At 63.0% G+C, this 115,343-nt stretch carries 104 protein-coding genes and 1 pseudogene (2 of these 105 only partly in view); 52 read left to right on the plus strand and 53 right to left on the minus strand.

All coding sequences use genetic code 11. From position 1 onward, the window contains the following. Both ABID59_RS23590 and ABID59_RS23595 read left to right on the plus strand, forming a co-directional pair. A protein-coding gene (locus tag ABID59_RS23590; RefSeq protein WP_354084958.1) for a response regulator crosses the window boundary here: on the plus strand, positions 1–448 show its 3' portion. It extends 176 nt beyond the left edge of the window; only the last 448 of its 624 coding nucleotides appear in the window; its start codon lies beyond the left edge, outside the window; the stop codon is at positions 446–448. 472 nt (positions 449–920) lie between these two features. After that, positions 921–1,946, plus strand: coding sequence for a helix-turn-helix domain-containing protein (locus ABID59_RS23595; RefSeq protein ID WP_354084959.1), 1,026 nt, complete (start codon positions 921–923; stop codon positions 1,944–1,946). A 140-nt stretch (positions 1,947–2,086) separates the two neighbouring features. On the opposite strand, the gene ABID59_RS23600 is transcribed toward ABID59_RS23595, so the two are convergent. Both ABID59_RS23600 and ABID59_RS23605 read right to left on the minus strand, forming a co-directional pair. Then, on the minus strand, positions 2,087–3,529 hold the full coding sequence (locus ABID59_RS23600; RefSeq protein WP_354085045.1) for a GntP family permease: 1,443 nt from the start codon (positions 3,527–3,529) through the stop codon (positions 2,087–2,089). 189 nt (positions 3,530–3,718) lie between these two features. Further along, complete coding sequence (locus ABID59_RS23605) at positions 3,719–5,128, minus strand: ferredoxin reductase family protein (protein ID WP_354084960.1); 1,410 nt, start codon at positions 5,126–5,128, stop codon at positions 3,719–3,721. A gap of 202 nt (positions 5,129–5,330) precedes the next feature. Here ABID59_RS23605 and ABID59_RS23610 point away from each other — a divergent pair, with 202 nt between their 5' ends. Further along, positions 5,331–6,053 (plus strand): cytochrome c oxidase assembly protein, encoded by a 723-nt coding sequence (locus ABID59_RS23610; RefSeq protein WP_354084961.1) that lies wholly within the window; start codon positions 5,331–5,333, stop codon positions 6,051–6,053. A gap of 8 nt (positions 6,054–6,061) precedes the next feature. Then, complete coding sequence (locus ABID59_RS23615; RefSeq protein WP_354084962.1) at positions 6,062–6,562, plus strand: hypothetical protein; 501 nt, start codon at positions 6,062–6,064, stop codon at positions 6,560–6,562. On the opposite strand, the gene ABID59_RS23620 is transcribed toward ABID59_RS23615, so the two are convergent. After that, positions 6,526–6,993 carry a DUF2231 domain-containing protein gene (locus ABID59_RS23620; protein ID WP_354085046.1) on the minus strand — a complete coding sequence of 156 codons (468 nt, stop codon included), beginning with the start codon at positions 6,991–6,993 and terminating at the stop codon, positions 6,526–6,528. The two genes, ABID59_RS23615 and ABID59_RS23620, sit on opposite strands and share 37 nt — an antisense overlap. A 99-nt stretch (positions 6,994–7,092) precedes the next feature. Here ABID59_RS23620 and coxB point away from each other — a divergent pair, with 99 nt between their 5' ends. The 5 genes from coxB to ABID59_RS23645 all read left to right on the plus strand — a co-directional run bounded on the left by coxB (position 7,093) and on the right by ABID59_RS23645 (position 13,723). Beyond that, positions 7,093–7,782 carry a cytochrome c oxidase subunit II gene (coxB, locus tag ABID59_RS23625; protein ID WP_354084963.1) on the plus strand — a complete coding sequence of 230 codons (690 nt, stop codon included), beginning with the start codon at positions 7,093–7,095 and terminating at the stop codon, positions 7,780–7,782. Beyond that, positions 7,779–10,319: a cytochrome c oxidase subunit I gene (ctaD, locus tag ABID59_RS23630; protein ID WP_354085047.1), complete on the plus strand. Its 2,541-nt coding sequence runs from the start codon at positions 7,779–7,781 to the stop codon at positions 10,317–10,319. The genes coxB and ctaD overlap by 4 nt, the downstream gene beginning before the upstream one ends. A 508-nt stretch (positions 10,320–10,827) precedes the next feature. Further along, on the plus strand, positions 10,828–11,061 hold the full coding sequence (locus ABID59_RS23635; protein ID WP_354084964.1) for a hypothetical protein: 234 nt from the start codon (positions 10,828–10,830) through the stop codon (positions 11,059–11,061). A gap of 495 nt (positions 11,062–11,556) precedes the next feature. Next, complete coding sequence (locus tag ABID59_RS23640; protein ID WP_354084965.1) at positions 11,557–12,909, plus strand: metal-dependent hydrolase family protein; 1,353 nt, start codon at positions 11,557–11,559, stop codon at positions 12,907–12,909. 94 nt (positions 12,910–13,003) lie between these two features. Beyond that, positions 13,004–13,723 (plus strand): carbonic anhydrase, encoded by a 720-nt coding sequence (locus ABID59_RS23645; protein ID WP_354084966.1) that lies wholly within the window; start codon positions 13,004–13,006, stop codon positions 13,721–13,723. A gap of 217 nt (positions 13,724–13,940) precedes the next feature. Here ABID59_RS23645 and ABID59_RS23650 read toward each other — a convergent pair whose 3' ends face one another. Together ABID59_RS23650 and ABID59_RS23655 are read right to left on the minus strand one after the other, a co-directional pair. Further along, complete coding sequence (locus ABID59_RS23650; RefSeq protein WP_354084967.1) at positions 13,941–14,126, minus strand: hypothetical protein; 186 nt, start codon at positions 14,124–14,126, stop codon at positions 13,941–13,943. A gap of 30 nt (positions 14,127–14,156) precedes the next feature. Continuing rightward, positions 14,157–14,675, minus strand: a complete 519-nt coding sequence (locus ABID59_RS23655; RefSeq protein ID WP_354084968.1) for a DUF1269 domain-containing protein — start codon at positions 14,673–14,675, stop codon at positions 14,157–14,159. A gap of 638 nt (positions 14,676–15,313) precedes the next feature. On the opposite strand from ABID59_RS23655, the gene ABID59_RS23660 reads away from it, so the two are divergent. Next, complete coding sequence (locus ABID59_RS23660; protein ID WP_354085048.1) at positions 15,314–15,949, plus strand: response regulator; 636 nt, start codon at positions 15,314–15,316, stop codon at positions 15,947–15,949. A 128-nt stretch (positions 15,950–16,077) separates the two neighbouring features. Here ABID59_RS23660 and ABID59_RS23665 read toward each other — a convergent pair whose 3' ends face one another. Beyond that, a complete protein-coding gene (locus ABID59_RS23665; protein ID WP_354084969.1) occupies positions 16,078–16,788 on the minus strand; it encodes a Bax inhibitor-1/YccA family protein in 711 nt (236 codons plus the stop codon). A 792-nt stretch (positions 16,789–17,580) separates the two neighbouring features. On the opposite strand from ABID59_RS23665, the gene ABID59_RS23670 reads away from it, so the two are divergent. The 8 genes from ABID59_RS23670 (at position 17,581) to ABID59_RS23700 (ending at position 24,638) form a co-directional block, all read left to right on the plus strand. After that, positions 17,581–18,708, plus strand: coding sequence for an AI-2E family transporter (locus ABID59_RS23670; protein WP_354084970.1), 1,128 nt, complete (start codon positions 17,581–17,583; stop codon positions 18,706–18,708). Beyond that, positions 18,705–19,304 (plus strand): hypothetical protein, encoded by a 600-nt coding sequence (locus ABID59_RS23675; RefSeq protein ID WP_354084971.1) that lies wholly within the window; start codon positions 18,705–18,707, stop codon positions 19,302–19,304. Before ABID59_RS23670 ends, ABID59_RS23675 begins: the two co-directional genes overlap by 4 nt. Further along, positions 19,305–19,799 carry a DUF992 domain-containing protein gene (locus ABID59_RS23680; RefSeq protein WP_354084972.1) on the plus strand — a complete coding sequence of 165 codons (495 nt, stop codon included), beginning with the start codon at positions 19,305–19,307 and terminating at the stop codon, positions 19,797–19,799. A gap of 911 nt (positions 19,800–20,710) precedes the next feature. Further along, positions 20,711–20,986: a YMGG-like glycine zipper-containing protein gene (locus ABID59_RS37460; RefSeq protein ID WP_502916824.1), complete on the plus strand. Its 276-nt coding sequence runs from the start codon at positions 20,711–20,713 to the stop codon at positions 20,984–20,986. Positions 20,987–21,167: 181 nt separating this feature from the next. Beyond that, positions 21,168–21,635: a DUF992 domain-containing protein gene (locus ABID59_RS23685; RefSeq protein WP_354084973.1), complete on the plus strand. Its 468-nt coding sequence runs from the start codon at positions 21,168–21,170 to the stop codon at positions 21,633–21,635. A 59-nt stretch (positions 21,636–21,694) separates the two neighbouring features. After that, positions 21,695–23,059 carry a patatin-like phospholipase family protein gene (locus ABID59_RS23690; protein ID WP_354084974.1) on the plus strand — a complete coding sequence of 455 codons (1,365 nt, stop codon included), beginning with the start codon at positions 21,695–21,697 and terminating at the stop codon, positions 23,057–23,059. Positions 23,060–23,091: 32 nt separating this feature from the next. Next, positions 23,092–23,973 carry a hypothetical protein gene (locus tag ABID59_RS23695; RefSeq protein WP_354084975.1) on the plus strand — a complete coding sequence of 294 codons (882 nt, stop codon included), beginning with the start codon at positions 23,092–23,094 and terminating at the stop codon, positions 23,971–23,973. Then, positions 23,967–24,638, plus strand: coding sequence for a cytochrome P450 family protein (locus tag ABID59_RS23700; RefSeq protein ID WP_354084976.1), 672 nt, complete (start codon positions 23,967–23,969; stop codon positions 24,636–24,638). Before ABID59_RS23695 ends, ABID59_RS23700 begins: the two co-directional genes overlap by 7 nt. 1,062 nt (positions 24,639–25,700) lie before the next feature. Here the strand turns inward: ABID59_RS23700 and ABID59_RS23705 are convergent. Together ABID59_RS23705 and ABID59_RS23710 are read right to left on the minus strand one after the other, a co-directional pair. Further along, positions 25,701–26,165, minus strand: a complete 465-nt coding sequence (locus tag ABID59_RS23705) for a DUF2231 domain-containing protein (protein WP_354084977.1) — start codon at positions 26,163–26,165, stop codon at positions 25,701–25,703. 10 nt (positions 26,166–26,175) lie between these two features. Further along, positions 26,176–26,853, minus strand: a complete 678-nt coding sequence (locus ABID59_RS23710; RefSeq protein ID WP_354084978.1) for a TetR/AcrR family transcriptional regulator — start codon at positions 26,851–26,853, stop codon at positions 26,176–26,178. A gap of 89 nt (positions 26,854–26,942) precedes the next feature. Here ABID59_RS23710 and ABID59_RS23715 point away from each other — a divergent pair, with 89 nt between their 5' ends. From ABID59_RS23715 to ABID59_RS23725, 3 genes are all read left to right on the plus strand, one after another. After that, entirely contained in the window at positions 26,943–27,344 is a 402-nt protein-coding gene (locus tag ABID59_RS23715) for a hypothetical protein (protein WP_354084979.1), read from the plus strand. A 53-nt stretch (positions 27,345–27,397) separates the two neighbouring features. Further along, positions 27,398–27,769 (plus strand): hypothetical protein, encoded by a 372-nt coding sequence (locus ABID59_RS23720; RefSeq protein ID WP_354084980.1) that lies wholly within the window; start codon positions 27,398–27,400, stop codon positions 27,767–27,769. A gap of 138 nt (positions 27,770–27,907) precedes the next feature. Next, positions 27,908–28,036 (plus strand): hypothetical protein, encoded by a 129-nt coding sequence (locus tag ABID59_RS23725; protein WP_256374932.1) that lies wholly within the window; start codon positions 27,908–27,910, stop codon positions 28,034–28,036. 701 nt (positions 28,037–28,737) lie between these two features. On the opposite strand, the gene ABID59_RS23730 is transcribed toward ABID59_RS23725, so the two are convergent. Beyond that, the gene (locus ABID59_RS23730; RefSeq protein ID WP_354084981.1) at positions 28,738–29,610 is read right to left on the minus strand and encodes a LysR family transcriptional regulator; all 873 of its coding nucleotides are present in this window, start codon (positions 29,608–29,610) and stop codon (positions 28,738–28,740) included. Between the two features lie 152 nt (positions 29,611–29,762). On the opposite strand from ABID59_RS23730, the gene ABID59_RS23735 reads away from it, so the two are divergent. Continuing rightward, positions 29,763–30,416, plus strand: coding sequence for a hydrolase (locus ABID59_RS23735; protein ID WP_187435092.1), 654 nt, complete (start codon positions 29,763–29,765; stop codon positions 30,414–30,416). 38 nt (positions 30,417–30,454) lie between these two features. On the opposite strand, the gene ABID59_RS23740 is transcribed toward ABID59_RS23735, so the two are convergent. Beyond that, positions 30,455–31,372, minus strand: a complete 918-nt coding sequence (locus ABID59_RS23740; RefSeq protein WP_354085049.1) for a dihydrodipicolinate synthase family protein — start codon at positions 31,370–31,372, stop codon at positions 30,455–30,457. A 2-nt stretch (positions 31,373–31,374) separates the two neighbouring features. Next, positions 31,375–32,103: a GntR family transcriptional regulator gene (locus ABID59_RS23745; protein WP_148753369.1), complete on the minus strand. Its 729-nt coding sequence runs from the start codon at positions 32,101–32,103 to the stop codon at positions 31,375–31,377. A 143-nt stretch (positions 32,104–32,246) separates the two neighbouring features. Here ABID59_RS23745 and ABID59_RS23750 point away from each other — a divergent pair, with 143 nt between their 5' ends. The 9 genes from ABID59_RS23750 to ABID59_RS23790 all read left to right on the plus strand — a co-directional run bounded on the left by ABID59_RS23750 (position 32,247) and on the right by ABID59_RS23790 (position 42,065). Next, positions 32,247–32,624 (plus strand): aldose epimerase family protein, encoded by a 378-nt coding sequence (locus tag ABID59_RS23750; protein WP_354084982.1) that lies wholly within the window; start codon positions 32,247–32,249, stop codon positions 32,622–32,624. A 119-nt stretch (positions 32,625–32,743) separates the two neighbouring features. After that, entirely contained in the window at positions 32,744–34,702 is a 1,959-nt protein-coding gene (locus ABID59_RS23755) for an ABC transporter substrate-binding protein (RefSeq protein ID WP_354084983.1), read from the plus strand. Between the two features lie 65 nt (positions 34,703–34,767). Continuing rightward, entirely contained in the window at positions 34,768–35,754 is a 987-nt protein-coding gene (locus ABID59_RS23760) for an ABC transporter permease (protein ID WP_354034718.1), read from the plus strand. Positions 35,755–35,769: 15 nt separating this feature from the next. Continuing rightward, a complete protein-coding gene (locus tag ABID59_RS23765) occupies positions 35,770–36,897 on the plus strand; it encodes an ABC transporter permease (RefSeq protein ID WP_354034719.1) in 1,128 nt (375 codons plus the stop codon). Next, a complete protein-coding gene (locus ABID59_RS23770) occupies positions 36,894–38,624 on the plus strand; it encodes an ABC transporter ATP-binding protein (RefSeq protein WP_354084984.1) in 1,731 nt (576 codons plus the stop codon). Before ABID59_RS23765 ends, ABID59_RS23770 begins: the two co-directional genes overlap by 4 nt. 57 nt (positions 38,625–38,681) lie before the next feature. Next, complete coding sequence (locus tag ABID59_RS23775; protein WP_354034721.1) at positions 38,682–39,884, plus strand: mandelate racemase/muconate lactonizing enzyme family protein; 1,203 nt, start codon at positions 38,682–38,684, stop codon at positions 39,882–39,884. Between the two features lie 281 nt (positions 39,885–40,165). Continuing rightward, positions 40,166–40,762, plus strand: coding sequence for a glutathione S-transferase N-terminal domain-containing protein (locus ABID59_RS23780; protein WP_354084985.1), 597 nt, complete (start codon positions 40,166–40,168; stop codon positions 40,760–40,762). A 17-nt stretch (positions 40,763–40,779) separates the two neighbouring features. Then, positions 40,780–41,505, plus strand: coding sequence for an SDR family NAD(P)-dependent oxidoreductase (locus ABID59_RS23785; protein WP_354084986.1), 726 nt, complete (start codon positions 40,780–40,782; stop codon positions 41,503–41,505). Continuing rightward, a complete protein-coding gene (locus ABID59_RS23790; RefSeq protein WP_354084987.1) occupies positions 41,490–42,065 on the plus strand; it encodes a TetR/AcrR family transcriptional regulator in 576 nt (191 codons plus the stop codon). The genes ABID59_RS23785 and ABID59_RS23790 overlap by 16 nt, the downstream gene beginning before the upstream one ends. A 239-nt stretch (positions 42,066–42,304) precedes the next feature. Here the strand turns inward: ABID59_RS23790 and ABID59_RS23795 are convergent, their stop codons facing one another. The 3 genes from ABID59_RS23795 to ABID59_RS23805 all read right to left on the minus strand — a co-directional run bounded on the left by ABID59_RS23795 (position 42,305) and on the right by ABID59_RS23805 (position 44,091). Further along, entirely contained in the window at positions 42,305–43,255 is a 951-nt protein-coding gene (locus ABID59_RS23795) for a hypothetical protein (RefSeq protein WP_148753358.1), read from the minus strand. A gap of 106 nt (positions 43,256–43,361) precedes the next feature. Continuing rightward, positions 43,362–43,514, minus strand: a complete 153-nt coding sequence (locus ABID59_RS23800; protein WP_354084988.1) for a hypothetical protein — start codon at positions 43,512–43,514, stop codon at positions 43,362–43,364. Between the two features lie 349 nt (positions 43,515–43,863). Next, complete coding sequence (locus ABID59_RS23805; RefSeq protein WP_354084989.1) at positions 43,864–44,091, minus strand: hypothetical protein; 228 nt, start codon at positions 44,089–44,091, stop codon at positions 43,864–43,866. 385 nt (positions 44,092–44,476) lie between these two features. Between ABID59_RS23805 and ABID59_RS23810 the strand changes: the two genes are divergently transcribed. Further along, the gene (locus ABID59_RS23810) at positions 44,477–46,471 is read left to right on the plus strand and encodes a BTAD domain-containing putative transcriptional regulator (RefSeq protein WP_354084990.1); all 1,995 of its coding nucleotides are present in this window, start codon (positions 44,477–44,479) and stop codon (positions 46,469–46,471) included. Positions 46,472–46,474: 3 nt separating this feature from the next. Here the strand turns inward: ABID59_RS23810 and ABID59_RS23815 are convergent, their stop codons facing one another. Beyond that, entirely contained in the window at positions 46,475–46,942 is a 468-nt protein-coding gene (locus tag ABID59_RS23815; RefSeq protein WP_354084991.1) for an MAPEG family protein, read from the minus strand. 250 nt (positions 46,943–47,192) lie between these two features. Next, positions 47,193–47,462: a hypothetical protein gene (locus ABID59_RS23820; RefSeq protein WP_354084992.1), complete on the minus strand. Its 270-nt coding sequence runs from the start codon at positions 47,460–47,462 to the stop codon at positions 47,193–47,195. Positions 47,463–47,675: 213 nt separating this feature from the next. Here ABID59_RS23820 and ABID59_RS23825 point away from each other — a divergent pair, with 213 nt between their 5' ends. Next, the gene (locus ABID59_RS23825; protein ID WP_354084993.1) at positions 47,676–49,169 is read left to right on the plus strand and encodes a tetratricopeptide repeat protein; all 1,494 of its coding nucleotides are present in this window, start codon (positions 47,676–47,678) and stop codon (positions 49,167–49,169) included. Here the strand turns inward: ABID59_RS23825 and ABID59_RS23830 are convergent. From ABID59_RS23830 to ABID59_RS23850, 5 genes are all read right to left on the minus strand, one after another. Continuing rightward, entirely contained in the window at positions 49,166–49,963 is a 798-nt protein-coding gene (locus tag ABID59_RS23830) for an adenylate/guanylate cyclase domain-containing protein (RefSeq protein ID WP_354034731.1), read from the minus strand. The genes ABID59_RS23825 and ABID59_RS23830 overlap by 4 nt on opposite strands. A 103-nt stretch (positions 49,964–50,066) precedes the next feature. Next, on the minus strand, positions 50,067–51,233 hold the full coding sequence (locus ABID59_RS23835; RefSeq protein ID WP_354084994.1) for an aminotransferase class V-fold PLP-dependent enzyme: 1,167 nt from the start codon (positions 51,231–51,233) through the stop codon (positions 50,067–50,069). Next, on the minus strand, positions 51,230–51,889 hold the full coding sequence (locus ABID59_RS23840; protein WP_354084995.1) for an amino acid ABC transporter permease: 660 nt from the start codon (positions 51,887–51,889) through the stop codon (positions 51,230–51,232). The genes ABID59_RS23835 and ABID59_RS23840 overlap by 4 nt, the downstream gene beginning before the upstream one ends. Positions 51,890–51,891: 2 nt before the next feature. After that, positions 51,892–52,608: an amino acid ABC transporter permease gene (locus ABID59_RS23845; RefSeq protein ID WP_354034735.1), complete on the minus strand. Its 717-nt coding sequence runs from the start codon at positions 52,606–52,608 to the stop codon at positions 51,892–51,894. A gap of 20 nt (positions 52,609–52,628) precedes the next feature. Continuing rightward, entirely contained in the window at positions 52,629–53,534 is a 906-nt protein-coding gene (locus ABID59_RS23850; protein ID WP_354084996.1) for an amino acid ABC transporter substrate-binding protein, read from the minus strand. Between the two features lie 161 nt (positions 53,535–53,695). Here ABID59_RS23850 and ABID59_RS23855 point away from each other — a divergent pair, with 161 nt between their 5' ends. Further along, on the plus strand, positions 53,696–54,685 hold the full coding sequence (locus tag ABID59_RS23855) for a LysR family transcriptional regulator (RefSeq protein ID WP_354084997.1): 990 nt from the start codon (positions 53,696–53,698) through the stop codon (positions 54,683–54,685). On the opposite strand, the gene ABID59_RS23860 is transcribed toward ABID59_RS23855, so the two are convergent. From ABID59_RS23860 to ABID59_RS23885, 6 genes are all read right to left on the minus strand, one after another. Then, entirely contained in the window at positions 54,676–55,872 is a 1,197-nt protein-coding gene (locus ABID59_RS23860; protein WP_148753346.1) for an adenylate/guanylate cyclase domain-containing protein, read from the minus strand. The genes ABID59_RS23855 and ABID59_RS23860 overlap by 10 nt on opposite strands. 115 nt (positions 55,873–55,987) lie before the next feature. Continuing rightward, positions 55,988–56,572 (minus strand): HutD/Ves family protein, encoded by a 585-nt coding sequence (locus ABID59_RS23865; protein WP_354084998.1) that lies wholly within the window; start codon positions 56,570–56,572, stop codon positions 55,988–55,990. A 115-nt stretch (positions 56,573–56,687) separates the two neighbouring features. Continuing rightward, on the minus strand, positions 56,688–57,842 hold the full coding sequence (locus ABID59_RS23870; protein ID WP_354084999.1) for an ABC transporter substrate-binding protein: 1,155 nt from the start codon (positions 57,840–57,842) through the stop codon (positions 56,688–56,690). A 27-nt stretch (positions 57,843–57,869) separates the two neighbouring features. Next, positions 57,870–58,703 carry an amidohydrolase family protein gene (locus tag ABID59_RS23875; protein ID WP_354085000.1) on the minus strand — a complete coding sequence of 278 codons (834 nt, stop codon included), beginning with the start codon at positions 58,701–58,703 and terminating at the stop codon, positions 57,870–57,872. Between the two features lie 22 nt (positions 58,704–58,725). Then, positions 58,726–59,565: a shikimate dehydrogenase gene (locus tag ABID59_RS23880; RefSeq protein WP_354085001.1), complete on the minus strand. Its 840-nt coding sequence runs from the start codon at positions 59,563–59,565 to the stop codon at positions 58,726–58,728. Positions 59,566–59,738: 173 nt separating this feature from the next. Continuing rightward, on the minus strand, positions 59,739–61,826 hold the full coding sequence (locus ABID59_RS23885) for an adenylate/guanylate cyclase domain-containing protein (RefSeq protein ID WP_354085002.1): 2,088 nt from the start codon (positions 61,824–61,826) through the stop codon (positions 59,739–59,741). Positions 61,827–62,064: 238 nt separating this feature from the next. Here ABID59_RS23885 and ABID59_RS23890 point away from each other — a divergent pair, with 238 nt between their 5' ends. From ABID59_RS23890 to ABID59_RS23910, 5 genes are all read left to right on the plus strand, one after another. After that, on the plus strand, positions 62,065–62,370 hold the full coding sequence (locus tag ABID59_RS23890) for a BufA1 family periplasmic bufferin-type metallophore (protein WP_148753342.1): 306 nt from the start codon (positions 62,065–62,067) through the stop codon (positions 62,368–62,370). Between the two features lie 39 nt (positions 62,371–62,409). Continuing rightward, complete coding sequence (gene bufB, locus ABID59_RS23895; protein ID WP_354085003.1) at positions 62,410–63,327, plus strand: MNIO family bufferin maturase; 918 nt, start codon at positions 62,410–62,412, stop codon at positions 63,325–63,327. Next, on the plus strand, positions 63,317–64,093 hold the full coding sequence (locus tag ABID59_RS23900) for an HvfC/BufC N-terminal domain-containing protein (RefSeq protein WP_354085004.1): 777 nt from the start codon (positions 63,317–63,319) through the stop codon (positions 64,091–64,093). Before bufB ends, ABID59_RS23900 begins: the two co-directional genes overlap by 11 nt. Then, entirely contained in the window at positions 64,093–64,602 is a 510-nt protein-coding gene (locus tag ABID59_RS23905; RefSeq protein WP_354085050.1) for a DoxX family protein, read from the plus strand. The genes ABID59_RS23900 and ABID59_RS23905 overlap by 1 nt, the downstream gene beginning before the upstream one ends. A gap of 65 nt (positions 64,603–64,667) precedes the next feature. After that, positions 64,668–65,480: a class I SAM-dependent methyltransferase gene (locus ABID59_RS23910; RefSeq protein ID WP_354085005.1), complete on the plus strand. Its 813-nt coding sequence runs from the start codon at positions 64,668–64,670 to the stop codon at positions 65,478–65,480. 31 nt (positions 65,481–65,511) lie between these two features. On the opposite strand, the gene ABID59_RS23915 is transcribed toward ABID59_RS23910, so the two are convergent. From ABID59_RS23915 to ABID59_RS23960, 10 genes and pseudogenes are all read right to left on the minus strand, one after another. Continuing rightward, positions 65,512–67,083 carry a L,D-transpeptidase gene (locus ABID59_RS23915; protein WP_354085006.1) on the minus strand — a complete coding sequence of 524 codons (1,572 nt, stop codon included), beginning with the start codon at positions 67,081–67,083 and terminating at the stop codon, positions 65,512–65,514. 316 nt (positions 67,084–67,399) lie between these two features. After that, positions 67,400–68,590 (minus strand): CaiB/BaiF CoA transferase family protein, encoded by a 1,191-nt coding sequence (locus ABID59_RS23920; RefSeq protein WP_354085007.1) that lies wholly within the window; start codon positions 68,588–68,590, stop codon positions 67,400–67,402. Positions 68,591–68,630: 40 nt separating this feature from the next. After that, positions 68,631–69,832: pseudogene (locus ABID59_RS23925) on the minus strand (ABC transporter substrate-binding protein). Between the two features lie 190 nt (positions 69,833–70,022). Continuing rightward, positions 70,023–70,718: an ABC transporter ATP-binding protein gene (locus ABID59_RS23930; RefSeq protein ID WP_354034764.1), complete on the minus strand. Its 696-nt coding sequence runs from the start codon at positions 70,716–70,718 to the stop codon at positions 70,023–70,025. Next, a complete protein-coding gene (locus tag ABID59_RS23935; protein WP_354085008.1) occupies positions 70,718–71,488 on the minus strand; it encodes an ABC transporter ATP-binding protein in 771 nt (256 codons plus the stop codon). Before ABID59_RS23935 ends, ABID59_RS23930 begins: the two co-directional genes overlap by 1 nt. Next, positions 71,485–72,777, minus strand: a complete 1,293-nt coding sequence (locus ABID59_RS23940) for a branched-chain amino acid ABC transporter permease (protein WP_354085009.1) — start codon at positions 72,775–72,777, stop codon at positions 71,485–71,487. The genes ABID59_RS23935 and ABID59_RS23940 overlap by 4 nt, the downstream gene beginning before the upstream one ends. After that, positions 72,774–73,721 (minus strand): branched-chain amino acid ABC transporter permease, encoded by a 948-nt coding sequence (locus ABID59_RS23945; protein WP_354085010.1) that lies wholly within the window; start codon positions 73,719–73,721, stop codon positions 72,774–72,776. Before ABID59_RS23945 ends, ABID59_RS23940 begins: the two co-directional genes overlap by 4 nt. A 120-nt stretch (positions 73,722–73,841) precedes the next feature. Then, positions 73,842–75,074: a branched-chain amino acid ABC transporter substrate-binding protein gene (locus tag ABID59_RS23950; protein WP_354085011.1), complete on the minus strand. Its 1,233-nt coding sequence runs from the start codon at positions 75,072–75,074 to the stop codon at positions 73,842–73,844. Between the two features lie 224 nt (positions 75,075–75,298). Beyond that, positions 75,299–76,345, minus strand: a complete 1,047-nt coding sequence (locus tag ABID59_RS23955; RefSeq protein WP_354085012.1) for a fatty acid desaturase — start codon at positions 76,343–76,345, stop codon at positions 75,299–75,301. A 260-nt stretch (positions 76,346–76,605) separates the two neighbouring features. Continuing rightward, the gene (locus tag ABID59_RS23960) at positions 76,606–78,042 is read right to left on the minus strand and encodes a lipopolysaccharide biosynthesis protein (RefSeq protein ID WP_354085013.1); all 1,437 of its coding nucleotides are present in this window, start codon (positions 78,040–78,042) and stop codon (positions 76,606–76,608) included. A gap of 272 nt (positions 78,043–78,314) precedes the next feature. Between ABID59_RS23960 and ABID59_RS23965 the strand changes: the two genes are divergently transcribed. Together ABID59_RS23965 and ABID59_RS23970 are read left to right on the plus strand one after the other, a co-directional pair. Then, positions 78,315–79,400: a glycosyltransferase family 1 protein gene (locus tag ABID59_RS23965; protein WP_354085014.1), complete on the plus strand. Its 1,086-nt coding sequence runs from the start codon at positions 78,315–78,317 to the stop codon at positions 79,398–79,400. Positions 79,401–79,500: 100 nt separating this feature from the next. Next, positions 79,501–80,568, plus strand: coding sequence for an endo-1,4-beta-xylanase (locus ABID59_RS23970; RefSeq protein ID WP_354085015.1), 1,068 nt, complete (start codon positions 79,501–79,503; stop codon positions 80,566–80,568). A 58-nt stretch (positions 80,569–80,626) separates the two neighbouring features. On the opposite strand, the gene ABID59_RS23975 is transcribed toward ABID59_RS23970, so the two are convergent. From ABID59_RS23975 to ABID59_RS23985, 3 genes are all read right to left on the minus strand, one after another. Beyond that, a complete protein-coding gene (locus tag ABID59_RS23975) occupies positions 80,627–81,577 on the minus strand; it encodes a DUF6492 family protein (protein ID WP_148753327.1) in 951 nt (316 codons plus the stop codon). Between the two features lie 95 nt (positions 81,578–81,672). Beyond that, the gene (locus ABID59_RS23980; RefSeq protein ID WP_354085016.1) at positions 81,673–82,467 is read right to left on the minus strand and encodes a protein-L-isoaspartate O-methyltransferase family protein; all 795 of its coding nucleotides are present in this window, start codon (positions 82,465–82,467) and stop codon (positions 81,673–81,675) included. Then, positions 82,464–85,925 carry an ATP-binding protein gene (locus tag ABID59_RS23985; RefSeq protein WP_354085017.1) on the minus strand — a complete coding sequence of 1,154 codons (3,462 nt, stop codon included), beginning with the start codon at positions 85,923–85,925 and terminating at the stop codon, positions 82,464–82,466. The genes ABID59_RS23980 and ABID59_RS23985 overlap by 4 nt, the downstream gene beginning before the upstream one ends. Before the next feature lie 135 nt (positions 85,926–86,060). Between ABID59_RS23985 and ABID59_RS23990 the strand changes: the two genes are divergently transcribed. The 4 genes from ABID59_RS23990 to ABID59_RS24005 all read left to right on the plus strand — a co-directional run bounded on the left by ABID59_RS23990 (position 86,061) and on the right by ABID59_RS24005 (position 94,742). After that, the gene (locus ABID59_RS23990; protein WP_354085018.1) at positions 86,061–92,495 is read left to right on the plus strand and encodes a non-ribosomal peptide synthetase; all 6,435 of its coding nucleotides are present in this window, start codon (positions 86,061–86,063) and stop codon (positions 92,493–92,495) included. A 144-nt stretch (positions 92,496–92,639) separates the two neighbouring features. Beyond that, a complete protein-coding gene (locus ABID59_RS23995; protein WP_187435087.1) occupies positions 92,640–92,804 on the plus strand; it encodes a hypothetical protein in 165 nt (54 codons plus the stop codon). 229 nt (positions 92,805–93,033) lie between these two features. Continuing rightward, a complete protein-coding gene (locus ABID59_RS24000) occupies positions 93,034–93,765 on the plus strand; it encodes a 4'-phosphopantetheinyl transferase family protein (RefSeq protein ID WP_354085019.1) in 732 nt (243 codons plus the stop codon). Continuing rightward, the gene (locus ABID59_RS24005) at positions 93,762–94,742 is read left to right on the plus strand and encodes an LLM class flavin-dependent oxidoreductase (protein WP_354085020.1); all 981 of its coding nucleotides are present in this window, start codon (positions 93,762–93,764) and stop codon (positions 94,740–94,742) included. Before ABID59_RS24000 ends, ABID59_RS24005 begins: the two co-directional genes overlap by 4 nt. Here the strand turns inward: ABID59_RS24005 and ABID59_RS24010 are convergent. Genes ABID59_RS24010 through ABID59_RS24020 form a run of 3 tightly spaced genes read right to left on the minus strand, consistent with a single transcriptional unit; the run spans position 94,739 to position 97,756 of the window. Next, a complete protein-coding gene (locus ABID59_RS24010) occupies positions 94,739–95,578 on the minus strand; it encodes an ABC transporter ATP-binding protein (RefSeq protein ID WP_148753321.1) in 840 nt (279 codons plus the stop codon). The genes ABID59_RS24005 and ABID59_RS24010 overlap by 4 nt on opposite strands. Then, positions 95,575–96,375: an ABC transporter permease gene (locus ABID59_RS24015; protein WP_354085021.1), complete on the minus strand. Its 801-nt coding sequence runs from the start codon at positions 96,373–96,375 to the stop codon at positions 95,575–95,577. Before ABID59_RS24015 ends, ABID59_RS24010 begins: the two co-directional genes overlap by 4 nt. Before the next feature lie 4 nt (positions 96,376–96,379). After that, positions 96,380–97,756 (minus strand): ABC transporter substrate-binding protein, encoded by a 1,377-nt coding sequence (locus ABID59_RS24020; protein WP_354085022.1) that lies wholly within the window; start codon positions 97,754–97,756, stop codon positions 96,380–96,382. Here ABID59_RS24020 and ABID59_RS24025 point away from each other — a divergent pair. Both ABID59_RS24025 and ABID59_RS24030 read left to right on the plus strand, forming a co-directional pair. Continuing rightward, on the plus strand, positions 97,755–98,096 hold the full coding sequence (locus ABID59_RS24025; RefSeq protein WP_354085023.1) for a hypothetical protein: 342 nt from the start codon (positions 97,755–97,757) through the stop codon (positions 98,094–98,096). The genes ABID59_RS24020 and ABID59_RS24025 overlap by 2 nt on opposite strands. Positions 98,097–98,104: 8 nt before the next feature. Continuing rightward, complete coding sequence (locus tag ABID59_RS24030; protein WP_354085024.1) at positions 98,105–98,944, plus strand: Crp/Fnr family transcriptional regulator; 840 nt, start codon at positions 98,105–98,107, stop codon at positions 98,942–98,944. A gap of 10 nt (positions 98,945–98,954) precedes the next feature. Here the strand turns inward: ABID59_RS24030 and ABID59_RS24035 are convergent, their stop codons facing one another. From ABID59_RS24035 to ABID59_RS24045, 3 genes are all read right to left on the minus strand, one after another. Then, positions 98,955–99,980, minus strand: coding sequence for a histone deacetylase family protein (locus tag ABID59_RS24035; RefSeq protein ID WP_354085025.1), 1,026 nt, complete (start codon positions 99,978–99,980; stop codon positions 98,955–98,957). Between the two features lie 126 nt (positions 99,981–100,106). Continuing rightward, entirely contained in the window at positions 100,107–101,048 is a 942-nt protein-coding gene (locus ABID59_RS24040) for an SMP-30/gluconolactonase/LRE family protein (protein ID WP_354085026.1), read from the minus strand. Next, positions 101,005–103,080, minus strand: a complete 2,076-nt coding sequence (locus ABID59_RS24045) for a PQQ-dependent sugar dehydrogenase (RefSeq protein ID WP_502916825.1) — start codon at positions 103,078–103,080, stop codon at positions 101,005–101,007. Before ABID59_RS24045 ends, ABID59_RS24040 begins: the two co-directional genes overlap by 44 nt. A gap of 206 nt (positions 103,081–103,286) precedes the next feature. On the opposite strand from ABID59_RS24045, the gene ABID59_RS24050 reads away from it, so the two are divergent. The 3 genes from ABID59_RS24050 (at position 103,287) to ABID59_RS24060 (ending at position 105,676) form a co-directional block, all read left to right on the plus strand. Beyond that, positions 103,287–103,520, plus strand: coding sequence for a DUF6894 family protein (locus tag ABID59_RS24050; RefSeq protein ID WP_187435083.1), 234 nt, complete (start codon positions 103,287–103,289; stop codon positions 103,518–103,520). Positions 103,521–103,529: 9 nt separating this feature from the next. Further along, positions 103,530–103,706 carry a hypothetical protein gene (locus ABID59_RS24055; RefSeq protein ID WP_187435082.1) on the plus strand — a complete coding sequence of 59 codons (177 nt, stop codon included), beginning with the start codon at positions 103,530–103,532 and terminating at the stop codon, positions 103,704–103,706. Between the two features lie 380 nt (positions 103,707–104,086). Continuing rightward, entirely contained in the window at positions 104,087–105,676 is a 1,590-nt protein-coding gene (locus tag ABID59_RS24060) for a gamma-glutamyltransferase family protein (RefSeq protein WP_148753313.1), read from the plus strand. On the opposite strand, the gene ABID59_RS24065 is transcribed toward ABID59_RS24060, so the two are convergent. From ABID59_RS24065 to ABID59_RS24080, 4 genes are read right to left on the minus strand one after another with little or no spacing between them, the layout of a single operon-like run. Continuing rightward, positions 105,673–106,959 (minus strand): NAD(P)/FAD-dependent oxidoreductase, encoded by a 1,287-nt coding sequence (locus ABID59_RS24065; RefSeq protein WP_354085027.1) that lies wholly within the window; start codon positions 106,957–106,959, stop codon positions 105,673–105,675. The two genes, ABID59_RS24060 and ABID59_RS24065, sit on opposite strands and share 4 nt — an antisense overlap. 12 nt (positions 106,960–106,971) lie before the next feature. Then, positions 106,972–107,703 (minus strand): amino acid ABC transporter ATP-binding protein, encoded by a 732-nt coding sequence (locus ABID59_RS24070; protein WP_148753311.1) that lies wholly within the window; start codon positions 107,701–107,703, stop codon positions 106,972–106,974. Then, positions 107,700–108,353, minus strand: coding sequence for an amino acid ABC transporter permease (locus tag ABID59_RS24075; RefSeq protein ID WP_148753310.1), 654 nt, complete (start codon positions 108,351–108,353; stop codon positions 107,700–107,702). Before ABID59_RS24075 ends, ABID59_RS24070 begins: the two co-directional genes overlap by 4 nt. Before the next feature lie 25 nt (positions 108,354–108,378). Then, positions 108,379–109,137: an ABC transporter substrate-binding protein gene (locus ABID59_RS24080; protein WP_148753309.1), complete on the minus strand. Its 759-nt coding sequence runs from the start codon at positions 109,135–109,137 to the stop codon at positions 108,379–108,381. A 180-nt stretch (positions 109,138–109,317) separates the two neighbouring features. Here ABID59_RS24080 and ABID59_RS24085 point away from each other — a divergent pair, with 180 nt between their 5' ends. Next, positions 109,318–109,956, plus strand: coding sequence for a helix-turn-helix domain-containing protein (locus tag ABID59_RS24085; RefSeq protein ID WP_354085028.1), 639 nt, complete (start codon positions 109,318–109,320; stop codon positions 109,954–109,956). A 159-nt stretch (positions 109,957–110,115) separates the two neighbouring features. On the opposite strand, the gene ABID59_RS24090 is transcribed toward ABID59_RS24085, so the two are convergent. Next, positions 110,116–111,381, minus strand: coding sequence for a D-amino acid dehydrogenase (locus ABID59_RS24090; RefSeq protein WP_354085029.1), 1,266 nt, complete (start codon positions 111,379–111,381; stop codon positions 110,116–110,118). A gap of 71 nt (positions 111,382–111,452) precedes the next feature. After that, complete coding sequence (gene aptA, locus ABID59_RS24095; protein WP_354085030.1) at positions 111,453–112,781, minus strand: omega-aminotransferase AptA; 1,329 nt, start codon at positions 112,779–112,781, stop codon at positions 111,453–111,455. A gap of 148 nt (positions 112,782–112,929) precedes the next feature. Between aptA and ABID59_RS24100 the strand changes: the two genes are divergently transcribed. After that, complete coding sequence (locus ABID59_RS24100; RefSeq protein ID WP_148753305.1) at positions 112,930–113,478, plus strand: cupin domain-containing protein; 549 nt, start codon at positions 112,930–112,932, stop codon at positions 113,476–113,478. A 27-nt stretch (positions 113,479–113,505) separates the two neighbouring features. On the opposite strand, the gene ABID59_RS24105 is transcribed toward ABID59_RS24100, so the two are convergent. After that, a protein-coding gene (locus ABID59_RS24105) for a xanthine dehydrogenase family protein molybdopterin-binding subunit (RefSeq protein ID WP_354085031.1) crosses the window boundary here: on the minus strand, positions 113,506–115,343 show its 3' portion. Its footprint extends 418 nt past the window's final position; only the last 1,838 of its 2,256 coding nucleotides appear in the window; its start codon lies off the right edge, out of view; it ends in the stop codon at positions 113,506–113,508.

Genomic DNA, 115,343 nt, shown 5'->3' on the forward strand with positions numbered 1-115,343 from the left:
CATGACCGGAATAGAAGTTGCGCGGCGGATCAGGGAGGCGTCGCTTCAGACTGAAGTTCTCATTTTCACGGCTTACAACTCCAATTTGCTCGCACGCCAAGCCTTTGAAGCGGGTGCCCGGGCATTCCTGGCTAAATCGGATGCGAACAAGTTGCTGTTGACTGCCGTTGCCTCGCTTTTGGCGCACAAGCCGTTCTTCAATGGCACACTTTCGAGCAAATGGAACGATGGCCCGGCCGAAGAAGAATTTCAGATACTCTCGCCGCGAGAACAGCTCGTGGTCAAGTTGGTGGCGGAGGGTTACGGCAACAAGGGCATCAGCTCCATCCTGAACGTCAGCGTGAAAACGACCGAAACGCATCGGGCAGCGGCTATGCGCAAGCTGAATGTAAATTCGGTTGCAGGTCTCGTTCGATACGCGATCCGGGCTCAACTGATCGACGCTTGATCGCTCGGTCGGCATAAGTCGAACGAGCCCATGTGAGGTACGGCATTGTAATGCCGTACCTCACATCGGGACTCTTCATGTTCAGGTGATCAGCCCTCCAAGGGAGGAAGTCGCAGCGAGCTTGCCGTAATAGGCCGCGATGGGCGGATACCCTCGGCCGGGCAACGCAGGTTCAACCGGGTTGCGCCGTCTGCAGGCGTCATGTTCCCAGCCGGGTAGCTGATGGTTCAGCGACGCGTCGAGGGAATGCCATCTTCGCGTTGCTTAGCGTTGAAAGATTCCCGCAAGTTATTGGCGCAACTGGCCTTCTCGGCGATCAGGCGGGCGCCCGATTGGACCAAAACAGGCTGGGAACAATCGTGATCGCGATGGCAATTGAAGTGCGCAAGGTAGCACGATAAGGTAGCAAATGGGTGTTTGGACAATCTGGCTGATCTAGTGGCTGTTGGCGATCAGTAGGCGGCACCGTTGCATGCACAGGTCCCTGGATATCGATTTCAGAGTCATTGAGGATCAGCTTCGCGGGCGTAACTTTGTCCGTAGCAGCGAGATGCTGGGCCCGACCGAAAATCTCTTCAAGACCAAAGAGCATGGATATCGCCGCGTTGACGACGCCACATTCCTCCACGTGATGCACTTTGAGGCGGGCACAACCTATAGCCTCAGGATAACGCGGCCGGACTACGTTTGCATTCAGATTTCAGTTGGCGGAACGTATAATCGCTGGATCGATGATCATGTCGCCCCAGTGAAACCGGCAACTATCGATATCACCAATGCACCCTTGTCATTCTCGGATACGACGGCAGGAGCAAAGCTGCGTGGCGTTCTGATTGCGTGTAAGCGCGAATATCTCATCGATCATTTCAAGCTGAATGTCGATCGCGTCCCGGCTGTCTATCGACCGATATTCAATTCCGGAGCCGGGAGTCCGTCAGCCCTCACGCTGCCGGCAAATCCCGACGTCATGGTAGCGGCGGACCAAATATTATCCTGGAAACACCATGAGCCATTGAGACATCTCTATTTGAATGCAAAAGCGATCGAAATCATTTGCGAAGTCGTAGCGCAGATCAATGGTTGGGTCCCGCAAATGCGTCGCCCGCCTGCCAGCCAGAGCAAAAGAGTGGCGATCGAAGCGGCAGCGACGATTTATCGAAGGGAAATATTCAATGCTCCCACGATCGAGCAACTCGCGATGCGCGTCGGCCTGAATCGAAATGACCTCACAGAAGGATTTCGCGAAGCATTTGGCGCGACACCCCACGTCTATGGTCACTTGCTTCGCATGGAGGAAGCGCGTCTGATGCTACAAGACGGACAATTGTCGATCAGCGAAGTCGCACGACGGATCGGCTATGAAGGCTATTCCAGTTTCTCGAGGGCTTATAGCTCCCATTTCGGACATTCTCCATCCGTTGAGAAGCGCCCTGCTCAACCGATAGCTGGCTCGGATCTTCTACATCCGACACCACCGGTCCAAACCGAGCAAAGATAGTCATGACGTCGGCGGCACGTTCGAGGTGCGCGCGAGAGCCGGACGTTTCGCTATTCCCGCTTACGATGCAGTGAATGCCGCCACCTGGGTATTTTCCTCTTGGTCTACTTGGGCGCGCCTGAGACGCTCAGAGGGATCGCCTAAAATGCCCCAAATAGCTTCCCGAGCGCAATGACAGCCGTCAACGCAATCAACGGCCCCACCAATCCCACCACCATGATCTCGCGGTAGCTTCCGCGTTGTGTCGCGTCGCAGATCGCCAGTAGAGTGACGACCGCGCCATTGTGCGGGAGCATGGCAAGCGCACCTGAGCTGATGGCGGCGACGCGATGCATTAGCTCAGGCGCGATGCCGATCGCCGCGGCGAGATGGGCATAGGTTTCACCCAGCGCGTTCAGCGTAATGATCAATCCCCCCGAAGCCGAGCCGGTGATTCCACCCATCACATTGGCAGCGACTGCAATCGACACGAGCGGGCCACCGGGCACCGCGAGAAATCCGTCGCGAACTACGGTAAAAGCGGGCAACGCCGCAACCACGGCACCGAAGCCCACCAGGCTGGCCGTGTTGAGTGCCGGCAGCACGGAGGCATTGGCGCCAGCATCGAGAGTTGCCCGCAGCTCCGGCAAATTTTTGCGCAAGATCAGCACAAGAATCAGTGAGGCGAAGGCCAGCGCCGTCACGACGGACCAGACCCCGCTCACCGCGGAGAGTGAGGTTTCGCCGAACCGCGGCTCAGCCAGAAAGCCCGTATATATTCGCGGTAGCACCACCATGCTCATGACAAGATTGACCGCCAGCACGATGACGATTGGCGTCGCCGCGAGCGCAAAAGAGGGCAACAGCTCGCTTCGATAGCCGTGAGTCAATTCGCCAGGGTCAAAATTGTCGGCGCTTGCGGCTCGCGAGCGCACGAAGTGTTCGTCGGCAGGTATGTGAGCTTCGGCGTCATAGCCCTCACCTGCGCTTCGCGCGCGTCGCTCCATCACGCGCAACCACCAAAGTCCGAAGCCCAGGATGATCGCGGAGGCCAGGATGCCGAGACCAGGCGCCGCAAAGAGCGTTGTGCCGAAATACGCCATGGGGATAGCGTTCTGGATCGCCGGGGTACCGGGCAAAGCCGTCATCGTGAAGGTAAAGGCCCCAAGCGCGATTGCGGGCGGGATCAATCGATGCGGGACCTTCGCCTGCCGGAATAGCGCACTCGCCACGGGGAATACGGCGAAGGCTACGACGAACAGGCTGACGCCGCCGTAGGTGAGCACGGCACAGGCCAACACGACTGCCATGATCGCACGGCTTTCGCCCAGCCAAGCGGTTATGGCGCGAGCGATGGAGAGCGCCGCGCCGCTATCATCCATGAGTTTGCCAAACACGCCGCCCAGCAGGAACAGCGGAAAGAAATTCCGGATAAAACCCGCTGTTCCTTGCATGAACGTCAACGTCCATTTGGCGAGCAGCGGCTCTCCCGAAAAAGCAGCCGCCAGCATCGCCGCTGCGGGCGCCGCCAACAGCAGTGTGAAGCCCCGAAAGGCGAGGATGATGAGTAAGCCGAGAGCGGCCGAAATGCCCAGAAGTTCGATCGCGTGAGCGCTCATGATCCTGCTTTCAAAACGGAGGAAAATCCACTCGCCAATGCGCTGCCAATCGCGTCGTGCTTTGGCCTTACCCCGCAATGCGCAAGAGCGCGAACAAGATCGACGTCATGATCACGATCACCCCCGTGGCCAGGACCAACCGGTCTGCAAACAAACGGCGCATTGGGAATCCCCCTACACGAAGCTGTAGCGTTCAGAATGATACTTCGACATCGGCACGTTCATCTCGCCGAGCGCTTTTTCGATCGCATCCATCATGATGTTTGGCCCACAGATAAAATATTCATGATCGGCATATGGCGGTGTCAAATAACGCTTGAACATTTCCGCATTGATAAAACCGGTTTCGCCGGTCCAGCCATCTGGTGGCCTTGAAAGCACGTAGACGACTGTCAGCCTGAGTCGCACCTTCAGCTCTTCGAGCTCCTCCCTAAAGGTGATCGATGCCCAGTCCTGAACACCGTAGAGTAGGACGACGGGGCGCGGGTCCTCCCGGTCGGCAAGCGTGCGTATCATGCTCATCATTGGTGTTACGCCGATGCCGCCGGCGACAAGCACGTGCATGTCCGCCGGGTTGCCAATCGTGAATGCGCCGTAGGGGCCGTCGAGATACACGCGCTGACCGGCCGGGACCTTGTGTATATTGCGGGTAAAATCCCCCAGGTTTCTGATCGTCATCTCGACGCACCCATCCGCCGCCTGGGCGCTGGAGGAGAATGAAAACGGATGCGCCGTAATGGCGAACGGGCTCTCCCACAGCGTCAACCAGCCGAATTGGCCCGGACTGAACCGAAAGCCAGGGTGCCTGTCCGGCTGCATCACCAATGTAAAGGTGTCACCGCGTTCCTTTCGTACTTCCGCAACGCGATACGGCCGACGCAGCATGAAGAGCGGCTTGACGATGCGCACATAGAACAGCAATCCGATCCAAAAGACCGTCAGGCCGATCCACAGCGACCGTTTCCAGGGATCAACGAGGTAGAAGCTCGACCCAACCATGTGCACAATGCCGGCAATGATGGCGACGACCGCCAGCACGACATGGATAAGATGCCATTTCTCGTACGAAATCTTTAATGACACACGCCAAAGGGCCGTTACGACCAGCGCGATCACACAGGCAATCGATACGAGAGCGAAGTGAGCGGTCAACGGCGCTTCAAGCATATTGGACGGCGCAAGCAACTGCGGCTGAACCGCGACGAGAATGATCGGATGCGCAACGACCAGACCCGCCGCAACGAGCGATATCTGACGATGAAAATGATAGATGACGTCTTCGCCCCACGGTTCGGTGACGTAGCGGAAGCGCGCGGTGAGGCCGAACTGCAGACCCATCATCGCAAGGCCGGAATAGCCGAAAGCGACCGAAAGCTCCGTCCAAAAATCGCGCAACGGGGGATGCGAGCCCGCCAGGAGCGCGAACAAGGGAGCGAGAATGAACAGCAGATAGACAAGGAGCCAGACAGCCCCGCGCAGGCCGTAGAGAAGCTGCATGAATCCATCCCCTTCGACGCGATCGCGTTCGAACTTTACCATCACGGCCAGCGGATATCCCCTCGGGAACAACAGCCGATCGTTCAAGGACAACTACTGATTTTCGGATCGGGTCTTCGCCGGTAAGATGTCGGTTCGAACGACTTGAACGATGTGTCCGGTCTCTCGCATTGCGGCATGTCCGACTCGCCGACGAGCACTCTGCTTTTCTCTCTCGTTCCGATCTGCTAAGTTCCTTATCTTGAATGAGCATTGTTCGCGGCAGCGAACCCTCATTCCCCGGGGTGCCATGCCGGACTCCATGATCGCCTATTGTGGCCCCGCCGCACTTCCGGACGACCTCTGGACGCGCTGGAACCTGGATCCGTTGCTAATTGCCATGCTTGTTGCCTTGGCGATCGTGGTTGGCCGCGGTCGATCCTCCGACGTCCGAGCTGGTTTCGGGGCGATCGGGTTGATGCTGCTCATCTTTGTCTCGCCGCTCTGCGCGATGTCGTCGGCGTTGTTTTCAGTCCGGATACTGCACCATGTGCTGCTGATCGCCGCAGTAGCGCCGCTTCTGGCTCTGGCTTTTCCGCAACGGCGAGCGGGCTCGTTGCCAATCGTCGTGCTCGTCGCTGCACACGCGGTCATCCTCTGGCTCTGGCACACCCCGGGGCTCTATACTTGGGGCCTTGCCAGCGTACCGGCCTATTGGCTGATGCAGATTACGCTTCTCGGAAGTGCCTGGTTATTGTGGCGGGCGATCCTGGTGCCGTCGCCATCCGGTCCCGCGCTCATTGCGTTGCTAGGTACCATCGGACAGATGGGCCTTCTCGGTGCGCTGATCGTTTTCGCGCCCAGGCCGCTCTATCTCGTACATCTGGCGAGCACGGCAAGTTGGGGGCTCGCGCCGCTTGCGGATCAACAACTGGCGGGCCTCCTGATGTGGGTCCCTGCGATGCTGCCTTATCTGGGTGTAGGAGTCTGGATTGCGTGGTCCAGCTTGAGATCGAGCGAACCGGCCCTGTGACAACCTTCTTGAAATTCGTGCATCTAGGTGCGATCGCGCTCTGGTCAGGCGGCTTGATCGCACTGCCTTTCCTGTTTTGGCAACGCCGGACGCTTGAGGCCGGCCTGGATCTCGACCGGTTGCACCGCGTCACGCGGCTGGTCTATGTCGAGCTGGCCTCCCCTGCGGCATTTGTCGCCATCGGCAGTGGAACGGCACTGATCTTCCTGCAGGCGACCTTCGCGGAATGGTTTTCGCTGAAGATGGTGTTGGTGGGAATCATGGCGATGCTGCACGTCGTCGCCGGCCTGATCCTCATGCAGTTGTTCTTTCCCCAAGGAAAGTTCACCAAGCTCTCCTACGTGTCACTCATGAGCGCTTACATTGCGTTGATCGCCGCAATTCTCTGGATCGTGCTGGCCAAGCCGCACATTGATTCCAACCAGATCGCCGCGCATCTGTTCGAGCCTGGCGGACTCGGGCGTTGGGTGCATCAATTCCTCGGCGAGACCAGAATGCCGACGCCATGATCAAACACGAGCTTGCCCCCGTGCCAGCCGGCAAAGCCGACCATCACCGATGCAAGAGCCGAGAGAGCGAGGCCATGCGGCAAGATCGATTGAGTATCGACGAGACGCAGCCCCCAATTGGCTCCGGCGATCGCAACGAGAGTCATTGCCGCCACGGCATGGGACCAGCTCGCTTCAAGAAGCCGGATACCGCGCACCAGCAACAATTCTCCGGTGCCGACGATGCTAGCGGCCACGCCGCTCCAGAAAGCCATGCCCGTCGACCAAAGGCCGACGCGCACCCAGAAGGCATCTCCCGACCACCAATAGAATACGTCGACACCGAGCGTCCCGATCACGAATGCGATCGGGAAATGCACCATCATGACGTGGATCGGGTGCCCGACCAATGCCACCGCGGATCCAACATCCAGCCGAAGCAAATCCAGCATGACCGCACTGTGAGGCTGGGTCGTGAAATCGTCTCGCTCTGTCATCGTTCGCTTCCTTCACGGTGGAAACAACATCGTTCGGGCTCGGATCGTAATCTAATGCGGCTGTCTGTCCAACTCGGAATGCTGCCAACCCTCTCCGGCTGCACGGGCCCGCTATCGACGCTGGATCCCTCGGGACCGGCTGGCGCTTCGATCGCCACGCTCTGGTGGGTGATGCTGACCGGCGCGAGCGTTCTCTTTGCGTTGGTGATGACGCTCTTCCTGCTCGTGATCTGGCGTCCAGGCTGGGGCGCGGGTGTATCGCCAGGACGCTGGCTGGTGCTCGGCGGGTTGGTTCTGCCGGGCGTCGTGCTGATACCGCTTGTCGCCTGTGCCTTGATCGCCGGCGAGAGTCTCCTGCCATTACCCGGACACACGCCGCCACGGATAGAAGCCGTGGCGCGCCGGTGGATCTGGACGTTCCGCTATCCCGATCATGGTGGAGTGGAGACGCGGAACGTCTTGCATGTGCCCGCCGGCACACCAATCGACATCCTGGTTTCCAGCCTGGACGTTATCCATGCGTTCTGGATTCCCCGCTTTGCCGGCAAAATCGACGCGGTGCCGGGGCACGTGAACCGCCTGCGCATTCAGGCCGATCAACCCGGCCGGTACGCCGGCCAGTGCAACGAATTTTGCGGCCTCGGTCACGCAGGGATGCGCTTCGATGTCATCGTCGATCGCCCGGAGGAGTTCTCCGCAGCACTTGCGCGGGCGGCCGCTGCAGAAGGGTCCGAGAAGAAATGAGTGAACCCATCGGCCCTCTGTCGCAGGGCACACCGGCATTGCAGCTGCATCGCCAGCTCTCCGCGATCTGGGCAACGGGGTCAGGGCTTCAACGCCTTGCTGCCGTCAACCATTCCATCATCGGCATGCGGATGATGATCACGTCTTTCGTGTTTTTTGCGATCGCCGGCGTGCTCGGGATGCTGACACGGGTTCAACTCGCGACTCCCAACTCCCCATTCATGGCTCCGGAGACCTACAACCAGGTTTTCACCATGCATGGGTCAATGATGTTGTTCCTGTTCGCCATTCCCATGGTGGAGAGCTTTGCAGTTTATCTGACGCCGAAGATTCTTGGCACCCGAGACTTCGCCTTCCCGCGACTGACGGCCTATGGCTACTGGTGTTACCTGTTCGGGGGCACCATCCTGACGGTAGCGTTGGTCGCTGGAGTCGCTCCCAATAGCGGCTGGTTCATGTACACGCCGCTGAGTTCGAACGTCTTTACGCCCGGCATAAATTCGGACGTATGGTTGCTTGGTGTAACCTTCGTTGAGATCTCCGCGCTGTCGCTTGCGATGGAAATCGTGGTCTCGATCTTGAAGATGCGCGCGCCTGGCATGTCGCTCGACCGGATGCCGATATTCGCCTGGTACATCCTGGTGACGGCGATGATGATGATCGTCGCCTTTCCGCCACTGATCCTCGGCTCGATCCTGCTTGAAGTGGAACGCGCCTTCGGTCTGCCATTCTTCGACCCGACGCGTGGTGGGGATGCGCTACTATGGCAACATCTGTTCTGGCTGTTCGGCCATCCCGATGTTTATATCATATTTCTGCCGATGGCCGGCGTGCTATCGACGATCATCCCTGTCTTTGCGAACCGGCCGCTGGTCGGCTATCGGGCGATTGTCGTTGCTATCATCGCGCTCGCCTTTCTGAGCTTTGGCATCTGGGTGCACCACATGTTTACCGTCGGCATTCCGCACCTCGCGCTCGCCTTTTTCTCCGCAGGTTCGGCGATCGTCGCGGTCCCGACAGCGGTGCAGGTCTTCGCCTGGCTTGCCACACTGGCGCACGGTCGGCCGCGCTGGGACGTGCCGATGCTCTATGTGTTCGGCTTCTTCTTCATCTTCGTGATGGGCGGCCTGACCGGAGTCATGCTCGCCATGGTTCCGTTCGACTGGCAGGCCCACGATACTTATTTCGTCGTCGCCCACATGCATTACGTGGTGGCCGGCGCGCTCGCCTTCCCGATGCTTGCAGCGTTCTACTACTGGATGCCATTGCTGACCGGTCGCACCGCCGTGCATCGACTTTCGGTACCGGCGTTCTGGCTGGTCTTCATTGGATTCAACATGACTTTCTTTATGATGCACCTGACCGGACTCCGCGGCATGCCCCGTCGAATCTATACTTATTCCGGCGACGAAGGCTGGAATTGGCTCAATCTGCTATCTTCGATCGGCGGCTTCATCATGACGATCGGCTTTGCGCTGGTGGTAATCGACCTGTTTGTCCAACTGCGTTACGGAAAGCGTGTGCGGCGCAACCCCTGGGAGTCGACGACGCTGGAATGGGCGATGCCGATCCCGCCGGCGCCATATGCATTCGCGTCGATCCCGGATTTTGGCGCAACTCGAACCGATTCGACCGCGGCAAGCGATCTCGCGCTGTCACTGGCGCGCGGCGAAGGCTATCTCGGCTTCGCACGCAACGGATGGCAGGAGACGCTGGGCGTGCATAAGACATCCGGCGTGCCGGACCAACTGATCGTGTTGCCGAGCCCGACCTATCTTCCGCTTTACACCGCACTCGTGACCGCCGCCGCGGTTCTGGCCATGCTGTTCAAATTCTATCTGCTGTCGCTTGCCTTTGCGCTCGTGACCGCCGGCTTGTTCGTGTACGCCGGGCAGAGCGCCGGTCTCGCCCGAGACTACGGTCCGCTACCTGTCGGCCGCGGTGTCAGTGTGCCGCCGCATACCGAGGTGGCCGACGCGCCGTCGTGGCTGGCGTTGATCTGCACGCTGGTCGCCGATGGCACGTTGTTTACATCGCTGCTGTTCGGAACTTTCTATCTCTGGATCTCTGCGCCGAATTGGACCGCGGCGGTCACACCCGAGCCAAGCCGTACGCTCGCCATCGGCGCCGTCGCGGCGCTCGCGGCAGCCGCTGCGGCGTCACGTGGATCGCTGCGAGCGGCCACCACCGGCAGCCCAGCGAGCGGCTGGATTGGTCTTGCCGTGCTGGCACTCCTCGCAGCCATCGCCGCAGCCGTCGGGCAAATTGCAGACATTGTGCCTCATCCGCGCGAGCATGCACTCGGAGCGACTGCAGCAGCCCTTATTGGCTATGTCATTTTACATGCCGGTGTCGGCCTTCTCTTCCTTGTCAGCAACACCCTGCGCCTCCGTGCCGGCTTCATTTCGCCGCGGCGCGTGCTGGATCTGCGGCTGACGCGATTATGGCTGGACTACACCTGCGTTACGGGAGCCATTGCAATGGGGCTCGTTCTCGCACTGCCCGCACTCGTGACGGTATTGGGGGCTCGACCGTGATCGAGCGGCCGATATCACCAGGGCGATTGTGGTGGCTGGCGGCGGGCTTTGCCGCCTGGTGCAGTGCGCTGGTTACTCTCTACGCGATACACGGTATCGGCTGCGCGTTTGCCTGGTCGACGGGCTCGTTGCGGTCATGGCTTGCCGTCGCTCTCCTCGCACATTTGTTCGTACTGGGCTGGATGTGGCGCGCAATTGGCCGCGCGGGCTCTGATTCTGATGTCGGTCCGACCGGAGCGTTTCTTCATTGGGCCGTCCTCGGGACGCTCATCACCTCGCTCGTCGCGACCGTCGTTACCTTCGCTCCAGCGCTGTTGCTCACCACGTGCATTTAACAGGCTTGGATTCGCCTTCATGCGTGTCCGTTGATGTAAGGGGTGGTCTTCTGCATTCACTTCCTCGCCATCCAGGACACCTCGCGAGTGTTTTCGTATTGCGGGTATTATATCCTGATGAAAGTATCGCGCTCGATACGATGGACATAAACCACGGGCAACAGGAGGTGTAAGTGCCGACTGAAATCAGGATCGAAGGCGACTCGCCATATCTGCTCCCGCATGTAGACCATATCTCCGCGATGGCCCACAGTGAAAACGTGGATTTGATAATGTACGTGGCGTTGCCTGGGCATGCGGATTTGGAGCAGGTTTATGTGCAACTGAGCCTTCCCGCTGCAGACGATCTCTTGGCCCAGTTAACTCGGGCCGTTACCGAGACCAAGAAGGATCGTTCGGAGCCATAGATGCGGGAAATGCTCCGCAAGGATGCGCCACGCGCAGGTCAAAACCACTAGCCGGTCAACGCGGTTCAGGACGCGACCAGTTTCTTGCGGAGCGCATGACCAGGGCCTGCCGTCAAACAAGGCCTCGATCGCGGAAATCAGGTGACGTTAGTGGCGCCATTGCGCCGCACGCGATCAACCGCTGGATCGACGATCACATTGATCCCGTGAGCTCAGGAACGGTCCACCCTACGCACGATTCTCGAGCCTGCGCGGTCGGGTACCTGCTGATGATCATTTTCGTCCACTCGATTCTCCGCATGCACGGCTGCCGCGGAATGTCTGTTGGCGTGCTTCGAGCCGATGGCATTTTACCTGAGCCGCGGATAGGGATGCCCCGCACGTGCGCCCAGGGTTTCGCCGGATAGAACGAGGTTTGCAGGGCGTTACCCTTCTATGAGCCATCCGTGGCTAGGACGGTTAAAGCGCTGCGGCTGATTTGATGAGGGCGAGAAAATGTTGCGAAAACTGATCTGCGCAAGCGCCGTCTGCCTGGCGTATTCGGCCCCGTCCCTCGATGTGGCGCGGGCGCAGGAGCGATCCGCAGTCACTATCTTCGAGAATGTCCGTATCTTTGACGGGAAGAACCCATCCCTTTCTGCTCCGTCGAACGTCCTGGTTCGCGGCAACATCATTGAGCGCATTACCACAGACCAGATCCCGGCCGATCGGCGAGCGGATACCCAAATCATTCCCGGAGGCGGCCGCGTCCTGATGCCCGGTCTCAGTGACATGCACTGGCATGCGATGTTGGTCCGGCCCACGCCAGCTCAATTGCTCTCCAGCGATTTGGGCTACACCACCCTCCTGGCCGGCGCGGAAGCAACCGCAACACTTATGCGCGGCTTTACGACAGTCCGGGACATGGGTGGCCCAACCTTTTCCCTCAAACGGGCGATTGACGAGGGAGTGCTCCCGGGTCCGCGCATCTATCCTTCGGGCGCTATAATCACAATCACCGGAGGCCACGGAGATTTCCGCGAACTCGTCGATTTGCCGAGAACACCCGGCGGTCCCCTCAGTCGTGCCGAAGAGATCGGCGGAAGCATCATTGCGGACAGCCCCGACGAGGTTCGGAAGCGAGCGCGGGAACAGCTCATGCAGGGCGCCTCGCAGGTCAAGCTGACGGCCGGCGGAGGCGTAGCGTCCCCCTTCAGTCCGCTCGACGTGACCACGTTTACTGACGATGAACTCAAAGCGGCCGTCGAGGCGGCCTCCAATTGGGGTACCTACGTAGCCACCCACGCTTACACGTCAGCCTCGATTCAGCGTTCGATAGCAGCGGGCGTGAAAGTCATCGAACATGGCCATCTGATGGACGAAGCAACCGCCCGCCTCATGGCGGAGAAAGGCATCTGGCTGAGCACGCAACCGTTCACCGATCTGGGCGGCGCTGCGGTTCTTCCGCCCGCACAACAGCAACAGATGATGCAGGTCGTGAACGGGACCAATCAGGTCTACAATTTCGTCAAGAAGTATAAGATCAAGACTGCATTCGGCACCGACATCCTGTTTTCGAAGGCGCTTGCCGAGCGTCAGGGCCAGGGAATCGTCGATCTGACGCGCTGGTTCACGCCGGCTGAAGCGCTGATCATGGCAACCTCGACGAACGGAGAGCTGCTTACCCTGTCAGGCCTACGCAATCCCTATCCGGGCAAGCTGGGGGTTATTGAGCAGGGAGCACTGGCGGATGTCCTGCTCGTTGATGGCAATCCACTGGAGGACATCCGTCTCGTAGCGGACCCCGCGAACAAGTTCATCGTGATCATGAAGGACGGGGTCATTTACAAGAATATCGTCCCAAAATGACCGAAGGTTGTGCCGCGTCGGCTTTGATCCAGAGCTGTAACGCGTGTTGACGGCTTGACAGGCAAAGGTTGCTTTATCTTGGAGGAGCAGGGGTATGTGTGATGCATGTGCGAATATAGCCATTGGACGGCGTCGGCTAATGCAAGGCAGCCTGGCATTGGCCGGGATCTCCCTGATCGGCGGCTCATTGCTTCCGCCCGCGGCTCAGGCTCAGCCGGTGCGCGCCGCCGATACGCCGGACATGGCGTTGAAGCTGCTGGTGGATGGTAACGCTCGCTACGCTGCAAACCAGCCGAACGAGCGTGATTTCTCGGCGAACCGGGCCAACACCGCGAGCGGGCAGGCCCCTTTCGCCTCGATCCTTGGGTGCGCAGACTCCCGCGTTGCGCCGGAACTGGCCTTTGACCAACGGCCAGGTGATCTCTTCGTGGTCCGCGTCGCCGGCAACTTCGTGACAAATGAAGGCCTCGGCAGCCTTGAATTCGGCTCGGCGGTTCTGGGAACGAAGCTCATCATGGTGCTGGGACACACCGAGTGCGGTGCGGTGAAGGCCACCGTGGAAGCCCTGCAGAAGGGCAATCACCTGCCCGGCCATATCGCAGGGCTCGTCACTGCGATGAAGCCGGGAATTGAACCAGCGGTCAAGAAAGCTGGCACCGATCTTGTCGAGCAGGCAACAATTGCGAATGTCCGTTACAATGTCAAACGCCTGGTGAACGCGAGCCCGATCCTGACAGAACTCGTTGCGAAAAACCAGTTGCGTGTGGTTGGCGGTGTCTATGACTTGGCTACTGGCAAGGTAGCGTTGATATAGGTCGTCAGCACGACGTTCGCATTTTTCTGAACAATGCCTTCAACCGGGATGCATCGCATGCCGATTGAAAAAGTGGCTCGCGAGGCGTCGAGCAGCCGGATTGAATGTGTCACGGCTCGCGGCCGCGAAGCGACACGAACTATTCCGGACGAACCAGAGACGGTGAATCAACGCGCTGGTTCCGATCTTCCAGGAGTGCAATGCGCTCGACGATCCGTCACGTGTTTGACAGGGATCGATTTCGCCGGATGATTTTGAGAACGAGCAAGGCTGCGCCCGCGACCAGAAGCACCGCCCCCAGCACCGTCAAATCGCGGTATGAAAACGTCAGCCCGGTGGCCAGTAAGAGCAGGCCAATCACCAACAGCCCGACACCAGCCAGCTTTTTCAGAAGTAGCGACAACAATGCCTCCCCCTTTTGAGCGAACTCATTCTAGGCCGACGGCGGCATTTCGGGTGGGCTTGCTGCCGCCTTGGCGAGCGCGTCCCGCAACTTCTGTTCCTTGGTGTCGTCCAGGGACGTCTTCAGGACCACCCCACCTGCGTCCTGAATTTCTCGCAGAACCTTGTCCGCAGTCATGTTCTTGATCAACAAGAACAAGGCTGCGCTCCCGGTATCGATCTTTCCAGAAACCTCCTTCATGAAGGCGTCATTGATACCGAAATCGGCCAATGCTCCCCCGAGTGCTCCCGACGCAGCACCGACCGCCACACCAATCAATGGGTTCAGAAAAACCATTCCGATCAGCAAGCCCCAAAGGCTCCCACGAGCCACGCCGATCGCGGTCGTATTGACCAGCTGGTTGAGCTTCACACTGCCATCCGCCCCCTTAACCGCGATCACCGCATCATTGATGCTGATCAGGTATTCTTTTTGCAGGGACAGCAAACGCTGGCGGACTTCCTCTGCCTTTGCCTCAGACGGATATACAATGACGACCAGATCGGACATCTAAAACTCCCATTTATCGACGTTGGTAACGCTTGACGAGAATGAACGCATTGATCGCGCCGATCGCCGCCAGTTCTTGAAGGAGGGCTGCGCTAAACGGCCGGAAGCCCGGCAGATGGCACCTCGTCACCAAATCATCTCCAGCTGCGGCACTCTGTATCCGCTCCGTCAGACGACCTATCTGCAAGAACCGTAGCATCCCGCCTCCACCTGCCCTATCGGAAGAAACCCCGAGCTGAGGATAGGAATACTCGCTGAGCTACAGCAACGGGATATTGCAGGAGATCATTTGCTAGTCCGCGTGCCGAGGATCATGCGCGGAAACGCTATTGACCGGCAGCCTCGCCTCGATGATCTTTGCGAGCCCCCAAGAATACCCCATTGCGAAAGCGCCTGTCCAAGCCCCCGGCTATGCCAAGTTGCGGTTCAAAGAAAATGCGCTTAACGTCGGCTCCGCAATTCGTCCGGTTTGCGCGAGAGCCCCGAGGTTTTTTGCCTTTTGGGGTAGACCGCGAGCGAACATAAGGGTTTTGCAGGATAGCTCTTTGATGCGCGGCGGGTACAATCGGATGATTGCGCCGCCGGTTGCTTCCATCATGACCGGGCAGATCGGGAGCGCCGCAAACGGGAACGACGCTGTGAAACGCATCTTGATCGCAGATGATCATGAGGTTGTGCGTTCTGGGCTCCGAGCCATCATTGAGATGCGCTCTGACTGGGCCATCAGCGGAGAAGCAACTAACGGCGAAGAAGCCGTTACGATGACATCGGAATTGCGGCCGGACATCGTCATCGCTGATTATTCGATGCCCCTGATCAACGGACTCGAGGTCAGCCGGCGACTCAAGGCGCTTGGGCTGCAAACCGAAGTCCTTATTCTGACAATGCATGAGAATGAGGACTTCTTGACCGAAGCTGTCCTCGCCGGCGTCCGCGGCCTGCTCTTCAAGTCAGACGCCAAAAAGCATCTGATCTCCGCAATTGAGGCGCTGCTCGATGGCAGACCTTACTTCACCAACACCCTGCTTGAAACGCTCCTCCACGATTACCAGGTCAGCAAGCGCAACAAGCCGGACAGGGTGCTGACTTCACGTGAGCAGGGAATTGTCCAGCTCATCGCGGAGGGCCACACCAACAGATCGATCAGCACGATCCTGAAGGTCAGCGTGAAGACGGTTGAGACCCATCGCGCCGCTGCGATGCGCAAGCTCGGCATGTCGTCGACGGCAGAGCTGATCCGCTATGCTGTTCGCAAGAAGCTGGTCAGCCCTTAGGGGCGACGAAGTAACGATTGGCCGACACGCGCTCTTCGGGGTCAAGCTTCTGGGACACCTCACGCCTGACGTCCTCAAATATCTTGGCTTCGTGCCGATCTGCCCTTGCGGCATCATCGGCCGCGCATCTAGCGTCGTCCGCCTGAAAGGCGCAGCAACATCATGAATAGATTGATGAAATTGAGGTAGAGCGATAGCGCGGCGATCTGCACCTTACGCCCTGTCGTCGTTTCATCATCCCCGCTCTCATACATCGCCTTGATCCGTTGCGTATCGTAGGCAGTCAATCCGGCAAACACACCGACACCCACGACCGAGATCAGCCAATCGAGCGCAGTGGACTGCAGGAAAAGATTGACCAGACCGGCGATAATGAGCCCGACCAAGCCCATGAACAGAAAGGTCCCGGCCCCGGAAAGATCGCGCCTGGTCGTATATCCGAAGAAGCTCAGCGCCCCGAACGTCGCAGCGGTGATGAAGAAGACCCGGGCAATCGAGGACTCGGTGTAGATGTGAAAAATCGTCGAGAGCGAGACGCCAACCAAGGCCGCGTACGCCAAGAACAGCCACCGCGCGGTCGACACCGACAGCGAGTTGATGCGTGAGCTAAGGAAGAAGACCAATACCAGGGGCGCAAACACGAAAACCCACATCAGCGGGCTTTGTAGAAGCGCGGGTCCGACGAGCTGGTACGTTAGCCATGCGACCACGGCAGTCAGGCCAACACCGGCCGCCATTTGGTTATAGATCCGCAACATATAAGCGCGAAGGCCCGCATCGACCGCGAAGCGCTCGCCGCCCGCTCCGGACGCCGTCGTGTGCTGATCATAGTTCGCCATCGCCTGCATCCTCATCCCATGAGTAGGACTGAGAGACTAGTCCTCAAGGCCTGATCGGAACATCGGAAAGATTCCCGAGTCAGGTCAGGCTAATTACCCTACTCGTGCGGACGGGGATTCTTCCATCCGGCCAACGACAGGTTGTTGGGATCGCCCGACTTTTCGTCAATAGCCTGCGTTGCACATCCTCCTCGCACGTCCGGGACGGCACCCACGCGTGGCTCATCCACCGATTTTCTACCCGCTCTCTACAGGGAAACCCTGATGTGCGAGCGGAATAGCCGGCTCTATGCTCCGGTTTGATCTACGCGGACGCCTCGCCCCGGAGCCGTCGGCGCCTCTGCGCCGTTGGGACGTTGCCACTCCCTCCGGCCGAGCGCGAGCGAAGGGATGCGGTCTCGCGAACGAGGTGGGCATTCGGCTCCCGCTTGTGATCGCCGTCAGCGTCAGCCGGCTCGCCGTTGCAACGACGTCGATATAGACCCATTGGTCCGCGTTTCTTGTTTGGAGACCAAAATGAAGATCCTGATCGTCTGCGGTGCACTCCTCATTGGCGGAGTGTTGATATCGAGCGCACAATCAAGGCCGTCGCTGGCACAATCAACCGAAACGGGCGCGTCGACCCCAAAGGATACCGGCGCATCGGCACCAAGAACTTCCGGGCCGAGCACCAATACCAATCCGACGAAGCATCGCCACTGGCGTCACCGTGGCGGCGCACACCCGCATTATGGTAGCCGCCGGGTCCGAACCTAGATCCGATCCAGATTGTAGATCGGCCCGGCCCACCAAATGAGCGCTTCAAACATCGGACAACAGCAGATCGACGATTGCGCGGGTCGCGATCACTCGCCTCGGCCCGACGGAATTCTCAAGCCACGCAGCTTGCTCGCGACGGGTCTCGCATTGCTCGCCGCGTGCGTTGTTCTTGTCCTGATGTGGCAAACAGCGTCAAGCCTCCTGATTGTCTTTGCGGGCGTGCTTTTTGCGGCCTTCCTGGATTCGGCCGCGAGAGCCCTGGGGCATATTCTGCCATTCAACCGAGCCTGGCGGTTGTCGTTGGTTCTTCTGCTTCTCTCCGGCTTGCTGAGCGTTGGCTTCGTCTGGGGCACAGGCAAGCTGCCCGAGCAAACGCGCAATTTGCTGAAAGTGATGGACACGCAGATCGATGTTCTTCAGAGGCATCTTCTCGCATATGGTGTCGACCTGCTTGGTCCCGAGTGGGGACGTGACCTTACGCAGTGGCTGCTTTCCGACCAGGGACGTTTTCTCAGTCATGCCCGGCTGGTCCTTGGACGCGCATCGACGCTTCTGACCGGCACGCTCGTCATTGCATTCCTCGGCATCCTGTTCGCGCTCGACCCGGCAACCTATCGTGAAAGCCTGGTGGTCCTCGTCAAGCCGTCCTATCGCGATCGCGTAAGATCGACGATGAATGAGGCGGGCAACGTCCTGCGGCTATGGTTCGTAGGACAACTGATCCGCATCACCCTGATGACGTTGTGTGTTTGGATCGCGCTCTACCTGATCGGGCTGCCCGGTCCATTCGTGCTCGGGCTCCAGGCCGGATTGTCGAATTTCATTCCCTATCTTGGGCCTATCGTCGCCGCAATTCCGATTGCCCTCGTTGCAATGCCGCTTGGCGCCTCTCCGCTCATCTGGGCTGTCGTCATTTACACCGTCATTCAATCGGTCGAGGGTTATGTCATAGGACCACTGATCCAGCGCCAGGCGATCGAAACTCCACCTGCATGGACATTGGTGGCAATCGTTCTTCTGGGCGCACTGTTCGGCGTCATGGGAATCGCACTCGCCATGCCTTTGGTCGCGATCGGTCGAGTCGCGATCATCAGATTCTACGTCGAGGACTATCTCGGAGATCGGGCAGAGCGTCAGCAGACGACAATGAGTGGACCATGAGCAATAGTGCCCCGAAATTCGATGGCGCAGCGGCTTCTTCCCCGACGAATTCGGGGACGACATACTTTCTATGGCAACAACTTCCCTACATTGTTGCGCTCGTACTCGCCATTGCCGGCGTCGCCTATACCAACGCTTCGCATCAGCCTCTCGTTGGCTATTGGGAGTTCCTGGCCCTCGCGATCGGCGTCGTCTGCGTCATCAGCAAATGGCCGCAGTTCGACAGCAAGGAGACGAGATGGCAGCTTATCTGGACCCAGGCCCTGCACTGGATCGCCGTCCTCGTCGCGATGAACATCATGCTCCTCTCTGGCGTCCAGCAATTGCTGCCGACGCCGGCGATCAGCCTCGTACTTCTTACGCTGCTTGCGCTTGGCACATTCCTAGCGGGCGTCAGCCTCCTATCGCCCCAAATTGCCTTCCTCGGCCTTGCAATGAGCATCGCGGTTCCCGCGATATCCTGGCTGCAACAATCGATCATCTTCTTCTTGCTCGGCGCCGTCTTGCTGGTCGGCCTCGGTATAACATTCTGGCTGCGCCGGGATCGCCGTCCCAATACCAGGTCTCCCGCCACCAGAAGCCACCCGGAGGGCTAAATGCGACTCAACTGGCTTATTGCCGTGATCGGCACAACGGCAGTTATCTGCACCAACGCCCTACCCGCGCATGCCAGGGCTTTCAGAGTGGGCAGCCTGCTGTGCATGAGCAGCCCGCGGATTGGGCTCATCCTCGGTTCTGCGCAGGAGCTGAACTGCGCGTTTCGTTCGACAAACCCGCCGCGTCAATACACCTATGTGGGGCGCATTAGGCGCCTGGGACTCGACCTCGGTGCCACCAGTGCCGGAACTCTTTCATGGGCCGTTCTCGCAAGAAACTCGCGCATCCGTCCCGGCACGTTGCGCGGCAACTATGTTGGCGCCAGCGCGAATGTCGCACTAGGGCCGAGCTTGGGTGCTAATGTTCTTATCGGTGGATCTCGCCGAACGATCATGCTCCAGCCAGTGTCGATCGAGCGAGCGATCGGATTGAATCTCGCCGCAGGTGTGACCAACCTGACGCTGGACTCCCGTGGACGACGATCGGTCGAGTAGCGCTGCAGTGTCGTCCGGCAGCTCCGGAGTATTCCTGTCGGGTCGCTGAGGGTTTCAGCGGATGCCGATGCCGACCATGCACGGCTATCATCACTGGCGAGCCGATTGAACGGATGGCCGAGTTCGGGAGGATGCACTCTGAGCTTCGCCTATTGGCAGCAGAGCGGCTGGATGATGCTGGCGTCGGGTGGCGCCGGACCGGCCGCGAGCACTCTCATTTTACTCGGCATCCCGGCTGCCAGCGTCTGGCTACTCGGGTTCCTGCTTGGCGTCGACCTGATCTCTCACGGACTCGCCTGCCTGCTCCATGCACTGCATTCGACAAGAGACACTGCATGACCACAATAACCAGAAGAGGAGAATGACAATGAGCACTCCCAGCCGCCGGACTTTCCTTGGCCTGGCACAAGGTGCTCTTGCCGCCGCTACAGTGGGCGCGATCGGTCTTCGCTCAACTGGAACAGCGGAAGCGATGCCGGTAGCCCCCGGTCCAGGTCCGGCGAACACATCTTCCGACTTGATCACGCCAGCGCAGTTTTGGGGACCGCCGCCTGGTCCGGGCTGGGGACCCGCACCGGGATGGGGTCCTCCGCCACGCAGACGCCGCTGGGTTTGCCAGTGGCGTCGCGGCCGCCGTATTTGCGGTTGGCGGTGGTAGAGCGATTGGCCGCGTCGCGGCACCGCGGCCAGCCGATCTGGTCGTCCTTACCCCAAGGCGACCTTGAACGATCGGCAAGGCCACTATTGCTGGAGACAGGGCTCGAAGAAGTTCGAGCCATCATACGGATCCAACCTCAATATACCCTCCGTGTCCGTTCAGGGTTTTGTGGGATAGTGCGCGAGGTCCCCTGCTGTATGGTTCCCCCACTTCACAAGAGACGGCGAAACGCCTCGACAGTGGGCGTACGAAAATGAAAAAATATCTGGGTCTGTTGTTCTTACTTGGTGTGGCCGTAGCTACACCTGTCACCGATGCGTCTGCGCAGGCCGGACGTGGCGCGGTATCAGGCGCGATCATCGGCGGAGCCGTTGGTGGTCGGCGTGGCGCGGCCATAGGGGCAACTGCAGGTGCTATTGCCGGAGCTCGTCGGCACGGCTGGCATAGCTATTATTGGCGGCACGGACGGTGCTGGTACCGCTCCCGGAGCGGAAGGTCTCACCCCGTTTCAAGCCGGTATTGCCGCTAGGGGGCTATTTCCGCTCGAGCTGCTGCCGCTACTTCTGGCCCCGCGCGTGCAACAGACTTGGCGTGAGCCGAGGGACGACGGCGAAGAAGGGTCCCCGCGCGGGACGGCAAAGAAACGCGCAATTGAAGCCGCCGGATCGGCTCTTTAGCCACCATCCGCATTGAGACCTCGAGGATTCAGCATGTCAAAGATCTACGTTTCCGTGCTCATGTGCATGGCTGCAATTGCGACCACCACACCTGCGCTCGCACAAGTTCAGCCTGTCCGGGCTGGAGGCCTGACTTGCGATGCCGCCCCACGGGTCGGACTGATCGTCGGCTCGCGGCAAACTCTAAGATGTGTGTTTCGCTCAAACAGCGGGCGCCAGTACAGGTATAGCGGCACGATAGGGCGGCTCGGCCTCGACATCGGCGTGACCGGCGGCGGCCGGCTGTTCTGGGGCGTCTTCGCGCCAACTTCCCACGTCGGCTATGGCTCGCTGCGAGGCACATATGTCGGCGCGAGTGGCAACGCGTCGTTTGGACCTGGTTTGGGCGCCAATGTTCTTATCGGCGGATCCAATCGAACGATTTCGCTGCAGCCGCTGTCGGTCGAAGGTCAGATTGGCGTCAACCTTGCGCTGGGAGTGGCACGTCTCACGCTCAGGTAGATCGGCTCTTCAGCTTTGGAGAGACACGCGTGAGAGCGTTGGAAACATGGATAGGAAAAATGTTCGCGCTGGCTCTTCCCGTATGGCTTACGGGATGCGCCGCCGTCTACAATCTACCCGGCAATATCCCGTTGGGAGACGCGCTCGCCGGTAGCCAGTTCGGCCGAGAGATTCCAAATTTTGACGACGATGTTCTGCTGGCCCTCTCGTTCTCGGGTGGCGGCATGCGCGCAGCGGCATTCTCATTTGGAGTCCTGACCGAGCTCGACCATGCTCGTGTCGGATCCAACAACAAGGCGAAGTCGCTCCTCGACCAGGTGGACTTCGTATCCGGCGTCTCCGGAGGATCTGTCACCGCGGCCTATTTCGGACTTAAAAGACGTGCGGCGCTGGATGATTTCCGCGAACGCTTCCTGCTGCGAAATGCCGAGGAAGATCTCTCAACCAGGGTCTCACTTGGCAATATTGCACGCGCTTTTGGCGGTGGCGTCAACGACAGCCAGTTTACGAACTGGCTCGATCTCAATCTGTTTGAGGGCGCGCGATTTGACGCCTTCCGCGACGACCGGCGGCCGCGGGTCTGGATCAACGCCTCCGACATTTACAACCGAACGCCATTCGTATTCGGCCAGATCTCCTTCGACGCCCTGTGCAGCGACATCAGGTCCTATCGCGTTGCCGAAGCGGTGGCAGCCTCGGCTGCCGTGCCGCTTGCGTTCGCTCCAATCGTGCTGGAGGCGTTTCCAGGCGGCTGTAGCGCACAACCTCCTCCATTGCTCGAACTGGCCCGCCATGATCCGCGAGCGCAGCCGCTGCTGCGATCGTTTGCTGAAGCCAATGCGCGCTACCGCGACGGCTCAATGCGCTTCGTAAAGCTGCTCGATGGCGGCCTCGTTGATAATCTCGGCTTGTCCGGATTCAGTATTGCACTGATGGCGGCCCGGCGACCGTACGAGCCCATGTCCGAACAACAGGCCGTGAAGGTCCGGCGTATCATGGTTCTCGTCGTCGATGCCGGCCGCGGCGCCTCCGGCGATTTCACCCAGCAAATCGAGGGGCCGAGCGGCACCCAGTTGGTCGCCGCCGTCGCCTCTACCGCGATCGATGCAAGTGTGAGGCTAAGCTATGCGGCCTTTTCCTCTCAACTCAAAGAATGGACCAGCAAGGTTCGGCACTGGCGATGCAGCCTTTCAGCCGCCGAACGCAGCCGCCTCGGCGTCGGCGGCAACTGGCGTTGCGACGACCTTAATCTCTACGTCGACCGGCTGGGCTTCGACAGGCTCGATCCTGCGCGTGCCCGTGTCCTCGACTCCATCCCGACACGGTTCGTATTGCCGCCCGATCAGATCGACCTCTTGACCCGGAGCGGTGCCGACGCGCTGCGTGAAAGCCCGGTCTATCGAGCATTTCGAAGCCGCAGTTAGACCCCACATTCTCGCCGCAGGAGACCAGCCAGATGAAAAGACGCACATTCCTGACCGGGGGCGCAACGGCCGCTGCTAGATTGTCGATTCAGCCTGCCTTCTCGGACTCTGCGTCCACGGCTGCTCAGCCTTTGATGGCGACAGCAGTGGAATCCTCCGCCGCACGCCTGCGCACCCAGTTCTCAAAACAATTCGATCCCGAATACGTCGAGAATGCGATTCTTCCGTTCTTTCTGGTGAGCATCTACCAGGGAGAGCGGTCCATGCTGCCCATGATCGATTTGAGCCTTACCAAAGAGAATGCGCTACCCACGGACATGTGGGGGCTGATTAGCAAGAGCTGGAGGCCCGCTCCCCAAGACGGCGTCACTGTCTTTCTCCAGGGACTGGACAAGCGCGGCCCCGAAAACCGACGTAAGCGAATCTACATGACCGCCGTTACGCCAGACCTCTACCGTCCGATGTTCAGCGACAAGGTCACAAAGTTCTTCGATGGCCTCTTGGCGCCAGGTAACGCCGGCAAGCCGCTGATGCGGTCATATCTCGAGACCTTCTGGCACATCTACTGGGACCTCCACCTTGGCATCAAGGGCGATGCAATCCCGGCGCAGGTGCGTCAGATCGGAGCGAGCTTCAATACCGTCCTCGCCTATCGGAATCCGACCCTGCAAATCGTGTACGAGAATTACATGACGGTTCAGAAGACCTCGATTTCTTGCGGAGCTGGATCGACGCTCGGCTCGCGGATATCGAGACAGATAAAATCCCGAATCCGGAAAAGACGTTCGCCTGGTATTGGCTCAAAAATGGCGCCGGCGATGACAATTTTGCCCACAAGGATGTTGTGTTCGAGTGCTTCCATAACTTCGTCGCGTTCAGCCAATGGGGCAATTCGCTTTACAACATCATGCTGAAACTTGGCAGCGCAACCGGAGATCCGGAAGCCCAAGCATGGTTCAAGAAGACCATGCAGATGGATTACGACACCGCCGACCGCTCGTCGTTTACCCCCCTCGAGCGCTTCGTCATGGAGCTCTTCCGGACGATCTCGCCCAACAGCGGGAGTATTTCGGCACTGCAGGAGACCACGCCACCGGCCTTTGAAAGATCCGGCTACATCATTAGCCCGCATACCGCCACGAGCTTCGATGCCGTCCATTGGAAGAACCCGACCGAGTTCGATCCCTCACGCTATGGGAACGCTCCGACAAGCGCCCAGATCGACGAGGCCTGGGTTCAGCGGCTCGGAATGGCCCGATGCCCCTTCGAGAAGACGAGCTACGATGTGAAGGACGGGCGGAAGGTCGCAATCCAGAACAGTGGATTTGGGACTGTCTTCGGTGTCGCTGATGGCAAGTCGCTGCCGGTTTGCGACTACGCCGGCTTTGCGCCATTCGGTTTCGGCTATCGCCGTTGTCCCGGTGAGCAACTGACCATCAACGTCTTCGAGGATCTCCTCAGGACGATCTGGAAAAGCAGTATCGATTTCGTCAAGCTCGATATCAGTAATCCCGAGGTATTGCCCGTGGGACCAATGACTGTCGTCAGAGATGAAGTCGGCTTCCTGCGGCGGACCTGAATATGCCGCATAAGCTCGTGCCGCACCCCTTCGACTGGGCGAACGAAAGAATGGCCAACGCTTGGGCGTCCAGAAATAGGTCGAATCGGCGATTCTCGCTCGGCAGCGAACGCCGCGTGCATTTTCTGTTTGAGGGACGCTTGAGTCGTTTCAACTGCGGCACCTCACGCAGATTAGATTGGCATGTTAAAGTATATTGTCGCATGCGGGATGCACAGGTGCGCCCCCACGGGAGTCAACGTTTACATCTGCTGACCATTGTTGACTTCCGCCAGCTCACTCCACGCTCTGTCGTTAACACGTTGACAGCGAGGGTGAAGTTGGTCGAGGACGAGCCGACTTTGAGTGAAGACAATTTTGACATTTGCGCATTTTGGCGAGCTTACCTCTCCTGATTCTTCAACGGGCCCGAGCGTATGGTCGGAGTCCTTCTAACAGGGAGCGGGGCCCGCAATAGAAGCCGGATTGGCAAGCAAGATCGACGAGGCTGAACCGTGCAATCGTCGGCACTCCATTGAAGCAAAAACTCGGTGTGGCTCAGCGTAGATCGGATAGAGACACAGCGCCTTCGAACGCGGGATAGGATTTGAACCTATGACTTTCAGGTTATGAGTCTGAACGTTGGGTTTCAACCGCACCAGTTTCGCACCAGAAACGGCGTGAACGAAGCGCAACGAACGCAATCGAAATCAAACGAAAACGTAGGAAATTCAACGAATCTGATCCCTATTCTGCCGCTCATAACGGTCTGGTTGCAGGTTCGAGTCCTGCCGGGCCCACCAGCCTTCGCTCGCTTCGCGAGCTTCGGCTCGGCAAGCCGGTGCCACACGTCAAAAGCGAAGCGAGTGACGGCTGCCGCGCCGAAGTTCAAAGGGCCAAGGCGGGCCCGCAGTTGGCAAGCACACCACGATGACGACCTGGCCCAACGAACGCGGCTGATGGCTACCTAAGTGCCTGAGTTTGCTGGCGCGCCATTCGGGACAAAACTACGGGCTCTTATATGATTGAAATTGCGACATGATTTCCTCTCAAGCAAATGCCGGGACTAACCACCCCGGCGGCTTACCGCGGGACCGATCCCAACGTCGCGACGATTCCGATTCCATTTCGATAGACAAGTTCGGCACCTTTCCAGCCGGTAACGGCGAGCGGACCAATAGCCGCAACGAGCCCCAATGCGACCACCAGATGCGCTTTCTTGCCTTGAGCTGCCCTACCGGCCTCCAACACTGCGATGAACCACCAGATGACGGCAGTCGCGATCGCCCATCGCCGGTGGTCGATCATGAACATCGTTTGAGACGCGTCATGAGCAACAGTGAAGAAGGCGTTGATTCCTGCAATCACGGTCAGGATCGACAGCGCAGCTCCTGTCCAGAGATTTATCCGAGCCGCGACGATCACAACGCCTGCCCAGTTGCGTCCGCGAGCAATTTGACCGAGCGCATACAGTGCCGTCGCCACTACGTATAAGGCGATCGTGAAATGCACAAAAACCGGATGCCAATTCGGAATGATCTCGGGCATCGCGATACTCCTATTTTCGCTTCTGGACGCTGTCGGCTTGCCGCGTCTTCGCCTCGGCCGGCAAATTTTCGAGCGCCCTAACGAAAAATAAGAACATCTTCGAAGCGAGACTTGCGAGCTTGCTCGAGTGCAGACGGGCAATAGCTGACTGGAAACCAAGTCCCTGTATGATGCAGAAGTAGAGAATTGCCGCGTCAGAGACATTTGTGCTCTTCGGAAGTTGACCAAGCCGAATCGCTTCCTTGAGCAGATCGGTCACCTGCCGCTCGTATCGGATGTGAAGCCGTTGAAACTGCTCGTTGAGCGTTGGGTAGCGGTGCCGAAGATCGTCCGACATCACCACCTTTGCGAGCGCGGGAAACTTCTCGATCAGTCGGACGTGGCCGACCAGGATACTTTCGAGACGAGCGAGCGGCGATTCGTCTCCGCATTCGAGGAGAGCGCGGGTCCAAACGCCCTCCAGGCTTCCCTGGAGCCACGCCAGCACTTCGGTCCAGAGCGCCTCTTTTGTAGGGAAGTGTCGAAAGACCGCCCCTTGGGATCGCCCGATCGTATCCGCAATTAGCTGCGTACTGACCGACTCGGCGCCTCGTTCATGGACCAATCGCAAGACCGTCTGCACGATCTGCTCCTTGCGCTCTTCGGCCTGCAATCGTTCGCGGCTAGGAGACGAAGCTACTTCGGGCATTTCTGGCGTCCTCGATTAGATAGCATGTACTCGCTATCTATCCGGCTCAGAACTTGCTGTCAACTCTGGAAAACCGACAGGAGGACGTGTTGGACCTCAAACTGCTTCGTGTAATTGCGCCTCTGGCGACGTGCCTGGCAGCGCTCCTAACGAATAACATCATCGTCGTCGGCCTTAACGGATTGGTGGGCTATGCCGTGCTCGGCAGCGACAAGTCGCTGGCAACCTTGCCCATCGCGACCTACATCGCCGGCACCGCGGCCGCGACCTTCCCTGTCCGGCTGGCTGCTCCAGAGAGCCGGATGGCAGATCTTGCTGGGCGTGACCGCGGCTTTGGCAGTGATCGTCTTGGAATTACGGTGACGCTGCACGAAATGCCGGTGTTCGAAAGCTCATTGAGCGCACCTGTCGCCGTCACACTTCTCAAGCCAGCTCCAGCCGCAATGACCGCCCCACCATGCGCGCGGCGCGCTGAAGCGTTGTCAGCGTGACGTTGCCGTCCTTCGGGTCGAGCAGGCGCCCGATCTGACTGCGCGAGGTCTTCATGCTCTGGGCCAGATTGTTTGCGGGATATGTTGTTCTCCTTCATTGCCTGCTCGATCTGCCACGCAAGGACCTCTTTGACGGCGATGGCTTCGAACTCGTCTCGATTGCCTTCTTCGCCGAGGAAATCATCGAGCGTGGTGAGCCTGGCGACGGAACGGATTGCTTTCTTCCTTTTCGTCACGTCTTTCTTGACCATGTCGGTCTCCTTCATTTCTCGAATTCACGGTTTCTGCGATGCGCCAGCGCCAGCTCATCGGGTGGCGTTCTGGGTCTTCTTGATGAATCCGTGAATGTACGGTCCCGCAGCGGCTCCTCGTTGCAGCTCGCGCGCCATCGGAGTAGATCGGCAAGACATTACGGGTATCTGTAGCTCCCATGCCTTCAAAAAAGAGCCCCGGGGATGGATATCGAATGAAAACGGCAGCGCAATCGGGTCCGTCTGGATTATCGCCCTCGCCCACCCCCTACAAAACCCCAGTTAACCGCTCTCTCGCGGCAGGAGATTTTCATGGTCAGTGAAAAAGGCCCGAACATCAAGAAGAAGCAGAAATGCAAGAATTGTGAGGGCAAAGGCCTGCTCAAGAAGGGCGACAAGGTGGTGAAGTGCCAGCGCTGCAAAGGCACGGGGGTGCGATGACATCGCGGATTGCCTCTCGCTTTCACACCCGGTCATTGCGAGCGGAGCGAAGCAATCCGGAGTCCCTCCGCGGGAAGATCCTGGATTGCTTCGTCGCAAGGGCTCCTCGCAATGACGGTGGAGAGAGTTACGCGAGGCGGCGCCTCGCACTCCGTCATTGCGAGCGGAGCGAAGCAATCCGGAGTCCCTCCGCGGGAAGATCCTGGATTGCTTCGTCACAAGGGCTCCTCGCAATGACGGTGGAGAGAGTTGCGCGAGGTGGCGCCTCACACTTCGTCATTGCGAGCGTAGCGAAACGATCCGGAGTCCCTCCGCGGGAAGATCCTGGATTGCTTCGTCGCAAGGGCTCCTCGCAATGACGGTGGAGAGAGTTGCGCGAGGCGGCGCCTCACACTTCGTCATTGCGAGCGGAGCGAAGCAATCCAGAGTCCTTCCGCGGGAAGATTCTGGATTGCTTCGTCGCAAGGGCTCCTCGCAATGACGGTGGAGAGAGTTGCGCGAGGTGGCGCCTCGCACTTCGTCATTGCGAGCGCAGCGAAGCAATCCAGAGTCCCTCCGCGGGAAGATCCTGGATTGCTTCGTCGCAAGGGCTCCTCGCAATGACGGTGGAAAGAGTTGCGCGAGGCGGCGCCACGCACTCCGTCATTGCGAGCGCAGTCTGGTTGCAGGTTCGGGTCCTGCCGGGCCCACCAGCCAATCGATCACTTGACCGGATCGCAATGCTCGATCAGCAATTCCGTGAGGACCCGGATCTTCCGCGCGGGATGCTGGCCTGGCGGGCGGATGACATAGGCACCCGCCGGAGGTGGTGGATGACGGGTCATGACTGAAACAAGCCGCCCCGATGCCAGCACTTCATCAGTGAGGAAATCGGGGAGGTAGGCAATCCCGAGTCCTGCTGTTGCGGCGGCCACCAGAGCTGTGCCGTTGTCGGCCTTGAAGCGACCCCGCGGACGAACCGTGATGATCTTGTCGCCATCCATGAGCTGCCAGGCTTCGGTGCCCTGCATGAGAGCTTGATGGGCGATGAGTTCCTCGGGTGTCTCGGGCGACCCGTGCTCTTTGATGTAGCCGGGACTCGCAACGAACTTGCCGTAGATCGGTCCGACCCGCCTGGCGATCAAATTCGAGTCTTGAAGATAGCCAATCCGGATCGCGCAGTCGTAACCTTCTGCGATGAGATCAACGAATTGGTCACTGTAGCAGGTTTGGATCTGGAGCTTCGGGTGTCGTCGCGCCATTTCCGCCATCACGGGCGCGAAGTAGTTCGAGCCGAAGGACAGCGGCACAGCAACTCGCAAGCGTCCACGAAGCTCGCCGGCAGGCAGGATCGTTTCCTTGGCCACGTCGATTTCGGTGCAGACCCTCGCAGCATAGTCTCGGAACGTCGCCCCGGCTTCCGTGAGAGCGGCGCCGCGGGTGGTTCGTGCAAGAAGCTGGACACCAAGTTCCGATTCGAGCCGCAACAGCCTTCGACTGACGATTGACTTGGAGACGCCGAGCCGGAGCGCAGCAGGCGAAACTCCGCCGGCATCGGCAACTTCCACGAATGTCCTGAGCTCTTCGACGTCCACTTTGGCGTTCCTGCTTTCGCGACACAGCTTGCCACCAAACGGTACTACCGCATCGAACACGGGAACGGCAATAAGCTCTCCAGGTGACGCCGCCTGTGGCGAGCGTCTCCCCAAAACCGATGCCGCATTCAACGGCAACAAAGGATGTCATGATGAAACTTCGTAACGGCCTTGCTTCGCTTCTTCGTCCCGAAGACTCAGTGCTCGTTCTGATCGACCACCAACCCTACCAGCTTGCGAACGTGAACAGCCATGAACCGCAGATGGTGATCAACAACACGGCAGCTCTTGCGAAGGCAGCAAAGGCCTTCGGTGTTCCCACGATCCTGACGAGCGTGATTGCCGAGCGAGGTGGCCTCCTCTTCCCTCAGATCACCGAAGTGTTCCCCGGACAGGAGGTGATCGACCGGACCTTCATCAACACCTGGCAGGATAAGAAGGTCGTGGATGCGGTCAAGGCCACGGGCCGCAAGCAGCTGATCATCGCCGGTCTGTGGACCGAGATATGCGTCGCGATGCCGACGATCCAGGCTCTCGGCGAAGGCTGGGACGTCACTGTGGTGACAGATGCGTCCGGTGCCGTTTCGGTCGAAGCCCACGAGATCGCCATTCAGCGCATGATCACCGCCGGCGCCAACATGATGACCTGGTTGGCAGTGGCGGCCGAATGGCAGCGCGACTGGGCCAGGGCCGACCAAGCCGCCAAGCTGACCGAGGTGATCCTGCAGCACGCCGGCGGCAGTGGCATCGCGTTCCTGTGGGAGCAGCAGCTGCTCAACACACCGGTACCGAAAAGCGCAGCCTGAGCTGGGACGGCTCAGGGGCCCAGCCGAGATGGCTAGAGCTATTCTGCCTCGGCGTCGGGAGCCAGCACACCCCACGCTCGCAACACTTCGGCGAGGATTGCGCGGTCGCTGTGGTCGAGTCGCGGCAGGCCGGGCAGCCGCACGGGACCGACCGGAAATCCGATCAGCCGCAGCGCCTCCTTGACCACCGTGACGTTGGCGCCGTTGCCGAAACGCGTCCGCATCGCCTCGAACTTGGCGATGGTATCGACCAGTTCGCGAACCCGGTCGAACCGGCCAGCCTCGAGCGCGGCATGAATGGCCAGTGAACGGGCGGGATCGATGTTGACGAGGCCCGAAGTGAACCCCCTTGCCCCCGCCGCGTAGAAGGCGGGCGCCCAGCCCTCGGCAAGACCGCACACCCACAATGCGGTCGCTCCGGTGCTGGAGCGGATGCACTCGGACAGCAGCATCAGGTTCGTGGTGGCGAATTTCACGCCGGCGACGTTCGGGTGGTTGGCAACACTCAAGATGTCGCCGAGGCTCATCGCGTCCGAGCGGACATAGGCAATGAGCGGCACATCCACCGCATCCGCGATCGCCTTGAAGTAGGCTGCCTGCGCCTGTGGTGCTGCGAACGGATCGAGCGGCTGATGCGCCATCAAGGCGTCGGCGCCCTTGTCTCTCGCCCGCCGGCCGAGCTCGATCGCCTCCTTCAGCGAGCGCCCGACACCGGCGGTCAGCAGCGAGCGGCCCGCATTGGCTTCGATGGCGCCATCATGCACGGTGCGGACTTCGTCGGCTGCCAAGGCGTAGAACTCACCGGTATTGCCGGCGGATACGATATTGTGGATGCCCGCGCCCGCGATTCTGTCGACGATGCGGCTGAGCAACGGCCGGTCGATGTCGCCGCTCGTGGCGTAGGGCGTAACATGCACGCCCGAAATGCCCTCGAGCGCAGCTCTTACTTTTTTCAACCTCAAGAGTTGTGCTCCTTCGTAGCACGGACAGCTTGGGGAGCAGTTTGCGGTTGCCCACGGTTTTCGAACGCGGCCTTGACGTGCTGCCGTGCCGAACGGACCACGTGATCGCGCATTTCCCGCTCGGCGGCGTCACTGTCACGGCGGGCCAGCGCTTCGTAGATGGTGCAATGCTCGCGAAGGGCGCGGCCTCGTTCCTCCGCGTCGCTTAGGATGAACTGACGTGCGGTATGCACGTAGACGCGCTGCCCGACCAGAATGCGCTGCAGATAACTGCAACGCGAGATCTCGTGGATGGCATCGTGAAACAACTCGTTGAGCTTGATCAGATCGTCGGTCGCGCTCGCCGCGGTCGCCTCGGCCATTTTGCTCACGATGGCGGCCAGCCGCGCGACCCCTTCATCGTCGATGCGCGACGCCGCCATGCGGGCGATCATGCTCTCGAGCGCGGCACGGGCCAGCGCCATCTCTTCGGCCTGCTCGGCATCGAAGGTCACGCGGATGCCGCGGCGCGGCTCCGCCACGACCAGGCCTTCGGCTTCGAGCTGGCGCAACGCCTCCTTCAGCGGCGTGGTGCTGACGCCGAGCTGTTCCGCCATCTGCCGTTCGTTGAGCACCGCGCCGGACGGCAGCTCGCCCGCGATGATGGCGCGACGCAGCTCCTCGCGGACATGCGCACGCAGCCCTTTCAGATAAACCGGATCGACCGGCTGAAGCCTTGGCGGCACGCTGCTCTCCCTGGACGCAGGTTCATGCGCCCAAATTTTTTTGGATATTGGCCAAACGCTTTATGGACAGCCGTGAAATTTGATATATCAAATCCACCCCATGTCAATAAGCCGGCAAGAGTCCGGCCACAGGGACGGAATGTATGCGCAAAGAGACAGCGCAGACGGCGCGGGCCTCGGCGTTCGACGAGCCGGACGTGCGTGCATCCGATTGCAAGCTGGCCGCGCGAGCGATGCGGGCGGCGGTGCGGCCGCATGAGGGCGGACGGTTGGCATCGCTTTGGCGCGAGGCGCCTGGCAACCGTCGCATCGATGTCCTCGTTCCCATGGCCACCGGCCACTTTGATCCGCTGATCTGGCCCAAAGCCGGCGCCTATCCGCTGGTCCCTTATTCGAACCGCATTCGCAACGCCGCTTTCCGATTTGACGAAACCCTCGTCAAGCTCGCGTCGCACCCGGCCGCGGCGCCCCATCCGCTGCGCGTGCTGCATCCCGGCGAAACGTTTTTTGGACCAGCGTAGGGATCACGGTGACATGATGACATTACGACTATCACCATGACAGTGGCGAACTACACGACGGCGCCATCAAGAACCACAAGGCCGAATGGCCGCAACACACATCTCGACCGGGAGGAACCATGAGCGAGGACATCCAGCAGAGGACGCCCCACTGCCGCCGACTAGACCGCCGCTCCGTGCTGAAGGGATTTGCCGGCGCGACCGCGATTTCCGCACTGCCTTATGCGGCGCGCGCCGAGGGCGCCAGGGAAGCGCCGGCGCTTGCCAAGCTCGTGGTGGACGGCAAGCTGGCACCGCTGGCGGACCGCATCCCGGCCAACCCAATGGTCGTCACCGTCGAGAAGGTCGGCCGCTATGGCGGCGCGCTGCGGCGCGGCCTGCGCGGCTCGGCAGACCACAACGGTATCCTGCGCATGGTCGGCAATCAGGGCCTGGTGCGCTGGAATCTCGCCTTCACCGAGGTGCTGCCGAATGTTGCCGAAAAATGGGAGGTCAACGCCGATTCCACCGAATTCACCTTCCATCTCCGTAAGGGCATGAAGTGGTCGGATGGTCATCCGTTCACGGCAGACGATATCGTCTTCGCCATCGAGGACTGCGCCAAGAACACCGAGCTCTATAAATCGCCGCCGACCCCGATCGTGATCGGTGGCAAGGCCGGCACCGTCACCAAGATCGACGACACCACTGTGAAGTTCACCTTCGCTGGTCCCTACGCGCTGTTCCTGGAGCAGATGGCAACGCCGCTCGGACAGCATCCCACGCTGTTCGCGAAGCACTACTGCAGCCAGTTCCACCCGAAGTACAATCCGGCGGTGGCCGATCTCGTCAAGGCCGCGAACCTCTCCGACTGGGGCACGCTGTTCCGGAGCAAGTGCGGCGACATCGAAATCCCCACGCGTTGGGGTAACGCCGACAAACCGACGCTCGATCCATGGGTCATCAAGGAACCCTACACCGGCGGCGCGACGCGCGTGGTGATGGAGCGCAACCCCTACTTCTGGCAGGTCGACACCGCCGGCAACCAGCTTCCCTATATCGACAGGCTCAACTTCAACATCTCGCAGGACGTCGAGTCGCTGATGCTCGATGTGATCTCTGGCCGTCTCGACATCCAGGAACGCCATATCGATACGCTACAAAACAAACCTACGCTGTCGCAGAACATGCAGAAGGGCGGCTATCGCCTGATCGAACTGATCAATTCCGGATCCCAGCAGGTTCAGATCTACCTGAACCTCACGCACAAGGATCCGAAGATGCGGGAAATGTTCGCCAACAAGGAATTTCGCAAGGCGTTGTCGCTCGGCATGAACCGCAGCGAGATCATCGAGCTGGTCTATCTCGGACAATCGCAGCCCTATCAGGCCGGGCCGCGGCCGGGGCATCCCTGGTATCATGCCACGCTCGCGACGCAGTTCAGCGAGTTCGATCAGGCCCAGGCCAATGCCATCCTCGACAAGCTCGGCTATGCCAAGAAGGATGCCAACGGCTTCCGCTTACGTCCGGACGGACAGAAGATCTTCTTCGCCATCGACGTAATCCCGACGCTCTACCCGGACGAGGTCGATGCGCTCGAGTTGGCGAAGCGGCACTGGGCCGATATCGGCATCGACATCAAGGTCAACACCATCGAGCGCGCGCTCTACTACACGCGCGGCGACAACAACGACCACGATGCGGCGGTGTGGCCCGGTCCGGGCGGCCTCGATCCGATGCTCGATCCGCGCGACTTCTTCGCACAGCACACACAGGGCTCGCGCTACGCCGTGCCGTGGGCGCAATGGTACGTCTCCGGCGGCAAGGATGGCCAGGAGCCGCCTGAGAGCCAGAAGCAGCGCATGAAGCTGTTCGATCAGGCTCGTGCCACGGCCGACCTGCAAAAGCGCGGCGAAATCATGAAGCAGCTGTTCGATCTCACGGCCGACGCTTTCGAGACCATCGGCATTTGCCTGGCGGTGAACGCCTTTGGCATCTGCAAGACCAACCTGGCGAATGTGCCAGCGAAATATCCGAACTCGTGGTCGTGGCCCAATCCAGGCCCGGCCCTGCCGCAGCAATTCTTCTTCTCGACGTGATCGGCCTTGAGCCCGGCCGCGCCACGCGGTGCGACCGGGTTCTATTTCCCTGAACAGGCAGGACCATGCTCCGCTTCATCGCCAAGCGCCTTCTCTGGATGGTGCCCTCGCTCATCGTGGTGAGTTTCCTGGCGTTCGTTCTCATCCAGCTACCGCCCGGCGACTACGTCACGACCTTTATCGCGACGCTGGCCGCGTCGAACGAGGTCGTCGACCAGAACACCGCTGCCGACCTTCGCGCCCGCTTCGGGCTCGATCAGCCGATGATCATCCAGTATCTGAAATGGATCAGCGGTATTCTGCTGCACGGCGATTTCGGCCTCAGCTTCGAATGGCAACAGCCGGTCAGCAACCTGATCTGGGAACGGATGGCGCTCACGCTGGTGCTGACGTTTTCGACCCTGCTCGCGACCTGGGGCATCGCGCTGCCGGTCGGCGTCTACTCGGCGGTCAAGAAATATTCGGTCGGCGACTACGTCGTCACTTTCCTCAGTTTCCTCGGGCTCGCGATCCCAAGCTTCCTGCTCGCGCTGGTGCTGATGTACATCGCCGCCGTCGAATTCGGCCAGGAGGTCGGCGGACTTTTCTCAGAGGCTTATGTCAACGCGCCCTGGAGCTTCGGCAAGGTCCTCGACCTGCTGCACCATCTCTGGATTCCAGTCATCATCCTCGCGGCCTCCGGCACCGCCAGCCTGATCCGCGTCATGCGCGCGAACATGCTCGACGAGCTCAACAAGCCCTATGTCACCACGGCGCGCGCAAAAGGCCTGTCGGAATTCCATCTCCTGGTGAAATACCCGCTGCGGCTGGCGCTCAATCCCTTCATTTCGACGATCTCCTGGTTGCTTCCGAACCTCGTCTCCGGCTCGATCATCGTGGCCATCGTGCTCAGCCTGCCGACGGCGGGACCGCTTCTGCTGCAGTCACTGATGAGCCAGGACATGTATCTGGCCGGCGCCTTCGTGCTCCTGATCTGCGCACTGACGCTGATTGGCTCGCTCATAAGCGACATCCTGCTCGCCCTCGTCGACCCGCGCATCAGGCTGGAATAGGCCGGGATCAGAATCATGACCGATATCGCCATTTCACACGTCGACAGCCGCCAGCTCGCGGTAGCATCGCAGTGGCAACTGGTGTGGTGGGCATTCAAGCGCCACCGTCTCGCCATGGCCGGGCTCGTCGTCACGGCATTCTTCTACATCGTAGCCGCAGCGCCCGGCTTCTTCGCTGTCAACGATCCATCGCAGCAGAACGCGCGCGCCGCCTACCATCCGCCCCAGGGCGTACATTTCATCGACCTCGCGGCCGACGGCAGCTGGTCGGTCCGGCCCTACATCCATCCCTATGCGCTCAAGCGTGACCCGCAGACGCTGCAGGCGGTCTATCGCGAGGACGAGACGCGCAAGAGCTACATCCGGTTCTTTGGCACCGGCTACGCCTACAAGCTGTTCGGCCTGTTCGACACCACGACGCACCTGATCGCCACCGACAACAAGAGCCAGCCGCTGTTCCTGCTCGGCGCCGACCGGCTCGGCCGCTGCGTCTACAGCCGCATCATACAGGGCGCTCAGATCTCGCTGTCGGTCGGTCTCGCCGGCGTGCTGCTGTCGCTGACCATCGGCATCGTGCTCGGCGGCCTTTCCGGCTATTATGGCGGACGGATCGATTTCGCGGTTCAGCGGCTGATCGATTTCGTGCTGTCGCTGCCCAGCATTCCGATCTGGCTCGCGCTGTCGGCGGCTCTGCCGCACGATTGGCCAGCGACGCTCAACTACTTTATGATCACGCTGATCCTCTCCCTCACCGCCTGGGCCCAGCTCGCGCGCGTCGTACGCGGCCGCTTCCTTAGCCTGCGCACCGAGGAGTTCGTCACCGCGGCACGGCTCGACGGCGCATCCGAATGGCGGGTGATCTTCCGTCACATGCTGCCGAGCTTCACCAGTCACATCATCGCGTCGATCTCGCTGGCGATTCCGGCTATGATCCTGGCGGAAACGTCGCTCAGCTTCCTCGGCCTCGGCCTGCAGCCACCGACCATTTCCTGGGGCGTGCTGCTGCGCGAAGCCCAGAACATCCGATCGATCGCAACCGCGCCATGGCTGTTTGCACCCGGCGCCGCAGTGGTGATCGCCGTGATCGCCCTCAATTTCCTGGGAGACGGGCTGCGCGACGCCGCAGATCCGTACAACAAATGAGCCTGATCGATCTCGCAACCCATGCTGGCGCGCGCTCGGCCACACCCCCTTCGCTCATTCTCGAGGTGAAGGACCTCGTAACGCACTTCCCGGTACGAAACGGCATCGTCAAGGCCGTCGATGGCGTGTCGCTCACGCTCGAGCGTGGCAAGACGCTCTGCATCGTCGGCGAAAGCGGCTCGGGCAAAAGCGTGACTGCCCGTTCGATCCTGCAGATTGTGGACGCGCCAGGGCGCATCGTGTCCGGCGCGATGATGCTGCATCGAGCCGACGGAACGTCGGTGGATCTCGCCAAATTCAATCCGCGCGGACGGGAGATCCGTGCGGTACGCGGCCGCGAGATCGCGATGATCTTCCAGGAACCGATGTCGTCGCTATCGCCGGTCCACACCGTCGGCGACCAGATGATGGAGGTGTTGCGGCTGCATCTCGACATGGGAAAGAAGCAGGCCCGCGCGCGCTGCATCGAGCTGCTCAAGCAGGTCGAGATCCCCGATGCCGAGCGGGCCATCGACCGCTACACGTTCGAATTCTCCGGTGGCATGCGCCAACGCGTGATGATAGCGATGGCGCTGGCCTGTAACCCTTCCCTCCTGATCGCCGACGAGCCGACCACCGCGCTTGACGTCACCACTCAGGCGGAGATCCTCGACCTGATCCGCCGGCTGCAGCAGCAGCACGGCATGGCCGTGATGTTCATCACCCACGACATGGGTGTCGTCGCCGAGATCGCCGATGACGTGCTGGTGATACATCGCGGTAAGGTGATGGAGAGCGGCACGGTGGACGCCATCTTCCATTCACCGCAGAACGATTATACGCGGATGCTGATCGGCTCAGTGCTGAAGCTTGAGCAGAAGGCGGAGATCCGGTTGCGTCGCTCCCCGATCGCCGACGAGACGCTGCCGGTGCTGCAGGTCCGCAATCTCAGCATGCAGTTCGGCTCGGGAAAAAACGCGCTTAAGGCCGTCGACGATGTCTCGCTGACCGTGAAGCCGGGCGAGACGCTGGGCATTGTTGGTGAGTCCGGATCGGGCAAAACTACGATGGGACGTTGCCTGCTGCGGATCTACGATCCCAGCGCCGGCGCAATCGATTATCGCCGGCCGGACGGCAGTACCCTCGATCTCGTCAAGGCGGACAAGGAGACGCTGAAGGCCTGCCGGCGCGAGATTCGCATGATCTTCCAGGATCCTGTCGGATCGCTCAATCCGCGCATGACCGTGGCCCAGATTGTCGGCGAGCCGCTGCTCGTCAACAGGATCGCAGCCGGCAAGGAGCTCGACGACCGTGTGGCCGATCTGCTGCAGCAGGTCGGTCTGGAGCCATCCTGGCGCGAGCGCTACCCGCACGCTTTTTCCGGCGGCCAGCGCCAGCGCATCGGCATTGCCCGCGCGATCGCCCTCAATCCGCGCATCATCGTCGCCGACGAGGCGACGTCCGCGCTCGACGTCTCGCTGCGATCGCAGATGCTCGACTTGATGATGGGCCTGCAGGACAAGCTCGGACTGTCCTACGTCTTCATCAGCCACGACATCGGCGTGATCCGCTACATGTGCGATCGCGTGGCGGTGATGTATCGCGGTCGAGTGGTGGAAACCGGCTCCGCCGAGCAGGTCTGCAACTCTCCGACCCACGCCTATACACAGGCGCTGCTGTCAGCCATTCCACGACCGGACCCGCGGGCGCGCAGCATCCACCGGCGGCACCGCTACACGGCGGCCTGAGACAATCCCGGCGTCCGTTTTCGGGCGCGACAACAAGCAAATGGATGGAGATAACCCGTGAAGATCGACCGCCTGCGGGCCTTTATGTCACGCGACAAGGACCGCCCTCGCCTGATCATTGCCATCGATACCGACGACGGGCTGACCGGCTGGGGCGAGTGCTACAATCACGGGCCCGACAAGGCGCTGGAACCGCTGCTCGAGTATCTGTTCACTTTCATCCGCGGCGAAGATCCGCGGCGGATCGAATATCTGATCCAGTATCTGTTGCAGCAATGCCGCTTTCCGCCCGGCGCGCTGGGCCTTGCGGCGATCTCCGCGATCGATCATTGCCTCTGGGACATCTCGGCCAAGGCGCTCAATGTCCCGGTCTACCGGCTGCTCGGCGGCAACGTGCGCGACCGCGTCCGCATTTACGCCGGTGTCTATACCGCGCCGGACGCAGCGATTGCCCGCGACGAATTCGACAGGCTCAACGCTGAATGGGGCCTGACGGCCTTCAAGCTCAGCCCCTACCGGATCGACATGCATGCGCAACGCTGGGGCGAGGTCGTACGTACCAGCGCGGAGTATTTCCGCAAGCTGCGCGAGACGGTGCGCACCGACTACGAGATCGCCTTCGACGCCCACGCCAAGATCTTCGAGGTCGGACAGGCGATCCAGCTAGGCAATGCGCTCGCGCCCTACGATCCGCTGTTCTTCGAAGAACCGATCCGGCCTGAGAACATCGAGGCCTGGGGCGACCTGAAACGGGGTCTCACCTGCACGCTCGCGACGGGTGAGTCCCTTTACAACCGCTTCGAATTCCTGCGGCTGTTATCGGTCAAGGGCTGCGACATCATCCAGCCCGACATTTGCGTGGTTGGCGGGATTTCGGAAATGCGCCGGATCGCCACCCTCGCCGAGGCGCACTACGTGACGGTCGCCCCACACAATCCGATGGGACCGCTCGCCACCGCCGTCAATTTGCATTTCTCCGCTGCGCAGCCGAACTTCCGAATTCTCGAATACCGACTGCCGCAGGGTGCAGCTTACGCCTTCGGCGACGGCAGCAGCGACCCCAACGTCACGCCGGACCGCTCGCAGGGCGCCTGGTACGTGAAGGACCCCTACCTGCCGAAGAACGGCTATCTCGAGCTGCGGCCCGACCGGCCGGGTTGGGGCGTCGAGATGGACATGGAGGTGCTCGGCAAAGAGGATTACGTTCATTGGGAGCGCAAGGTGCCGCGCCGGCCAGACGGATCGACGGCCTATGCGTGACGCGCTCAGTAACCGATAGCAGCCCCATCACTGCGCGGGTCTGCTGCGCCAGCCAAGATCTCGCTTTGCGGGTCAATCGTAATTCCACAAGCGAGACCCGCTGCGCAGTCGCCAGCGCGACGTTGTCACCCCCCACGCGAGCGCCTTGCCGCAGGTGCCGCGACAATCGTGTGGGCACTGGTCCACCCTGCGCTGGACCAGCGCGCTTGACCTTATAGACGACCGGTCGTATAGTGAATACGACCGGTCGTCTTAGTCTCCAAAGTGCGAGGAGAGTTTGCATGAAGCTGATTGGCACCTATCTGTCGCCCTACGCGAGGCGGGTCGCAGCGGCCCTGATCTCCCGCGGGCTGCCCTTCGACCATGAACCTGTGAACGGCTACCGGGAGTTCGAGACCGCGAGCCGCTATAATCCCGTGGCGAAGGTACCTTCGCTCGTGCTCGACGATGGCGAGGTCCTGATCGACAGCACGGCCATCCTCGACTACCTCAATGAACTGACGCCTTCGGCGCCACTGATCCCCGCCGCGTCAAGCGCGCGCCGGGCGACGCTCAAGCTCGCGGCAATCGGTTACGGCGTCTATGAACAGGCCACCAGCCTGTCGTTCCGTGGACGCGAGGTCCCTGAGACCGAGGCCAACCGCTGGAAAGCGCAGATTATGGGAGGCTTGCGCGCGCTCGACGAGGCCGCGCGCGACGGCGGACCGCTCAGGGCGAGCCCGCTGGATGCCGCAGCGATCACCGCCATCGTAGCGGTGGAATACCTCGCCCGGACGAATCCGGACCTGGAGACCCTTCCCGCAATCCCCGCCCTAGCCGAGCTTGCAGCCGAGTATCGAGACGCACCGCCCTTCGCACTGACAAGGGTAGCAGCTTGAGGCGCATGGAGGAAAGCATGACTGATCGGATCGCTCTCATCGCAGGCGTCGGCGGCGCAACTGGCGCTGCGCTCTCGCGGCGCTTCGCACAAGGTGGATATCGTGTGGCGATGATCGCCCGCAACGCCGAGCGGCTCGCGGAGCTCGAGACGCAGATACCTCGTGCGCGCGGCTATCCTTGCGACGTCGCCAACCTTACCCGACTCGGCGAAATTGTCGAGCGCGTGCAGACCGAGCTCGGGCCACCCCATGTGCTCATCCATAACGCCGTCGCGGCAACATTCGCCAAGATCCTCGACGCCTCGGTCGAGGATCTAGAGCGAAATTTTCAGGTGAACACCACGTCGCTGTTCTTCCTGGCACAAAAACTCGCGCCGGCGATGATCGAGCGCGGCGAGGGAGCCATCATGGTCACCGGAAACACCTCGTCGTTCCGGGGCATTCCGCTGCGCCCGGCCTTCGCGCCGACGAAGGCCGCACAGCGCATCCTCGCGCAGTCGCTGGCAAAGGATTTGGGCCCGAAGCGCGTGCATGTTGGATACATCACCATCGATGCCGCGATCGATGCCCCGTGGAGGAGGGAGACGTTGCCGCTGCCGGATTGGCAGGATAAGCGGGGCGACCATTTCGCGCATCCCGATGCGATTGCCGACGAGGTTTACCACATCGCGCATCAACACCCCTCCACATGGTCGTTCGATCATGTCATCCGGCCCTTCGCCGAGAATTGGACCCTGAACTGACCATGCCGAAACCCAATCATAAGGAAGCACTACTGGACGCGGGCCTCGCGGCGTTTCATCACCGCGGCTATCATGCAACCGGTGTTCAGGAGATTGTCTCGTCGGCCGGTGTGCCGAAGGGCTCTTTCTACAGTCATTTCGAAAGCAAGGACGCCCTCGGCCTGGCGGCGCTGGCGCGTTACTGGGAGGACCGCGCCAAAGCGCGTGCCCTGTTGCGGGACGCCAGCCTTCCCGGGCTCGAGCGGCTTGACCGCTACCTCGCGGCCCTCGGCTATAGCGAGGATGGCTGCCTGATCGGAAATCTCACGGCCGAACTCGCGCAACTCGACGCCTTTCGCCAGGATTTGTCGCGCCTGTGGCGGCAGTGGACGGATGCACTTTCCCAGTGCCTGGCGGATGGGCAGCGCGACGGCAGCGTACGAACCGACGTGCCCGCCACCGAGCTTGCGCGTACGGTGCTGGCGCTTTGGGAAGGCGCGGTGCTCTCAGCGAAGGTCGAGCGCAGCCCTAAGCCGCTCAACATGGCGCGTCGAACGCTGCGGCATTTGCTGGCGCCGTGACGTATGGCCGATCCCCTGCTGCGTAGTTGGAACATAGGCGGCGCCACACGCTCCGTCATTGCGAGCGAAGCGGCGAAGACAAGCAATTCAGAGTCTCCCTGCGGGAAGATTCTGGATTGTTTCTTCGCAAGGGCTCCTCGCAATGACGATGGAGAGAGTTGCGGGATTACGGTGGCGGCACTCAATGCCTCCGGTCGCAAGCGCCAGTGAGGCATTGCAACTCGCAGCCCTTGCGCTCTTCATTCGCTTTGCGGGATGAAACGGCTGAAGGAAGGTAGTCCAAGACAGAGCTTGACGATGAGAGGAAGCGCGAGGACCGGGATGACGCATGCAGCGACATAACCCTCCGCGAGAGATGGCAGACCGAAGCCGGCCGCCGCCCACACGAGAGTAACGTTACGGTTTCCGCTCACGAGGCCTATGGTTCCGGCGGTTTGCAGCCCCAGTCTCGCGAACGTCACCGTAGCGAGTCCGCACAGGCCGAAATTGAGGACGACTGCCGCGGCGAGCATCACGTCGAAACGCAGCGCGTTGCTGGTCCATTGCGCCCTTATGCCCTGCGAGGTGGCAAGCCCCACGATGATGAGCCCGATCACGGCGATTCCGGTGGCGGCGCTTTGATCCGGCAGAACGAGACTCAGATGACGATGGAACCTTATGGCTAAAAAGGCCACCAAGCCGGCAGCGCCGATAATGCTGAATAGCCGGATCGCCAGCCCGCTCATGTCGAACGCAATGCCAAGTCCGAGCATCGTGGCGAAGCACGGAATCGAGATCGGCGTAACCAGGGTCAGCGCAATCGAGACGACCAGGGCGAGACGTGGTCGCAAACCGAGCATTCCAGCAATCGCGGCCGCGCTTCCGACCGGCGGCGCCAGCAGTGAAAGCAGAACGCCGGCCCGCAGGGCAGGATCAAGCGGGACAAAGGACAGCAGCATCGCAGCAGCCAAAGGCAGCACCAGGCCGACCCAGCCGAGCACCAGGCCTATCAGCGGCAGACGAACGCTGCCTTCGGAGGGAGCAAGACCCGCCGTGAGAAACGAACCAAGCGTCAGAAGAAATGCTGAAAAAGGCAGAAGACCGTAGCCGAAGCGCGCGAAGGGCGAGATCAACAGGCCTGCGCAAAGCGAGATCACCAAAAGGATCGGTCCTTGTCCGCCAAGTGTGGACAATATCCGGCCAACGTACATATCGCCTCCTCATTTGCATGCGCATCGGCGTGATGCCGCCCCGGATGCGCAGCTATAGCGGCCCGTGTTGTGCGGTGTGCACCACAGCGGTTGACGCCGGCCAAGGTCAGAAGAATCCAGGGCTCAAATCGAGGCCGTCGGTCAGAGAGAGCACGAACACAAACGCGCAAGCTGCACAGAACAGCAGGGCGTGTTTGGCCAGGCCGGCGCCGGTGACCGAGAGGACCGTGTGGGAAATTGCGCGCTTGATTGCCGTCATGTTGCCGCCTTGCTTTTTAGATCGGTGAGTTGGATGTGCCACGCGTGCCCGTCAGTCGCACCGCAAATCGATGCCCAGGGGAGCGCCACCTCGCTCGGGTGACGTTCGCTGCATGAGGATCGCGGCCATCGCGTGAACAGCGCCGAAGCCCAGAAGAACGAGAATCATCAGGCGCGTCCCGCCGCCTCGGCTTGCGTTTGTGTCACGCGGCATTGGAGATCCGGCCCGAATTGCAGACCCGGCATGAACGTCGTTTTTCACGGCTTCCCTCTTTACGGTTGCGCTGGCTTGCGTAGCGACCGCGGGGGGACCCTTGGTCCGCGCGGCCCCGTTGCCCGATGCGGATCGTTTACGGCAGCGGCGGGTTAAAAATGTAATGGGTGACGAAATCATCGGAGACGAGATCCGCTTGGGGCTCTCGGGGCGCCTGGCTCGTCGCAGCGAAGGCAATTAGCAGCGCGAGGAGCGAGCCATAGAATGCGATCAGTCTAAGTCTCCACGTACTGATTATTCGCAGCTCCTCGTCGGGTGCGCGAAAATAGTACGGCTTGTTTTCCAGCTGCACGATATCGGTCAATGCGACCTCCTGGTTGATGGCGATTCCGACATTCGGGGTGCGATCAGTCGCCTCCGAAAAGGAGCGGTGCGACGGGAGGTGCCGGCTCCGAAGCGGCCCTGAGTGTCGGGCGCGCGAAAGAACTCAACGCTGCGTCGAACCCGGCGAGGACCACGAACAGGCTGACGACGATGATGATGAGGTGATGCGCGCGCATGTCGGCTTGCCGGATGAAATTGCTCTGCGTCGATCAGGCCAACCGGCATCCCGTCGCGACGCGATCTGAACGCGTCGGCGTCGTCGCGGGCGTTATTCAATCGTCATTACGGCGTTAATATTGTTCGCAAAGTTGGCAACTCGTGTAGGATGTATACCTGCGAGCATGCCTGCTCAATTTTGAGGCGGAATGACTGAAACTGCGTCTGCGCCCGGCCCAAGCTTCACTCTCTCGCTACTGGGGCGTTTCGAGCTGACCGGGCCGAATGGCGTGGTCAGCTTGCCCAACAAGAAGCTCGCGGGATTGCTGGCCTATCTGGCTTGCACGGCACCTCAGCCTCAATACCGGGAGAGACTCTCGACCCTGCTGTGGGGATCTCACTTCGACGCGCAGGCGAAGCAAAATCTGCGGCAGGCGCTGTTCAAGCTCCGCCAGGTTCTTGGTCAGGGCGCTCTCAGGAGCGATGGCGAGTTCATCTCGTTGAACGCCGCAGTGGTCATCTGCGACGTACGGCGATTTGAGGAGCTGGTCGCGAAGGACAGCCGCGAGGCGCTGAGTGCGGCGACAGATCTCTATCGTGGGCCTCTCGTTGATGACATCGGCGTCAGCGAGGAAGGCTGGCGCGATTGGCTGGCCGGCGAACGCGAGCGGCTGTCGGAGCTCGCTGTTGGCGCCCTGGTCGCCCTCGGCGAGTCTGAACTGACACAGGAGCGTGCCGGCCATGCCCTCCTCGCCGGCCAGCGTGCCAATGCGCTCAACAGCCTGCGCGAGGATGCGCACCGCCTGATCATGCGCGCGTTGTCGGCGGCTGGCCGCAACGCCGAAGCACTCAAATACTACCAGGCCGTCGTAGCCCTGCTGAAGCAAGAGCTTGGCACCGGGCCCGATGTTGCGACCAACTCGCTCGCTGCAGAGCTGCGCAAAGTCCAGGAGCAGAAGACGGCCCCGGCAATGGGGGAAATCGCGGCAGAACAAGCCGAGTACATGATTGGCAACGACAGGCCCTCCGTAGCGGTGCTTCCGTTCCAGAACATGGGCGGTGACACCGAACAGGAATACTTTGCCGATGGCATCACTGCAGACATCATCACCGCTCTATCGCGCTTTCGCGAACTGGTGGTGATTGCGGCCGGATCGAGCTTTGTCTTTCGGGACAAGGGAATGACCAGCCGGCAGATTGCGCAACAACTCGGTGCCCAGTACCTCCTGAGCGGCCATATACGCAAGGCGGGCAACCGCATTCGCGTGTCGGCCGAGCTCACGCATACCGGCAGCGAAGCCCAAGTCTGGTCCAATCGCTATGATCGCCCGCTTGTCGATATATTCGATCTGCAAGACGACGTCAGCAGCAGCGTTGCTGCGGTCGTCGCTCCCGTCGTTCGGAGCGCCGAAATCGAACGCGCGCGCCGCAAGCCGCCAACCGATCTATCGGCCTATGATCTCTATCTGCGTGGACTTCACCATTTGTGGACCGGCACCCGTGAAGGTGTCATCAAGGCCATCGAGCTGCTTCGGCAGTCTCTGGGCCTCGATCAGGAGCGAACGGCGACGCTGGCGGCGCTGGCCTGGGGGCTCGTCATGGCCCCGCCGCTGGGCGCCAACACGTCTCCAGATGCCGCGGCCGAGGCGCTCGGTCTGGCCCGTCGCGCCGTCGAGCAGGAGGCTGAGGACGCCTTCGCTCACGCGGTCTATGGCTTCGCGCTCTTTGGGCCGGCCGGCACCAACGATCAGGGACGTATTCACGCCAGCGAAGCCGTAAGGCTCAACCCCAGTTCGGCCTTCGCATGGGGCGTGCTCGGGATGATCGACAGCATGGGAGGCGACTATGCCAACGCCCTCGCATGCCTGCATCGGTCGCTCGCGCTTAGTCCCGACGACAGGATGCTGCATTTGTGGATGACAGGATTGACCGCATCCTATTTCGCGCTCGGGCAATACGAGGAGGGCATCGCCTGGGCACGGAAGTCGGTTCGGCACAATCCGAGCAACGGCACCGGCCATCGTATGTTGGCGGCCAATCTGGCCGGTGTCGGGCGCCTGGAAGAAGCCCGCGAGGTCACTCGGATTCGCGATGCGACACAAAAAACAACGATCCGCGATCTGCGTGCCATGCGCTTTTTCAAGCAACACGAGGTGCTTGAACGCTATCTTTCGGCCCAGCAGGCAGCCGGGGTGGCCGACTGAGCCTCAAGCGCCGAGTGCTGCGAGAAGCGTGCGAACGGTCATGAAGACCAGGATGAGCGAGCCTATGGTCCACAGAGTCGCGCGAATATCGTGAATTTGCGCGGTGAAATAGGCCAAGAAGTGGAGCAGGCGTGAGGCAACGTAGCCGTAGAGCAGCCATTGCGCGAGAAGCAGCGACGGCTGCGTGAGGACGTAGAGAAAGCCCGCGACCAGGAAGTACGGCAGGTTCTCGACATCGTTCATCTGGATCCGGCGGATCCGCTCGACACCTTCGTTGGGAAGAAGCTGCGCTGGATCGGGCGCAGGATTCAGTGGCGTCTTCCTGATGTCCTCCGGCGAACGGTAGCCCCCCTGGGCTCTGACCATCCGGAACACGGTCAACCAGGACATCGCCACGGCCTTCAAGATCATCAGGCTGGCAGCAACGACATACGTGGCGAAAAGGGGATCGTGAAGACTGATTCCGTCCAATTTGGCTCCCCCTCCGGCGCTTCCATACTACATGCCCGACTGCGTCGCGCCAGTGCGTCACGGCCCCCCAAGCAAAAATAACGCTCCTTTGACGCCTGACTGACGCCGGCAACGACGGCGGCTGCTTATTGCACGCGGCGACCGTCAATGAGATTTGGAGATTTCTGACATGCGATCACAAGCTTTGCAGACAAATGCGCAAGCCGCCGTTCCCGACCTGGCAGCGGTCATGCCGGCAACGGGGTTGGCCTCAGGCGATAACGGCCTCCGCATCCGCGCGATCCTCAACCTGCCCGCCACGTGGTGGCAGCGCTCTCGTTTCAGGACAGAGCTGCGCGCCGATCTCGGGGAAAAGCCCGAGCTTCTCCACGACATCGGCATCGGCCTGCACGACGCGCAAGCCGAAGCGTCGCGGTTCTTCTGGGAAGCTGTGCTGCTCCAGCGCCGATAGAACAGGATCGGCGATCACCGGGTAGCGGTGATATCGCGGACTGCCTCGCGCTTCCTCATACTTCGTCATTGCGAGCGCAGCGAAGCAATCCAGAGTCCTTCCCCGGGAAGATTCTGGATTGCTTCGTCGCAAGGGCTCCTCGCAATGACGGTGGAGAGAGCATCTCGGCACGGAATGTCCACTCCGCGTCAGCCTCGCACCAGCTTCGCACCAGAAACTGCTGCAACGGGACTCTCCGATCGCGCTCGGCAGACCCGCAAGCACAGCTTTTCTGGTCACCTCATGAACCGCCAAGAACGCCGGGCCGCGGCCAAGCAATCGCATAAGGTCGCGCCGCAAAACCTCGCGGTCGCCAGGGGTCTGGAGGCCGCGAAACAGGGCCAGGCGCTGTTCAATCTCGGCCGGTATGCCGAAGCCCTGGACTACTTCAACGCATTCGCGAGGCTCAATCCTGACGTCGCACCGCTGTATCAGACGCGCGGGCTTTGCCTGCAGCGGCTGGGCCGGTTCGAGGAGGCGCAGGCCGACTTCGAGCGGTCGATTGCGCTCAACCCCAGCGAGGCCGAGACGCACAAGAACCTCGGCTCGCTTCATGCGCGATTTGGCCGGATGGAGCAGGCCTTTGCGAGCTTCGATCGCGCGCTGGCGCTTCGTCCGAATTTTCCCGCAGCGCTCAACGAAAAGGCGCGGGCGCTGTGGAGCCTGCAATTGCTGGACGAGGCTTTCGCGGCCTTTCACCAATCGCTGGCCCTCGAGCCCGGTAACGCGGACACGATCTGGAATCTCGCGCTGCTGCAGATGCTGACTGGAGATTTCGCGCGGGGCCTGGCGGGACGCGAGGCGCGCTGGAAGGCGTCGTCGCTCGGCCTCGCCGATCGCGGATTCTCGCAAGCCCTTTGGCTGCGTGACCAGCCGCTCGAAGGCAAGACCATTTTGCTTCACGCCGACGAGGCTCTGGGCGACTCGATTCAGTTTGCGCGCTATGTGCCCTTCGTGGCCGCGCTCGGCGCTAAGGTCATCCTGGAGGTGAAGCCTGCGGTGCAGCGGCTACTGGCCGCCCTGCCCGGCGTTGCACATTGTGTCGATCGATCGTCTGCGACGTCGATGGCGTTCGACCTGCACTGCCCGCTTGGAAGCCTGCCGCTGGCGTTCGGGACGCGGCTCGACACGATCCCGTTCGCGCAAGGCTTCCTGCCAGCGCCGGCGGCGGCGCGCGTGACGGCGTGGGAGGATCGGCTTGAAGACCGGCTTGGTCCGCGCACGCGCTTCCGCGTCGCTCTGGTCTGGTCGGGAGATCCAGGTCACAAGAACGATCACAACCGGTCGATATCGCTGCGCGCGCTTGCGCCTCTGCTGGATTGCGATGTCCAGTTCGTCTCCTTGCAAAAGGGTGTGCGGGACCAGGATCGCGCCTTCCTCGACGAGCGCAAGGACATCCTCGACCTGACGGACCAGCTGACGGATTTCAGCGACACGGCGGCGCTGGTCTCCTGTCTCGATCTGGTGATCTCGGTCGACACCAGCGTGGTTCACCTCACCGGCGCGCTCGGCGCGCCGGTCTGGACCATGTTGCCCTTCAACCCGGATTGGCGCTGGCTGCTCAACCGCGACGACAGCCCGTGGTATCAGTCGATGCGGTTGTTCAGGCAACCGGTGCGAGGCGACTGGGCCGGGGTCGTGGAGGGCGTTCGCGGCGAGCTGGAGGCTCTGGTGTCCGCGCGGCGCAGCCACGACAAAACGAATGACGCGCCGGCACCTCCCCTCGCGCCTGCCTAACCTTCAACCCGATACAGCCGCCACCGCGCCGGCACACCCTTGAGCTGGTGGCTGCCGTGATCCCTGAGGCGGATCTGGGATTGTGCCGCGAGCAGATCCTTCACCGCACGTGAGACCAGGACTTCGCCGGCGCGCGCCTTGGCGGCGACGCGGGTGCAGATGTGGAAGGCGAGGCCGACCATCTCGCCGCCGCTGATCGTGTATTCGCCTGCGTGCAAGCCCACCCTGATATCAAGCCCGAGCGTGCGCACGGCCTCCCGAATCGCGGTTGCGCAATTGATGCCGGCGGCCGGTGCCTTGAAGGTCGCGAGCACGCCGTCGCCGGTCGTCACGACTTCCTTGCCGCGCGAAGATTTGAGCTCCTTGCGGACCGCCGCGTAATACAGGCCGATCACCTTGGTCCAGCGCGCATCGCCAAGCTTTGCGGCTTTTGCGGTGGAGCCGACGATGTCGACGATCAGGATCGTGGCGAGCGCCTGCTTGAGGTCGGCACTCCCGTTGGCGGATTTGCGCCGGGCCGAGATAGCGCCCGTCAGCGGCTCATAGTCGTGGCTGCGCCGTCGCGCGATCGCGGATTTGGTATAGTCCTGGGCGCGCTCGACCGTGCCGCAGCGGATCGTTTTCTCCTGCGGCAGACGCGTCCAGTAAACCTTGCGTCCCTTGCCGGCGCCCTGCACCTCCACGGCACCCCATTTCAGGAACACTGCCGAGCCGACCCGCCGCACACACCAAGCTTTTGAGGTGTATCCTGACACGTTCGACTGATGCAGGCCGATGCGAAGGAATTTGGGCATGAACGTGCGGCCGATGCAAAGACCGTTTGGGCGGACTGGGTGTCAAACGTAGTCGGACGTTCCTGCGTTGGCAACAGGACTCCCAATCGAAGATTTTTCTATCTCAAGCGGAACGCCCGCGATCCAGATCTGCCCGGATCGCAAGACGCCCAAGCTCTTCGGTGAACCGCCCGATATCATCGTCCGACGAGTAGATGTGAGGCGCCACGCGTACGATCCTCTTGAGGCGACGCGCCTCGAGCTCCCATCTGGCATGATCGAGACCCACAGACGCGACCGCGATGCCGCGCGTGGCCAATTCCTCCACAATCCTGTTCGCGGGCAGCGACGCATGTTGGAACGTCAGGAATGCCGCGCCGGCATCTTCGTCCTCGAACACCGTGAGTCCGGAGATGTCACGCAGGTTCGCGCCCAACCGGCGCAGCTTCTCGTCGTTGCCCGCACGAACGTTCGCAATGCCGATACGATCGAGCTCCTGGAAAGATGCCCGCAAGCCGAGACGGCCGGCAGCGCAGAACTCCCATGCCTCGAAGCGCCGCGCATCCTCCAGCGGCAGGAAGCGGTCATCCGGGCACCAGGTGCCGGCGCTCTGGTCGACGATGACCGGCTCGACCAGACGGCGCAGCGCCCGATCCGACAGCGCCATCATGGCCTGCCCGCGACCACCTCGGAGCCACTTCCGTCCCGGCGCGACCATGACGTCGGAAGATGCCCCAGGCAGCGTCAACTCGAACTGACCGACGGCTTGCGCGCCGTCGATGAAATAAAGGCAGGCGTCCGGCCGCGCAATCGAGCCAAGCGCTTCGACCGGCTGGCGCAATCCAAAACTGCTGGCAACCGCCGATGCGCAGATCGCGACCGTACGCTCATCGACCAGCGCAGCGGCCTGCTCGATGTCGATCCGCCCCTGTCCGGTCATGGGCAGCCTGACCACCTCCGCTCCGGCCGCAGCCGCGCGCCGCACGGCATTCACGATATTGCCGCCCCAATCGTTCCGCGCGATCAGGATGCGATCTCCACGCTTGAGCGGCATCGATGCAAAGGCAAGTGCCCAGAGTCGGCTCGCCTGCTCGCCGAAGGCAAGATGCGTCGGGGCGACGCCCGTCAGACGGCCTGCCAGGATACGCGTCTCTTCAATGGCGTGTCTCGCATCGGCCGCCGCCCAGTGCACGCCGCGCCGGGCCTCGAGATCGAGGTGGGACTTGATCGCCGCAACCACGCTCTCGGGCATCAGACCGGCACCCGCGGCATTCAGATGGGCGCTCGTCATGCGGTGACCATCCGGTGCTGAAGCCGCTTCACCGCGCGAGATGCCGAGAAGCAGATCGCGAAGTAGACCAGGGCCGCGAACAGATAGAATTCGATCAAGCGCGCCTCCCGGTTGGCCACGATGCCGATCGACGTCATGAAATCATGGAGACCGATGACGTAGACCAGCGAGCTGTCCTGAAACAGAGCAATGCTCTGCGTGAGCAGGATGGGCGCCATGCGGCGCAAGGCTTGCGGCAGGACCACGTAGCGATAGGCCTGCATCCGGGTCATGCCGATCGCCAGCGCCGCGGCCATCTGTCCCCGGGAGATGCCGTTGATGCCGGCGCGCATGATCTCGGAATAATAGGCGGCCTCGAACAGGGTGAATGCGATGAGTGCGGACGTGAACGGTCCGACCGGCCGCCCGATGAACAGCGGCACCAGCAGATAGAACCAGAAGATCACCATGATCAGCGGAATCGAGCGCAACCCGTTGACATAGCCGGCAGCGAGCGCGGCAACGGGCCGTGGTGCCGACAGGCGCACAACCGCGATCATGGTCCCGAGCAAGATGCCGGCCGCCATCGCGAGCGCCACCAGGACAAAGCTCGTCTGCAGTCCCTGCCAAAGGAATGGCAAGGCGTGAACCACGGCGCTCCAGTCGAGGTTTCGCACGGTTAGCCTCGCCCCAGAGTGCCGGGGATAGAGACCCGCCTTTCGACGGCGCGCATCGCGACGATGACGCAGAGCGTCAGCATGACATAGATGACGGTCGCGGCCGTCAGAGCCTCGATCCCCTGGAACGTGCTCGCCTCGATCTGGCGGCTCTGGCCCGTCAGCTCCAGCACCCCGATAGTCAAGGCGAGCGACGAATTCTTAATGATGTTGAGCGCTTCCGACGTCAATGGCGGCAGCACGTTGCGCGCCGCGAGGGGCAGTAGGATGTAGCGATAGGCCTGCGCGACGGTGAAGCCCATCGCAGCGGCCGCCATGCGCTGCCCAGCGCCAATCGATTCGATGCCGGCGCGGACCTGCTCGGCGACGCGCGCAGCCGTGAAGCAGCCGAGCCCAGCCACGGAGAACCAGTATTCGGGCATCGGCAGGTCGCGCTTGATCCAAAGTCCGAACGATCCCGGCAACAGCTCCGGCAGCACGAAGTACCAGAGGAACAGCTGGAGCAGCAGGGGGATGTTGCGGAACAAATCCACATAGGCCGTCGCGATGAGGCGCGCGGTCCGGCTCGGTAGCGTGCTCAGCACGCCGACGGTGCAGCCAATTGCGAGCGCGATGATCCATGCCGCGCCCGCAACGAGAAGCGTCCATGTCACGCCGGCGAGGAGCCATCCGAAATACGGCTCAACGAACAGAATGCTCCAGTTCCAGCGATATTGCATCGCGTGCCTGCCCGGACTATTCAGCGCGGCAGGGCCTGAACCCGGAAGGCGGCGAGCAGCTCGCCCTCGATTTTCAGGCCCAGTGGGTCGAACCATCTGGCATAGGTCTTCTCGGCCTCTCCCGACCGGAACGCATCGGCGAAGGCGCCCCGCACCAGCAGGGCGAAATCCTGATCGCCACGCTGCATCATCGCGCTATAGGGGTCGTAGGTGAGCAGGCGACCAACGACAGCGAGCGAGCCCGCCGGCTTCGCCTTGGTGGCGGCATAGACCTTGATCTGCACACCGTCCGCGACGAACGCGTCGACACGGTCGTTCTCGACCAGGAGCGCACCCTCGGGAAGATCCTTCACATAGACCAGCTGGACGCCGAGCGCCTTCTCGTCATTGAGCTTGCGGACCGCGGCCTCGTTCGACGAACCCTGCAGCGCGGCAACACGCCTGCCCTTGAGATCTTCGATCTCCCTGGTCGCGGAGGCCGCTTTCACGAGCAACTGCGTGCCTGTTACGTAGAAGATCGGCGAGAACTCGACCTGTTCCTGGCGTGTCAGAAAATTCGAGGTGGTGCCGCATTCGAGATCGATCGTTCCGTTGGCCACCAGCGGGATCCGGTTGGTCACGTTGATCGGCGTGAACGTCACCTTGAGATCGGGCTTGTTCAGCCGCTGCCTCACGGCATCGACCACCTTCATGCAGAGATCGATCGAATATCCTTCCACCTTTTGCTCATCGCTGATGTAGGAGAACGGCACTGAGGCCTCGCGATGGCCGATGTTGATCGCACCACGCTCCAGGATGCGCTTGAGAATGACGCTGTTGCCGGGCCCTTGCTGTACGGGGAGCGGCTCCGCCGAAGCCGCCGTGACCAGGCACGCTATCATCGCGATCGATGCCATTGTCGCGATGCCGAATTTGCCCAGTCTCATCGGATGTCCCTTCCAGCCCGTCTGCCCGGCAGGACGCTACTGCGCCGATGCCGGACATTTCCAATGCGAATGCGCGCGGAGTTGATGCGGAATTTGCATCGGCCGAGCGGCGGAAACCGGCTATGGTGCGTGCCACGAGAGATCGCGAGAAGGCACCAATCATGCTCGATGTCCGTTGGCTTGAGGATCTGGCCGCTGTGGCGGAGACCAAGAACCTGACGCGTGCCGCCGAGCTGCGGAATGTCAGTCAGTCCGGACTGAGCCGCCGGCTGCAATCGCTCGAAAACTGGGCAGGCTCAGCCTTGCTCGACCGCCGCAAATCCCCGATCGAGCTGACCGATGCAGGGGCGCAATTGCTGGCCACGGCGAACGACGTGGTCGGGCGGCTCAACGCCACCCGGCGCGCCCTGAGGGAGGACCAGGATCAGGCAACCAGGAGCGTGCGCTTTGCCGCGCCTCACCTGCTATCCGTGACGTTCTTTCCAAAGTGGCTGCCGCAGATCCAGGCAACGATCGGATCGACGCGGCTGACAATCCTGTCCGACAATCTTCCCGGATGCTGTGACGCCTTCGACGACGGCGCTGTCGATTTCGTCGTCTGTTACATGGATCAGGCCAGCGGGCTCAATTCGGCCGGCGGAAAGACGCTGTCGATCTCGCGGTGTCAGTGGCTGACCATTGGCCAAGAGAAGCTCGTGCCGCTGTCAGCCGTCGACGGCGACAAGCAGCCCCTCCATGATCTGGCGCCGGAGCCGCGTCGGTCGGTTTCCTATCTCGGTTATAGCAGCGAGTGCTCGCTCGGCTGGGCCGTCGACCAGAAGCTCACTGAGGCGACCGGCCTGCCCCAGCTCAATCGCATCTATGAGAACTCGCTGGCCGATGGACTGCGATCGATGGCGTTGTCCGGGCTCGGCGTCGCCTGGCTGCCGCTGACCACGACCCACCAAGACATCCTCCGCGGCCGTCTCGTCCGCACGGGTTTGCCGGACCTGGATGTCGATCTCGACATCCGGATCTATCGGCCGCAGCGACGCCTCAGCCGGCGGGCGGAGGAGCTCTGGTCACATCTTGTGGCGGCACGGTCGGTCGTCGAACTCCCAGAGCTCGCTTCGGCCGCACAGAGGGAACGCACCGCGCATCCTCATCCCTGAAACGCAAACAGCTCGATCGGCTCGCTGAAACCGCGGACGGCGTGCTGGCCGACGCGCTCGAGCTCGAACTCCGGCGTCACCAGCTCGGCAAAATCGCGCGACAGCAGCACCGGCTTGCCGATCTGCTTGGTGAGCGCCTCGAGCCGCGAGGCCATGTTGACGGCGGGACCGATCACGGTGAAGTCGAGCCGGCTGGTCGAGCCGATATTGCCGTACATGACGTCGCCGACATGGACGCCGATGCCGTAGTTCAGCGGCGCGCGGCTGGTCGCCTTGTTGCGCTCGTTCAGCGCGACCATGGCCTCGCGCGCCTCGGCCACCGCACGCAGCAGATTGGCGCAGGCGTTGGGCTCATGAAGCGGAAAGATGGCGAGCAGGCCGTCGCCGATGAATTTCAGTATCTCGCCGCCATGGCGCGCGATCGGCTCGGACATCGCGTCGAAATAATCGTTGAGAAGATCGATGACGTCGTCGCGCGGCCAGTTGTCGGAGATCTTCGTGAAATCGCGCAAGTCGCAGATCATGATCGCGGCGCGCACCGTCGTGCCGGTGCCGCGTCGCGTGGCGCCCGCGAGGATCAGCTCACCGGCATGGGCGCCGACATAGGTCTCCAGCAGCGTCCGCGCCAGGCGATTCTTGACCCGGATCTCGCTGACCAGCGCCAGCACCGGCAACACCTTCCTCAGTGCGGCGACATGGGCGTCGTCGAAGCCACCGGGACGGTCGGTCGAGAACGTGACGAGATGCCGCTTGCCGAGCGTATGATAGAGCGGCCAGGCCACATAATCGGTCAGGCCCTTGGCCCGCATCTCGTCATAGAGCGCGTGCTTGCGGCCGAGCGCCGGATCCCGTTCGAGATTCTCGCGCACTTCGGTTGCACCGTCGAACATTTCGTTGGCGGGGCTGCCGATATATTCGGAGCGTCCCCTGACATCGAAATCAACCCGCGTGATCTCGGCCTCGCGCATGCCGTCGGACCACATGATACGGGCCCCCAGCCATTGCGGGTGCTGGATCATGACATGAAGCGTCGACCGCTTGAGGGGAATGCCGGCCTGCTGGAGGCGGATGCACATCTCGGCAAAGATATTGTCGATGAAGCGCTGGTCGCGCGTGCCATTGGTCAGCCAGTCGACGACAGCGTCGCTGCCGGAATGGATTAATTCATCGTTTCGCGGCGCGCTCATCATCTGCCTCTGGACGGCGGTCTTGGTCCCGGACATATCGTGTTCCGACGCCGCCGCGTCAACCTAGCCAGTTGCACGGATTGTGCGCATCGCCCCTGGTGGGCAGGATCGCCGTTCAGCCGATGATTTCGATCGACCCCAGCACGGCCAGCCCCGAAACCAGCGCGAGCGTCGAGGCTTCGGTCAATTCGACCTTCAACGTGTTTTCGTGCGAAATCGGAAAATCCTGACCGCCGAGACGGATGCTGCAGTCGCCGCGCGCGGCGTAAAGCAAATGCGTCCCCGCGGGCAACGGCCGCTCGCCGGGCGCCCTAAGCGCCCCGAGCTCGATCTCCGCCACACCGCGCCGGGCCATCAGATTGACGACCTCGACCGGGCCGGCCTCGAGCGCGGTGACGATCGCGAGCTCGCCGGCGAAGCGCACGGTCGTGAACGGCTCGCGCTCATCGAACTCCTGCGTGGGCGACTTCAGCACCAGCCCGCGCCCGCCGACCACCATCTGCAGGCGGTCGATGCCGGCCATGGGGGAGAACGGCCCGGGCGCCACGATCGGCGTGGCGGCAAAGCGCCACAGCAGGCTGTCCCAATCCTTCACCGCCGCGCCCGGCCGATGCGCATCCGCGATATCGGTAAAGATGCCGCCACCGTTCTTCCAGGGCGAGCGGGTATAGTTTTCGGATTTCAGCAGCGTGGTTTTCATGTTTTTCAGCTCGTCCGAAAAGGGCGAGCAGACCGATATCACAATTGTCGCGGACCTCAAATCGCGCCGTCGTCCAGGCGAAAGCCAGGACGACGTTGGGGAGATGCCGCGCGCCTCACTCGCTCTTGCCGCCGTTCAGCTTCGGCAATGTCTCGACGATCTTCTGCTTGCCGTCGACGATCTCGGCGAGAAAGCTGGCGCGGTCGATATCGCCGTTCTGGTCCCAGCTTGCTTCCATCAGCATGCCCGGCGCCTTGTCGGGCGTCAGCGTCAGGCCCTTCATCGCCGCGCCAAACGCCTTGCTGTCGAACTTGCCGTTTTTCTCGGTGACGTATTTGACGAGATAGACCGCGGTGTAGCCCTTGATGCCGTTGTGATCCGGCCGGTACTTGAAACGGTCGCTGAACTTTTTGGTGAACGCCTCGATCGCCGGTACCGGCGCGTCCGCACTGAGACCAACATGGCCGCGCACACCGTTGGCGGCGGGGCCGGCGAGCTCGACCACCTTCTGGCTGAGCAGCGTCGTCTCGCCGAACAGCGGCGTCGACAGGCCCTGCCGCTTGGCCTCGATCAGGAAGCGCGCGCTCTCCTCCTCGTTGGTGTAGACGAACACGGCGTCGGCCTTGGCGCTCTTGAGCTTGATGACATCCGAGCCGAAATCGACCTGGCCCTGCTCGGTGGAGATATCGGCCGATACCTCGATATTGTGCGCCTTCATCTCCTTCACGAAATTGTCGTGGCCGCCCTTGCCGAAATCATTGTTGACCCAGACCACGGCGACGCTCTTCACCTTCAGCTTGTCGTGCAGGTAATTGGCGATCTTCGGCATGGAGAATTGCTGGCCGAAGGCGGTGCGGAACACCCAGGGGTTGCTCTGCGTCGTGATGTCGGCGGCCTCGGCGCCGACGATCTGCGGGATCTCGGCCTGTTGGGTCAGCGCCATGTTGACCTTGACCGAACCCGAATAGATCGGCCCGAGCACTACATAGGGATCCTTGTCCAGCACCTTCTGCACCTGCGCGCGCGAGATGCCGGGATTGCTCTGGGTGTCGAGATGCTCGGTCTGGATCTTGCGGCCCAGAATGCCGCCGGCGGCGTTGATCTCGTCGACCGCGAGCGCGACGCCGTCGCGCCAGTTGGTGCCGGAGACGGCGCCGGGGCCGGAGAGCTCGATCACGTCAGGGATGTAGACCGTGCTCTGCGCGCAGGCCGCGCCCGTCGCGAGCGATGCCGCCAGGGCGATGACGAGCGTTCCTGCAAGATGTCTCATGATGTCCTCCCCGTTTTGCTTTCTTTTCTATGATCCGTCGAAGCCGAGCAGTTTCGCCGGTGTCCGCCACAGCAGGCGATGCCGGTCGCCCGGATCCGGAAACAGTTTTTGCAGCCCCGCAAGCAGCGGCCCGTAGTCGAGCCTTTCAGGCGCACGCAGGAACGGATAGTCCGATCCCCAGACGCAGCGATCGAGCGTGAAGGCCTCGACCAGCGCGGCGATGAACGGCCAAATGTCCTGATAAGGATGTGGCAGCTCGGAGAACTTGTAATAGCCGGAGAGTTTGATGTGCGCGTCGCGCTCGCGGCCGATCGTGAGCAGCGCCTGGAAGGCCTTGCCTTGCACGCCTTGCGCGACCGAGGGTCGGCCGCAATGATCGAACACCAGGCGCACCGGCGATTTGTCGATCAGCGGCAGCAGGTCGAGCAGCTGATCGTTCTCGACCTGGATCTGGAGGAACAGGCCGAGGCTCGTCAGCTTCTCCAGCAGCGGGGCAGTGTTGCGATAATAGTCGGCGCCGTGGAACGGCACGTTGAAGGCGACGCCGATCACGCCGGCCGCCTTCAATCGTTCCAATTCGCGGATATCGACGTCGTTCTCGACCACGGCGACGCCCTTGAGGCGGCCGCCGCCCTGCCTCAAGGTGTCGAGCAGGATGCGGCTGTCGCTGCCATAGCCGGTATTGGTGGCGACGACGAGCGCGTGGCGGACATCAAAGGCATCGAACACGCGGATGAGCTGCGCGGCCGGCGCGATCTCCTGCCCGCTTGGCCGGTACGGCGTATCGGCGCCGTACGGAAAGCGCACGGGATCGAGCGCGTGGATGTGGCAGTCGATCTTGGGGCCCGCCGGCAAGGTCATGGCGCAAAGCTCCCCGCGCGGTTCAGAACGTGGCCTCGATGGCCTTGATCAGCTCGGGCGTCACATCAGGCATGACGCCGAACCAGGCCTTGAAGGCGAGCCGCGCCTGGTTGAGCAGCAGGCCGAGCCCGTTCACCGTGACGCAGCCGCGGGCGCGGGCATTAGCCAGGAACGGCGTCTCGAGCGGCGTGTAGATGAGATCGGCGGCGAGTGTCGTTGACTTCAGCCGCGACAGATCGATCTCGAGCGCGCTTTTGCCGACCATGCCGCGATCGGTGCAGTTGACGAGCAGCGCGACATCACTGAGCGCCGCGGCGCGATCGTCCCACGGAACGGTGCTGACGGCGGAGCCGAATTCGGTCGCGATCGCCTGCGCTTTCTCCGCCGTGCGGTTGGCGATGCGGATCTCGCGGGCGCCGTTCTCCAGCAGCGCCACGACAACCGCGCGCGAGGCGCCGCCCGCGCCGAGCAGCAGGATCGGCCCGGCATCGCCACGCCAGTCTGCTTTGGCGTCGCGCAGGCTCAGGACAAAACCGTTGCCGTCGTTGTTAAAGCCGGACAGCGTGCCGTCGGCTTCGACGACGATGGTGTTGACGGCGCCGATGCGCCTGGCGGTCTCGTTGACGCGGTCGAGCATCGGCATCGCCGTCTGCTTGTGCGGCATGGTGACGTTGCAGCCGCGGAACCCGAGCGCGATCAACCCGTCCAGTGCAGCCTCGAGCCGCTCCGGCTTCACCGCGAGCGGGACGTAGGAGCCGCGGATGCCGTGCGCCTTCAGCCAGTAATTGTGGATGACCGGCGAGCGCGACTGCGCGACCGGCATGCCGATGACCCCCGCCAGCCCAAAACCGTCCTGCGACATGCTGCGCGTCCCGTCCCGACCAGCGCCCTTCGGCGCGCGACCATGTTATTTGGTCATTTGTCCAATTCTATTAGGCGGAATGGCTATCGCGCGCAATCTGAATCTCGGAGCCGGTGAAGGGAGAACGCGAAAGCCGCGCGCATTTCGGACGGTCGCCGGTCCTCGCCTCGCGGCTATTTTGTCGTCAGCGCGGCGACCGGCCGCCACGACGTGTCGGGCGCGACAGTCGCGAACTGCCGGCAACGGTCCCGCATCAATTCTGCCGGGCGATCATGGCCGCGCTCATTCAGCACGGCTTCGAAATCGGCGAGCGCGGCGGCAAACCGGCGCGCGCGATAATTGGCAAGGCCGCGCTCATAGTCCGCAATCCATCCGGCCGTGCCGTCGCCTTCCCCGGCAAGTCCGATCAATTCGTAGACCGAGAAACCCTCCTCCCGTCCGTAAACCGCGATGCTGTCGATTTCCCGCGTGACGATGGCGCCGCGTGCGAGGCATTCGGTCGCCTCGCCAATCAGGATTTGCGTGCCGTAAGACTTGTTGGCGCCCTCAAGGCGGCTTGCGACGTTCACGGCATCGCCGATCACGGTGTAGTTCAGGCGCAGCTCCGAGCCGATGTTGCCGACCAGCATGCGGCCGGAATTGATCCCGATCCGGATCTGGAGAGGCTGGCCGAAATCGTCGGAAAGGCCCGACGCCTCGATCGCCCTGCGGCAGCCGAGCGCGGCGCGACAGCAGCGCAGCGCATGATCGGCCTGCGGCTGCGGCGCGCCCCAGAATGCCATGACGGCGTCGCCGATGAACTTGTCGATGGTGCCGCCATCGGCGACGATGACTTCCGAGGCGGCGTCGAGATAGCCCGACAACAGCGGCACGATGCGATCGCCCATGCGCTCGGATAATCCGGTGAAGCCGGCGATGTCGATGAACATCACGCTGAGCTCCTGAATCGTGCCGCCGGGTTTCGCTTCGACACCCTGTCGTAGCAGCGAGCGAACGAGATCTGCCGGGATGAATTTGCGAAAGGCGGAGAGACCGGCCGCCATCTCGGCGATCGCACCCGACAGGCTCGTGATCTCCTTGAGCCGCGACGGGTGCCGACGAACCTTCTCCAGCGCAAAGGCTTCGACATGACGGAGCTCGCCGACCACGCGCGTCAGCGGCGCGGCAATCACCGAACGTGCCAGCATCGCCGACACCAAGGCCGCAAGCACGGCGCCGACGGCAAGACCGACGATCAGCCGCCGCAGCGTCGTCTCGACAGGTCCGAGAAATTCGGCCTCGGGGATGACGGTTGCAAGCGACCAGCCCGGGAACGGCAACGGCGTCAGCGCGACTTCGTAGGCCGCGCCGTGCGAGGCGAGCCGGCTTCGCCACGCCTCCTTGCGGCCCTGGTCGCCGGCCTGGGCCAGCGCCAGCCGCGCCAATGGCAACAGCTTCTGCTCTTCACGCGCTGAATGCAGCTCGTCGGCATCCATGTCCGGCGCGGCCACGAGTTCGCCACTGCCATCGAAGATGAAAGCCGCGCCGGTACGGCCGACCTCGAGCTGGGAGAGGAAACGCGCGATCCTGGTGTATTCGATAATGATCGCAAGCACGCCCTGCCGTTCCTGGTAAACGTCGATCGGACCCGCAAAGGCAATCGACGGCCGCTCGCCGGTCGGATGGTTCGAGACCCTGAACCATTGCGGCTCCTCCGCTGCGAGGCCGGTCTTGAACCAGGCGAGGTCGGCGACGCGAAATTCGGTCGGCTCGAAGCGGCGATTGGCGAATTCGATGTCGCCGGGCACAACGTCATATTCATCGATCCGGCGCTGGCCGGGATGATCGGTCAGCGAGATCTCCATCATCTCCAAACGGCGGTCGCCGAGCTTGTGAGCGGCAAAGAACGAGCCGTCCGGCCAGCCGAAGGCAACCGAGGAGATCGTCGCCTGCGATTGCAGTTGCGACAGGAACACGAACTCGCGCTTGTCGGCCTCGCGGGTGTCGAGCACGTTCTGCAAAAACAGCGTGCGGATGGCGGTATGGGCGGCGCGTGCCTCGTCGACGATGGCCGCGACCTCCTTGCGGACCGCTGCCACGATCTGCTCGTTGATGGTCGCGGCCAGTTGCCGACTGGTTGCTTCCGCCGTCCGCCACCACAGCAGGCTGGACAAGGCGGCGGTCAGCAGGATCGCGGTCAACACCAGCGCCGAGACCGCAAGGCGGATGCTGACCGTCAGCCTGGCGAGCGCGTGAAAGTGCCGTCCGGGATCAACGTTCATCGTGGGTTCCGTTCTCCGGCAGGGCCGCGACCCGGCCATATCTCCTGCTATCGCTCTACGTGGCGCGCCTGCGTTCGTTACATGTGGCAGGCACCACCCACCGCCTTCCAACCAACCGTCTCGCGGACACGCTCACGGACTCGTGAGCAGCTCTATGCGTAACACGAGCTGCGTACGTGACGAACCCGACAATGCGCTCTTCGCTTGCCAAGCGATGCTATCCCGAAAGGAGAATTCCATGTCTGCCAAACTTGCCGTCACTACGCTCGTTCTCGCCGGCGCCATGTCGACTGCGCTCGCGACATTTGCCGCTGCTGCTCCGCTGACCAAGGCCGAGGCCGATGCGGCGATGGCCGCCAAGAAGGAAAAGTGCTTCGGCGTTGCGCTGAAGGGCCAGAACGATTGCGCGGCCGGACCGGGCACCACCTGCCAGGGCACCTCGACCACCGATTTCCAGGGCAATGCGTGGAAGTTCGTGCAGGGCGGCACGTGCACCAGCATCGACCTGCCGAACGGCAAGAAGGGCTCGCTCAAGCCGGTCTGACACCAGCACATCGCCAAACAGGGAAAGCGGAGGAGCGACATGACACTAGCGATCGGGCCCGGCCCGTCCACATCCACGCCCCTCCGCTTTCCGTCTCCAATCGGCGGCATCGCCGGCACCAGTTTCAAGCACGAGCATCTCAAGGCGATCCTCGCGGACGGCCCGAAGCGCGGCTTCTTCGAAGTTCATGCCGAGAACTACATGGGCGCGGGAGGGCCGCCGCACCGCGCCCTGGACGCAATCCGCCGCGACCATCCGCTGTCGCTGCATGGCGTCTGCATGTCGATCGGCGGGCCGCAGCCGCTTGACAAGGCGCATCTGGCCCGCTTCCGCGGCCTGGTGGCGCGCTACCAGCCGGCGCTGGTGTCCGAGCATCTGGCCTGGTCGACGCATGAGACTAGCTTTTTCAACGATCTGCTGCCGCTGCCCTACACCGAGGCGACGCTGCGCCACGTCTGCGCTCACATCGACGAGATGCAGGAGGCGATCCGGCGTCCGATCCTGCTGGAAAACCCGTCGACCTATCTCGCTTTCACGGAAACGACCATGAGCGAGACCGATTTCATCCGCAGCGTTGCGGAGCGCACGGGATGCGGCCTGCTGCTCGATATCAACAACGTCTTCGTGTCCGCGACCAATCACGGCTTTTCGGCGCTCGACTATCTCGCTGATTTTCCGCTGTCGCGCATTGGCGAAATCCACCTTGCCGGGCACGACGAGCAGGCGGACGATGACGGCGAGCCACTCCTGATCGACAGCCATGACGGTCCGGTCGCGGACGCGGTGTGGAAGCTCTACGAGATCGTCATCGAACGCTGCGGCCCGGTGCCGACGCTGATCGAGTGGGACAGTAAGATTCCTGATTGGCCGGTTCTGCAAGCGGAAGCCGCCGCTGCACAGGCGATCCTCGATCGCTGCGGGACCGCCAAGCCCGCGGAGGATCGTCATGCCGCCTGAGCCGATCTCGTTTGCCGCGGCGTTCGCGCCGGCGCTGCTCGATCCGACGCGCGACGCGCCTCGGATCGTAACCGGCCCTAACGGCAAGGCCGCCGGAAAGCGCTACGACGTCTATCGCAACAATGTCACGGTGAGCCTGATCGACGCGCTCGCTGCGATCTATCCGGCGGTGCAACGCATCACCGGCCCTGACTTCTTCCGCGCGATGGCGCGCTCCCATGTTCGCGGCAGCCCGCCGACCTCGCCGTTGCTGTTCGAATATGGCCGCGGCTTTCCGGACTTCATTGCACGATATGAGCACGCGCAAACCATGCCCTGGCTCGCCGATGTCGCCCGGATCGAACGAGCCTGGCTCGACGCCTATCACGCGCGCGACGCAACGCCGCTGGCGCCGGCGCAACTCGCGGCGGTCGCACCGGATCGACTGGCCGACCTCGTTCTCACACCGCACCCGGCAGCGCGGGTCGTGCGCGCTGAATTTTCCGCCGTGACGATCTTTGCCGCCAACCGCGATAGCGCGCCCGTGAGCCGCATCGACGCCTCGACACCGGAAGACGCGCTGATCACGCGGCCCGGCTTCGATGTCATCGTGCGGCACCTGCCTCCCGGCGGGGCGGTGTTCGCAACCTCCCTGACGGAGGGGCGGCCGTTCGGCGAGGCTGCGGCATCGGCGCTGGACGCCTCGCCCGACTTCGACATCGCCACCAACATCGCAGGTCTGATCGAAGCCGGCGCATTCACGTCAATCGCCTTCGGAGACGCATGATGATCACGGACCAACGCTTGTCGGCCGAAGGAAGCCTGCCGCCACTGGGGCGTCTCGTCGACAACGCCAATCGTCTGGTGCAGACGATTGCTGCGCCCTCGCTGGTCCAGCTCGTGCTGCGGCTGGCGCTGGCGGTGCCGTTCTGGCGCTCCGGCATCCTCAAATGGGGCGGCTTCCTCAAGCTGAACGACACCGCGGTGACGCTGTTCACCGACGAATTCGTGCTGCATTTGCCGGGCGGCCCCTATCACTATCCCGCGCCGGCGGTGATGGCCTTCCTGTCGGGGTGCGGCGAGATCACGTTCCCGATCCTGCTGGTCCTCGGCCTCGGCACACGGTTCGCAGCCCTCGGGCTGCTGTTCATGACAGTGATCGTCGAGCTCACCGTGCCCGACGGCTGGCCGGTGCACATCACCTGGGCCGCGATGGCCCTCGGCATCATGGCCTACGGACCCGGACGCGTCTCGCTGGATCATTTGATCGGCCGGGCACACTCGCCCGGGCGATAGGTGCGGCCAGGGCGGTCGGCCTGTGCTATCCTGGCCGTGATAGCTGAACCTTCAGCGAGGCATCCATGTCCAGCACTGACAAGGTTTTCGCCGGCTCGGTCCCAAAGCTGTACGACGAATATCTGGTGCCGCTGATCTTCTCCTTCTATGCCGACGACCTTGCCCGGCGCATCGCGGCGCTGTTGCCCTCGGACCTGCTCGAGATCGCCGCCGGCACCGGTGCCGTCACACGGGCCGTGGCGGCGCTGCTGCCTCCCAGTGTCCGCTATGTCGCGACCGACCTCAACGAACCGATGCTCGCGGTCGCGAAGCAGCGTCAGGGCGATGACCCCCGCATGTCCTGGCGACAGGCGGATGCGCTAGCGCTGCCCTTCGACGATGCCGCGTTCGACGTCGTCTGCTGCCAGTTCGGCGCCATGTTCTTTCCGGATCGCAGCAAGGGCTATGCGGAAACGAAGCGGGTGTTGAAGCCTGATGGCGCGTACCTGTTCAGTGTCTGGGACCGTATCGAGGACAATGTGTTCGCGGACGACGCGACGATCACGCTCGGCAGGATGTTTCCCGACAATCCGCCGCTGTTCATGGCGCGGACGCCGCACGGCTACCACGACAAGGCTGTCATCAAGGCCGATCTCGAACGCGCGGGCTTCAAGGACATCTCGATAGAGACGCTGACAGCAATGAGCCGCGCGCCCTCGGCGGAATATGTCGCGATCGCCTACTGCCAGGGAACGCCACTGCGCGGCGAGATCGAGGCCAGGGATGCGAGCAAGCTCGAGGCCGCAACCGATGCCGTTGCGCTAGCCATCCGAAAACGCCACGGCTCCGGACCGGTCGAAGCCAGGATTCAGGCCCTGGTGATCACGGCCCGGCCGTAACGGCGCGAGCCGCTACGCTCCGGCCGCGCGCCTACCAAAAGCTCCGCTGCACCGGCTGCGTCGATTGATAGTACTGGTACTGGCCGCCGCGGCGGCGCGGATTGACCGGCTGCGGGGTGGGATCGCGCTGCCCAAAGAAGAAGAAGCCATTGCCGCCAAAGCCGTTGCCGCCCCAGCCATCGTCGGTGGCCACCTCCATCGGCGGCGCAGTCGGCTTGCGGGTGATAAAGCCGCCTTGCGGATGGTTGCTCAGGACGGCGACGAACTCGGTGCGATAGTTGGTCTCGGCGCTCAGCGGCTCGTCCGAGATGATGATCGACGAGCGCGGCAATGCGGTCGGCCCGATGCGATCCCACACCTCCTGCGGAATGGTGACGCGGTCGAGCGCATCCTTGGCGCTGTCGCCCTCGTCGATGGTGACGACGCTCCAGCGCAGGCCGGTGTCGTTCTTCGCCATCGCCGTGAAGATGTGCGTGCCGAGCGGCTGGTCGGGATTGCGGATGGTGACGGGAACCTCGATGCTGGTGTCGAACACCTCGCCGCCGCCGTCGGGCGCTGGCTTGTGGGTATTGCGACGCACGTAGAGCTTTTGCGTCGAGCGGCTGATGTAGACCGAGACCGGCTCGAGCGCGAGCTTTGCGTCGGTCGCAGCCTTCACGGCTTCAGCCTTCTTGGCCGCGGCCGCCTTGGCGGCATCCTTTGTTGCGGCAACCGCGTCGCGCTTCGGTTGCGCGGCGGCCTTGGCGGCGTCCAACTGAGTTGCCGCATCCGCGGCCTTGGTCGCGGCCTTCTGCTTCAGCTCGTCGGCCTTTGCCTTGGCCTGATCAGTCTTGGCATTCGCGACCAGCTTGTCGGCATAGGCGTTGTCGGCGTCGGCGCGCGCCTTCTGCTGCTCGAGCTTGCGCAGCGATGCCGGAAGCGATTGCGCATCCTTCGCGGCTGCCGTCGCGGCCTTCTTGGCGTCATCAGCCGCGCTCGCGGCTTCCTCCGCCTGGGCGGACAGCTTGTCGGCACGATTCGGTGCCGCCGCGATGGCCTCCTTGCTCGGCACGAACAGCGAGGGATGCGAGAAATCGACTGGAGCGGCGTCGTTCGGCGAGATGATCACCCGCATGCCGATATTGGTCTTGTCGAACAGGCCTTCGGCGAAGGGGAAGGGCATCCGCACGCAGCCGTGCGAGGCCGCGTAGCCGGGCAGCGGCCCGCCATGCAGCGCGATGCCGTTCCAGGTGATGCGCTGCATGTTCGGCATCCAGGCATCGTCATACATGGTGGAGTGGTGGTCCTTGTCCTTCTCGATAACGGCGAAGACGCCGGCGGGCGTCTCGCGCCCGGTCGTGCCGGTCGAGACCGGCGCGCGCAGGATCCAGCCCTCTGAATCGTAGAACGTGACCTGCTGGCTCTTGATCGATACGATCGCCATGATCGGCTCGCCGGCCTCGCGCTGCGCCACCGCCTCGGCGGTCTGGCGCGGCTGCTTCGCCGCCACGGCGCCGGGGATCATTGCGGACAGCGCAACCGCCGCCGCGAACATCACAATTCCAGGAGGCCCCCAACGCCGCATCGCTCCATTGGATTGCGCCGTCGTCATCAGGTCTTTCATGCCATTCCCCGGTTGCCGGTCCGCACTTGCGTCGATCATCGATCAGATTGCGATCTCTAGATTAAGAAATCCCAGTCACCATCCGTTCCGTATCGGGCGATTTTCGGTCGGTTCCGGCGACAAAGCTCTCATATACGACGGCCCCCGCCGGCGGAAGGGCGGTCCGCGGCCGGGGCTGGCCTGGAGCTGGCGGGCGCGCTCTGCGGCAGAATGTCCACCTGAAGCGGCAGGACGGAATGTGACCGGAATCACAGAGAATTGCGCCAGGACGGCCGGCAGCAAGCGGTAGCGCTCGGCGTCAGTTGGCCCGCCCGCTCTACGGCGCGCCAACTGCCTTGTTCGCAACGAGCGCTTCGATCTCGGCTTCGCTCAGACCCGCTTCGCGCAACACCTCGCGCGAATGCTCGCCAAGGCGCGGCGCCATGCGATGGATACCGGCCGGGCTTTCGGAGAATTTTGTCGCCGGACGCGCCTGCCGAATCCGTCCCTCAGTCGGGTGATCGATATCCGCGAACAGTCCGACAGCCGCGAGGTGCGGCTGATCGCCGATCTCGGTGAGCCGGGCAAACGCGGTGTGCGGCACGTCCAGTCGCAGCAAAAGTTCCTCCCACTCTGCCGTGGTCCGGGTCGGTCCGATCTCGCTCATGCGGTCGTAGATCTTGTCGATGTTCTGCGAGCGCAGCACGGGATCGCGCACGCCGAGCTCGTCGCTCAATTCGGGGCGGCCGACGGCCTCGAAGAAGGCGCACCAATTGTCGCCCGAATAAGGCAGCATCGTCAGCCAGCCGTCCCTGGTCTTCACCGGGCGCCGGTTCTTCATGCGCTTGTAGCCGGCCGGGCCGATCGGCGGATCGAACGCGTGTCCGCCCAGCATCTCGATGCTGTTGAAACCCGCGATCGTCTCCAGCATCGGCACCTCGACCATCTGGCCTTGTCCGGTGCGCTCGCGCCTGAACAGGGCTGCCGACACCGCACCGACCATCGCCATGGCGCAGATCTTGTCGCCGATCAGGCTCGGAACGAACTGCGGCTGCTCGTCAGATCCGATCGATGATGCGAGGCCGGAGGCCGCCTGGATGATCTCATCGAAGGCGGGCCGCGCTGCCCAAGGGCCGTCCTGGCCAAAACCGGTCGCGGCGGCATAGATGAGCCGGGGATTGAGCTTGGCGCAGTCGCCGTAACCGAAACCGAGCCGCGCCATCGCTGCGGGGCGCACATTGGTGACAAGAGCGTCGACCGTCGGGATCAGCTTCGCCAGCGCCGCCTTGCCGTCCGGATGCTTCAAATCGAGCGCGAGGCTGCGCTTGTTGCGGTTGACCGCCATGAACTGGCCGCTCATGCCGCGGTTCCGGAACACGCCGGTGTAGCGCCAGGTGTCGCCCGACGGCGGCTCGACCTTGATGACGTCGGCGCCCCAGTCGCCGAGCATTTGCGCGGCATAGGGTCCGAACAGCACGCTCGTCAGATCGAGAACGCGGATGCCGCTGAGGGGGCCGGTCGGTGCCATCGTCGCTTCACTGTGGTTGGAGGAAGCATTCACGGTGAGCCTACTCGCCGAGAACGTCGCCGAACAGCTCCCAGGATTTTCCGTTGAAGCGCGCCATCTGCAACTGGCGGATCGGCGTCACCTGCTCGGCCGAGGTGTTGAGCCTGATGCCGGGCAGCAGCATCGGCAGCTCGACGTCCTTGAACGACTGCGCCTGCTTCATCAAATTGGCGCGCGTGAGATCATTGCCGGCACGCTGCAGCACCATCTCCATCATCTGCGCCATGGTGTAGCCGGTGACGTTGAAGATATCGGCGGGATCAGCGCCGGAATTGTAGGTCTTCACCAGGCTTTCATGCCGGCGTCGTTCTCCCAGCGCGGATCACCGGGATCCTTCAGGAAGGCACCGGTGACGATGCCGACGGAATTCTCGAGCCCGGCCGGCGCCAGCACGGAGCCGACGGAATTGGAGACGGCGGGAACGATGATCTGCGGCTTCCAGCCGAGCTCGGCGACCTTCTTGATCGCCTGAGCCGCGAATTTGGGCGTGCACTCGTTGAAGAGAACGTCGGCGCCTGCGGCCTTGAATTTGACGATCTGGGAGTCGACCGTCGCATCCGTCGTCTCGTACACCGCTTCCGACACGATCTGGCTGACGTGCTCGCCAAGCCCCTCCTTGAAGCCGGCGAGATAGTCGCGGCCGGGATCCTCGTTCGGCGTGATCACCGCGATCCTGGCGTCGGGCTTGTTCGCCAGAATCCACTTGGCGTAGATCCGTCCTTCAGTCCTGTAAGTCGGCTGCGAACCGGTGGTCCAGGGAAAATGATGCGGATCGTTCCAGCGGCTGGCGCCGCTCGACGGGAACAGCTGCGGCACCTTCTTGACGTTGAGATATTTTTGCGCGGCGATGTTCGGGCCGGTGCCGAGCATCGAGAACATCGCCAGGACCTCGTCGCTCTCGACGAGACGACGCGTCTGCTCGACCGTCTTCGCCGGCGAGTAGGCGTCGTCCATGCTGAGAAGATCGACCTTGCGGGCGTTGATGCCGCCCTTGTCGTTGAGCATCTTGAAATAGGCGATCTCGGCGCGGCCGATCGCGGAATAGGCCGAGGCCGGTCCCGAATAGGGCATGGTCTGGCCGAGCTTGATGCCCGTGTCGGTCGCGCCGGTGTCGTAATTTCCGGCCGTCGCGACCGAAGCAGCGCTCAGGACGGCAAGCAGAGCGACGACTCCGGCGATGAACTTGAATTGGTGGCCGGGCATGCGCGGCATCTCCTTCCCTGGCAGAGTGCATCGACGCGCGGGCTCGCAAGGCCGCGGTCAACGTCCTCCGCTTCGTTTTTTGGTTATCATCGGCCGCATCGTTCGCGATGTCGGCAGGCGGGACGATACCTTGATTATCAGGCGTGAGATGTAGCTTAGAATTCAGATGCGTATGCGCGGCTTGCAGCCGTCAGACCTCGAGCCATTCCTGCCGCACGGCGGCATTGGCCTTGAGCTCTTCCGGCGTGCCTTCGAACACCACGCGGCCGTGGCCCATGATGTAGACGCGCCTGGAGATGCGCATCGCGATCGACAGTTTTTGCTCGACGAGGAGGATGGCGACGCCGGCCTGCGCTATCCGCGCGATGAGATCGCCGACCTGCTGCACGATCAGCGGCGCGAGGCCCTCGGTGGGCTCGTCGATCATGATCAGATCGGGATCGCCCATCAGCGTCCGGCACGTCGTCAGCATCTGCTTCTCGCCGCCGGACAGCACGCCCGCGGCCGTATCGGCACGCGCGGCGAGATTGGGGAACATGTCGAGCATGTCCTGCAGCCGCCATTTGCCGGGACGGCGCGTGTCCTTGATGCCGAGCAGCAGGTTCTGGCGAACCGTCAGGCTCGGGAAGATGTCGCGATGCTCGGGCACATAGCCGAGCCCGAGGTGGGCGATCTTGTAGCTGGGCAGGCCCGCGATGTCCTTGCCCTTGAAGCGGATCGTGCCTTGCGGGGCGACCTCGCCCATGATCGCCTTGACCGTGGTGGAGCGGCCGACGCCATTGCGGCCGAGCAGGCTCACGACCTCGCCGGCACCGACATCGAGGTCGACGCCCTGAAGAATGTGGCTCTTGCCGTAATAGGCGTGGAGATCTCTGACCTCGAGCATCAGTGCGCTTCCTCGCCGAGATAGGCTTCCTTGACCTTCGGATCGCGCCGGATCTCTTCCGGCGTGCCCGATGCGATGATGTGGCCATAGACCAGCACCGAGATGCGGTCGGCGAGGCCGAACACGACGCTCATGTCGTGCTCGACGATCACGAGCGTCTTGCCCTCGGTCAGCCGCCGGATCAGCGACACGGCGCGCTCGGTCTCGGCGTGGCTCATCCCGGCGGTCGGCTCGTCGAGCATGACGACGGTGGCCCCGCTCGCGATGGTGATGCCGATCTCGAGCTCGCGCTGCTCGGCATAGGTCAACAAACCCGCCGGCACGTCACGCCGATGCGTCAGATGAATGTCGTCGAGGATCCGAGCCGTGCGCTCGCGCACCTCAGGCAGGCTGTCGACGTTCTTCCAGAACGCGTAGCGATGCCCCGTGGCCCACAGCACGGCACAGCGCACGTTCTCCCAGACCGTCATGCGCGCGAACACGTTGGTGACCTGGAACGAGCGCGACAGGCCGCGGCGGTTGATCTCGAATGGCCGCAGGCCGGAGATCACATCGCCATTCAGCTTCACCTCGCCCGAGGTCGGGGCGATGTGGCCGCTGATCAGGTTGAACGTGGTTGATTTGCCGGCGCCGTTCGGGCCGATGATGGCGTGACGCTCACCCTCGGCAACGCTGAGATTGAGGTCGCGGATGATGCCGACATTGCCAAAACGCTTCTCGACAGCGCGGACTTCGACGGCTGCGCCCTTTCCAGATACCGCTCCGCTCATGCGAGATACCCCCGCTCCCGCGCCACCGTGCCGGCGCGGTCCCACGCCTCCGCGATCCGCCGCCAGGTCAGCCGCGCGACGACGAAGCCCCCGACAACGAGGACCGCCGCCGCGATCCATGTCACCGGCGATGTCGGATTGAAGGCGATGCCGAACAGGTTGATTGCGTCGCCGCCGGAGAAACGTGCGACGGTCTCGATGGCCAGGATCACGCCGCAAGCGAGCGCGACCGTCGGCACGATCGCAACGAGATAGGACGGGATCACCGTCCATAGCGTCCCGGCGCGGATCAGCGGCCGATGCATCATCAACAGGCCGGCAATGCCGCCCGGCGCATACATCACGATGCCGATGAAGATGATGCCGAAATAGAGCTGCCAGGCCGTGGTGAGGTTGGTCAGCCCGAGCTGGAGATAAGTGACCAGGATCGCGCCGAGGATCGGGCCGAAGAAAAACGCAGTGCCGCCGATAAAGGTCGAGAACAGCACGAGACCCGACTGGATCGCGCCGAGATAGGCGGAGTTCGCGATCTCGAAATTGATCGCAGCAAGACCTCCGGCGATGCCGGCGAAGAAGCCGGCGAAGCAGAACGCGATGTAACGAACGACGTGCGGATCGTAGCCGATGAACTGGACACGCTCCGGATTGTCGCGGACCGCGTTGCAGATCCGCCCGAGCGGCGTGCGGGTCATCGCATACATCGCGATCGCCGACAACACCAGCCAGAAGGCGATGAGATAATAGACTTGAAGCTGCGGCCCGAACGACCAGCCGAGCATTTTCGACAGCGCGGTGCGGTCCGTGGTGATGCCGGACTCGCCGCCGAACACCGAGCGCAGGATCAGCGATGAGGACGCCACCAATTCGCCGATGCCGAGCGAGATCATCGCAAACACCGTGCCGGCGCGCTTGGTCATGACCCAGCCGATGATCATCGCAAACACGAGGCCGCCTAGCCCGCCGAACAGCGGAATGAACGGCAGCGGGATCGGCCAGCCATGCGACACCACCGCATTCATCATGTGGCAGGCCGCGAAGCCGCCGAGGCCGTAATGCACGGCGTGACCGAACGACAACAGGCCGGTCTGGCCGAGCAGGATGTTGTAGGACAGCGCGAACACGATCGCGATGCCGATCAGGCTGAAGGATGTCAGCGAGCCGCCCGACGAGAAGATCATCGGCAGGACGATCAGCACGACGATGCCGATCAGCCAGACGCCGTAGAAGCGCAGGCTTCCGCCGGCAGCATCTGCCGCCGCCTTGGAGGTCGAAGTCGTAGCCGTGGTCATGATTCGCGCGTCCCCATCAGGCCCATGGGGCGTACGATCAGAATGACCACCAGCAGAAGGTACGGAACGATCGGTGCGACCTGCGCGATCGTGACGTTCCAGATGTCGGTGAGGACGGACGGTCCTGCCGACGGATCGAGCGGTCCGAAGGCGCTCGCCAGCGAGCCATCGAGCGCCACTGCGAAGGTCTGCACCAGCCCGATGACGAGCGACGCGATGAATGCCCCCGGCAAGGAGCCGAGGCCGCCGAACACGATAACCACGAACAGGATGGGTCCGAGCGAGGCCGCCATGTCGGACTGGGTCACCAGGGCGGGACCTGCAATGACGCCGGCAAGGGCGGCGAGCGCGCTACCGACCCCGAACACCGCCATGAAGACGCGCCCGACATTATGGCCGAGATGCCCGACCATGTGCGGATGCGTCAGCGCCGCCTGAACGATGAGACCGACGCGGGTGCGTTTCAGCACGATCAGCAGCGCCACGAAAATGATGACCGACACGGCCAGCATGAAGATCTTGTAGGCGGGATAGTTGGTCGAGAAGATGGTGAAGGCCGGGAAATCCAGCAGCGCCGGCACGCGGTAGTCGAGCGGGCTCTTGCCCCAGATCATCGAGACGATCTCTTCGATCGCAAAGGCGAGACCAAACGTCAGCAGCAGCTCGGCGACATGGCCGTGCTTGTGCGTGTTGCGCAAGCCGTAGCGCTCCACCGCCATGCCAATCCCACCAACCAGCAGCGGCGCTACCACCAGCGCCGGCCAGAAGCCGATCCACTTCGTGAGCTGGAAGCCGAAGAAGGCGCCGAGCATGTAGAAGCTGGCATGGGCGAAGTTTAGCACGCCCATCATGCTGAAGATGACGGTCAGCCCGCTCGACAACAGGAAGAGCAGCATGCCGAACAGCACACCGTTCAGGGTCGAAATGACAATGAGTTCAAGCACAGCGCACTCATGGGTATCCGGGGCTCGCTGGTCCCGGTGAACATCGCCCAACCGATCAAATGCATTCCGGCCGCCTTCTCGCGACCGATAGCGGCCGCGGAAAGGCGACGTATTCCCTGATTACGGCCGCGCCATCTTGCAGGTCGTGGAGACCATGGCCTGCGGCGTGTCGATCCTGGAGACCAGATGCCAACCCCAACCGGTGCTCTCCTCGTCGAACGGCTCGCTCTCGGTCAGCTTGCCGAACGAGGAGATGTAGATCGGCTGCAAGAACTGATGATCGTCCTTGCGCATGATGCCCTGGCCACCGTCCAGGACATCGAACTTCAGGTCCTCGAGCGCCGCCGCCACCTTCACGGGGTCGATCGAGTTGGCCTTCTCGGCCGCGGCCTTGAACATCCGCATCTCGTTGACCGCACGCGGATACCACAGCGACAGGTTCACCTTGGCGCGGAAGGCCTTCTCGTAGTCCATCGCGACCTTGTTGCCGGAGTTGGCAAAGCCTTCGGTGATCTGGAAGACTTGCCCATCGAGACCGGTCTGCTTGATGGCGGTCGGGCCACCGGCGCCGCCGGCATAATAAGTGTACCAGTTGACCTTCAGCCCGGCATCGGCTGCGGCCTTGAGCAGCAGCGCGAAATCCTGGCCCCAATTGCCGGTGACGACGCTATCGGCGCCGGACGCCTTGATCTTGGCGATGTAGGGCGAGAAGTCCGTGACCTTCAGCAGCGGATGCAGCTCGTCGCCGACGATCTGGATGTCGGGCCGCTTGGCTCCGAGCATCTTGCGCGCATCGGTGCGAACGGACTGGCCGAACGAATAGTCCTGGTTGATCAGGTACACCTTCTTGATGGAGGCGGTGTCCTTCATGTAGTTGGTCAGCGCTTCCATCTTGATGTCGGAGCTCGCATCCCAGCGGAAATGCCAGTAGCTGCACTTCTCGTTGGTCAGGCTCGGATCGACGGCGGCGTAGTTGAAGTACAGGACTTCCTTGCCGGGATTGCGCGAGTTGTTCTTGGTGACGAAGTCCGACAGCGCCGCGCCCACGGACGAGCCGTTGCCCTGGGTGATGTAGTGAACCCCGGCGTCGATCGCCTTCTGGGCCTGAACCAGGCTCTCTTGCGGATTGGTCTTGTTGTCGAGCGGGACGATCTCGATCTTGTGGCCGAGGATGCCGCCCTTCACGTTGAGCTCGTCGGCCAGATACTGGAATGTCTTCAAGCCACCCTCGCCGACACTGGCGCCGCCGCCGGAGAGCGGATCGATGTAGCCGATCTTGAGGCTGTCCTCGGCCGACGCTGCATGACCAAGCATCGGGACGATCACGGCAATGGCCAAAGTGAGCTTGCGCATTGTTTGTTTCCTCGCTGAATTTCGACTTTAGTCGATAGATGCATGCGCATATTGCTGCGCAATTTCAAACTCCTACTGAGCAGAACGGGCTTTGATTGACAAGCTCGGCAAGGCATGGCTCCGGCTGCCGCTACCGCAAAATGTAAAAGCCGGTGGCCTATCGCGTTTGCAGAAATTTCCGTGACGAGAAATAGGCACCGCGCGGCAACGCCGGTGGGTGCCGGCTACAGGTTACAACAGTCCGCGATCACGGGCAGATCGGGCATGGACCGGGCTCTTACCTCCGCAAAGGAGACGAGCCGCAGGCGCTCCTCATCCCATAAGACCAGCGGCACAGACCGCAGACTCTGGAGCAGGGTCATTCGTCCGACGCCAGCGAGCTGCGGATGATCCCGCAACACATCCGGCAGTCGATAGCAGGGAATTCTGCTGCTGAGATGGTGGATGTGGTGGATGCCGATATTGGCCGTGAACCATCGCAAGACAGTCGGCAAATGGTAGTGGGAACTGCCATGCAGCGCAGCCTCGTGAAAACTCCAGCCTTCGTCATGGGACCAGTACGTGTCCTCGAACTGGTGCTGAACGTAGAACAGCCAGACACCGATCGACGCCGCCAGAATTATGATCGGCAGATGCACAAGCAGGAACGGCCCATAGCCCACCAGGCGGATCATCGCGGCGACGAGAACCGCGATGGCAGCATTTGTGCCCATCGTGCTCAACCAGGGCTTCCAGCCGCCGCGCATCCTCCCGACCGGCAATCGGTGCTTCAGGATGAACAAATATGAAGGACCGACGCCAAACATCACCATGGGATGCCGGTAGAGACGATAGAGCATCCGACGCCATCGAGATTGCGCGAGAAACTCGCGGACGGTCAACGTATCGATGTCGCCAAGACCCCTGTGATCGAGATTGCCGGAGCTCGCATGATGGTGCGCATGATTATGCCGCCAATAATCGTAAGGCGTCAGTGTCACGACACCGATGGCCCGGCCGACCCAGTCGTTCACGACCCGGCTGCGGAAGAACGAGCCGTGTCCGCAATCGTGCTGGATCATGAAGAGGCGGACGAGCAAGCCGGCTGCGGGCACCTCGAGCAGCAAGCCAAGCCAATAGCCATTGTCAAAAGCATTCCAGGCCAGAGCCCAGATGGCCAGCAACGGCACTGCCGTGACTGCCAGTTCGAGGACGCCGCGCGTACTGTCGGGCTCGCGATAACGGCCGAGCAGTTGCGCCAATGCACGGATTTCCGGCATCCTTTGAGCCATATCTAGTCTGCTTTCTGAAAATGCCCGCCCAGGACGGCACGCTTCCCGCGCACGAACGCCTTCGGCAGTGGCTCTGAGGTCGCGCTTCCAAACACTCTCTTATTGATTCGAGCGCGAATGTCCTGCCGAGCAGTATTGCACAATCCAATATCCAACATCCACCCCCGAATTTCCCGGGACAGTACGGCCCACCGCGATTGCAATCAGATGCGGGCTACCCTCCTGTTCCGACGATGCGGGCGGGCGGCGTCGGCCCGCGGCTAGACGCCGAGCGCCTTCCGGTTGAAAGTCCGCAGGAACTGGAGCGACAACGTCCGCACATTCGCGACATTCAGCAGCCACGCGGCGGCGGTGTAGGCGAGGCCGCCCGCAACACTCACGACGATCAGCGACACGAGGCCGGTGCCGCCGACCTGTGCGCGTGCGATGAGGATCGCAGCCGCCATCACTGCTGCCGATGCCGCGACGCCGGCAAGCCGGTTGAGGTCGAACGGCACGGGATGGGCGCGGTGCATCAGCGTGACAGCGACAACGAAGCCGATTGCCTCGGTCGCCAGCGTCGCCAGCGCCGCACCGTAGAGGCCGTAGCCCGCTACCAGTGCGATCATCAACGCCACACTCACAACCAAGGTGAGGAACGACTGCGCCGCCAGCATGAACGGCCGCTCGGCGAGCTGGAAGCTGATCTGCACGTAGAATTGGTTCGCGATGCCGAAGAAGCGGGCGAGCACCAGCGTCGGCAACAGTGCCGACACGCCGGCGCGGAAATCGACGCCGACGAGCGTGCCCGCGACCTGGTCGGATGCGAGCGCAAGCCAGACCGCGACGGGTGCGACGACGACGAGCAGCAGCTCGAGACTCTCGGTCAAGCGCTCCCGCGTCGTCTCGTTGTTCTTTTCCGACAACGAACGAAACACCAGTGGCACGGTGGCTGCGGCGACGCTGGAGGCGATCATGACCATGAACTGGCGCGGCAGATCGGCGGCGACGCCAAAAATACCGGCGGCGTCCCTGCCGAGCAGCCAGGCGACGATGAGCCGGTCGCTGGTCGAGTAGAGCGCAACCGAGAGCCCGGCCAGCGTTAGCGGCAGGCCGTAGCGCGCCAGCTGCATGAACTGGCTGCGCTGAAAGCGCGCGATCTTCGTGCGATCGCCAACGAGGTTGAGAATGATGCCGGTCAGCGAGCCCAGGCCGAACGCCGCGAGCAGGCCCATGCCGCCCCAGCCAAGCCAGATCCCGAGCAGGCCGAAGCCCACGCTCGACACGCTGCGCACGATCGAGATCGCCGCGAAGCGATAGGGGCGCAATTTGGCACGCTCGAACTCCTGGCCGACATCGACCGCATTCGACATGATCGCGACGAACATGCTGGCGAGCACCAGCTCGACGCTGACATCGCCGCGGAACAGGAACACCAGCGGGGTCGCGGCGCACATGGCAACGACCGTCAGCGCGAATGCGACCATCGCCGTGCCGCGAAAATCAACCTCCGACGACATCGCCTGGTAGCGTGACACCGACAGCTTGATCCAGGCGAAGAAGATCGCCCCCAGAATGCCGGCAATGCTGATGCCGACGACATAGACGCCGTACTCCGCCGGCGTCAGCAGCCGCGTGTAGGCGGTGACCGCGAAGAAGCCCACCGCCGCGGGCAGGATGTAGGCAACGAGATAGATGGAGAAATGGCGATTCAGCATGCGTGCACGGCACCGGCGGCCTTGAAATCGAGCGGCCGTTAATCAGTTGGACTTTGGCTTGACGATCGAAGGCTTGACGATCGGACTGCGCCGCAGCATCTCCCAGGATAGTCATTTAAGTCTGCAGAACGGCCGCCGAATGGGGTGGCCTCCCCGGTTTCGCGCGTTAGCGTTAAATTTGCCCTGTCCTTGTACGGACCGACCCGATCACCGAAAAGAAACCATGATTTCAAGGCGTCGCCCGGCTTTCTCTTAATATGGACGTGACTGACATGGACGTTGCCGAGCGTGTGCGGGCAAACCCCGCCTCCGTGCCCCATGGCGGGACGGATGCGTCTCTGGTCCCGGCCGCCCCCGCCGACCGGGACGAGCGGATGACGCTCAACCTGTTCTTCGAGGAGCGGGACGACCGCTGGTTTCCGGGCGACCGCCACATCCGGCCGCTGCTGCGGCGGATGCTGCTCGGCAAGTCCTGGATCAGCGGCCAGCGGCGCGTGTTCCTCAATCTCCGTGCCGGGCTCGACCGGGTCGGGATCCGCTATCGCGTCAACGACTACGGCTACATCCGCAAGCATCCGGACGAGCTCGCCTGCATCATCGGGCGTCCCTTCGTGCTCGACTGGTTCGCCTGGCAAAACCCGCTTTTGCTGGGGGTCGCCATGTACAACCACCCCGTGGATGCACCGGAGCATCTGAAAGACTTGCACAAGAAGACGATTTTGGTGCCCTGCGACTGGTACGCGGAGATGTGCCGGCCGTACTGGCCGCATGTCGAGGTCTGGCCGGTCGGCATCGAAACCGATGTGTGGACCGAGACCGCCGCCGAGCAGAAGAGCGTCGATGTGCTGCTCTATGACAAGGTGCGCTGGGAGCACGAGCGCTACGGGAGCGAGCTGATCGAACCGATCCGCCGGCATCTCGAAGCCAGCGGCCGCTCGGTCGAGGTGATCCGCTACGGTCACTACAAGGAAGACGACTACAAGGCGGCGCTGGCGCGCTGCCGCAGCATGGTGTTCCTCTGCGAGCATGAGAGCCAGGGCATCGCCTGTCAGCAGGCGCTGTCGAGCGGCGTGCCCGTGTTCGCGTGGAATCGCGGCGGGCCGTGGCAGGATCCGGAGTATTTTCCGGACAAGGTGAGATACGAAGGCGGCGTGTCGTCGGTGCCCTATTTCGACGCACGTTGCGGCCGCACGTTCATGGACGCGAACGGCTTCGTCGCCGGCTGGAGCGGCTTCTGGTCGCAGGTCAGCGCGGCCGACTTCGCACCTCGCGATTATGTGATGGACAATCTGACGCTCGAAAAGGGCGCGCTTCACTATTACGGGATCGCTGAGGCGGTGCAGCGTCAGGCGCGCTGACAAGACCGTTCGCGAAAGTTAACCCAACAACAGGAAACCGCGGCGTCGCAAGGCGCCGCTTGGTACATTGGCGCGTTGGTTCCGAAAGGGCGGCCGCCACGTGATGAAGCTCGACAGACGCGAATTTCTCCTCGGCAGCGCCGCAACGCTCGCAGCGGGCGTATCGGCGTCAGCACTTCCGGTGTCGAAACTTGCGCAGCGCCGTCCGGGCTATGGCGCCGCCGCCACGCTCTGGGACCTGCAGGCTGATCCGCGGCTCGGCGAGGCCATCAGCACCTATTGTACGCAGGTGGTGCCGGTGCTCGAACTGAAATGGCCGATGCTGCGGCCGGACGCGCACACGTTCGCCTTCGAGCGCGCCGATGCCATCTATGATTTCGCCCAGAAGAACGACCTGACCATGCGCGGCCACGCGCTCGCCTGGTATCACGACATTCCGGACTGGACCAAGCAGATCAAGGATTCGAAAGGCGTCGAGCGCGCCTATGTCGATCACATCAACACCGTCGTCTCCTACTACAAGGACAAGCTGACCTCGTGGGACGTCGTCAACGAGCCCATCCCTGACAATCCCAAAAGCGTCACCGACCGGCGCGACACGTTCTGGACGCAGCATCTCGGCGACCGCTGGATTCCGCTCGCCTTCCGCGCCGCTGCCGCGGCCGATCCCTACGTCAAGCTCGCGATCAACGAATACGATATCGAGTCGGCGAAGGACTCGTTCATCGCCAAGCGCGCCGCCTACCGCAACCTCATCATGAATCTGCTCGACCAGGGCGCGCCCCTGCACGCGGTCGGACTGCAATCGCATCTGCATGCCGAGCTCGAGATCGACACCCATGGGCTCGCCGAGTTTGTCACCGAGCTCCGCGCGTGGGGCCTGGAGGTCTACGTCACCGAGCTCGACGTCGACGATCAGAAGCTGACGGGAAGTGCTTCGGAGCGCGATGCCATCGTCGCCAAGCGTGTCGACGATCTGCTGACGGCGATTGCGACCAGCGGACCGGCACGCTCGATCCTGACCTGGGGCATCTCCGATCGTTACAGCTGGATCAACGGCACCTTCGCCCGCAGCGACAAGCAGCCGAACCGCCCGCTGCCGCTCGACGGCGAGTTCAAGCCGAAGCCGTTCATGGACGTCATCAGCAAGTTCACGAAGGACCTGTGAGGCTTTGCCTAAGCATGATCTTTTCGGAAAACCGCTGCACACTTTTCCGGATCATGCTTTAGCCGGTTTTGGGCGTCTCGAAAGCGGTCGTGTCGCCCATGTGGTCGGGAGACAGGCTGGGACCGCGGCGGTCGCGCGAATTCAGGCGGAAGACGTCGCGGATGTCGTCAATCGAGGTCGACGAATAGGACTGGATGCAGAGCGCGACCTGCTCTGGCGATGCGGCGGCCATCAAGGCTTCGATCGCCGCGCGATCGAGGCGGGTGTCGTCCCAGTGCGAGACGGCGATACTGTCTTCGCTCACTCGGTGTGCCGCCAGATGTTCCGGCGAGTTCGCGACGAAGTTTCCATACAGCAGGTACTCGGAGAATTTCTTCTTCCGGCACAGCGCCAAGGCCCAGCTGAGGCCCGTCGCCGACTTGATGGCGCCGGTCATCGCGCGCGCGGCGTCCTTGTCCCAGACCAGCGCGTTGCCGACATAATCGTCCGCCGGGAAGGCGCGCTCCTTGATACCGAGAAGCTGATCGACGGTGCGGAGCCACAGCACATGCAGGGGATGGTCGGCGTCGATTCCCTTGCGCGTGACGAACAGCGGCGTTTTCTCCGCACCGGCATATTGGCCGACGTCGAACTCGCGGAAGAACAGATTGTCCGAGTCGAGAATACAGACGCGCTGCTCGGGTCCATTGAGCACGCCGGCGATCTTCAGGATCTGCTGGATGTGCCAGCCATGGACAGGCGATGACAGCAGCGACAGCCAGACACGGCGATTGCTGATGAACTGGAGCGACGGCGGCAACGCCCACAGCCATTTCGGCAGGTAACGCGAGGCCGGAACGATGACGCGCTTGTCGGACGCAAACCGCTCGAACAGCGGCACGTCCTCATCGTTAACGAGAACATAATGCCGCGTGTAACCCGTCAACCAGGTGTCGATGCTCTCGCTCAGCAGCGAGAAGCGCTCGATATCCTTGGCATAGCTAGCAGTCAGCAGGGCAACGGAATGCATGATACGTGCTCAAATGGCCATCGAAACAGACTCATACAAGCGACGGAAGACGTTGGAAACTTCGATTCGTAATCAAGGTAAAATGAAACGAATCGTTAGCCATCCGACGGCAGCCCCTGCGCGATGCCGCGAAAGCGTAGCGGCGCCAGTGACGATGCGCGCTGCCACCAATCGGCGACGCGATCGTCAAGCGCCGTCCCCCCGCGGCCCTGGCCGGGAAAGATCCGGATCTGCTGCACCGCCTCGGCCTCGAATCCCTTGCCCTTGCGTGTGATCTTGAGGGCGGCACCTTCGCGGTCCCGCTGCGTCAGCGGCACCAGCAGGCGGCCGTGCGGGCGGAGCGATTGAAGCCAGAGCGGTTGCGGATGCGAGAAGCCGGCATGCACGATGATGATGTCAGCGGGCTCGCTGATATTGAGGCAGCCGTCGCTGTTGATAACCTCGACATTCCGATAGGCACGAAGACAGGTCGCGGCACGCACCGCGAGCCGCTCGTCACACTCGATCGCATGCACCCTGCCGTTCGGGCCAACGATCTCTGAGAGGATCGCCGAGAAATAGCCGAGCCCGCAACCGATCTGGACCACGCGATCCTTCTCCCCGACGCCGAGCAAATCGATGAAGTGCGCCCACAGGCTCGGCAGTCCGGTGTCGAGCTTACGGCGCGCGTCGATCGCAACCAGCACATTGTCGTAGAGATGGACGGGGTCGGCGTCGGGCGTCAGTCGGTATTTGCGCGCCGTCTCGCTCTTGATGCGCCAGGGCCCCTTCGCCAGAAAATTTTCGCGCGGCACCGCCGCCAGGGCTGCAAGCAGGCGCGGCGAGGAGAGTCGTTCCCGCTTCGCAATCAGCTCGACGTAGCGCGCACGGGCGGCGGGCAGATCGCTCATTTCACCGGATCGGCCTGACGAGCCGGTGTGTCGCCACCGATCTCGTGCACGAGCTGCATGGCCAGCTTCAGGTCCGGCGTCAGGAATCCCTCGTTGAACTTGCCGACGATCGGCACGAGCAACAGACTGGCGTGTTCGCGCTTGCCGGCGTCGTGCGACAGCCGTGCGAGGCTGACGGCAGTTCTGAGCTCCCAGGACAACGCGCCCTGCTTGCGCGCGGTCTCGAGCGACAGTTCGAACAAATCTTCGGCCTCCTGCACCGAAGTCGGATTGCCGTCCGACAGGGTGATCTCGCCTTGCAGGCGATAGACTTCCGCCAGATAGGAGTGATCGCCGGTCCGTCTTGCGGTCGCAAGCGCACCGTCCAGCGCGCGCAAGGCGGCATCGCGCATGCCGACCTTGGCATAGGCCTCCGCCAGCAGGCAGCGGAACCAGCAGCCGGCGAGCCAGGAATCCATCGCCTCGTATTCGTCGAGGCCGAACCGCATCTGGCTGATGCCCTCGTCGGCCTCGCCGAGCTGCGCCAGCGCCCAGCCGCGCAGGATCGTGGCCTGCTGCTTCCAGTGCAGGAAATTGTGCTCGGTGGCGATGATCATGGCGCGGTTGGCGTGGTCGCGCGTGCCCTCGATATCGCGCAGATGCTGGCAGAGATAGGCGCCGAACACCAACGCAAAGGCGAGCGAGAAGGGATGGCGGATCTTCTCCGCATGCAGGATCGCCTGCTCGCTGTGCTGCCGCGCCGCGTCAGGCTGGCCGAGGAACCACAGGAGATAGCCGAGGTAGGACAGCGAGACGACGCCGGGATCGGTGCCGTGCCGCTCCATCAGGTCGGAGTGCAAATCGGGGCTGTAGAGATTGATGCAGCGGTGCAGATGATGCTGCGCGGCGGCGAAGCGCCCGCGATAGAGCATGGTCATCGCGATCGAGCGGTGCGCCTCGATCAGATAGCCGGTCTGCTGCGCCGGCTGCGCCCGTTCGTTGAGCCGCTCGCGCTTGGCGAATTTCAACAGCTCGACGCTGAGATCATGCGCGCGGGTGAGATCGGCGCGGATGAAATGGCAGACCCAGAGCCCGCGGGTGGCGGCAAAAGCCTTCTCGTCGTCGTCGAGCTGCTGGCCGAGCTCGAGGGCGCGGATGTAGTTCTCCTCGACCTCTTGCACCGCGTAGCCCTTGGCGGCGATCAGCGCGTTGCCGAGCGCGATGCGCACCTCGAGCTCCATCTCGTCGGCGCCCTGCATGCGGGCATTGGCCTGCACCACGCTCAAGCCGCGGCGCAGATGGCCGATGGCCTCGAGATTGGCGCCGCTCTTGGCCGCCTGCTTGCCGGCCTTGAGCCAGAAGCTCGCCGCGCCCTCGCTCTGGCCGGACTCGGTGAGATGGTGGGCCAGCAGCTCCGGCTCGCGCTCGGTCTTCTCCGGATACATCTCGGCGAGCACCTGGGCGATGCTGGCATGCAGCTTGCGTCGCTCGCTGTGCAAGAGGCTGGCATGCGCCGCGTTCTGGATCATCACGTGCTTGAAGGAGTAGAGCGCGTCCGGCGGATGGCCGCGCCGCATGATCAGGCCCGCCTCCTCCAGATGCGTCAGCGCCGCTTCGATCTGCTCCGCAGGCGTGTTGGCGACCGCATGCAGGGTCTCGTAGGAGAACTCGCGGCCGATCGTGGCGCCGATCTGCGCGATCCGCTTGAACGGCCCCATCCGGTCGAGACGCGCCATCAGCGAGTCCGTCAGCGTCGCCGGGATCGCGAGTTGCCGCCACGGGCCCGACAGAACGTAGCGGCCATGCCGCTCGGTCAGGAGGTCGGACTCGAGAACCGTCTTGGTCAGCTCCTCCAGGAACAGCGGCACGCCGTCGGTCTTGACGATGATCTCCTCGATGACCTCCTTGGGTAGCTCGCGCCCGGCGACACGCTCGACCAGCGTCGCGCGCAACGGCCGGCTGAGCCGGTTCAGCACGAGAGTGGTAATGTGCGAATGCGCGTTCCAGCTCGGCTGGAATTCGGAGCGCGCGGTGATGATCGCAAGGATCGGCCGGTTCTGCACCCGGTCGACGACGAGGTCGACCACCTCGCGGGAGGTCGGATCGATCCAGTGCAGATCCTCAAAGGCCATCACCAGCGGCATCTCGCGCGCGAGGCCCAGGAAGTGATTGACCAGTGCCGCGACGGTCGCGTCCTTCTGCTGCTGCGGCGACAGGTCGAGCGGCGGATAGCGCTCGCCGGTCGGGATCGACAGTAGCGCGGCAAACAGCGGCGCGACCTGCTCGATATCGCCGTGCGCGGCGGCAATTGCATTCTCCAGGCTTGCCAGCGACAGCGCGGACACATCCTCGCGATCGAGGCCGAGGGAAAACTTGAGCTGCTCGACGAACGGATAGAAGGCGGTGGAGGTGTAATAAGGCGAGCACTGGAACGAAACCTGTCCGTGGCGGTCGCCCGCGATCCGCTCAAAAATCTCCTGGATGATGCGCGACTTGCCGATGCCGGGCTCGCCGAACTTGACGACGACCTGGCCGTCGCCCTCCTTGACCTGCTGCCAGCGTCCCATCAGCAGCGCGATTTCCTCCTCGCGGTTGACGAGCGGGGTCAGGCGCGTGCCCATGGCGGCCGCAAAGCGGGTCTCCACCCGCGTGGCGCGCACGACGTGCCAGGCCTGGGTCTTCTCCGAGATGCCCTTCAGCGCGTGGGCGCCGAGATTGCGGTAATCGAACTTCCCCTTCAGCAACGACTGCGTCGAGGAGGAGATCACCACGCCGTTGGGCGGCGCCAGCGCCTGCAGGCGCGCGGCCAGATTGACGGTTTCGCCGACCGCGGAATCGCGCTCTTCGGTGCCCTGGCCGACGAGGTCGCCGACCACGACGAGGCCGGTCGCGATCCCGATACGGACGGCGGGCGCGTGGCTGAGCGCGCCGCGCGGCTCGATCGCACGCGCCGTCGAGAGCACCCGCACGATCTCGAGCCCGGCGCGCACCGAACGCTCGGCGTCGTCCTCATGCGCGGTCGGATAGCCGAAATAGACCAGAATGCCGTCGCCGACGAAGCGGGCGGCAAAACCCTCGTAATGCTTGACCACGCGCACGCAGGTCTCGCGAAAGCTCGCGATCATGTCGCGCACGTCTTCCGGATCGAACTGGGCGGAGAGCGCGGTGGAATCGACCATGTCGCAGAACATGGTAGTGAGCTGACGCCGCTCGGCACCGACCTCGGTGCGGGTCGGCGGGTGCGCCGGCGCGGCCGGCGCCTCCGCCGTCTCGGCCTGGAACAGCGACGCGGTCGCCCGCCGCAGCCGCTTGCGATCGCCAAGCGGCAATCCGAGCTCGGCAAGATCAGCCTCGGTCAGGTCCCCCATGACATCGAGATCGAGGCGGTGTTGCGCGAACAGATCGGTGTAGTGGCCGAGACCGATGCCTTCGAGCCAGCGCTTCAACCCGACATCCGTCCCCGGCTCTTTCTCCAGCATGGTGATCCCGCCCGACACTCCCCCCGCCGAAAGGCTTAAGGTCCCTCAACCACAGATTTTGGGACCAAAACTTCACCTCGGACTGGACGCGTTCCCTAACTCTTGGGAAGAATAGCCCAATCAGATCAAAAGGGAATGGCATTGTCGGAGATTGCGTCCGGGGCGGGAGAGGGATCGGCAGACGCGGGCGCCGAAACCAATACGTTTGCCCATATCGGCGGCCTTCTCGCCTTCCATGCGCGAACGATGCCGGCGGCGCCCGCCCTGCTCGCCCCTGGCCGGCCGCCTCTGAATTATGGTGCGCTCGGCGCCAGGATCGCGCATCTCGTCCAAACGCTGCGCGGGCTCGGCGTTGCACCTGGCGACCGGATTGCCGTTGCGCTGCCGCGCGGGGCCGACAGCGCGCTGGCTCTCATCGCGGTGGCATCAAGCTGTGCCTGCGTCCCCGTCAACCCGGACCTGACGGCGGATGAGCTGCAACGTTATTTCAGCGAATTGAAGCTGACGGCGCTGGTCACCCGGGCCGATATGAACTCGCCGAGTCGCGACGTCGCCAGGGCGCTTGATATCGCGATGATCGACTTCGTTCCGGGACCTGAGACGGATCTCGGCGGCTGTGCGTTCATCGGACCGACGATCGGTCCGGCCTGCGCGAACGGCGCCGCGAGTGCCGAGGATGATGCCTTCATCCTGCTGACGTCAGGCACAGCAGCGCGGCCCAAAATGGTACCGCTCACGCATCGCAATGTGTGTCTCTCGGCGCAAAATGCCGGCCGCGTGCTGTCGCTCACATCGCACGATCGCCTGCTGAATGCCTTGCCGCTGTTTCACGCCCATGGCCTGATCTCCGGTCTCCTGACCGCGCTCGCCGCGGGCTCCAGCGTGATCGCGACCGGCGGTTTCGACGCACCGTCCTTCTTCGGCTGGATGCGGGACCTGCAACCGACCTGGTACACGGCGGTGCCGACCATTCACCGCGCCCTGCTGACGGCCGCGGAAGCCAACCCGGAGCGCGCCCGCGCGTCATCGCTGCGCGTAATCCGCTCGGCCTCGTCCTCGCTTGCGCCCGCGATCCTGAACGGGCTGGAGACGATGTTCGGCGTGCCCGTGCTGGAAACCTACGGCATGACTGAAGCGGCCTCGCAGATTGCCGCCAATCCGTTCGAGCTGCGCAAGATCGGATCGGTCGGCCGTGCCGCAGGTCCTGAGATCGCCATCATGGACGAGACAGGCCGCGCGCTTGCAAGCGGCGAGCGTGGCGAGATCATGCTGCGCGGAGCGAACATGAGCCGCGGCTATTATAATGACGAGGCGGCGACGCAGGCCGCGTTTCGCGACGGCTGGTTCCGGACCGGCGATCTCGGCTATCTCGATGCCGACGGCTATCTCTTCATCGTCGGCCGCATCAAGGACGTCATCAACCGCGGCGGCCAGAAGGTGTCGCCGCTGGAGGTGGAAGAGGTTCTGCTGGCGCACCCTGCGGTGCTGGAAGCCGGCGTCTTTGCCGTTCCCCACGCAAAACTCGGCGAGAACGTCGCCGCCGTCGTGGTGCTGCGGGACAATTCCGAGGCGACCTCCGACCAGTTGCGCCAGTTCGCGCGCAAACGTCTCGCCGCCTACAAGGTGCCAAGCCTGATCCGCAGCGTGGCGGCGCTGCCGAAAGGCGCCAGCGGCAAGGTCAAGCGCAACGCGCTGGCCGACCTGATTTCGGCGTCCCATGATGACGACGAGACGCAGCTGCCGCGCAACGCGCTGGAGACCCAGCTCGCGGAGATCTGGGCCAATCTTCTGGAGCTTCCGAAAGTAGGCGTCGATCAGGATGTCTTTGCGCTCGGCGCGGACTCGCTCGCGGTCACGCAGATGCGCTCGCGCCTGCGCGAGCGCTTCAACGTCGACTTCTCGTTCGAGGACATTTTCGATTGCGCCACGGTCGGCGCTCTTGCAGCCCGGCTCGAGACCACGGCGCATCGGGATGCGACGCTGCCGGCTTGGCGCCCGGCGGCTTCTGAAGGAGATGCGCCGCTGTCGTTCCAGCAGCAGCGGATGTATGTGCTCTCGCGGCTCGATCCGACACGCTACAATTATAACGTGGTCGAGGTCGCGCTGCTCAAGGGGCAGGTCGATATCGCTGCGCTCCAGGCGAGCCTCGGTGCGATTTGCGCGCGCCACGAGGCACTGCGCTCGGTCTTCGTCGAACGCGAGGGCGAGCCCGTGCAGCGCGTGCTTGACGCACCGCCGCGGTTCGAGCGGATCAAGCTAAGACCCTGCCCTCCGCACCGGCGGGCTGAGGTCGTCAGGCGCGAGGCGCTCAAGCTGGCGCAATATCCGTTTGACCTCGCCCGCGAGCCACCGCTGAAGGTCACGCTGCTTTCGTTCGACAAATCCAGCCATGCGCTGGTGGTCAATGTCCATCACCTCGTCACCGATGGCTGGTCACAGCGGCTGTTCTGGGAGGCGCTCGCCGCCGGATATTCCCCCGCTCGCAAAGGGAGCACGACGATGCTGCCCTCGCCCGGCTTCCAATATCGCGACTTTGCGCGCTGGCAGCTGAGCTGGGCGCAGACACCGATGGCGAAGGAGCAGCTCGATTACTGGCGAACCCAGCTCGACGGCGTCACCACGCTGCCGCTGCGGGCCGACCGGCCGCGGCCGGAAGTCTGGAGCGGTCACGGCGCCCGTCACTATTTCGAATTCTCAAGAACCCTTTCGGCCGACATTCGCGCACTGAGCCAGGACCAGGGCGTGACGCCCTTCATGGCGCTGCTCGCGGTATTCCAGTGCCTGCTGTTCCGCCATACCGGACATGAGGATGTCGCGACGGGCTCGCTGATCGCGAACCGCAACCAGATCGAAAGCGAACGGCTGATCGGGCTGTTTGCCAATACGCTGATCCTGCGCAACGATTTCGGTGGCGACCCGACCTTTGGCGAGATGCTGCGGCGGGTGCGCCGGGTCACGCTCGATGCCTATCGCAACCAGGATCTTCCGATCGAGGAAGTCCTGCGCGCGTTGCAGATCGCGCGAAGGAGCGACGGCAATCCGCTGTTCCGGATCATGTTCATCCTCCAGAATGCGTCGATCGAGGCGGCGCGCTTCCCCGGCCTGTCGACGCGGCGGCTGGAGATCGACCCGGAAGTCGCGCGCTTCGATATCACGCTCGAGCTGGTCGAGGCCGAGGGCCGCTTCACCGGCTTCTTCGAATACGCCACCGATCTGTTCGACGCAGGTACGATCGAGGGCATGGCGGGTCAGTTCAAGACCCTGCTCAAGGCCGCCATCACCAATCCCGAGCAGCGCATCTCGCGTCTGCCGCTGCTCACCGACGCGGAACGCCGGCTGTTGCCGACGAAAGGCCGGCCTGCCAATTTCGCCACGCGCGGAAATCTATGCGAACGCTTCGAGCGGCAGTCAAAGAAGACGCCGAACGCCGTGGCGATATCCGACGGAGTTCTGTCCCTGAGCTATCGCGAACTGGCGCGCCGCAGCCAGGCGATCGCGCGCTGGCTTGCCCGCGAGGGCGTCGGCACCGAGACCGTGGTCGCGCTGCTTGCCGATCGCGGGCCCGACCTGCTCGCGGCGATGATCGCGGTGCAACGCGCGGGCGCGGCCTTCCTGAACCTCGATCCCGAGCAGCCACCCGCGAGGCTCGCAACCATCCTCGGATCGAGCTGCGCAAGCGTGCTGCTGACGGGGCGCGCCCAGTCCGCCATGGTCGACACGCTGCTCGAGCCGTTGGTCGCGCGCATCCAGGTCGCCGAGATCGAGGATGCGATGGCGCTGGAATCGACCAAGCCGGCCCGCGCGGCACGGCGCGCAAGCGCGAGCCTTGCCTATCTCATCTATACGTCCGGTTCTTCCGGTGCGCCGAAGGGCGTCATGATCGAGCAGCGCGGGCTGTCGAACCATCTGGCGTCGCTCATCGCCGAGCTCGGCCTCACGGGCAAGGACGTGGTCGCACAGACCGCACCGCAGAGCTTTGTGATCTCTGTCTGGCAGTTCCTCGCCGCTCCCATGGTCGGCGCACGTGTCCATGTCTGCGGCAATTCGGTCGTGCAGGATCCGATCCTGCTGGCGCGGGAGATCGAACGCGAGGGCATCACGGTGCTCGAGATCGTCCCCTCGCTGCTCCGCGTCATCCTCGAACGCCTCGGCGAGGCACCGATGCTGCGCGCCTTTGCGAAACTGCGGCTGCTGATCTCGACCGGCGAGCCACTGCCCGTCGAGCTCTGCCGCGCCTGGTTCGTCCGCTGCCCGAAGGTGCCGCTGATCAACGCCTACGGCGCCTCGGAATGTTCTGATGACGTTTCCCTGCACCGGCTGACCAGGGCGCCGGACACGGCGGCGACCAATGTCCCGGTCGGCGCGCCGCTGCCCAACACCCAAATCTATGTGCTCGATCATGGTCTGGAGCCGCAGCCGATCGGCGTGGTCGGCGAGCTTTGCATCGGCGGCGCCGGCGTCGGCCGCGGCTATATCAACGATCCCGCCCAGAGCCGGCAGCGCTTCATCCCCGATCCGTTCGCACGCGCGCAAGGCAGCCGGCTGTACCGCACCGGCGACCTCGCCCGCCGCCGCGCCGACGGGACCATCGAATGCCTCGGCCGCGCCGACCTTCAGGTCAAGGTCCGCGGCTATCGCATCGAGCTCAAGGAGATCGAGGCTGCGCTTGGCGACCATGCAGGCGTCCGCGCCGGCATCGTCGAGCCGCGCCGCGACGCCAATGGCGATGTCAGGCTGATCGCCCATGTCGTAGCCAAATCGGGCAGCCGGATCAGCGCCAGCGAGCTGCGCGACTTCCTCAAGAGCCGGCTGCCTGTGCATGCCATCCCGTCGGCCTTCCTGTTCCTGGATCAGATTCCGCTCAATGCCCACGGCAAGCTCGATCGCTCCGCCCTGCCAGCGCCGGCACAAGAGAGTGCAGGGACGGAAGCCGCCGTGCCGGCCCGCCGCTTCACCGAAAAGGTGCTGTCCGACATCTGGATCGATCTGCTGAAGGTCGAGAGCCTCGGCGTCACCGACAATTTCTTCGACCTCGGCGGCCATTCGCTGCTCGCGGGCCAAGCCATGGCGCGCGTGGCCCGTGCGCTCGGGGTCTCGCTGCCGATCAAGACCATCTTCGAGGCGCCGACGATCGAGGAGCTCGCCCGGCGGGTCGACGAGGCCGTGACCACGAAACCGCAAAAGCCCGCGGCCGGCGTGCCACGCCTCGCCGACAGCGGACCGCCCACGCTGTCGATCGCGCAGGACCAGATGATGCGAATTGAGCAGAACCTGCCCGATCTGCCGCTGTTCAACCTGCCCTTCGCTTTCCACCTCGAAGGCCCGATCGATCCGCGCAGGCTGGCGCAGGCCATCGACGACATCGTGCGCCGCCACGAATCGTTACGCACGGCGTTCGACTGGAATGGCGAGGAGCCGGTCAGCCGGATCGTCGCGCCCGCCGCGCTCGGTCCGGTTCTGACCGTCGAGACCATCGGCGACGGGCGGCCCCACAACAACAAGCGCCGCAAGGCGCTCGAGCTCAGGAAGATCGAGCTCCTGATCGCGCAGGAGGCATATACTCCTGTCGACGCCGCCCGGGCGCCGCTGCTGCGGGCGCGGCTGCTGCGGCTGCACGCCGAGGATCACATTCTGCTGCTGACGCTGCACCATGCCATCGCCGATGGCTGGTCGATCGGCGTGCTGTTCGAGGAACTGTCCAACCGCTACGCCGCGCTGGCAGGCCATCCGTCGGCGCCCTTGCCGAAGATGCCGCTCGCGTTCTCCGACGTCGCACGCTGGCAGCGCTGGTGGTGCGGCACTGAGGCGGCCCGCCACCAGGCCCTCGACTGGAGCGAGGCATTGCGCGGTTCAGCCCCCCTGTTTGACGGTGAGGCGCGGCCGGGCGCGTCGACCGGCCATCATCCCCTCAGCCTGGAGCGCGACCTGGTCGCCCGCCTCACCGCCTATGCGCGACAGCACAACGCAACGCTGTTCATGTGCCTGCTCACTGGCCTGAAGGCCCTGCTGCTGGCGCGGACCGGACGCACGGACATCTCGGTCGCGACCGCCATGGCCAATCGCGCCCAGCCGGACATCGAGGGGATCGTGGGCCCGTTCGAGAACACCGTGATCGTCCGCAGCCGAATTACACCGGATCTGTCGTTCACGCAGGCCTTGGACCGCGTGCGCCAAAGCGTGCTCGAGGCGCATGCCCGGCAGGAGCTGCCGTTCAACATCCTGGCCGACCATCTGGAGCAGGAGGGCATCGATCCGGCTTCGCTGCTCCAGGTCTATTTCACGCTGCAAAATCCGCTGCGCCAGCCGCTCGAGCTGCCTGATGTCGCAGTGCGATCGATCGGAAATGTCGCGCGCGAGGGCCAGCCGGTACTGCCGGTCGACCAGACCTGGCTGTCGCTGATGCTCAAGGAGCGCCTGACCGGGATTACAGGTTCGTCCAATTACAAGGGCGAGCTGCTCGACGGCGCCATGGTCGGCGCCTGGATGGAGGATCTCGTTGCGCTGCTGAGGGCCGCTATCACGCAGCCCAATGCGCCACTCGACCGGCTGCTCGCCCGCCGGGCGGCTTGACCGGCTGTTAGCCACGCCGAACGCTGGTTCACTCGCAAGAGCTGTGAATGACCAAGTTGCATCTTGATTCTTTGGCGCTTGCCGCGCAAGATTATTCCTGCGTTTTTGATTTGGACGATTATTTTCAACCGGGGGAGTGTCATTATGGGTTTCATCAAATTTACCAAGGGTACCTCGCTGAGCGACAAGGACCGCAAGGCCCTGCAAAAGCTTCTCTCTGACGAGAAGAAGAAGCTCCAGTCCGCTCTAAAGGACGTCGACACCAGCCTTTCGATGCTGGGCGGCAAGAAAGCCAAGAAGAAAAAGTAAGACTTGTCGGCCGGGACGGCCGCACGAATCTTCAAGTTCATTTCCAAATTTAGGCCGCTCGCCTGTCGAGTTGGGGTCTCGCACAAGCTTGAACCTGTAAACCGGCCAGCAATCGACAAGAATTTGCCTGAGTGGACCGCTAGAAGCGGTCGGCTCAGTTGCTTCCTGTTTGGTTGATTCTTCGGTCAGGGCCGGATTTGGCCTCCGCCTGACGCTATGGGCCCAATTGATGGCAGACGACGAAATTGAACTGTTTGTCGGACTGATCGAGAGCATCGAGACGCCGGGCGCGGTCGAATCGTGCCGGCGGCTGCTCTCCGTCGACGAACGGATACGCGCCGACCGCTTCATGTTCGAGCGGCATCAGCGGCAATATATCTTCGCGCACGCGATGTTGCGCCTGGCGCTCTCGCACGCGGCCCCCGAGATCGAGCCGACCGACTGGTCGTTTTCGACCGGCCGCTACGGGCGGCCCTTTGTCGCGGCGCCCGCGACTTCGACGGCACTGCATTTCAGCCTGTCCCATGCCGACGGCTGCGTAGCTTGCGTCGTCTCGAAGCACGAGACCGTCGGCGTCGACGTCGAGACCGTGTCGCGGCGCGTCGCGCCACTCTCCACCGCGCTTCGCTTCTTTGCGCCGGAGGAGGTCGAGACGCTGCGCGGACTGCCGGAGCCCGCCGCGATCGAGCGCTTCTTCGACTATTGGACGCTGAAGGAAGCCTATCTGAAAGCCAGGGGTTTTGGGCTCAACCTGCCGCTCGACGCATTCGCGATGCAGGTGTCGCGAGAGGCGATCGAGATCAGCTTCAAGCCCGATATCTCCGACGATCCGGCAGGTTGGCACTTCTCGCTGTGCTCGCCCTCGCCCTCGCATCGCCTGGCGATCGCCGACGGCTCCGGTGCGGCCGGCGGCCTTCGCATCACCCGCAACGCCTGGCCGCTCCGGGAAGCGGCGGAATGATTCCGGCGCGGCTGCGCGTCTTTCCCGCGATCTCGCGCAACCGCGATCCCCAAAAATATGTCGGCGAGCTGATGCGGGTGGCGGAGTTCGCCGACCGCAACGGTTTCGAAGGCATTCTGCTGTTCGAAGGCAATGACGTCTTCGTCGAGCCCTGGGCGATGGCCCAGCACATCCTGGCCGCGACGACGCGATCTTCGCCGCTGATCGCCGTCAATCCGGTCTACATGCACCCGTTCACAGCGGCGAAGTTCGTGTCGTCCTTTGCGCAGCTCTACGGCCGCAAGGTCTATCTCAACATGATCACAGGGACCGCAATCAGCGACTTGGAGGGACTTGGCGACGAGCAACCGCATGCCGACCGCTATGTCCGGCTCGGCGAGTTCGTCGCACTGATGCGCGAGCTGCTCGCGAGCCAGCGCCCGGTCAATCTCGAGGGTCGGTTCTACCGCGCCAGCAATCTGCAACTCCGGCCGCGCTTGCCGGCCGAGCTGATGCCGGAATTCCTGATCGCGGGGCAATCGGAAGCGGCGCGGCGCGTCGCAGAGGAGACCGGCTGCATCAAGATGCAGATGCTCCCGCCCGAACTCGATCGCGGTCTCAACGCCCCCGGAATGAATTTTGGCATCTTCGCGCGCGAGAGCAGCGAGGAGGCGCGGCAGGCGGCGAAGGCCCGCTTCCGCGACAACCCTGATAACCGCGAGCTGCTCGCGCTTACGGTGGAGAATTCAGATTCCGTCTGGAAGCGACGATTGTACGAAGGCCAGACCGGCGAGCTCCACGACAATGGCTATTGGCTCTTGCCGTTCCTCACCTTCCAGGCCGACTGCCCCTATCTCGTCGGCAGCCATGCCGAGATCGGCGCGAAGCTGAAGGAGTTTGCCGCGAAGGGCCTCACCACGATCATGCTCGACATGGTTGCGGACGAGACCGAGATGCAGCACGTCTGCAAGGCGTTGAGGGCGAGCGAACTATTCTAGGTCGGCACGCCCAGCGGGCTGAGCCGCGCCATCGGCTCGCTGCCTTCCGGCCACCGCAGAAGCTGCATGACATGACGCTTCAGGCGCACGAACTCGGGTTCGGTGACGAGATCCTGGCTCCGTGGCCGAGCAAACGGCGGCACGATGTCCTCGATCACCCGGCCAGGCCTTGCGCTCATCACGACGATGCGATCGGCGAGGAACAGCGCCTCGTCGATGTCGTGGGTGACGAACACCGTGGTGGTCGGGATCTTGCCCCAGATATCGAGCAGGACCTCCTGCATCATGCCGCGCGTCTGCGCGTCGAGCGCGCTGAAGGGCTCGTCCATCAGCAGCACCCGCGGCTGGTTGATCAACACCCGCGCGATCTCGACACGCTGCTGCATGCCGCCCGACAGCTGCGCCGGGTAAAATGCCTCGAAGCCGGACAGACCGACCAGCTTCAGGATTGCATCCGCCGCGCGATTGCGCTCGGCTTTTGCAAGGCCCCGCATCTTCGGGCCGAAGGCTACGTTGTCCCGCACTCGCTTCCACGGAAACAACGTGTGCTGCTGAAACACCATGCCGCGGTCCGGACTCGGACCCGCGACCGTCTGTCCGTCGACCGTGAGCCGGCCTGCCGTGATCGGCAGATGTCCGGCCAGCGCGCCGAGCAGCGTGGACTTGCCGCAGCCGGAAGGCCCAAGAATGCAGACGAGCTCGCCCGGCGAGATCGAGACATCGAGCCCGCTCACCGCCTCGAACGCATCGATCCCCTCTCCGAGCGAGATCGAGACTTCAGCGATGTCGATACGACCGACGCTTTGCGTGCCGATATCCGCAACCCGAATGTTCATCGCGCCACCTTCGGGCTGCGCCAGGGCATCGCGAGCCGTCCGGCCGTCGTCAACAGCCAGCTGGAGCCCATCCCGAGCAGGCCGATGACCAGCATGCCGACGATGATGTCGGCATAGTTCTGAAGCGTGTAGGCCTCCCAGGTGTAATAGCCGATGCCGAACTGGCCCGAGATCATCTCGGCGGTGACAAGGCAGAACCACGAGGTGCCCATGCCAATCGCAAGACCGGTGACAATGCTGGGCGCGGCGTCCGGCAGCACCACCTCCTTCAGGATCGCCAACTCGCCGGCGCCCAGGCTGCGCGCGGACGCGACCAGCCGGCGATCGACATTCGCAACACCGTGGACCGTGTTCAGCACAATCGGAAACAGCGCACCGATGAAGGTGATGTAGATCATCGACAGCTCGGACGACGGGAACATCAGGATCGACAGCGGTATCCACGCCACAGCCGGAATCGGCCGCAGCAATTCCAGCGGCGGCAGCAAGAGGTCACTCGCAGCGCGCGACCGGCCGATCGCAAAGCCGAGGACCGCGCCGATCACCACCGCCGCCCCATAGCCCGCGAACACGCGCCAGACGCTGCTGGTGATATGCGCCGCCAGCTTCGGCGAACGAAACAGGGCGACAGCAGACTCAACAACCTCGACCGGTGGCGGCACGTTGCGGAAGGTGACGATCCCCAGATTGAGATGCATCACTGATGCGACTTGCCACAGCGTGATGCAGGCCAGGATCGAAAGGCCGCGGACCACCCATCGGATGCCCGCAGGCCGCGCCGGTTGAGCGATCGCCATGGCCCTACCGGCTCGCGACCAAGGATTCGCGCGCAGCGGCGAAGTCGAGCACCGTCCCGCCATGCTGCTTCGACCAGCGCTCGGCCCCCTCCTTGAGCAGGAACGCATTCAGCTCACCGTTTTGGGAGCGCACGAACCACGCCTGGTTTGCGAACAGCTTGATGCCGCTTTCGCGATCCTGCGCATAGACGACGCGGGCGGTCTTGCCGTCCTTCTCGAGTCCGGCGAGCGCCTTCAGCGCGTTCTCGGGCGAGGCGTAGTGGCGCACATGCGGCTCATCCTTGACCCAGATCTGTGCCACGCGACTGAAGTCGCTGATCTCAGCGCCCGTCGCCGCATCCTTGGCGCGAAGCGGAAGCTGCGCATAGTTTGTCAGCCCGGCGTCATAGTCGCGGCCGGCCTGTGCCGCTGCAATGCGAATATACTTGTCGGTGACGAACTGGTTGATATCGAGATCGCTGTCCGCGCGCTTGAGCAGCTTCAGCGTCTTGATCGAGGTGGCGACCGCCTGGCAGTATTCCGGCTTCCAGGTGACATCGCGGGTCTGAAGACCGAGCGGACCGTGGAAGAGGTAGTCGACCTCCGCCTCGATGCCGGTCACCTTCGCGATCAGCTCGCTATATTTCTCCGGCTCCTCCGCGATCAGGCGATCCGCCTCGAGCGCAGCACGCAAATAGGCGACCACGATCTCCGGATATTTTTCGGCGTAGTCAGCGTCGACGAGTGAACCGTGGAATGTTGGTGCATTGGCCTGTGCACCGTCAAAGATCTTGCGCGCAAAGCCGCGCCACGGAAACAGCTCAGCGAACGGGACGAAGTCGGCATGTGCCTCGATCTTATTGGCCTGCAAGGCCGGCCCGGCGACTTCCGGTGCCTGCGTGATGATGTTGACGTCGGTCTGGGGATTCCAGCCCTTGGCCTCAATGGCGCGGAGCAGCATGCCGTGCGAGGTCGAGGCAAAGGGAACGGAGATGGTCTTGCCCTTGAGCTCATCGAGCGACTGCACCGGCGAGCTCGACGGCACCACGATTCCGTTGCCGCTGCCCTTGGTGCTGCCGGACAGCACGCTGATAAACAGGCTGCGACGCCCGGCCTTCTGGAACGCAACGCCGTTCAGCGAGCCCGGAAAATCCGCCATCGCGCCGAAATCGAGCTTGCCCGCGACCATCTCGTTGGTGAGCGGCGCGCCGCTCGTAAAATTCTTCCACTGGATGTCGTAGGTCACATCCTTGTACTTGCCGTCACGAGGCAGGAACTTCTCCAGCAGCTTGAGCTCGCGAATGAGCAGCCCGCCGGTCGCGCAGTTGATGGTCGTATCCTGCGTCCCGACCGCAACCCGGATCGTCTCCGCCCGCGACGGTCCGAACATGGCGACGGTCATGACCACGACGGCCGCACTGAGTCTCAAAGAGCTGAAATCGATCATCGAACTGTCCTCGGCAGGCCGGATCCATGCCGGCAGCGACGCGAACCGTCACTATCGAAGGCGCGACGCAGCGGTTGAAGCAATTACTTGCATCGCGAGCATAGAGCGCTGGCGTCATGATTCCGTCGCGCGCCGGCGCAAAGGATTTTCTCAGGACCATGCAATCGACAGAGGAATCGTTTCGTCTCCGCTCGGCGCGCATATCAAGCTTTGCTATGTGATTTGGAACGATCGCAAAGAGATGGACATCGCACCATCTCCGCACTTACCTGTTTGCAAGACCTCGTTGAGCTAAGGATTGGGATGACCATTCTCAAGGAAGCTGCCGTGACCGAGCCTGCCGCTTTTGCCCAGCGGCCACATGCAGGCGTGCGGTTCGACTGGCCCGGCCGCGAGAAGTCGCGGCGGTCCCGCAGCGCACGTACGACGACCACAAGCTCGGCGCTGTTCATGAGCGAGACGATCGACGGCTTGAATGCCGGCGCGCATTTCCTCGATCGCTTGTCCGCGCCGGAACAGGCGCGCGTGCATGCGGCCGGCCGCACGATCACGGTGCCGCAGGGCGAGATGGTGTTCAGCCAGGGCGACGGCCACGACGGCATCTTCATCATCCGCCGCGGCCAGGTGCGGGTCTACTACACGGCACCGTCAGGCCGCGAGATCACGCTCGCCTATTGGACGCCGGGACATTTCATCGGCGGTCCGGAGATCTCCGGTGGCGGCATTCACATGTGGTCGGGCATCGCCATCGAGGCCTGTGAGATCGCGGCGCTGTCGGGCCCGGCGCTCGAGAAGCTCCTGACCGGCATGCCGCAATTCGCACTGGCGCTGATCGACGGCCTCATCGCCAAGGGCAAATGCTATTCCTCGATGGCACAGATCCTCGGCACGCGATCGGTGATCGAGCGGCTGGCGCAGTTCCTGCTCACCTTGTCGGAGCTGCACGGCATTGCCGATGGCGACACCGTCGTCATCAACCGCAAGATCACCCATGACCAGATCGCGGCCATGGTCGGCTCGACCCGGCAATGGGTCACGATGATGCTCAAGCGCTTCCAGAACCGCCGCATCATCGCCATCGACGGCAGCTCCATCCGGATCAGCCGGATCGACCTGCTGGAGCAGATCCTGTTCAAGGATTAGGGCGAGACAATCACCGCGCCTCTTCGAATCCTGCCAGCACTGAAGTCAGGTTCGCACCCAGAATATCCGAGAGATAACCGCCTTCCTGCACGAACACGGTCGGCAGGCCCATCTTCGCGATGGCCTGGCCGATGCGGCGGAAGCCGGGCGTGGTGACGGCGAGGCCCTTCAATGGATCGTGCTCGGAGGCGTCGAGGCCGAGCGCGATCACGAGTGCGCCGGGCGCGAAGGCTTCGATCGCCTTGCGCGCGACATCCATCGCCTGGATATAGCCGTCATCGCCGGTGCCGATCGCCAGCGGAATGTTGAGATTGGTGCCGAGGCCTGGACCTTCGCCGCGCTCGTGCGCATAGCCCCACACATAGGGATAATACGCGATCGGATCGGCGTGGATCGAAACCGTGTAGACGTCCGGCCGCGCGTAAAAAATGCCTTGCGTGCCGTTGCCGTGGTGGACGTCGACGTCGAGAATGACGACACGCTCGTGCTTGAGCCGCAGATGGGCCGCGGCAATCGCGCTGTTATTGAGGAAGCAGAAGCCGCCGGCCATGTCGCGATAGGCGTGATGGCCGGGCGGACGGCAGAGGGCGTAGGTCGCGTCCTCGCCGTCCATCACCATCTGCGCCGCCGTGACCGCGACGTCGGTCGCGGCGCAGGCCGCGTCCCAGGTGCCCGGGCCGATCGGCGCCGCGGTGTCGGCGGTGTGCCAGCCGAGCTTGCCGACAATGTGGGTGGGATAGGTCGCGGCATGTCGCACGGGATGGATGTTGCCGATCATCTCCGGGCCGGAATCGCCGAGTGCTTTCCAGGCGTCCCAGGCTTCACTCAGGAACGATAGATATTCGGGGCTGTGAATGCGCGCGCGCGGGCCCTGGCCGAATGTCGTCGGCTCGACCAGTTGATGCTTGCCGTCCTTCAGACCCTTGAGCAGGCGGTCTGCGCGCTCAGGCTGCTCGGTGGTGCGCTTGACGACACCGCGAACCAGGAAGAATTGCGGATCGTGGCTGCGGTGCAGTTCGGTATGGACGGCTTTCACTCGATACTCCGTGGTCGCATTGACGATGCCCGCAGATGTCTAAATCCCTGCGGCGGCCAGATGCAAGCAAGAAGAATGCCGTCTTCACGGCACGGCCCTGCGCCAACGACAGATCGCGTCTGATGCTCAGCAGCGCCCGCGCTGGAGACAGTGCTCGCGGCCCTGCTGGTCGGTGCGGAAGGATTCGATAAAGCCGCCCTGACGCTGGGTGACGAAGACGGTTTTGCCGTCGCTGCCGCCGAAGGCGAGATTGGTCGGCTCCTTGGCCCTCAGCGCGATCTCGCGCTCGACCGCCCCGTTGGGCTTCATCAGCGCGATCGTCCCCTTGAGGATGCGCGCGACATAGAGGCGGCCGGTGATATCGGTACGCAGGCCGTCGATGGTGTCGGGCTGGAACGCCTTGACGAGCTTTGCGTCGGCCAGCTCGCTGCCGTGGATGGTGTAGGACCAGACCTGGCCGCTGCTGGATTCACCGACATAGAGCGTGTTGCCGTCGGGGCTGAGGTCGATGCCGTTGGTGGTGCCCATCGCGCGTGGTGCTGACATGACCTGTCCCTGCGCCGTGCCATCGGCGGCTTTCGCAATGCGCCAGACGTGGCCTTCGCGACCTTTCCAGTTCGGATCGCTCGCATAGATCGTGCCGTCGCGGGCGATGGTGATGTCGTTGGGCTGGTTCATCTCGTCGGAGTGAAACCAGACGCCGGGCTCGGCGCTACCCTTCGGGATCGCAAAAATGTTGTGCTTCTTGTAGTCGGCGATGAACATCGTGCCGTTGCGATCGAAGCGGATGGCGTTGCCGACGCTGCCCTCGGGAAGCGCCGTGAAGGCCTCCGACGCCGCACCGCCTGCGGGTAATCGGCCGATGGTGCCGGGCTTGCCGAAATTGACGACGAAGAGGTTGCCATCGAGATCGGCGGCAGGCCCTTCGATGCCGAACGTATATTCGCTGGCCGGCGTCACCTGCACGCTTTCGAACAGCTTCGTCTCGGCTGCGACGAGCGGCGTGGCGACGACGAGCAGGATGCTACTGCACAGGCACCAGGAATTCCTGCCGGATGTAATAGCCATCGTCGTCGCTGCACTCGCCATTCAGATAGGGATCGGCCGGCCGGAAGAAGCGGCTGAAGCCCGGTTTGTCTACAGCGTTCCTTTGTGTCACGACAACGACCTTGGCGGCCGGTATTTCGCCGCATTCCTTGTTCGCCTTGCCATAAAACTTGCGCTGCGGCAGGCCGAGCTTGATGCGCATCGGCGTTCCCGGAACCATCTTGGCAACGAGGTGATCCGCAGCCGTGAGCAGAGCCGCATAACCGGGCTCGGTCTTCGGCAGGCTCTCGCCGCCCGGCGGCATCAGCTTCTCCGCGCCAATGCCGCGCAGCCGCGTGCGCAGCTTGCCGGACTCCGGATCGCCCGGATAGATCCAGCCATCCTGCGACAACATGAAACGGAGCACGGTCGCGTCCTTATCGGCGTCCGACTGCCCCGCCTTCAGACCGAAATCGGAGTGACAGCCGACGCAGTGCTTTTCGACGAGGTTTTTGCGCAGCGTGGTGAGCCGGATCTTGTTTTGCGCATCCCTGGCGACGAAGGTGGCGAGCTGGTCGATCAGCGCCTGGCTGCGCGTGTCGCAGGGCAGCGGCGGCGGCGCATCGCCCGCGGCGCGATCGATGCGGATGATCGTCTGGTTCTTGTCCTCGACCAGCCAGATCGCACCGTCCTCTGCGACCGTGATGCCGACCGGCGCGCCTTGCGGCCGCGCACCATTGACGCGGTGCCAGCCGGCGATCAACTCCTCGAACGGCGCGGCGGCGACATCTCCGGCGTCGGTCTGAAAATTGTGGGTCGGATCGGCCGCACAACTGACGTGGTAGCGCACCGGCGCCGGCGCGGGTTTTGGAAAACCGTGGTCGTCGACGTCGTAGATCAGCACGCGGCTGCCGGTCGGGCGATAACCGTGCAGGCCGACCAGCAGCTTGCCTTCGAGCTCCGGAAATTTGGCGCCGTGATAATACAGCATCGCGAGCGGCGCAGCATGGGGCGGCAGCAGCGAGAACGGCTGCTTGTAAAGCGCGTTCGCCGTGCAAAGCGATTTATAGACGCCGGATTGCAGCACGCGCTTGAACTCGGGACTCGGCGTCGACAGATCGTAACAATAGGGCCAGCCATAATGCCTGCCCTGCTCGATCGCGTTGATCTCTTCGTTCGGTTTGAAGATATCGGGCAGATCGCGGCCGTTCTCGCCTTGCAGGAACGCGTAACCGGCATCGGGAAAGTTCGGGTGCAGCGCCAGCGCCATCGAGTTGCGCAGGCCCCGCGCGTAGACCGTATGCGGCGGATCGGGATCATTCGGCTTCAACGCCGGGAAGACGCCCCCCGACGGCGGCGTGAACAGCCAGATCGCAGCCATGGCGGAAGAACCTTCGGCCGCCGCGCAAGGTCTCGTGATCGGCGCCGGCGTGATGCAATCGTCGCTGTGGGCGCCGACATTGACGAACAGCCGCCCGTTGCGATCGAACACGAACTGCTTGAGCGGGTGCGCGCTTTCGTCGAGCCTGGTGCCGTCGGGCAGCGTGATGCGGCGGCCCGGCATGTGACGAATGATGGTCTCGACCGTGCCGCGCGGATTGTCCGCGAGCGGATCGAAGCGGAAGATGGTCTCGGCGGTCGAGGCGTAGAGCTTCGTGTCCGGACCGATCACGAGGCCGAACGGATATTCGACCCCGGTCAGGAGCTCCTTGAAGCGCTGCCCCTGGGCAGCGTGCGGGTCGAGCAGCAGCAGCCGGCCATCGGTATGGCCCCAGCCGCCCATGTCGGCGACCACGAACAGTTCCCGGCCGGGCACCTGGATGATCGACCGCGGAAATTTCAGATGGTCCTCTTCGCTGGCGACGAGGCCGGCGCAAAAGCCGGCCTTCATATCGATCTGGACCTTGGGAAAGGCGAGATCGCCGCTGCCGCAGGTCTCCGTTCCCACCGCGTAGCCGCTTTTCCTCACGGGATCGGACGCAGCCAGTGAGCCAAAGCCGTGCAGGACTGCCGCAAAGGCGACGACACCTACGCACAAGCTTCGGCGTCCAACCTGGAATGTGAGATGATTCACTGGGCCTCCCGGACGTTCGGTCGAAGGTTGTTCCATGCCCGCCAGGCGCCGTCCAGTTGAACATCACCCGCCTGTGATCAAACCCGCAAGGCGCGTGGTGCCGACCAATCTCCGTAGATTCCCTTACCGGGCTTGGCCCGAATATTTTTCGTTCTGTTCGGGTGGTATCGATATGCCGTCCAAATCGCTTTCCAGAGGAGGCGTGCATGGTTCAGATGTATTTCCACTGCTCGAATGCCGAAGGCACGCTGATCGATCGTTACGGCACGGCAGTCGCCAACCTGACCGAGGCGCGCGACCGCGCCGCCCAGATCATGCGCGCGATGATCGAGACGCCCGGCGCCGAGGATTGGCGTGATTGGGTGATCCATATCAGCGACGACGACGGCGAGGAGATTTTCGATCTTCCCTTCACCGCCATGCTCGGCAAGCCGCACTGAGGTGATGCCATGCTGCTCGCGTCATTGACTCTGCTCCGCCAGCCCCTCACCTTCGTCGCCACCAAATGGCAGAAGCTGGTGCGGATCGCAGGCAACCCCTACCGCCCCGAGCTCTACTACATGCGCGGCCCTGGCCCAAAATGGCACGCCAAATATCAGGCCAGCCGGCTGAACCGCGAGCTCTGAGCGCAGCCCGCTCCTTCTCGCCTACTTCCCCGTAAACTTCCCCTTGCGCTTCTCGACGAAGGCCTTGCGGCCTTCGATAGCGTCGGCGGCTTGTGCCGATGATGGCCTGAAGTTCGATCTCGCGGCGGAACTGCGCCTCGTAGCTGGTATGCTCGCTCTCCTCGACCAGTGCGCGCGTCGCGACCGGCAAGCGCGCCGAGCAGGACCGGCGTCATTGCGTTCAGGCTCTCCGGCTCGTCGAGCGTCAATATCCCGACGGCGCCAACCCGCGCCTGTTTCACACCTGCCATGTCGTTCCTCCCAGTGGATGTTCTCGTTGAAGGCGATGTGCCATTGTCAGCGCGCGCGAAGCAACGATAACCGAAGACACAAAACGACTCATGCCTCATCAGTTCAGCCTCAACCAAACCGTCCGCAAACCCGCCGTCACCTCCAAGGGCGGCATTGTCGCCTCGCAATCGCGGCGGGCGGCCGAGGTGGGAGCGCAGGTGCTGGCAGCGGGCGGCGACTGCGTCGACGCGATCGTGGCGACCACCTTTGCGCTGAATGTTCTGGAGCCCTGGAACAGCGGCATCGGCGGCGGGGGCGCGATGGTGCTCTACCGCGCCAAGGAAAATCGCTACGAGGTGATCGACTATGGCATGTGCGCACCGCAAAGCCTGCGTGCGGCCGATTATCCCATCACCGGAGAACGCGCCGCTTCCGACCTGTTTCCGTGGCCGCGGGTGAAGGACGACCGCAACGTTCACGGCCCCGGCGCGATCGCCGTGCCAGGTGTCGTCGCCGGCATGGAGGAGGCGCACCGTCGACACGCCCGGATGACGTGGAAAGACCTGGTCGCTCCGGCTGCGGCGCTCGCCGGCGAGGGCCTGCTGGCCGACTGGTGGACCGCGCTGACGATCGCGGGCTCGGCGGCAGATCTTCGGCGCTATCCCGCGAGCGCGGCAATGTTTTTGCAGGACGGCCTGCCCCCGAGCCCGCCCTGGAGCATCGAGGCTGAGATCCGGCTACCGCAGGACAATTTGAAGGCGACGCTGTTGCACCTCGCCGAAGCCGGACCGCGCGACTTCTATCAGGGCGATCTCGCCAAGAGCATCGCGTCCGACATCAGGGCCGATGGCGGCTCGCTGTCGGTCGAGGACCTCGCCGCGTTCCGCGCACATCTGCGCGAGCCGCTGGCGATCCCCTATCGCCGCGGCAAGGTGTATGCGACCCCCGAGCTCACGGCCGGGCCGACCATGGCGCATGCGTTGCGCCTGCTGCAGCAAGGTCTGAAGCCGGCCGGCACGCCAGATGCGGCCGCCTATGTCGAATATGCGCTCGCCTTGCAGGCAGCCTATCGCGAGCGGCTCAAGGACATGGGCGATGCCGACGGCAAGCGCGCGCTCGGCGCCGAATATCTGGCGCCGGCCTGCACCACGCATTTCTCCGTGGTGGACCGAGACGGCAACATTGCCGCGGTGACGCAGACGCTGCTCTCGTCCTTTGGCTCGAAATATGTGACGCCGCACACCGGTATTCCCATGAACAACGGGATCATGTGGTTCGATCCGACGCCTGCTACCACCAACTCGCTCGCCCCCGGCAAGCGCTGCCTCACCAACTACACACCTGTTATTGCCGAGACCAAGGACGGCAAGCGCCTCGCAGTTGGCGCTTCCGGCGGCCGCCGCATCCTGCCTTCGGTGATGCAGCTCGTGTCCTTTGCGATGGATTTCGACATGGACCTCGATGCCGCCATCCATCAGCCCCGCATCGATTGTAGCGAAGGCGCGCTCGTGCTCGGCGACACGCGGCTGCCTGCGGATGTACGCAAGGCGCTTGCCGCACGCTTCGACTACAAGGAAGCGCCGGTGCAGACCCTGCCGATGAAGTTCGCCTGCCCGAGCGTTGTGATGCGCGACGGCGACATCAATTCCGGCGCAGTCGAGATCTTCCAGCCCTGGGCCGACGCGGTGGCGGAAAGCTAGATCCCCAGCCGGTCGCGCACGCGGCCCGTGATCACCGCAGTCGTCACCCCGACCGGCCAGAACGCGTGCATCGGGATCGGCTTGATACCGGTGACGGGCATATCGATCTCAGCTTTGGCTCCGCCGATCAAACGGCGTGCGAGCTGCGCGCCCATCGCGGTCGAGAGCGCGACGCCGCGACCGTTGCAGCCGAGCGAGATCAGGATGTGCTCCGCCGGCTCATGCACATGCGGATAATGGTCCTTGGTGATCGCGAGCCGGCTGTTCCAGCCGTGGGTCCAGGCCACGCCCTTGAGCTGTGGCCAGAGCCGCTCGGCGTAGCGGACGAGATAGGCGACGTCGTTCGGCGAATTGATCCAGCGCATCGGTCCGCGGCCGCCCATCAAGAGGCGGTTCTGCTGATCGATGCGGTAATACACCGTGATGTGGCCGCTCTCGTAGAGGACGGGACGCGTCGGCATGATCGAGCGCGCGACATCGTCCGAAAGGGGCGCGGTGGCTGCGATCGAAGAGAATACCGGCACGATGGTGCGGCGGAGTGCGGGCCAGAGATCGTCAGTGAAACCGTTTGTGGCGAGCAATATGTTATCAGCATGCACGACCGCGCGCGGCGTCTCGATGCGCCAGCGGCTGCCGTCGCGCCGGAGTGATAGCGCCGGCGTCTCGCCATAAACCTTCGCGCCGGCGGAGATCGCGGCGCGCGCGAGGCCTCGGGCGTAGCTGAGCGGATGCAGGTCGCCACCGCGGGTGTCGAGCATGGCGCCGATGTAGCGATCCGTGCCGGTCATCTCGCGCAGCTGCTCGCGGTTCAGATACGACACCGGCATGCCGCGGCGGATGCATTGCTGTGCGGTCTTCTCGATCGCGGCGGCGCTGGCCTCATTATAGGCCGCGCGCAGCGTGCCGTTCTGCCGCGCCTCGCAGGGGATCTGGTAGCGCCGGATCAAATCGTGCGTGAAGTTCGTCGTGCCATAGGCAAACTCGATCATGCGGCGGCCAAGCTCCGCGCCGAAATCCGCCTCGATCTGATCGGGATCGTGCTTCAATCCCGGATTGGTGTGGCCGCCATTGTTGCCCGACGCGCCCCAACCCGGCTCCTGCGCCTCCAGCACCAGCGCCCCGACCCCCTGCTCCGCCAGATGCAGCGCCGTGGACTGCCCCGTATAGCCGCCGCCGACGATCGCGACGGAGACGGTCTTGTCCGCGTCGAGCGGCGGCGTGGCCACCGGCGCGACAGCGGTGTCCGCATAGAGCGAGGGCGGCAGAGGCAGGCGCGTAGTCATGGCGAAATCCGGTCAGAGCGGATGCAGGACGCGGCGCAAAAAGTCCTGCGTGCGCGAATGCTGGGGTTGGTTCAGCAGTGTTTTGGCCGGCCCCTGCTCGACGATGACGCCGCCATCGATGAACAGCACGCGATCGGCGACGTCGCGGGCAAAGCCCATCTCGTGGGTAACGACGACCATGGTCATGCCGTCGTCGGCGAGCTTGCGCATCACACCGAGGACGTCGCCGACGAGCTCCGGATCGAGCGCCGAGGTCGGCTCGTCGAACAGGATCGCCTTCGGCTGCATCGCCAGGGCCCGCGCAATCGCGACGCGCTGCTGCTGGCCGCCGGAAAGCTGCGGCGGATGCGCGTCGGCTTTCTCGGCCAGGCCCACTTGCGCAAGCAGTGCGCGGCCGCGCTCGAGCACCTGGACACGCGGCTCCCTCTTCACGAAGAGTGGCCCCTCGACAACGTTTTCGAGCACCGTCCGATGCGGGAACAGGTTGAAGCGCTGGAACACCATCGAGACCTGGGTGCGGACTTTCACGATCGAGGCCGCATCGCGGTCGACCTTCAGGCCCTCGATGTTGATCTCACCACGATCGTAGCTTTCAAGTCCGTTGATACAGCGCAAAATGGTGGACTTGCCCGAACCTGAGGGACCGATGATGCAGACCACCTCGCCCTTCTCAACGTTCGCGGTGATGCCCTTGAGCACCTCGTTCTGGCCAAAGCTCTTGTGGACGTCGGTGAGCTCGATCATTTCTTGCCCGCCCGCTTCTCGAAGTGGCGAACCAGCAGGATCAGCGGAATGCTCATGGTGAGGTACATCAGCGCCACCATCGTGAACACGTTGGTGTTCTTGAAGGTTGATGACGCAATCAGCTTGCCCTGAAGCGCGAGCTCGGCGACCGTGATGGTCGACGCCTGCGAGGAATCCTTCAGCATCATGATCATGACGTTGCCGTAAGGTGGCAGCACGATGCGCACTGCCTGCGGCAGCACCACGCGGCGCATGGTCACCCACCAGCCCATCCCGATCGACTGCGCCGCCTCGATCTGTCCCTTGTCGATCGCCTCGATGCCGGCGCGGAAGTTTTCGGCCTGATAGGCCGAATAAGCGATGCCGAGCCCGAGGATCGCGGCCTGCAACGCGCTGAGCGTGACGCCGAGATCGGGCATCACGAAGTAGAGATAGAACAGCAGCACGATGATCGGGATGCCGCGGATCACGTTGATCAGGCTGGCGCTGAGCATCGACAGCACCTTGATGCCGGAGACCCGCATCATCGCCCAGATCAGGCCGAGCACCGTCGAGAGCAGCAGCGAGCCGATGGTGACGACGATCGTCAGCGCGACGCCGCTCATCAGGATCGGGAAGAACTCGACGGCGTCGTGCCAGAAGCCTCTCATCGGGCAACCTTCGATGGACCTTTCATCAGCCCTGTGCCTTCAGGCCCCATTTACCGAGAATCTTGTCGATGGTGCCGTTGGCCTTCAGCTTCGCCAGCGACGCGTTGATCTTGCCGAGCAGCGCGGCTTCGCCCTTGCGCACGCCGATGCCGACCGAGCCGACGGTAACGGGCTTGTAGCCGTCGACGAGACGCACCTCGGGGAAGCCGCCCTGCTTCAAATTGTAAGCGAGGATCGGATAATCGGCGTAGCCGGCCTTGAGGCGCCCGGTGTTCACGTCGCGCAGGATGTCGGGGATGGTGTCGTAGGCCTTGACGTCGGCGAACAGGCCGGACTTCTTCAGCGCGTCGACGAAGGCGGTGCCGACCTGGGCGCCGACCGTCTCGCCCTTCAGATCGTCCTGTGTGGCATAGGCCTTGGTGTCGGCCTTCGGCACCACCAGGCCTTCGCCATAGGTGTAGATCGGGTCGGAGAAGTCGACGACCTCCTTGCGCGGCGCGGTGATGAACATCGCAGCCGCGATGATGTCGATCTTGCTCGAGGTCAGCGACGGGATCAGCGCCGAGAACTGCATCGGCTCGATCTGCACGCTGAGGCCGGCATCCTTGCCGATCTCGGTGATGAGATCGACCATGATGCCCTGGATGGTGTTGGTCTTGGTGTCGAGGAAGGTGAAGGGAATGCCCGTCGGCGTCGAGCCGACCTTCAGCACCTGCTGCGCCGAAGCCGGCGCGATGGCCGCAAGTGCGAGCGCCGCGACCGCGGCCAGACCAAAACGCTTCATCGCATCCCCCTTTGGGCCGGGCCGATGCGGCGCTCGCAAATGCCGTCATCGCAGACATTGCGGGCCGAGCCGTTTCGGCCTATTTTCACTAATATGAAAATTGGGCCACACTTTCGCCCGCGATGCAAGCGGTTTTCATGCACATGAAGGAAGCGGTTTGACGTGAGCGGTGGCAAAAGAATGCGCAAACCGGCCGCCGCAAAGCCGGTGAAGAAGGCCAAGGCTATCGCGAAGCCCGCGGAGCCTGCAATGGACGTTGCTGTCGGTCGCCGCATTCGCGATCTCAGGCGCATCAGGCAATTCTCGCTGGAGACGGTCGCCGCGCGCACGGATCTGTCAATCGGCTTCCTCAGCCAGATCGAGCGCGGCCTGTCGTCGCCGTCGCTGCGCGTGCTGGCCACGCTCGCCGACGTGCTCGGCGTCGGCATCGCCGCGCTGTTCGGCGCAAGCCCGAGCGCCGACGGCACATCCGATCAGGTGGTGACGCGCGGATCGCAGCGGCCCGAACTCAAACTCTGGCGCACCGGCGTCTCAAAACAATTGCTGAGCCCTGCGAGTGCCGACAACAAGCTCAATCTGTTCCTGGTGCATCTGGAGCCCGGCGGCTCTACCGGCGACGAGCTCTACACCCATGACGGCGAAGAGGCCGGCCTGGTGCTCGAAGGCGAGATGATGCTGACGGTGGACAGCGAGACGTGGTCGCTGAAGACAGGCGACAGCTTTCGGTTCGCGAGCCGCCGGCCGCACCGGTTTTCCAATCCGGCGCGGGATGCGAAGGCCGTGGTGCTGTGGGTGAATTGCGTAACGGGCGCAGGGTAGCTCCGTGCTCACTACCACCGCGCACGGAGAAGATAAGAAGAACCGCAGCGTCTCCACATCGTCATTGCGAGCGAAGCGAAGCAATCCAGAGTCTTTCCGCGGAGGCAGTCTGGATTGCTTCGTCGCAAGAGCTCCTCGCAATGACGAGGGGATAGAGTCTTATCCAAACCTGTGCTGATACCGGTCCACCGTCAGCGTACTCACATCCACCTCCGGCTTCTTGCCCGACAACATGTCCGCGAGCACGCGCCCGGAGCCGCAGGACATGGTCCAGCCGAGCGTGCCGTGGCCGGTGTTGAGATGGAGATTGCTGTAACGCGTCGGGCCGATCACGGGCGGGCCGTCCGGCGTCATCGGACGCAGGCCGCTCCAGAACGTCGCCTTGGAGAGATCGCCGCCGCGCGGGAACAGATCGGTCAGGGAGTGATCGAGCGTGGCGCGCCGCGCATCATAGAGCTTGGTCGAGAAGCCGGAGATCTCGGCGGTGCCGCCGACGCGGATGCGATTGCCGAGGCGCGTGATCGCGACCTTGTAGCTCTCGTCCATCACGGTCGATTCCGGCGCGCCGGAGGCGTCCTTGATCGGCACCGTGATCGAATAGCCCTTCACCGGATAGACCGGCAGCGAAATGCCGAGCGGCGCAACGAGCCGCGACGACCAGCTTCCGAGCGCAAGGACGTAAGCGTCGGCCTGCAGCATCCCGGCGCTGGTCGCGACACCGCTGAGGCGCGTGCCATCGGTGACGATCCGATCAATGCCGGTATTGAACATGAATCGCACGCCGAGCGCTTCGGCATGCTTGGCCAGCGCCTGCGTGAACATGTGGCAGTCGCCGGTCTCGTCCTGCGGCAGACGAAGCCCGCCGGCGAACTTTTCCTTGACGCCGGCAAGCGCCGGCTCGACCGCGATGCAGCCCTCGCGGCTCAGCACTTCGTAAGGCACGCCATATTGCTTGAGCACGGCGATGTCTTCGCCGGTGCCGTCGAGCTGCGCCTGGTAGCGGAACAGCTGCAGCGTGCCCCGCGTGCGCTCGTCATATTGAATGCCGATGTCGCGGCGCAGATCGCGCAGGCAGTCGCGGCTGTATTCCGCGATCGGGATCATCCGGCTCTTGTTGACCGCATAGCGCGCGCTGGTGCAGTTGCGCAGCATCTTGAGCAGCCAGACCCACATCACTGGGTCGAGCTTCGGCCGGACCACCAGCGGGCCGTGCTTCATCAGAAGCCATTTGACCGCCTTCACCGGCACGCCGGGGCCGGCCCACGGCGAGGAATAGCCGGGCGACACTTCGCCGGCATTGGCAAAAGAGGTCTCCAGCGCCGGTTCGGGCTGACGGTCGACGACCGTCACCTCGTGACCGGCACGCGCGAGGTAGTAGGCAGAGGTGACACCGATGACACCGCTGCCGAGGATCAGAACTTTCACGCTTCGTCAAACTCCCGCGGCATCACGTTCGCCGCTGCAAGAAGAAACTCCGTGAACCGCGGGAGCAATTATCAGGCCACCCGCTTGATGGCATCGCCCAGGATCGACACGATGTCGTCGATATGGCTCTTCTCGACGATGAGCGGCGGCGACAGCGCGAAGGAGTCGCCGCTCATGCGGAAGTAGAGCCCGCGATTGAAGCAGTCGACCATGACGTCGTAGCCGCGCGCACCGACCGTTCCGTCACGCGACGACAGCTCGACCGCGCCCATCAGGCCGCAATTGCGGATGTCGACGACATTCGGCAGGCCTTTGAGCGAGTGCAGCGCATCGCGCCAATATTCGGCGATCGACGCACCGCGCGTGAGCAGGCCCTCGTCCTTGTAGATGTCGAGCGTGGCGATACCCGCGGCACAGGCGGTCGGATGCGCGGAATAAGTGTAGCCGTGGAACAGCTCCATCTGGTTCTCCGGACCGACCATCATGCCATCGTGAATCTTGCGGCTGGCGAACACCGCGCCGCAGGGGATGGTGCCGTTGGTGATGCCCTTCGCCGTCGTCATCATATCAGGCGTGACGCCGAAGAAGTCGGCGGCGAACGGCGTGCCGAGGCGGCCGAAGCCGGTGATGACTTCGTCGAAGATCAGGAGGATGCCGTGCTTGTCGCAGATCGCGCGCAGGCGCTGCAGATAGCCCTTCGGCGGCGGCAGCACCGCGGTCGAACCCGGCACCGGCTCGACGATGACGGCCGCGATGGTCTCGGCACCATGCAAGGCCACCAGACGCTCGAGATCATCAGCAAGCTCCGCGCCGTGCTCCGGCTGGTCCTTGGCGAAGGCGTTACGGCCGAGATCGTGGGTGTGGCGGATGTGATCGACGCCAGGCAGCAGCGTGGCGAAGGCGCGGCGGTTGGCGACCATGCCGCCCACCGACGTGCCGCCGAAGCCGACGCCGTGATAACCGCGCTCGCGGCCGATCAGGCGGGTGCGGCTCGACTGGCCGTTGGCGCGATGATAGGCGAGCGCGATCTTCAGCGCGGTGTCGACCGATTCAGAGCCGGAGTTGGTGAAGAAGATGCGATCGAGGCCCGTGGGCGCGATCTCGGCGAGGCGCTCGGCGAAGTCGAACGCCAGCGGATGGCCCATCTGGAATGACGGCGCGAAGTCCAGCGTCATCAGCTGCCGCTCGACCGCGGCGGCGATCTGCTTGCGACCGTGGCCGGCATTGACGCACCAGAGGCCGGCGGAGCCGTCGATCACCTTGCGGCCGTCGACGGTGGTGTAATGCATGCCCTCGGCCGAGGAGAACAGGCGCGGCGCCTTCTTGAACTGACGGTTGGCCGTGAACGGCATCCAGAACGAGTCGGTCTTGATAGTGTTCGGAATCTGATGAAGGGTCACGGGCCACGCTCCTTTGCTGACGGCACAGCAGAGGCACGGCTTCCAAAGCGCAACAAGTCCTTTTCTGGTGATCTGCAAGCCATTGATTCCACTGGGGCTGCCGGTCCATATTTGCGCGATCCGCAACACCTGCAACAGGGATTTGGGCATGAGCGTCGACATCGGTGGACGGCTGCGATTCATCCGGGCGCGCCACAAGCTGTCGCAGCGGGAGCTCGCCAAGCGCGCCGGCGTCACCAATTCGACGATTTCGCTGATCGAATCCAACCAGATGAACCCGTCGGTCGGCGCGCTCAAGCGCATCCTCGACGGCATCCCGATGGGGCTCGCCGAGTTCTTCGCGCTGGAGCCGGAGAGCCGTCGCAAGATCTTCTACCGCTCGGAAGAGCTGACCGAGGTCGGTAAGAAGCCGATCTCGTATCGGCAAGTCGGCGACAATCTGTTCGGCCGCAGCCTGCAGATATTGAAGGAGCGCTACGAGCCCGGTAGCGATACCGGGCGCGTGCATCTTGTTCACGACGGCGAGGAAGGCGGCATCGTGATTTCGGGCAAGCTCGAAGTAACTGTTGAGGATGAACGCCGCATCCTCAATCCGGGCGATGCCTATTATTTCGAGAGCCGCCGTCCGCATCGCTTCCGCTGCGTCGGCGGCAAGCCGTGCGAAGTGATCTCGGCCTGCACGCCGCCGACGTTTTGAGCCGGCGGCAGGCCGAAAGCCTCAAAGCTACGTCAGCAGCTCCTCGATCCGGATCGGGAAGCGGCGCACCCGCACGCCGGTCGCATGCCAGACCGCGTTCGCCACGGCGCCGGCGCTGCCGGTGATGCCGATCTCGCCGACGCCCTTGATGCCGAGCGCATTGACGTGCGGATCGTGCTCGTCGACCGTGATCACATCGAGCGGCGGCACATCGGCATTCACCGGGATGTGGTACTCGCCGAGATTGGCGTTCATGATCCTTCCGCTACGGCGGTCGGTGATGGCCTCTTCGTGCAGCGCAAAGGACATGCCCCAGATCATGCCGCCGAACAGCTGGCTCTTCACCAGATGCGGATTGACGATGCGCCCCGCGGCGAAGGCGCCGACCATGCGGGTGACGCGGATCTGCCCGAGCTCGGGATCGACCTTCACCTCCGCGAACACCGCGCCATGGGCATGCATCGCATACTCCTCCATCGCCGCCGGATTCGGCGCACCTGTGCCGCGGGCCTCGACCTCGGCGACGCCGGCACGGGCCAGGATCTCGGTGTAGCTCTCGCTGCGGTTCTCGTCGTCGCGCCGGATCAACCGGCCGTCGCGCGCGATCACGCCGGCATTGCCGGCGCCAAACAGCGGCGAGCGCTCGTCCTTGGTGGCGAGGTCGGCAAGCTTGGCGATCACGGCCGCGCCGGCGCTGTGGATCGCCGCACCGGCGGTTGCAGTGTGCGCCGAGCCTCCGGCGATGCCGGCATCGGGCAGATCTGATGTCCCCGCCTTGAACTCGACGCGGTCGATATCGAGCCCGACGGCGTCGGCTGCGATCTGGGCCAGCGCCGTCCAGGCGCCCTGCCCCATGTCATGCGCGCCGATCTCCATCGCGCCGGTGCCGTCACGGCGGATCGCCGCGCGCGCCTCGGCCTGGAACATCAGCGCCGGGAAGGTCGCCGTGCCCATGCCCCAGCCGACCAGCAGGCCGGCATCGTCGCGCGTCTGGCGCGCCTGCAGCGAGCGCTTCGACCAGCCGAAGCGCGCCGCGCCCTGATCGTAGCAGGCGCGCAGCGCTTTGGACGAGAACGGCTTGCCGGTGATCGGCTCGACCTCGGCGTAGTTCTTCAGCCGGAAGGCCAGCGGATCCATACTGCAAGCCCAGGCCATCTCGTCGATCGCGCTTTCCAGCGCAATCGATCCCGTCGCCTCGCCCGGCGCACGCATGAACAATGGCGTGCCGGTATTGACGCGCACAGCATCGTGCGAGGTGCGGATCGCAGGCGCGGCGTAGAGCGTATGCGACGCGTCGGCGGCCGGTTCGTAGAAATCATCGAACGTGCTCGACACGGTGCGCGCATGGTGGTCGAGCGCAGTCAGGCGCCCCTCGCCGTCGGCGCCGATGCGCAAGCGCTGACGTGTCGGCGCACGATGGCCGACCGGGCCATACATCTGCTCACGGCGCAGCACGAGCTTGACCGGCCTGCCGACCAGTTTTGCGGCCATCAGACCGAGCACGGGAGGACCGGCCATGAGCCCCTTGGAGCCAAAGCCGCCACCGAGGAACGGGCTGCGGATATGGATCTTGTCATGCGCGATGCCGAACAGTTCGGCGACGCGCGCCAGCGACAACATGAGACCTTGGGTGGGCATGTCGATCTGCACACTGTCATCATCCCAGCTAGCAACGATCGCATGCGGCTCCATGGCGTTGTGGTATTGCGGCGGCGTCTCGTAGACGACGTCGATTTGCTTCTCGGCCGATGCGAGGCCTGCCTCGACATCGCCACGATGATTTTCCGCGGGATTGCCGACGCCAACGACAGGCGGCACAAAACTCTCGCCGGCATCGAGGCCGACGAGGGCGGGCAGCGTCTCAT

Source organism: Bradyrhizobium sp. S3.3.6 (assembly GCF_040546905.1).
Lineage (GTDB): Bacteria > Pseudomonadota > Alphaproteobacteria > Rhizobiales > Xanthobacteraceae > Bradyrhizobium > Bradyrhizobium cytisi.

Bases quoted from the DNA above. Each gene is read 5' to 3' on its own strand.
- ABID59_RS23595 (WP_354084959.1), top strand. From the start codon at position 921: ATGCACAGGTCCCTGGATATCGATTTCAGAGTCATTGAGGATCAGCTT.
- ABID59_RS23610 (WP_354084961.1), top strand. From the start codon at position 5,331: ATGCCGGACTCCATGATCGCCTATTGTGGCCCCGCCGCACTTCCGGAC.
- ABID59_RS23620 (WP_354085046.1), bottom strand. From the start codon at position 6,993: ATGCTGGATTTGCTTCGGCTGGATGTTGGATCCGCGGTGGCATTGGTC.
- coxB (WP_354084963.1), top strand. From the start codon at position 7,093: ATGCGGCTGTCTGTCCAACTCGGAATGCTGCCAACCCTCTCCGGCTGC.
- ctaD (WP_354085047.1), top strand. From the start codon at position 7,779: ATGAGTGAACCCATCGGCCCTCTGTCGCAGGGCACACCGGCATTGCAG.
- ABID59_RS23640 (WP_354084965.1), top strand. From the start codon at position 11,557: ATGTTGCGAAAACTGATCTGCGCAAGCGCCGTCTGCCTGGCGTATTCG.
- ABID59_RS23645 (WP_354084966.1), top strand. From the start codon at position 13,004: ATGTGTGATGCATGTGCGAATATAGCCATTGGACGGCGTCGGCTAATG.
- ABID59_RS23655 (WP_354084968.1), bottom strand. From the start codon at position 14,675: ATGTCCGATCTGGTCGTCATTGTATATCCGTCTGAGGCAAAGGCAGAG.
- ABID59_RS23665 (WP_354084969.1), bottom strand. From the start codon at position 16,788: ATGGCGAACTATGATCAGCACACGACGGCGTCCGGAGCGGGCGGCGAG.
- ABID59_RS23670 (WP_354084970.1), top strand. From the start codon at position 17,581: ATGAGCGCTTCAAACATCGGACAACAGCAGATCGACGATTGCGCGGGT.
- ABID59_RS23675 (WP_354084971.1), top strand. From the start codon at position 18,705: ATGAGCAATAGTGCCCCGAAATTCGATGGCGCAGCGGCTTCTTCCCCG.
- ABID59_RS23680 (WP_354084972.1), top strand. From the start codon at position 19,305: ATGCGACTCAACTGGCTTATTGCCGTGATCGGCACAACGGCAGTTATC.
- ABID59_RS37460 (WP_502916824.1), top strand. From the start codon at position 20,711: ATGAAAAAATATCTGGGTCTGTTGTTCTTACTTGGTGTGGCCGTAGCT.
- ABID59_RS23685 (WP_354084973.1), top strand. From the start codon at position 21,168: ATGTCAAAGATCTACGTTTCCGTGCTCATGTGCATGGCTGCAATTGCG.
- ABID59_RS23690 (WP_354084974.1), top strand. From the start codon at position 21,695: ATGTTCGCGCTGGCTCTTCCCGTATGGCTTACGGGATGCGCCGCCGTC.
- ABID59_RS23695 (WP_354084975.1), top strand. From the start codon at position 23,092: ATGAAAAGACGCACATTCCTGACCGGGGGCGCAACGGCCGCTGCTAGA.
- ABID59_RS23700 (WP_354084976.1), top strand. From the start codon at position 23,967: ATGCTGAAACTTGGCAGCGCAACCGGAGATCCGGAAGCCCAAGCATGG.
- ABID59_RS23705 (WP_354084977.1), bottom strand. From the start codon at position 26,165: ATGCCCGAGATCATTCCGAATTGGCATCCGGTTTTTGTGCATTTCACG.
- ABID59_RS23710 (WP_354084978.1), bottom strand. From the start codon at position 26,853: ATGCCCGAAGTAGCTTCGTCTCCTAGCCGCGAACGATTGCAGGCCGAA.
- ABID59_RS23720 (WP_354084980.1), top strand. From the start codon at position 27,398: ATGCTCTGGGCCAGATTGTTTGCGGGATATGTTGTTCTCCTTCATTGC.
- ABID59_RS23725 (WP_256374932.1), top strand. From the start codon at position 27,908: ATGGTCAGTGAAAAAGGCCCGAACATCAAGAAGAAGCAGAAATGCAAG.
- ABID59_RS23735 (WP_187435092.1), top strand. From the start codon at position 29,763: ATGAAACTTCGTAACGGCCTTGCTTCGCTTCTTCGTCCCGAAGACTCA.
- ABID59_RS23750 (WP_354084982.1), top strand. From the start codon at position 32,247: ATGCGCAAAGAGACAGCGCAGACGGCGCGGGCCTCGGCGTTCGACGAG.
- ABID59_RS23755 (WP_354084983.1), top strand. From the start codon at position 32,744: ATGAGCGAGGACATCCAGCAGAGGACGCCCCACTGCCGCCGACTAGAC.
- ABID59_RS23760 (WP_354034718.1), top strand. From the start codon at position 34,768: ATGCTCCGCTTCATCGCCAAGCGCCTTCTCTGGATGGTGCCCTCGCTC.
- ABID59_RS23765 (WP_354034719.1), top strand. From the start codon at position 35,770: ATGACCGATATCGCCATTTCACACGTCGACAGCCGCCAGCTCGCGGTA.
- ABID59_RS23770 (WP_354084984.1), top strand. From the start codon at position 36,894: ATGAGCCTGATCGATCTCGCAACCCATGCTGGCGCGCGCTCGGCCACA.
- ABID59_RS23780 (WP_354084985.1), top strand. From the start codon at position 40,166: ATGAAGCTGATTGGCACCTATCTGTCGCCCTACGCGAGGCGGGTCGCA.
- ABID59_RS23785 (WP_354084986.1), top strand. From the start codon at position 40,780: ATGACTGATCGGATCGCTCTCATCGCAGGCGTCGGCGGCGCAACTGGC.
- ABID59_RS23795 (WP_148753358.1), bottom strand. From the start codon at position 43,255: ATGTACGTTGGCCGGATATTGTCCACACTTGGCGGACAAGGACCGATC.
- ABID59_RS23800 (WP_354084988.1), bottom strand. From the start codon at position 43,514: ATGACGGCAATCAAGCGCGCAATTTCCCACACGGTCCTCTCGGTCACC.
- ABID59_RS23810 (WP_354084990.1), top strand. From the start codon at position 44,477: ATGACTGAAACTGCGTCTGCGCCCGGCCCAAGCTTCACTCTCTCGCTA.
- ABID59_RS23820 (WP_354084992.1), bottom strand. From the start codon at position 47,462: ATGACGAAGTATGAGGAAGCGCGAGGCAGTCCGCGATATCACCGCTAC.
- ABID59_RS23825 (WP_354084993.1), top strand. From the start codon at position 47,676: ATGAACCGCCAAGAACGCCGGGCCGCGGCCAAGCAATCGCATAAGGTC.
- ABID59_RS23830 (WP_354034731.1), bottom strand. From the start codon at position 49,963: ATGCCCAAATTCCTTCGCATCGGCCTGCATCAGTCGAACGTGTCAGGA.
- ABID59_RS23835 (WP_354084994.1), bottom strand. From the start codon at position 51,233: ATGACGAGCGCCCATCTGAATGCCGCGGGTGCCGGTCTGATGCCCGAG.
- ABID59_RS23845 (WP_354034735.1), bottom strand. From the start codon at position 52,608: ATGCAATATCGCTGGAACTGGAGCATTCTGTTCGTTGAGCCGTATTTC.
- ABID59_RS23850 (WP_354084996.1), bottom strand. From the start codon at position 53,534: ATGAGACTGGGCAAATTCGGCATCGCGACAATGGCATCGATCGCGATG.
- ABID59_RS23855 (WP_354084997.1), top strand. From the start codon at position 53,696: ATGCTCGATGTCCGTTGGCTTGAGGATCTGGCCGCTGTGGCGGAGACC.
- ABID59_RS23860 (WP_148753346.1), bottom strand. From the start codon at position 55,872: ATGAGCGCGCCGCGAAACGATGAATTAATCCATTCCGGCAGCGACGCT.
- ABID59_RS23865 (WP_354084998.1), bottom strand. From the start codon at position 56,572: ATGAAAACCACGCTGCTGAAATCCGAAAACTATACCCGCTCGCCCTGG.
- ABID59_RS23870 (WP_354084999.1), bottom strand. From the start codon at position 57,842: ATGAGACATCTTGCAGGAACGCTCGTCATCGCCCTGGCGGCATCGCTC.
- ABID59_RS23875 (WP_354085000.1), bottom strand. From the start codon at position 58,703: ATGACCTTGCCGGCGGGCCCCAAGATCGACTGCCACATCCACGCGCTC.
- ABID59_RS23880 (WP_354085001.1), bottom strand. From the start codon at position 59,565: ATGTCGCAGGACGGTTTTGGGCTGGCGGGGGTCATCGGCATGCCGGTC.
- ABID59_RS23885 (WP_354085002.1), bottom strand. From the start codon at position 61,826: ATGAACGTTGATCCCGGACGGCACTTTCACGCGCTCGCCAGGCTGACG.
- ABID59_RS23890 (WP_148753342.1), top strand. From the start codon at position 62,065: ATGTCTGCCAAACTTGCCGTCACTACGCTCGTTCTCGCCGGCGCCATG.
- bufB (WP_354085003.1), top strand. From the start codon at position 62,410: ATGACACTAGCGATCGGGCCCGGCCCGTCCACATCCACGCCCCTCCGC.
- ABID59_RS23900 (WP_354085004.1), top strand. From the start codon at position 63,317: ATGCCGCCTGAGCCGATCTCGTTTGCCGCGGCGTTCGCGCCGGCGCTG.
- ABID59_RS23905 (WP_354085050.1), top strand. From the start codon at position 64,093: ATGATCACGGACCAACGCTTGTCGGCCGAAGGAAGCCTGCCGCCACTG.
- ABID59_RS23910 (WP_354085005.1), top strand. From the start codon at position 64,668: ATGTCCAGCACTGACAAGGTTTTCGCCGGCTCGGTCCCAAAGCTGTAC.
- ABID59_RS23915 (WP_354085006.1), bottom strand. From the start codon at position 67,083: ATGAAAGACCTGATGACGACGGCGCAATCCAATGGAGCGATGCGGCGT.
- ABID59_RS23920 (WP_354085007.1), bottom strand. From the start codon at position 68,590: ATGGCACCGACCGGCCCCCTCAGCGGCATCCGCGTTCTCGATCTGACG.
- ABID59_RS23930 (WP_354034764.1), bottom strand. From the start codon at position 70,718: ATGCTCGAGGTCAGAGATCTCCACGCCTATTACGGCAAGAGCCACATT.
- ABID59_RS23935 (WP_354085008.1), bottom strand. From the start codon at position 71,488: ATGAGCGGAGCGGTATCTGGAAAGGGCGCAGCCGTCGAAGTCCGCGCT.
- ABID59_RS23940 (WP_354085009.1), bottom strand. From the start codon at position 72,777: ATGACCACGGCTACGACTTCGACCTCCAAGGCGGCGGCAGATGCTGCC.
- ABID59_RS23950 (WP_354085011.1), bottom strand. From the start codon at position 75,074: ATGCGCAAGCTCACTTTGGCCATTGCCGTGATCGTCCCGATGCTTGGT.
- ABID59_RS23955 (WP_354085012.1), bottom strand. From the start codon at position 76,345: ATGGCTCAAAGGATGCCGGAAATCCGTGCATTGGCGCAACTGCTCGGC.
- ABID59_RS23960 (WP_354085013.1), bottom strand. From the start codon at position 78,042: ATGCTGAATCGCCATTTCTCCATCTATCTCGTTGCCTACATCCTGCCC.
- ABID59_RS23965 (WP_354085014.1), top strand. From the start codon at position 78,315: ATGGACGTTGCCGAGCGTGTGCGGGCAAACCCCGCCTCCGTGCCCCAT.
- ABID59_RS23975 (WP_148753327.1), bottom strand. From the start codon at position 81,577: ATGCATTCCGTTGCCCTGCTGACTGCTAGCTATGCCAAGGATATCGAG.
- ABID59_RS23980 (WP_354085016.1), bottom strand. From the start codon at position 82,467: ATGAGCGATCTGCCCGCCGCCCGTGCGCGCTACGTCGAGCTGATTGCG.
- ABID59_RS23985 (WP_354085017.1), bottom strand. From the start codon at position 85,925: ATGCTGGAGAAAGAGCCGGGGACGGATGTCGGGTTGAAGCGCTGGCTC.
- ABID59_RS23990 (WP_354085018.1), top strand. From the start codon at position 86,061: ATGGCATTGTCGGAGATTGCGTCCGGGGCGGGAGAGGGATCGGCAGAC.
- ABID59_RS23995 (WP_187435087.1), top strand. From the start codon at position 92,640: ATGGGTTTCATCAAATTTACCAAGGGTACCTCGCTGAGCGACAAGGAC.
- ABID59_RS24000 (WP_354085019.1), top strand. From the start codon at position 93,034: ATGGCAGACGACGAAATTGAACTGTTTGTCGGACTGATCGAGAGCATC.
- ABID59_RS24005 (WP_354085020.1), top strand. From the start codon at position 93,762: ATGATTCCGGCGCGGCTGCGCGTCTTTCCCGCGATCTCGCGCAACCGC.
- ABID59_RS24010 (WP_148753321.1), bottom strand. From the start codon at position 95,578: ATGAACATTCGGGTTGCGGATATCGGCACGCAAAGCGTCGGTCGTATC.
- ABID59_RS24015 (WP_354085021.1), bottom strand. From the start codon at position 96,375: ATGGCGATCGCTCAACCGGCGCGGCCTGCGGGCATCCGATGGGTGGTC.
- ABID59_RS24025 (WP_354085023.1), top strand. From the start codon at position 97,755: ATGACCACGACGGCCGCACTGAGTCTCAAAGAGCTGAAATCGATCATC.
- ABID59_RS24020 (WP_354085022.1), bottom strand. From the start codon at position 97,756: ATGACCGTCGCCATGTTCGGACCGTCGCGGGCGGAGACGATCCGGGTT.
- ABID59_RS24030 (WP_354085024.1), top strand. From the start codon at position 98,105: ATGACCATTCTCAAGGAAGCTGCCGTGACCGAGCCTGCCGCTTTTGCC.
- ABID59_RS24040 (WP_354085026.1), bottom strand. From the start codon at position 101,048: ATGGCTATTACATCCGGCAGGAATTCCTGGTGCCTGTGCAGTAGCATC.
- ABID59_RS24050 (WP_187435083.1), top strand. From the start codon at position 103,287: ATGGTTCAGATGTATTTCCACTGCTCGAATGCCGAAGGCACGCTGATC.
- ABID59_RS24055 (WP_187435082.1), top strand. From the start codon at position 103,530: ATGCTGCTCGCGTCATTGACTCTGCTCCGCCAGCCCCTCACCTTCGTC.
- ABID59_RS24060 (WP_148753313.1), top strand. From the start codon at position 104,087: ATGCCTCATCAGTTCAGCCTCAACCAAACCGTCCGCAAACCCGCCGTC.
- ABID59_RS24065 (WP_354085027.1), bottom strand. From the start codon at position 106,959: ATGACTACGCGCCTGCCTCTGCCGCCCTCGCTCTATGCGGACACCGCT.
- ABID59_RS24070 (WP_148753311.1), bottom strand. From the start codon at position 107,703: ATGATCGAGCTCACCGACGTCCACAAGAGCTTTGGCCAGAACGAGGTG.
- ABID59_RS24075 (WP_148753310.1), bottom strand. From the start codon at position 108,353: ATGAGAGGCTTCTGGCACGACGCCGTCGAGTTCTTCCCGATCCTGATG.
- ABID59_RS24080 (WP_148753309.1), bottom strand. From the start codon at position 109,137: ATGAAGCGTTTTGGTCTGGCCGCGGTCGCGGCGCTCGCACTTGCGGCC.
- ABID59_RS24085 (WP_354085028.1), top strand. From the start codon at position 109,318: ATGCGCAAACCGGCCGCCGCAAAGCCGGTGAAGAAGGCCAAGGCTATC.
- ABID59_RS24100 (WP_148753305.1), top strand. From the start codon at position 112,930: ATGAGCGTCGACATCGGTGGACGGCTGCGATTCATCCGGGCGCGCCAC.